The organism is Streptomyces sp. AHU1, assembly GCF_045343905.1.
Classification (GTDB): domain Bacteria; phylum Actinomycetota; class Actinomycetes; order Streptomycetales; family Streptomycetaceae; genus Streptomyces; species Streptomyces triticiradicis.
The window spans coordinates 452,252-567,594 of the sequence record NZ_CP174283.1; the positions used below are offsets into that span (position 1 = coordinate 452,252).

General features: G+C 72.3%; 89 protein-coding genes, 1 tRNA gene and 1 pseudogene (2 of these 91 running past the window's edge). 47 read left to right on the plus strand and 44 right to left on the minus strand.

What is annotated here, in order from left to right; genetic code table 11:
* On the plus strand, positions 1 to 577 hold the 3' portion of the coding sequence (locus ACICHK_RS02205; RefSeq protein ID WP_406835348.1) for an alpha/beta fold hydrolase. 164 nt of this gene lie to the left of the window's left edge; the window shows 577 of its 741 coding nt (coding positions 165–741); its start codon lies beyond the left edge, outside the window; the stop codon is at positions 575 to 577.
* Here the strand turns inward: ACICHK_RS02205 and ACICHK_RS02210 are convergent.
* The 3 genes and pseudogenes from ACICHK_RS02210 to ACICHK_RS02220 all read right to left on the minus strand — a co-directional run bounded on the left by ACICHK_RS02210 (position 490) and on the right by ACICHK_RS02220 (position 2,314).
* A pseudogene (locus ACICHK_RS02210) lies at positions 490 to 1,349 on the minus strand (alpha/beta fold hydrolase). The gene ACICHK_RS02205 and the pseudogene ACICHK_RS02210 sit on opposite strands and share 88 nt — an antisense overlap.
* Entirely contained in the window at positions 1,325 to 1,834 is a 510-nt protein-coding gene (locus ACICHK_RS02215; protein WP_406835349.1) for a hypothetical protein, read from the minus strand. Before ACICHK_RS02215 ends, ACICHK_RS02210 begins: the two are co-directional and overlap by 25 nt.
* Before the next feature lie 120 nt (positions 1,835 to 1,954).
* Positions 1,955 to 2,314 (minus strand): hypothetical protein, encoded by a 360-nt coding sequence (locus ACICHK_RS02220; protein ID WP_151467782.1) that lies wholly within the window; start codon positions 2,312 to 2,314, stop codon positions 1,955 to 1,957.
* 175 nt (positions 2,315 to 2,489) lie between these two features.
* Here ACICHK_RS02220 and ACICHK_RS02225 point away from each other — a divergent pair, with 175 nt between their 5' ends.
* On the plus strand, positions 2,490 to 3,029 hold the full coding sequence (locus ACICHK_RS02225) for a transcriptional regulator (protein WP_151467783.1): 540 nt from the start codon (positions 2,490 to 2,492) through the stop codon (positions 3,027 to 3,029).
* Complete coding sequence (locus ACICHK_RS02230; protein WP_406835351.1) at positions 3,026 to 4,345, plus strand: MFS transporter; 1,320 nt, start codon at positions 3,026 to 3,028, stop codon at positions 4,343 to 4,345. Before ACICHK_RS02225 ends, ACICHK_RS02230 begins: the two co-directional genes overlap by 4 nt.
* Before the next feature lie 268 nt (positions 4,346 to 4,613).
* Here the strand turns inward: ACICHK_RS02230 and ACICHK_RS02235 are convergent, their stop codons facing one another.
* Positions 4,614 to 6,653: a calcium-binding protein gene (locus ACICHK_RS02235; protein WP_406835353.1), complete on the minus strand. Its 2,040-nt coding sequence runs from the start codon at positions 6,651 to 6,653 to the stop codon at positions 4,614 to 4,616.
* Positions 6,654 to 6,861: 208 nt separating this feature from the next.
* Between ACICHK_RS02235 and ACICHK_RS02240 the strand changes: the two genes are divergently transcribed.
* Positions 6,862 to 7,419, plus strand: coding sequence for an HIT family protein (locus ACICHK_RS02240; RefSeq protein WP_406835355.1), 558 nt, complete (start codon positions 6,862 to 6,864; stop codon positions 7,417 to 7,419).
* Positions 7,420 to 7,487: 68 nt separating this feature from the next.
* Here the strand turns inward: ACICHK_RS02240 and ACICHK_RS02245 are convergent, their stop codons facing one another.
* The 5 genes from ACICHK_RS02245 to ACICHK_RS02265 form a co-directional block, all read right to left on the minus strand.
* Positions 7,488 to 8,267 carry an alpha/beta fold hydrolase gene (locus ACICHK_RS02245; RefSeq protein WP_151467787.1) on the minus strand — a complete coding sequence of 260 codons (780 nt, stop codon included), beginning with the start codon at positions 8,265 to 8,267 and terminating at the stop codon, positions 7,488 to 7,490.
* Between the two features lie 62 nt (positions 8,268 to 8,329).
* Positions 8,330 to 9,466: an alpha/beta hydrolase gene (locus tag ACICHK_RS02250; RefSeq protein ID WP_406835356.1), complete on the minus strand. Its 1,137-nt coding sequence runs from the start codon at positions 9,464 to 9,466 to the stop codon at positions 8,330 to 8,332.
* The gene (locus tag ACICHK_RS02255; protein WP_406835357.1) at positions 9,463 to 12,324 is read right to left on the minus strand and encodes a thioester reductase domain-containing protein; all 2,862 of its coding nucleotides are present in this window, start codon (positions 12,322 to 12,324) and stop codon (positions 9,463 to 9,465) included. The genes ACICHK_RS02250 and ACICHK_RS02255 overlap by 4 nt, the downstream gene beginning before the upstream one ends.
* Positions 12,325 to 12,390: 66 nt before the next feature.
* Positions 12,391 to 26,481, minus strand: a complete 14,091-nt coding sequence (locus ACICHK_RS02260) for an SDR family NAD(P)-dependent oxidoreductase (protein WP_406835359.1) — start codon at positions 26,479 to 26,481, stop codon at positions 12,391 to 12,393.
* Positions 26,482 to 26,812: 331 nt separating this feature from the next.
* A complete protein-coding gene (locus tag ACICHK_RS02265; RefSeq protein ID WP_406835360.1) occupies positions 26,813 to 28,588 on the minus strand; it encodes a fatty acyl-AMP ligase in 1,776 nt (591 codons plus the stop codon).
* Positions 28,589 to 29,129: 541 nt separating this feature from the next.
* Between ACICHK_RS02265 and ACICHK_RS02270 the strand changes: the two genes are divergently transcribed.
* Entirely contained in the window at positions 29,130 to 29,861 is a 732-nt protein-coding gene (locus ACICHK_RS02270; RefSeq protein WP_406835362.1) for an alpha/beta fold hydrolase, read from the plus strand.
* A gap of 85 nt (positions 29,862 to 29,946) precedes the next feature.
* Here the strand turns inward: ACICHK_RS02270 and ACICHK_RS02275 are convergent, their stop codons facing one another.
* A complete protein-coding gene (locus tag ACICHK_RS02275) occupies positions 29,947 to 31,431 on the minus strand; it encodes an MFS transporter (RefSeq protein WP_406835364.1) in 1,485 nt (494 codons plus the stop codon).
* Between the two features lie 244 nt (positions 31,432 to 31,675).
* Between ACICHK_RS02275 and ACICHK_RS02280 the strand changes: the two genes are divergently transcribed.
* From ACICHK_RS02280 to ACICHK_RS02290, 3 genes are all read left to right on the plus strand, one after another.
* Positions 31,676 to 32,617 carry a helix-turn-helix domain-containing protein gene (locus tag ACICHK_RS02280; protein WP_406835365.1) on the plus strand — a complete coding sequence of 314 codons (942 nt, stop codon included), beginning with the start codon at positions 31,676 to 31,678 and terminating at the stop codon, positions 32,615 to 32,617.
* Between the two features lie 135 nt (positions 32,618 to 32,752).
* The gene (locus tag ACICHK_RS02285) at positions 32,753 to 34,633 is read left to right on the plus strand and encodes a hypothetical protein (RefSeq protein WP_406835367.1); all 1,881 of its coding nucleotides are present in this window, start codon (positions 32,753 to 32,755) and stop codon (positions 34,631 to 34,633) included.
* A gap of 348 nt (positions 34,634 to 34,981) precedes the next feature.
* The gene (locus ACICHK_RS02290) at positions 34,982 to 36,193 is read left to right on the plus strand and encodes a S8 family peptidase (RefSeq protein ID WP_406835369.1); all 1,212 of its coding nucleotides are present in this window, start codon (positions 34,982 to 34,984) and stop codon (positions 36,191 to 36,193) included.
* Positions 36,194 to 36,280: 87 nt separating this feature from the next.
* On the opposite strand, the gene ACICHK_RS02295 is transcribed toward ACICHK_RS02290, so the two are convergent.
* Positions 36,281 to 36,925 (minus strand): DUF305 domain-containing protein, encoded by a 645-nt coding sequence (locus ACICHK_RS02295; RefSeq protein WP_406835370.1) that lies wholly within the window; start codon positions 36,923 to 36,925, stop codon positions 36,281 to 36,283.
* 177 nt (positions 36,926 to 37,102) lie between these two features.
* Here ACICHK_RS02295 and ACICHK_RS02300 point away from each other — a divergent pair, with 177 nt between their 5' ends.
* From ACICHK_RS02300 to ACICHK_RS02315, 4 genes are all read left to right on the plus strand, one after another.
* Positions 37,103 to 38,605 (plus strand): LVIVD repeat-containing protein, encoded by a 1,503-nt coding sequence (locus ACICHK_RS02300; RefSeq protein ID WP_406835371.1) that lies wholly within the window; start codon positions 37,103 to 37,105, stop codon positions 38,603 to 38,605.
* Between the two features lie 199 nt (positions 38,606 to 38,804).
* Positions 38,805 to 39,122: a hypothetical protein gene (locus ACICHK_RS02305; protein ID WP_151467796.1), complete on the plus strand. Its 318-nt coding sequence runs from the start codon at positions 38,805 to 38,807 to the stop codon at positions 39,120 to 39,122.
* 1 nt (position 39,123) lies between these two features.
* The gene (locus ACICHK_RS02310; RefSeq protein ID WP_406835372.1) at positions 39,124 to 40,152 is read left to right on the plus strand and encodes a hypothetical protein; all 1,029 of its coding nucleotides are present in this window, start codon (positions 39,124 to 39,126) and stop codon (positions 40,150 to 40,152) included.
* Positions 40,149 to 41,858, plus strand: coding sequence for a hypothetical protein (locus ACICHK_RS02315; protein ID WP_406835373.1), 1,710 nt, complete (start codon positions 40,149 to 40,151; stop codon positions 41,856 to 41,858). The genes ACICHK_RS02310 and ACICHK_RS02315 overlap by 4 nt, the downstream gene beginning before the upstream one ends.
* On the opposite strand, the gene ACICHK_RS02320 is transcribed toward ACICHK_RS02315, so the two are convergent.
* A complete protein-coding gene (locus tag ACICHK_RS02320; protein WP_406835374.1) occupies positions 41,839 to 43,557 on the minus strand; it encodes an APC family permease in 1,719 nt (572 codons plus the stop codon). The genes ACICHK_RS02315 and ACICHK_RS02320 overlap by 20 nt on opposite strands.
* A 104-nt stretch (positions 43,558 to 43,661) precedes the next feature.
* Positions 43,662 to 46,151 (minus strand): alpha/beta fold hydrolase, encoded by a 2,490-nt coding sequence (locus tag ACICHK_RS02325; protein ID WP_406835375.1) that lies wholly within the window; start codon positions 46,149 to 46,151, stop codon positions 43,662 to 43,664.
* A 271-nt stretch (positions 46,152 to 46,422) separates the two neighbouring features.
* Between ACICHK_RS02325 and ACICHK_RS02330 the strand changes: the two genes are divergently transcribed.
* From ACICHK_RS02330 to hemC, 3 genes are all read left to right on the plus strand, one after another.
* Positions 46,423 to 47,979 (plus strand): hypothetical protein, encoded by a 1,557-nt coding sequence (locus ACICHK_RS02330; RefSeq protein ID WP_406835376.1) that lies wholly within the window; start codon positions 46,423 to 46,425, stop codon positions 47,977 to 47,979.
* A 458-nt stretch (positions 47,980 to 48,437) separates the two neighbouring features.
* A complete protein-coding gene (locus tag ACICHK_RS02335; RefSeq protein WP_406835377.1) occupies positions 48,438 to 49,973 on the plus strand; it encodes an esterase/lipase family protein in 1,536 nt (511 codons plus the stop codon).
* A 169-nt stretch (positions 49,974 to 50,142) separates the two neighbouring features.
* Positions 50,143 to 51,075 carry a hydroxymethylbilane synthase gene (gene hemC / locus ACICHK_RS02340; RefSeq protein WP_151467803.1) on the plus strand — a complete coding sequence of 311 codons (933 nt, stop codon included), beginning with the start codon at positions 50,143 to 50,145 and terminating at the stop codon, positions 51,073 to 51,075.
* 533 nt (positions 51,076 to 51,608) lie between these two features.
* Here hemC and ACICHK_RS02345 read toward each other — a convergent pair.
* From ACICHK_RS02345 to ACICHK_RS02370, 6 genes are all read right to left on the minus strand, one after another.
* Positions 51,609 to 52,316: a DUF4232 domain-containing protein gene (locus ACICHK_RS02345; RefSeq protein WP_406835379.1), complete on the minus strand. Its 708-nt coding sequence runs from the start codon at positions 52,314 to 52,316 to the stop codon at positions 51,609 to 51,611.
* Positions 52,317 to 52,476: 160 nt separating this feature from the next.
* Positions 52,477 to 55,455, minus strand: coding sequence for a BTAD domain-containing putative transcriptional regulator (locus ACICHK_RS02350; protein WP_406835380.1), 2,979 nt, complete (start codon positions 55,453 to 55,455; stop codon positions 52,477 to 52,479).
* Positions 55,456 to 55,621: 166 nt separating this feature from the next.
* On the minus strand, positions 55,622 to 57,388 hold the full coding sequence (locus tag ACICHK_RS02355; RefSeq protein WP_406841143.1) for an ATP-binding cassette domain-containing protein: 1,767 nt from the start codon (positions 57,386 to 57,388) through the stop codon (positions 55,622 to 55,624).
* Positions 57,389 to 57,570: 182 nt separating this feature from the next.
* On the minus strand, positions 57,571 to 58,452 hold the full coding sequence (locus ACICHK_RS02360; RefSeq protein ID WP_406835381.1) for a phosphotransferase enzyme family protein: 882 nt from the start codon (positions 58,450 to 58,452) through the stop codon (positions 57,571 to 57,573).
* A gap of 902 nt (positions 58,453 to 59,354) precedes the next feature.
* Complete coding sequence (locus ACICHK_RS02365; protein ID WP_406835382.1) at positions 59,355 to 60,206, minus strand: LAETG motif-containing sortase-dependent surface protein; 852 nt, start codon at positions 60,204 to 60,206, stop codon at positions 59,355 to 59,357.
* Between the two features lie 447 nt (positions 60,207 to 60,653).
* Entirely contained in the window at positions 60,654 to 61,868 is a 1,215-nt protein-coding gene (locus ACICHK_RS02370) for an MFS transporter (RefSeq protein WP_406835383.1), read from the minus strand.
* Between the two features lie 90 nt (positions 61,869 to 61,958).
* On the opposite strand from ACICHK_RS02370, the gene ACICHK_RS02375 reads away from it, so the two are divergent.
* Positions 61,959 to 62,720: a DeoR/GlpR family DNA-binding transcription regulator gene (locus tag ACICHK_RS02375; protein ID WP_406835385.1), complete on the plus strand. Its 762-nt coding sequence runs from the start codon at positions 61,959 to 61,961 to the stop codon at positions 62,718 to 62,720.
* Positions 62,721 to 62,848: 128 nt separating this feature from the next.
* On the plus strand, positions 62,849 to 64,807 hold the full coding sequence (locus ACICHK_RS02380; protein ID WP_406835386.1) for a hypothetical protein: 1,959 nt from the start codon (positions 62,849 to 62,851) through the stop codon (positions 64,805 to 64,807).
* A 21-nt stretch (positions 64,808 to 64,828) separates the two neighbouring features.
* Here the strand turns inward: ACICHK_RS02380 and ACICHK_RS02385 are convergent, their stop codons facing one another.
* The 6 genes from ACICHK_RS02385 to ACICHK_RS02410 form a co-directional block, all read right to left on the minus strand.
* The gene (locus tag ACICHK_RS02385; protein ID WP_406841144.1) at positions 64,829 to 65,986 is read right to left on the minus strand and encodes a DUF2201 family putative metallopeptidase; all 1,158 of its coding nucleotides are present in this window, start codon (positions 65,984 to 65,986) and stop codon (positions 64,829 to 64,831) included.
* 41 nt (positions 65,987 to 66,027) lie between these two features.
* Positions 66,028 to 67,239, minus strand: a complete 1,212-nt coding sequence (locus tag ACICHK_RS02390) for an AAA family ATPase (protein ID WP_406841145.1) — start codon at positions 67,237 to 67,239, stop codon at positions 66,028 to 66,030.
* A gap of 32 nt (positions 67,240 to 67,271) precedes the next feature.
* Positions 67,272 to 69,074, minus strand: a complete 1,803-nt coding sequence (locus ACICHK_RS02395) for an ankyrin repeat domain-containing protein (RefSeq protein WP_406835387.1) — start codon at positions 69,072 to 69,074, stop codon at positions 67,272 to 67,274.
* Complete coding sequence (locus ACICHK_RS02400) at positions 69,071 to 70,204, minus strand: gala protein (protein WP_151467813.1); 1,134 nt, start codon at positions 70,202 to 70,204, stop codon at positions 69,071 to 69,073. Before ACICHK_RS02400 ends, ACICHK_RS02395 begins: the two co-directional genes overlap by 4 nt.
* Before the next feature lie 106 nt (positions 70,205 to 70,310).
* Positions 70,311 to 70,386: transfer RNA gene (locus tag ACICHK_RS02405), tRNA-Arg, on the minus strand.
* Between the two features lie 391 nt (positions 70,387 to 70,777).
* Positions 70,778 to 71,221 (minus strand): MarR family winged helix-turn-helix transcriptional regulator, encoded by a 444-nt coding sequence (locus ACICHK_RS02410; protein ID WP_406835389.1) that lies wholly within the window; start codon positions 71,219 to 71,221, stop codon positions 70,778 to 70,780.
* A gap of 109 nt (positions 71,222 to 71,330) precedes the next feature.
* Between ACICHK_RS02410 and ACICHK_RS02415 the strand changes: the two genes are divergently transcribed.
* From ACICHK_RS02415 to ACICHK_RS02425, 3 genes are all read left to right on the plus strand, one after another.
* Positions 71,331 to 72,254, plus strand: coding sequence for a zinc-binding alcohol dehydrogenase family protein (locus ACICHK_RS02415; protein ID WP_406835391.1), 924 nt, complete (start codon positions 71,331 to 71,333; stop codon positions 72,252 to 72,254).
* A gap of 80 nt (positions 72,255 to 72,334) precedes the next feature.
* Positions 72,335 to 72,772: a glutaredoxin domain-containing protein gene (locus ACICHK_RS02420; protein ID WP_406835393.1), complete on the plus strand. Its 438-nt coding sequence runs from the start codon at positions 72,335 to 72,337 to the stop codon at positions 72,770 to 72,772.
* Positions 72,773 to 72,880: 108 nt separating this feature from the next.
* Positions 72,881 to 73,861, plus strand: a complete 981-nt coding sequence (locus ACICHK_RS02425) for a teichoic acid biosynthesis protein C (RefSeq protein WP_406835394.1) — start codon at positions 72,881 to 72,883, stop codon at positions 73,859 to 73,861.
* Between the two features lie 235 nt (positions 73,862 to 74,096).
* On the opposite strand, the gene ACICHK_RS02430 is transcribed toward ACICHK_RS02425, so the two are convergent.
* Entirely contained in the window at positions 74,097 to 74,915 is an 819-nt protein-coding gene (locus tag ACICHK_RS02430) for an SAM-dependent methyltransferase (RefSeq protein WP_406835395.1), read from the minus strand.
* 203 nt (positions 74,916 to 75,118) lie between these two features.
* Here ACICHK_RS02430 and ACICHK_RS02435 point away from each other — a divergent pair, with 203 nt between their 5' ends.
* Entirely contained in the window at positions 75,119 to 75,661 is a 543-nt protein-coding gene (locus ACICHK_RS02435; protein ID WP_406835396.1) for an AAA family ATPase, read from the plus strand.
* Between the two features lie 79 nt (positions 75,662 to 75,740).
* Here the strand turns inward: ACICHK_RS02435 and ACICHK_RS02440 are convergent, their stop codons facing one another.
* On the minus strand, positions 75,741 to 76,676 hold the full coding sequence (locus tag ACICHK_RS02440) for a GNAT family N-acetyltransferase (protein ID WP_406841146.1): 936 nt from the start codon (positions 76,674 to 76,676) through the stop codon (positions 75,741 to 75,743).
* 852 nt (positions 76,677 to 77,528) lie between these two features.
* Here ACICHK_RS02440 and ACICHK_RS02445 point away from each other — a divergent pair.
* The 3 genes from ACICHK_RS02445 to ACICHK_RS02455 all read left to right on the plus strand — a co-directional run bounded on the left by ACICHK_RS02445 (position 77,529) and on the right by ACICHK_RS02455 (position 78,925).
* Positions 77,529 to 77,666 (plus strand): hypothetical protein, encoded by a 138-nt coding sequence (locus ACICHK_RS02445; protein WP_406835398.1) that lies wholly within the window; start codon positions 77,529 to 77,531, stop codon positions 77,664 to 77,666.
* A gap of 306 nt (positions 77,667 to 77,972) precedes the next feature.
* Positions 77,973 to 78,578, plus strand: a complete 606-nt coding sequence (locus tag ACICHK_RS02450; RefSeq protein ID WP_406835399.1) for a dihydrofolate reductase family protein — start codon at positions 77,973 to 77,975, stop codon at positions 78,576 to 78,578.
* Between the two features lie 128 nt (positions 78,579 to 78,706).
* Positions 78,707 to 78,925, plus strand: a complete 219-nt coding sequence (locus tag ACICHK_RS02455) for a hypothetical protein (protein ID WP_406835401.1) — start codon at positions 78,707 to 78,709, stop codon at positions 78,923 to 78,925.
* A gap of 396 nt (positions 78,926 to 79,321) precedes the next feature.
* On the opposite strand, the gene ACICHK_RS02460 is transcribed toward ACICHK_RS02455, so the two are convergent.
* Positions 79,322 to 80,812 (minus strand): LuxR C-terminal-related transcriptional regulator, encoded by a 1,491-nt coding sequence (locus ACICHK_RS02460; RefSeq protein ID WP_406835403.1) that lies wholly within the window; start codon positions 80,810 to 80,812, stop codon positions 79,322 to 79,324.
* Between the two features lie 351 nt (positions 80,813 to 81,163).
* On the opposite strand from ACICHK_RS02460, the gene ACICHK_RS02465 reads away from it, so the two are divergent.
* Together ACICHK_RS02465 and ACICHK_RS02470 are read left to right on the plus strand one after the other, a co-directional pair.
* A complete protein-coding gene (locus tag ACICHK_RS02465) occupies positions 81,164 to 81,793 on the plus strand; it encodes a cutinase family protein (RefSeq protein ID WP_406835404.1) in 630 nt (209 codons plus the stop codon).
* A 41-nt stretch (positions 81,794 to 81,834) separates the two neighbouring features.
* Positions 81,835 to 82,233: a DUF4440 domain-containing protein gene (locus ACICHK_RS02470; RefSeq protein ID WP_406835405.1), complete on the plus strand. Its 399-nt coding sequence runs from the start codon at positions 81,835 to 81,837 to the stop codon at positions 82,231 to 82,233.
* Positions 82,234 to 82,347: 114 nt separating this feature from the next.
* Here ACICHK_RS02470 and ACICHK_RS02475 read toward each other — a convergent pair whose 3' ends face one another.
* On the minus strand, positions 82,348 to 83,592 hold the full coding sequence (locus ACICHK_RS02475; protein WP_406835406.1) for an SUKH-4 family immunity protein: 1,245 nt from the start codon (positions 83,590 to 83,592) through the stop codon (positions 82,348 to 82,350).
* Between the two features lie 174 nt (positions 83,593 to 83,766).
* Between ACICHK_RS02475 and ACICHK_RS02480 the strand changes: the two genes are divergently transcribed.
* Both ACICHK_RS02480 and ACICHK_RS02485 read left to right on the plus strand, forming a co-directional pair.
* Complete coding sequence (locus ACICHK_RS02480; protein ID WP_406835407.1) at positions 83,767 to 84,852, plus strand: S8 family peptidase; 1,086 nt, start codon at positions 83,767 to 83,769, stop codon at positions 84,850 to 84,852.
* A gap of 1,044 nt (positions 84,853 to 85,896) precedes the next feature.
* Complete coding sequence (locus tag ACICHK_RS02485) at positions 85,897 to 87,078, plus strand: serine hydrolase domain-containing protein (protein WP_406835408.1); 1,182 nt, start codon at positions 85,897 to 85,899, stop codon at positions 87,076 to 87,078.
* Positions 87,079 to 87,416: 338 nt separating this feature from the next.
* Here ACICHK_RS02485 and ACICHK_RS02490 read toward each other — a convergent pair whose 3' ends face one another.
* Positions 87,417 to 88,229: a hypothetical protein gene (locus ACICHK_RS02490; RefSeq protein ID WP_406835410.1), complete on the minus strand. Its 813-nt coding sequence runs from the start codon at positions 88,227 to 88,229 to the stop codon at positions 87,417 to 87,419.
* A 361-nt stretch (positions 88,230 to 88,590) separates the two neighbouring features.
* Between ACICHK_RS02490 and ACICHK_RS02495 the strand changes: the two genes are divergently transcribed.
* Positions 88,591 to 88,716, plus strand: coding sequence for a hypothetical protein (locus ACICHK_RS02495; protein WP_406835411.1), 126 nt, complete (start codon positions 88,591 to 88,593; stop codon positions 88,714 to 88,716).
* Between the two features lie 114 nt (positions 88,717 to 88,830).
* Here ACICHK_RS02495 and ACICHK_RS02500 read toward each other — a convergent pair whose 3' ends face one another.
* Together ACICHK_RS02500 and ACICHK_RS02505 are read right to left on the minus strand one after the other, a co-directional pair.
* Positions 88,831 to 89,016, minus strand: coding sequence for a hypothetical protein (locus ACICHK_RS02500; protein ID WP_103553444.1), 186 nt, complete (start codon positions 89,014 to 89,016; stop codon positions 88,831 to 88,833).
* 413 nt (positions 89,017 to 89,429) lie between these two features.
* Positions 89,430 to 89,762, minus strand: coding sequence for an ANTAR domain-containing protein (locus ACICHK_RS02505; protein ID WP_151467831.1), 333 nt, complete (start codon positions 89,760 to 89,762; stop codon positions 89,430 to 89,432).
* A gap of 260 nt (positions 89,763 to 90,022) precedes the next feature.
* Here ACICHK_RS02505 and ACICHK_RS02510 point away from each other — a divergent pair, with 260 nt between their 5' ends.
* Positions 90,023 to 90,739: a hypothetical protein gene (locus tag ACICHK_RS02510; RefSeq protein ID WP_406835414.1), complete on the plus strand. Its 717-nt coding sequence runs from the start codon at positions 90,023 to 90,025 to the stop codon at positions 90,737 to 90,739.
* 523 nt (positions 90,740 to 91,262) lie between these two features.
* Positions 91,263 to 91,877, plus strand: a complete 615-nt coding sequence (locus ACICHK_RS02515) for a hypothetical protein (protein WP_225860365.1) — start codon at positions 91,263 to 91,265, stop codon at positions 91,875 to 91,877.
* A gap of 365 nt (positions 91,878 to 92,242) precedes the next feature.
* On the opposite strand, the gene ACICHK_RS02520 is transcribed toward ACICHK_RS02515, so the two are convergent.
* Complete coding sequence (locus tag ACICHK_RS02520) at positions 92,243 to 92,431, minus strand: hypothetical protein (protein ID WP_406835416.1); 189 nt, start codon at positions 92,429 to 92,431, stop codon at positions 92,243 to 92,245.
* 16 nt (positions 92,432 to 92,447) lie between these two features.
* On the minus strand, positions 92,448 to 93,353 hold the full coding sequence (locus ACICHK_RS02525; protein ID WP_406835418.1) for a LysR family transcriptional regulator: 906 nt from the start codon (positions 93,351 to 93,353) through the stop codon (positions 92,448 to 92,450).
* Positions 93,354 to 93,632: 279 nt separating this feature from the next.
* Between ACICHK_RS02525 and ACICHK_RS02530 the strand changes: the two genes are divergently transcribed.
* Positions 93,633 to 94,337 carry a type 1 glutamine amidotransferase domain-containing protein gene (locus ACICHK_RS02530; protein ID WP_406835420.1) on the plus strand — a complete coding sequence of 235 codons (705 nt, stop codon included), beginning with the start codon at positions 93,633 to 93,635 and terminating at the stop codon, positions 94,335 to 94,337.
* Positions 94,338 to 94,529: 192 nt separating this feature from the next.
* Positions 94,530 to 95,513, plus strand: a complete 984-nt coding sequence (locus ACICHK_RS02535) for an epimerase (protein WP_406835422.1) — start codon at positions 94,530 to 94,532, stop codon at positions 95,511 to 95,513.
* 45 nt (positions 95,514 to 95,558) lie between these two features.
* Here ACICHK_RS02535 and ACICHK_RS02540 read toward each other — a convergent pair whose 3' ends face one another.
* Positions 95,559 to 96,131, minus strand: coding sequence for a TetR/AcrR family transcriptional regulator (locus ACICHK_RS02540; RefSeq protein WP_406835424.1), 573 nt, complete (start codon positions 96,129 to 96,131; stop codon positions 95,559 to 95,561).
* Between the two features lie 134 nt (positions 96,132 to 96,265).
* On the opposite strand from ACICHK_RS02540, the gene ACICHK_RS02545 reads away from it, so the two are divergent.
* Both ACICHK_RS02545 and ACICHK_RS02550 read left to right on the plus strand, forming a co-directional pair.
* A complete protein-coding gene (locus tag ACICHK_RS02545) occupies positions 96,266 to 97,753 on the plus strand; it encodes an MFS transporter (protein WP_406835426.1) in 1,488 nt (495 codons plus the stop codon).
* A 121-nt stretch (positions 97,754 to 97,874) separates the two neighbouring features.
* Entirely contained in the window at positions 97,875 to 98,771 is an 897-nt protein-coding gene (locus ACICHK_RS02550) for an SDR family oxidoreductase (protein ID WP_406835428.1), read from the plus strand.
* Between the two features lie 28 nt (positions 98,772 to 98,799).
* Here ACICHK_RS02550 and ACICHK_RS02555 read toward each other — a convergent pair whose 3' ends face one another.
* The gene (locus tag ACICHK_RS02555; protein ID WP_406835431.1) at positions 98,800 to 99,189 is read right to left on the minus strand and encodes a VOC family protein; all 390 of its coding nucleotides are present in this window, start codon (positions 99,187 to 99,189) and stop codon (positions 98,800 to 98,802) included.
* Positions 99,190 to 99,359: 170 nt separating this feature from the next.
* Here ACICHK_RS02555 and ACICHK_RS02560 point away from each other — a divergent pair, with 170 nt between their 5' ends.
* Positions 99,360 to 99,905, plus strand: a complete 546-nt coding sequence (locus ACICHK_RS02560; protein WP_406835432.1) for a hypothetical protein — start codon at positions 99,360 to 99,362, stop codon at positions 99,903 to 99,905.
* A gap of 60 nt (positions 99,906 to 99,965) precedes the next feature.
* On the plus strand, positions 99,966 to 100,388 hold the full coding sequence (locus ACICHK_RS02565; protein ID WP_406835433.1) for a hypothetical protein: 423 nt from the start codon (positions 99,966 to 99,968) through the stop codon (positions 100,386 to 100,388).
* A gap of 62 nt (positions 100,389 to 100,450) precedes the next feature.
* On the opposite strand, the gene ACICHK_RS02570 is transcribed toward ACICHK_RS02565, so the two are convergent.
* The 4 genes from ACICHK_RS02570 to ACICHK_RS02585 form a co-directional block, all read right to left on the minus strand.
* Positions 100,451 to 100,804 (minus strand): hypothetical protein, encoded by a 354-nt coding sequence (locus ACICHK_RS02570; RefSeq protein WP_406835435.1) that lies wholly within the window; start codon positions 100,802 to 100,804, stop codon positions 100,451 to 100,453.
* Between the two features lie 135 nt (positions 100,805 to 100,939).
* Positions 100,940 to 101,716: an ABC transporter permease gene (locus tag ACICHK_RS02575; RefSeq protein ID WP_406835437.1), complete on the minus strand. Its 777-nt coding sequence runs from the start codon at positions 101,714 to 101,716 to the stop codon at positions 100,940 to 100,942.
* Entirely contained in the window at positions 101,713 to 102,699 is a 987-nt protein-coding gene (locus tag ACICHK_RS02580; protein ID WP_406835438.1) for an ATP-binding cassette domain-containing protein, read from the minus strand. The genes ACICHK_RS02575 and ACICHK_RS02580 overlap by 4 nt, the downstream gene beginning before the upstream one ends.
* Before the next feature lie 26 nt (positions 102,700 to 102,725).
* Positions 102,726 to 103,394: a DUF4097 family beta strand repeat-containing protein gene (locus tag ACICHK_RS02585; RefSeq protein WP_406835439.1), complete on the minus strand. Its 669-nt coding sequence runs from the start codon at positions 103,392 to 103,394 to the stop codon at positions 102,726 to 102,728.
* A gap of 446 nt (positions 103,395 to 103,840) precedes the next feature.
* Between ACICHK_RS02585 and ACICHK_RS02590 the strand changes: the two genes are divergently transcribed.
* Positions 103,841 to 104,623 (plus strand): VOC family protein, encoded by a 783-nt coding sequence (locus ACICHK_RS02590; protein ID WP_406835440.1) that lies wholly within the window; start codon positions 103,841 to 103,843, stop codon positions 104,621 to 104,623.
* Positions 104,624 to 104,654: 31 nt separating this feature from the next.
* On the opposite strand, the gene ACICHK_RS02595 is transcribed toward ACICHK_RS02590, so the two are convergent.
* Complete coding sequence (locus tag ACICHK_RS02595) at positions 104,655 to 105,242, minus strand: hypothetical protein (RefSeq protein ID WP_406835441.1); 588 nt, start codon at positions 105,240 to 105,242, stop codon at positions 104,655 to 104,657.
* Positions 105,243 to 105,539: 297 nt separating this feature from the next.
* Here ACICHK_RS02595 and ACICHK_RS02600 point away from each other — a divergent pair, with 297 nt between their 5' ends.
* The 4 genes from ACICHK_RS02600 to ACICHK_RS02615 all read left to right on the plus strand — a co-directional run bounded on the left by ACICHK_RS02600 (position 105,540) and on the right by ACICHK_RS02615 (position 108,510).
* Positions 105,540 to 106,295, plus strand: coding sequence for a helix-turn-helix domain-containing protein (locus tag ACICHK_RS02600; RefSeq protein ID WP_406835442.1), 756 nt, complete (start codon positions 105,540 to 105,542; stop codon positions 106,293 to 106,295).
* Between the two features lie 142 nt (positions 106,296 to 106,437).
* On the plus strand, positions 106,438 to 107,463 hold the full coding sequence (locus tag ACICHK_RS02605; protein WP_406835443.1) for an SDR family NAD(P)-dependent oxidoreductase: 1,026 nt from the start codon (positions 106,438 to 106,440) through the stop codon (positions 107,461 to 107,463).
* Positions 107,464 to 107,591: 128 nt separating this feature from the next.
* Positions 107,592 to 107,786 carry a hypothetical protein gene (locus ACICHK_RS02610; protein ID WP_151467850.1) on the plus strand — a complete coding sequence of 65 codons (195 nt, stop codon included), beginning with the start codon at positions 107,592 to 107,594 and terminating at the stop codon, positions 107,784 to 107,786.
* A gap of 151 nt (positions 107,787 to 107,937) precedes the next feature.
* On the plus strand, positions 107,938 to 108,510 hold the full coding sequence (locus ACICHK_RS02615; RefSeq protein WP_406835444.1) for a GNAT family N-acetyltransferase: 573 nt from the start codon (positions 107,938 to 107,940) through the stop codon (positions 108,508 to 108,510).
* On the opposite strand, the gene ACICHK_RS02620 is transcribed toward ACICHK_RS02615, so the two are convergent.
* A complete protein-coding gene (locus tag ACICHK_RS02620) occupies positions 108,477 to 109,061 on the minus strand; it encodes a helix-turn-helix domain-containing protein (protein ID WP_406835446.1) in 585 nt (194 codons plus the stop codon). The genes ACICHK_RS02615 and ACICHK_RS02620 overlap by 34 nt on opposite strands.
* Before the next feature lie 118 nt (positions 109,062 to 109,179).
* On the opposite strand from ACICHK_RS02620, the gene ACICHK_RS02625 reads away from it, so the two are divergent.
* From ACICHK_RS02625 to ACICHK_RS02645, 5 genes are all read left to right on the plus strand, one after another.
* Positions 109,180 to 110,016, plus strand: coding sequence for an EamA family transporter (locus ACICHK_RS02625; RefSeq protein WP_406835448.1), 837 nt, complete (start codon positions 109,180 to 109,182; stop codon positions 110,014 to 110,016).
* Between the two features lie 109 nt (positions 110,017 to 110,125).
* Positions 110,126 to 110,773 (plus strand): FMN-binding negative transcriptional regulator, encoded by a 648-nt coding sequence (locus tag ACICHK_RS02630; RefSeq protein ID WP_406835449.1) that lies wholly within the window; start codon positions 110,126 to 110,128, stop codon positions 110,771 to 110,773.
* Between the two features lie 42 nt (positions 110,774 to 110,815).
* A complete protein-coding gene (locus ACICHK_RS02635) occupies positions 110,816 to 111,514 on the plus strand; it encodes a B3/4 domain-containing protein (RefSeq protein ID WP_406835451.1) in 699 nt (232 codons plus the stop codon).
* 118 nt (positions 111,515 to 111,632) lie between these two features.
* Positions 111,633 to 112,220, plus strand: coding sequence for a GNAT family N-acetyltransferase (locus ACICHK_RS02640; protein WP_406835452.1), 588 nt, complete (start codon positions 111,633 to 111,635; stop codon positions 112,218 to 112,220).
* Positions 112,221 to 112,422: 202 nt separating this feature from the next.
* A complete protein-coding gene (locus ACICHK_RS02645) occupies positions 112,423 to 113,901 on the plus strand; it encodes a glutamate--cysteine ligase (protein ID WP_151467857.1) in 1,479 nt (492 codons plus the stop codon).
* A 24-nt stretch (positions 113,902 to 113,925) separates the two neighbouring features.
* On the opposite strand, the gene ltaE is transcribed toward ACICHK_RS02645, so the two are convergent.
* Together ltaE and ACICHK_RS02655 are read right to left on the minus strand one after the other, a co-directional pair.
* Positions 113,926 to 115,053 (minus strand): low-specificity L-threonine aldolase, encoded by a 1,128-nt coding sequence (gene ltaE / locus ACICHK_RS02650; RefSeq protein WP_406835454.1) that lies wholly within the window; start codon positions 115,051 to 115,053, stop codon positions 113,926 to 113,928.
* Between the two features lie 274 nt (positions 115,054 to 115,327).
* A protein-coding gene (locus ACICHK_RS02655; protein WP_406835455.1) for an LLM class flavin-dependent oxidoreductase crosses the window boundary here: on the minus strand, positions 115,328 to 115,343 show its 3' portion. The gene runs 1,313 nt beyond the window's last position; only the last 16 of its 1,329 coding nucleotides appear in the window; its start codon lies beyond the right edge, outside the window; the stop codon is at positions 115,328 to 115,330.

Below are 115,343 nucleotides of genomic sequence, written 5' to 3' on the forward strand. Positions count from 1 at the left end.
CATCGACGCCGTGGCGGAGCTGCTCGACACGGAGGGGCCGGGGATCGTGCTGGTGGCGCACAGCTACGGCATCTTCCCCGCTCTCGCGGCGGCCGACCGGCACCCCGGGCAGGTCGCCCGGGTGGTGTTCGTGGACACCGGTTTCCCGGAGTCGGGTGAGTCGGTGGTGGCGCAGATGCCACAGCTCGGCCTGCTGGACCACGCCATCGACGGCTTCGTCCCGGTGCCCGAGGAGATCCCTGCGGTGCACGCCGTCCCGCCGTCGGAGCTGGAGCGCTACCACCGCCTGGCCACCCCGCAACCCGTCCGGACCGTCACCGAGCCGATCGAGCTGACCGGCGCCTGGCTCAAGCTCCCGACCACCGGGGTGTTCTGCCTCGCCAACGGCCTCAGCCTGGAGTTCGCCCGCACGCTGCACGGCACCGGCCTGCCGCGGTTCGCCAAGCTCGCCGAACCCGCGGTCACCTTCTTCGAACTGGCCACCGGCCACTACCCGATGCTCTCCACCCCGGTGGAGCTGGCCGACGTCCTGGTGCGCGCGGCGGCCGGCGGGGGCGTCGGCCTGTACGAGGACTGACCCCCGAGGGCAGTGGTCGACCGGACCGGCACGGGAATCCACGCCCGGGCGACCAGCCGGTCCCTCAGTTCCCGCAGGAGTCCGACGACAAGGTCGGGCCGCCCGACGAACGGGGAGTGGCCCGTCCCCCACTCGCGCACGTCGGTGCAGCGCGAGGCCATCTTCCGCTGCAGACCCGCGTCGACGGCCCGGTCCCGTCCGCAGACGACGTAGGTGGAGGGAGTGTGCTTCCAGCCTTGGCGTTCCGGGACTCCGCGCCCACAGCCGGGGGCCTGCGCACGCAGCAGGCTGACCGCCCGGGCGGCGAGAGGTTCGGGACAGTCGCCGTAGAGGATGTCGGCGGCCGGTCGGGACACAGGCTGGTCGAGCCGTCGGGTTCGGGGTTGATCGCGTCCTGGAGCTGCGGGGACGCCCCGCCCAGACCGGCCGCGCTCTCGCCGGCGTCCGGCACGAAAGCCGCCAGATAGACCAGGTGTCCCGCTCCGCGCACTCCGGTGATCACCGACCCGCCGTAGGAGTGACCGAGCACGATCGGAGGTTCCGGCAGCGCGTCGACGGCGGCTTGGACCACGGCCGTGTCAGCGGGCAACGAGCCCCGGTGAAGCTCGGGAACGACGACCTCGGTTCCCGCGGTCCGCAAGCGTTCCGCCACCACGGCGAAGTGCTCGGGACGGTGGTACAGGCCGTGAACGAGCACCACGGCGACCGATTCACCCGCCTCCTCAGGTCGACACCAGGCCGGTGATCTCAGTTCCGGGCCAGGGCCGGCCATCGCTCACCGCCTTGATCCACCTCCGAAACGTACCCCAGGTCGGTGGAGGCACTCAGGGAGCGGGCGGCGGTCCTCAGATCCCGCTCCCACACAGGGAGTTCGTCGGGACCGGTCCATTCGCCGTACTCCGCCGCGACGGAGAGGAACCGTGTTTCCTCCCGGGTGTCGGCCGCGATCGTCATCGACAAACGGCCGGCCACGCCCTCGGGGGTCAGCTCACCCCTTTCGAGACCGAACGCGAGACTCACGAGGAGGCATCGGCCCGCCGTCCCCTCGTCGGGAAGCGGTATGCCGAGTTCCTCCAGGGCCTGGACGTACAGGGCACGGATCTCGGCCCCCTCACCCCTGCGCGGCAGCCCGGCCAGCTCGCGCAGAGCAGGGGAATCACGCCCGTCGACGAGCGCGTGGGCAGCCAGCATCGGGAGTTCCTCGGGCGGGAGCACCTCCGCCACGTATCGCCAAGCGCTGTGCCGCAGTCGGTCCATGCGCCCATGGTGGAGGCGATGCGGTGCTCCGACCACCGAATTCCGTGCCCGTGCCCGCGCCCGTGCCCGTGCCCGCGCCTGCGGCGCCGGTTGTGCCGGGGCACCGGTGCCACTGGGGAACTACGGCTCGCCGAGAAGGCCTTCGAGCATCTTGTCCTTGTCGAAGTCGCCGTCGTCGTCGAGCCAGCCGAGGTCGCCCATGGCCGCGCCGAGGACGAGCGCGTCGTAGTCGTCGCCCTTCACGCCGTCGCAGGCGGACGGCTTGCCCCTCCCATCGGCCTTGTACTGGGCGACGAGGGCTCTCTGACATCCCCTGACGATGTCGTTGTACGACGGCCGACCGGCCCAGTGGACGATCCCGCCGACGGCGAGGGCACCCGCGACGGCGACGGCCACGATCAGGTTGCGGCGCCTCGTCGTGGACGGCTTCGGTGCGACGGCGGGTGGGACGTCGGGCATCGGCGGCAGATCGTTCGTCATGAATTCCCCAAGGTTGTGCGGTCTCGGGATGCTAGCGACGGTGGCGCGATCCGGGACGCCGATCGGCCGGGTTGCACCGGAACGGGGCACTTCCGACCGGCGCCGGACAGCGAATTCCGGACAACCGCGCGGAACCCTCTTGCTCAATGGTCAAGAAACGTTGACCATTGAGCGCATGCCTACCGATGATCTTCCCGAGACGCTTCACGTCACCACCGCCGAACAGTTGCGCGCCGTCTCCAGCCTCACGCGGCACCGGATCATGGCCGTGCTCCGCTTCGAGCCGGCGACGATCACGCAGATCGCCGAGCGGGTGGGCCTCGCGAAGGGGAGTTCCAGCTACCACGTGCGGCTGCTCGAGCGGGCCGGCCTGGTGAAGGTGGTGCGGACGCGGAAGGTACGGGGGGTCACCGAGCGGTACTACGCGATGGCCGCGCGGGCGATCGTGCTGCCGGATCCGGGCGAGGGCGGGCCGGATGTGCTGATGCGGCACGCGGTGGCGGACCTGGAGGCGGCGCCGGCGGATGCCGAGCGGCATGTGCGGATGGCCCATCTGCGGCTCACCGATGAGCAGTTCGCGGAGCTGGGGGCGCGGCTGGAGGCACTGGCGGACGAGTACCGGGAACTGTCCGATCCGTCACTGCCGGACACGTCACTCGTCTTCGCGCTGTTCCATCCGGCGCGGCACCAGCAGACCGAAGGGGACGCCAAGTGACCTCCAGGACAGACAAGTTGCCGACCGGGTTCGGGCGGCTGTGGACCGCGCAGACGGTGTCCTCGCTCGGTGACGGGGTGACGCACGCCGCGCTGCCGCTGCTCGCGTTGACGTTGACGCGGGATCCGATGGCGCTCGCCGTCGTCACGGCCGCCGGGACGCTGCCGTGGTTGCTCTTCGGGGTGCTCGGCGGCGCCCTGGTGGACCGCTGGGACCGCCGGCGCACGATGTGGGTCGCGGACGCGGCGCGTGCGGTGCTGCTCGCGATACCGGCGGCGGCCGCCGCGCTCGACGTGCTGAGCATTCCGCTGCTCGCGGCCGTCGCCTTCCTGCTCGGCCTCGGCGGACTCTTCTTCGACACGGCGGCCACGGCCTACCTGCCGGACCTTCTCGGCCGCGACCCCGCCCTCCTGGAGCGCGCCAACTCCCGTCTGCGCGGCGCCCAGACCGCGGCGTCCGGCTTCGCGGGACCGCCCGCGGGCAGTGCGCTGCTCGCGCTCGGGCGGGCGGTTCCGCTGCTCACCGACGCGGTGTCGTTCATGCTCTCCGCACTGCTCGTACGGTCGCTGCCCGCCGTGCCCCGGCCCGTGCCGGAGGCCCGTGAGTCGCTGCTCCGGCAGGCGCGGGCCGGGGCCGCGTACGTCTTCCGGGACCGGTTGCTGCTCGGGCTCGCGCTCCGTCCGGCGGTCGGGAACGTCGCCTTCGTCGCCGTGGAGACCGTACTCGCCCTCTTCGCGCACGACCGTCTCGGCATCGACACCTACGGCTTCGGCCTGCTCCTCACGGCGGAGGCCACCGGCGGCCTGCTCGGCGCGGGCATCGCCTCCTTCCTCGGCCGACGACTCGGCACCGGAACCGCGCTGACCTGCACGGCCGCTGTCGAAGGGCTTGCCGTCCTGGGCCTGGCCGCTGCCCCGAACCCGTACGTGGCCGGACTGGCGCTCGCCGTCTGCGGGGCCGGGATGGGCGCCACGATGGTGCTCGGCCCCTCCCTCCGGCAGGCGATCGTCCCGGCCCACCTGATGGGCCGGGTCGCCTCCACCTCCCGCATGCTCGCCATGTGCGCCGCCCCGTTCGGCGCCTTCCTCGGCGGCTGGCTGGCCACCACGTACGACGTGCGCACCCCGCTCTACGCCGCCGCCGGGCTGCTCCTCGCCATGACCGCCGTCACGGCGACCATGACCGGCAACCGCCGGGTCGAGGCGGCGCTGCGCCGCGCTGCCTCGACCGGCGGTGCGGGCCACCCGGCGTCCGGGGAGCCCGTCCGGGAGGGCGTCCCCGGACGGCAACAGCCCGCCGAGGTCTCGGAGCGCTGAACCACCGCGCACGGACCGGCGCCGGATGCGGCGCGCCCCGCCTGCTATAGTCGATCTTGAGCTGAGGTCGGCGGAAGCCGCGCCGAACGGCTATGCGTCGGTGGTCCAAGGAAAGACGTCCCGCTTCCTGCGGGGAGATGCAGGTGCAAGGCCTGCCCGGCGCTCCGCGAAGACCCCGTCCCGGGTTCCGGGACGGGGTCCTCTTCGTCTGCGGCGGGTGCCGGGAAGGCGTCGGCGCGCGGGCCGTGGCCCGTGCCGGCCTCGTGGCTCAGGGGCAGCTGAGGCGGATGTCGCCCGCGTCCGTCGTGCAGGTGTCCGTGTTCAGGCCGCCGTTGGCGGTGTCGTTGCCGGACACGTTGTCGACGGTGTCGAGTTTGTCGGTGCCGGAGTTGCCGATCAGGTTGTCGTTGCCGGGGCCCGCGGTCAGGGTGTCGTTGCCGGAGCCGCCGTCGATGCGGTCGTTGCCGTACCCGCCGTGGACGGTGTCGTCGCCGTTGCCCGCGTTGACGGTGTCGTCGCCGCCGAGGGCGCAGATCACGTCGTTGCCGCCGGTGCCGGTGATGGTGTCGTTGCCGCTGGTTCCGACGCGGGTGCAGCCGCGCGCGTTGTCGACCGCGGTGGTCGCCGTGGCGGTGTTGTTGCCGGAGTTCGGGTCCGTCTGGGCGGCACCGGCCGTGGCCCGGTCGGTCAGGGTGCCGACGGCCCGCGGTTCGGCGGCGACCGTCACCGTGGCGGTGGCTCCGGGGGCGAGGGTGCCGAGGGAACAGCTCGCGGTGGTGGCGGTGGTGGAGCAGGTGCCCGAGCCGGTTGTCACCGAGACGACCGAGGCGGCGACGCCGCTGATCGTGTCGGACAGGGAGACGTTGGTTGCGGAGGTCGTGGCACTGTTGTTGGTCACCCGCACGCTGTAGGTGGCCCGGTCACCGATGCTGACCGTGGTGGGACCCGTTTTCGTCACCGACAGGTCCACGCCGGCCGGTGGCGGCGGGGAACCGCCGCCCTCGAAGCGGGCCAGGGCGAAGTCGCCGTTCGGTCCGCCCCCGCCCGCGGCGACGGTCTTTCCGTCCGGCTGGAGGGCGACGCCATGGGCGGCGTCGGTGCCGCCGAAGTCGGCGGTCGTGAGGCCGCCGGTGCCGAAGCCGGTGTCCTGGCCGCCGTCGGGGTTGTAGCGCCGGACGGCGAAATCTCCGCCGGGTCCGTTGCTTCCGGCGATGACGATCCGGCCGTCCGCCGGCTGCAGTGCCACGTCCGCCGCCACGCCGCCGGGGGTGATCACCTTGCCGTTGCCGCCGAAGCCCGTGTCCAGGGCCCCATTGGGGAGGTAACGGGCCAGGGCGAACCTGGTACCGCTTCCGCCGACGGCCACGATCTTCCCGTCGGGCTGGAGCGCGAGCCCTTCCACGGACTCGTAGTCGCCGAAGTCGGTGCGGACGACACCGTCGCCGTCGAAGCTCGTGTCCACGCCGCCGTCGGCGTTGAAGCGCATCAGCGCGAAGTCGAAGGCGGTCGAGCCGACCTGGCCCCCGACGACGATCTTGCCGTCGGGCTGCAGAACCAGGGCGCGGCCGTCCCCGCCCTCCTGCAGGACCGGCCCCGCCGGGTTGGCGGTCACCGTGCCGTCGCCCCCGAACGTGGGGTCCGGGGTGCCGTTGTCCGTGAGGCGGAGCACCGCCATCCGGCCCCCGGCGTAGCCGGCCGCGACGATCCTGCCGCTCGGGTCGACGGCCACGTCGCGGGCCTCGGTCGGACCGTCGAAGTCGGCGAAGACCCGGCCGTCGCCGCTGAAGGTGTCGTCCAGGGTCCCGTCGGGGTTGTAGCGGGCCACCACGAACCAGCAGCAGTTCTCGTACTCCCGCCAGCTGCTGCCCACCACCACGATCTTGCCGTCGGCCTGGAGCGCCACGGCGTGCGCCTCGCTCCACTGGAGGTTCGAACCCATGTTGTTGACGGCGGTCGTCACCGTGCCGCCGGTGCCGAAGCCGGTGTCCGGGGTGCCGTCGGGGTTGTGGCGGGTCAGCGCGAAGTCGCTCTCCGTCGCCGTGTCGTCGACGGAAGAGCCGACAGAGACGATCTTCCCGTCGGGCTGTACCGCCACGTCGTCGGCATGGTCGTCGGCGGCGATGCCGGTGAGTACTTTGCCGTCCCCGCTGAACGCGGGGTCCAGGCCGCCCGGGACCGCGGCGGCGCTGCCCGGGAGGGTCAGGACCAGTGCCAGGACTGCCGCCGCGACGGTCCCGGCCCGGGCCGGGAAGGACCGGCGGCGGTCACCCTGTCGCTGCCGCGCCGGTCGTACATGTGCTGTGAACATGGCGACAGCCTTACGCCGCCCGCACGCGCCGACGGCCACGACGAGCGGCGTTGCACTCACCGGGCGCACGAATCCATCCGCGCGAGTGAGCCCCCTCGCCACGGCCCCGCCCGCCCCTCCCCCGAGTCCACGACCTCGCTCGAACAGGCGGGTACCCCGTCGTCTCCTTCAGGTGCTCCGGCGCGGGACAGGCCTACGATCTCGGTTCATGACGGCCCCCGACTGCTACGCGTGCGACAAGGAATCGGAGTTCGAGCGCCTTCCGCCACGTGAGCGTGTGGTGGCGGACCGGCACTGGCGGGTCGCCCACGCGTTCGGCACCGCGGTTCCCGGCTGGCTGGTCCTGCTTCCTCGGCGTCACGTCACCGCGGTTCACGATCTCACCGATGCGGAGGCGGCCGGCCTGGGGATGTGGCAGGTCGAGCTTTCCCGGGCGCTTCGGGACACGACCGGTTGCGCCAAGACCTACATCGTCCAGTTCGCCGAAGCCGAAGGCTTCGCACACGTGCACTTCCACATCGTTCCGCGCGGGGAAGACCTGCGGTCGGAGCATCGCGGGCCAGGTGTTTTCGAGCTGCTTCGACGGCCCGAGCGGGAACGGGTGCCGGCCGACCGGGCCGACCGCATGGCCCGCGCTCTCCGTGCCCGGCTCGACGAGCGCGCGAACGCCGGGCAGGCGGGTCACGGAATCCGGACCGGCACCGGGAGATCGCGTCACCGCGGTGGGACGCCGCCGAAGGGGGTGGAGGCGGATCCGGGCTCCTGATCACGGAGCACGCCGACCGCACCGGCCGGCCCGTTCGCTTCCGCCTCCGCCTCCGCCGAGTGCTTCGGTTACGGCTGGGCGGTCACGAACCGGTCGAGGAGGGTGGTGAGTTCCTCCGGCTTCTCCACGGGCAGTTCGTGGCCGGCGTCCACGATCCGCACCACGGCGTCCGGGTAGGCCTTCGCCATCCGCAGCATCTGCGAGACGGGCAGTTGGATGTCGTGGTAGCCGTGGACCAGGAGGGTGGGGGTGTCGATCTCCCCGAGCCGGTCGAAGACGTCGAAGGACCGCATGGCGCCGTAGCACGTCATGACCACCTCCTGGGGCGTGTCCGCCGAGGCCCGGACGTACTCGCGGATCTTCTCGCGCGGGTAGCCGGGGGCGAAGGCCCGCTGGATGTTGGCGGCCACGAACAGCTTGAACGGCACCAGGGTCGAGACCGCCATCAGCAGGCCCCTCCCCCGGCTGTAGCTCATCCTGCTGATCGAGTTCACCAGGACCAACCGCTCGACCCGCTCGGGGTGGGCGAGCGTCAGGGTCTGCGCGATCATCCCTCCCATCGAGTGGCCGACGAGCACGAACCGGTCGAGCTCCAGGTGGTCGAGGACGGCGAGGACGTCGGCGGCCAGCTCCGCCACGGTCCGCCGCCCCGACCCCTCGCTCTCCCCGTGCCCGCGCAGGTCCAGCCGTACGACCCGCCGCTTCCGGGCGAAGTGCTCCATCTGGTGGTCCCAGCGGTGCCGGTTGGCCGTCCAGCCGTGGATGAACACCAGGGGCACACCGTCACCGTCGCGCGGGCCCTCGTCGTCGTACGTCAGCGCGGCGCCATCGACTTCGAGCTGCGGCATGGGGTCTCCTGGAGTGCGATCTGGTTACTGGTCGGTACGGTAACGGGTCACGGAGGCCCTCGTCACCGTCGGTCGCCGAGGAATTCGAGAATGTGGCCGAAGACATCCAGGGCGGCGCCCCGGCCCAGGAACGTGTCCAGGTGGCCGTAGGCGGGGATCTCGGTGTACGACACGTCCAGCTGTGGCTGCCGGTGTGCCAGCACCTCGTGGCAGAGCTTCTGCGAGTCCAGCCACAGTCCGTTCTCGCTCCCCGCGAGCAGCAGGACCGGAGTGTCGATGCGGGCGGCCGCGTCCAGCGCGTTGGGCGGCAGCGCCCGGTAGCGGTGGTCCGTGTCGTGCCAGCGGACGACGCTGCGGGCCAGTTCGATGCGGCGCAGGTGCGGCAGGATCCACAGGGGCGCCGGCCCGAGGAGTTCGGCGAGCCGGTCGTGGGTGGCGTCGGACAGGTTCTCGTGCAGGAAGAGCGAAGCGCCCGATCCCCAGGCCGAGTTGTGGAGGATCTGGCAGGTCGGGTCCGGGCAGTCCGCCCCGCGGGAGGCCAGCGCGAACAGGGGGGTGTAGCGCGACCGGAGGCCCACCTTGCGGAAGTCGACCGGGATGTGGTCGATCCGGTTCTTCAGCAGCTCACCCGCCACCGTCATCCGCAGCGAGGTGCGTCCCGCGAGCTTCGGCGTCAGGAACACGCCCTGGGAGACCACGCCCGCGAGCCCGGGCACGAGCCCCGCCGTCATGCTCAGCGACAGGGTGAGGGAGCCGATGCAGTGGGCGACCACGAACAGCGGCCGGTCGCCGATGCGTTCGCGGATGTACGAGACGGCTCGCGGGATGTCGTGGAGGGCGACGTCGTCGTAGGTGTACCTCTGGCCGGTCTCGTTGTACGGGAGCCTGCGGCTGCCCCGCCAGTCGAGCAGCCAGGGCTCGTACCCGTCGTCGAGCAGGACGTCGACCAGGTTGCGGGTCTCGGGGAGCAGGAACATGTCGGCGGACGCGGTGTGTCCGTGCAGGAGCAGCACGGCGGGCCGGTCCCGGTCCCCGCCGCCGACGCGGGTGAGACCGAGGCGTACGCCGTCCCCGGCGTGGAAGGGGATCTCCTCGACCCGTGCCGGGTCGAGGCGGTGGCGCAGCGGCCGCAGGGCCGTGCCCGTCCTGACCTTGCGGATCGTCGGCCTGGTACGGGAGTTGGCGGTTCTGAAGATCATCGGTGGCGCTCCGAGGGGGTCCGGGCAGGGCGCAGGTCGAGGAGGTCCGCGGCGGCGCGGGTGAAGGGGCCCAGCAGGCCGCGGCCCATCTCCGCGCCGAACCAGGCGAGCCAGGTCAGCTTGGCGGCGCGCTTCTCCCTGCCGGTCAGGCGCGGGTCCACCTTGATGCCGTCGATCTGGTCGCGCACGTAGCTGTCGGCGGGGACGACGAGCTCGCCGGCGAGGCTCGCCGGTTCGCCCTCGCGGCCGATCTCGACGCTCAGCGCGCGGGTCTGCCGCCACACGTCACGGCGGGCACGGGCGTACTTGTGGCCCTCCAGCCACCACCGGCCTCCGTCGGTGTCGCTCAACGTCAGCCGGTAGCGCAGGAGTTGGCCGCGCATACCGTGGCGCTGCGGGATGCCCTCCTCGGGACGGATCCAGACGTCGCCGCGTTCCACGCGCAGCGGCGCGGGGTGGACCGCGGCGCACACCAGCTCACCGCCGGCGTCCACCCGGCGCTCCTTCACCAGTTGGTGCATGCCCGCGATGGAGAGCGTGAGTTCCATCGAGCAGGGGATGCCGGCGTCGGTGCCGACCGGGCCCACGGTGCCCTCGGTGGTCTCGGAGAACCACAGGTACGGCTGATCGTCCTTGTGCGGGAGACGGGCCAGGCCGTCCTCGGCGAGCCGCTCGAACGTCCTCAGCTGGGCCCGGGCGTCGTAGCGGGCCGCGGGACGCAGTCCGAGCGCCTCGACGAGCGCGGCGGTGCGGTCGTCGGTGGCGGCGGGCCCCTTCAGGGTCGCCTCGCACAGCTTGAGGGCGGTGGGACTTTGCAACACCCTTGTGAGGAAAGCGAGTTCGGGAACGGGTTCGGCTTCCAGGCGGGCCAGGGCGTCGGTGCGCCACTCGTCCCAGTCCTGTACGCGCACGTGCATCCCGGCGAACGCCATGTCCCGTACGACGTCGTCGAGGGTGTTGGGGACGCCGGTCAGGTTGTAGTCGAACCCCCAGGCGTCGGGTTCGCAGACGACGGCGGCCGCGACCCGGCTCACCCAGTCCACCGGGGCCGCGTTCAGACGGTGGAAGGCGGGCACGGTACGGAAGCGGCCGAAGGCCGAGATGAGACCGCTGCTGAGGTCCTGCGGGTTGTGGGCGCCCGTGCGGGTGTGGCCTCCGATGCCTCCCGGGCGCATCGCGGTGACGATCAGCCCGTGGTCGCGGGCCCGCCGCAGGGCGACCTCGGCGGCCCATTTCGTCTGGTCGTAACCCGCGACGAGGCGGTCGACGTGGGCGAGCGGGTCGTCCTCTCCCATGGAGGAGATGCCGACCTCGTTGAAGACCGCGATCGAGGAGATGTGGTGCAGCGGCTTGGGCGGTCCGGTGGCCGCCAGTTCGGCCAGGGTCAGCGCGCCGATGACGTTGCTCCCGCGCAGCGACTGGTAGCCGCGCAGGAAGTCCACGGCCGCCGCCACGCCCACGATGCTGTCGAGTTCGTGGGCGAGATCGTTCCAGACGCCGTCGGACAGGCCCAGGTGCGGACGCCTGATGTCGCCGGGGAGCACCGTCACCCGACGGCGGACCTCCGAGGACCAGGGCAGCCGATGGCTCTTCAGCGCTTCGCCGAGACGGGCCGTGGCGGCTTCCTCGTCGGCCGCGCGAACGAGGCAGTAAACGTGCGCGTCACTGTGTCTGAGCAGATCGAGGAGCAGATGGCTGCCGAGGAAGCCGGTGGCGCCGGTGAGCAGGATCCGGCGGGGCGGCAGGGGCTCGGGCGAGCCGGTCCAGGGCAGGCGGTCGGCCAGGGAGAGGTCGGCCAGGATCTGCTCCAGGTCTTCGGGGCGGGCCGTGGCGTACGGGGTGTCCGTGGCGGGGGCAGGGGCAGGTGCCGGCCTCGTACCCCGTGTGAGGGCCGGGAGAGGAACGGGGTTCACGCCCGAGGCGGAGGCCGGGGCGGAAAGCTCGGAGCCGTCCGGGGCCCGTGTGGCGCCGTTCGTGTCGGTCGCCGGGGCCGTGGTCCACGCGGCCGCCGGAATCGACGGCGCGCCGAGGACCGGGGCGGTCGCCGTGGCACCCGCGGCCGCCGACCGGCGCCGGGCGATGCTGCGTGGGCGGGCGTCGGCGAACACCTCGTCGAGGTCGATCTCCATGCCCAGCTCGTCCTCCAGCGCCGCGACGAGTTCCACGGCTCCCACGGAGGTGCCCCCGGCGTCGAAGAAGTCGGTGTCGGGCGACAGATGTCCCCCGGGTACGAAGGGGCCGGCCGCCGCGGCGATGACGGCCGCCAGCGCGTCCGTGTCCGCGTCGGGGGCGGCGGAGGCGGCCGGACCGACCGGGTCGAGTGCCGTGGTCGCGCCGGGAACGGCGGGCGCGGGGAGCCCGGACGCGGCACCGGCATCGCGGGGCGTTCCGGTACGGATGTCGCCACCTGGATCCGTGCCGTACGGCACGGCGTCGACGCGGGTGCGGAACTCCCCGGCACCCACGTCCCCGCCGGGCGGCACGGTGGACCCACCGGCGTGCGGTCCGGCACCAGCACCAGCACCAGCACCAGCACCAGCACCAGCACCGAACGGCCCGGCAGCCGCACCGGCGCGGGGCAGGACTGCGGGCGCACCCGCGTCCGCGCCCTCACCGGACGCCGCGGCGCTCCCCGCGCTCCCGCCGGTCTCCGCGTCCGCGCCGTGCCCCGTGAGGGGCGCCGGGGTGTCCGCGCCCGGCTCCGTGCCGGTTCCGGTCGCCAGGGATGCGGCGGCCTGCCCGATCCTGGCCAGCAGTGCCTCCACGCCCGGCCCGCCGTCGCCCCGCTCGATCGCCTCACCGACCGCCCGCTGTCCGGCGTGGGCCGCCGCGTCCTCGTTCACTTCCACTTCACTCATGTGAGCCTTTCACCTCCTGCACTGTCCTTTTCCGCATCGCTTCGGTGGGCCGGGCCGCCGGCCCGCTCACTGCTTCCGCCAGGAGCGGAAGGCCCGCAGGTGTTCCGGTGCGACCACGCTCTCCAGGTGTTCGTCGTCCTGGTCCCCGCCACCGAGCGCGGCCAGCAGACGCCGGGCCGGTACGTTGCGGTCGGTGCGCCGCGCCGTCAGCCGGACCTTCACGCAGCCGAGCCGGTCCGCGCGGTCCGCCAGCCACTGCAACAGCCGTTCCTCGACGCCCCGGCCGAGGGCGCGGCAGCTCAACCTCCAGTCGAGGACGTCGAGTCGGTCGCCGTCCACGCTCAGGGCGAGCAGGCCGATCTGGCCGTAGTCGCCGAAGCGGTCCCGTGCCGCGGCCGTCCACACCTCGCCGCGCTCCCGCCACCGCGCCAGATCGCCGCCGTCGGCGGACCGGGGGTGGAGGGCGAACTGATTGGTGCGGCGGACGAGTTGCTCGGCCCGTTCGACGTCGGCGGCGGACAGGGCCCGGATGTCGACCTCCAGCCGCAACTGGGCGAGGAACTCCTCGAAACCGGCCTGCTCGCGCGCCGCGTCCCGCTCCCGCTCCTGTGCGTAGAACCCCGCCCGCAGTCCGTCCTCGGCCGTCGCCGCCGCCGGAACGAGCGGCCACAACCGGTCGAGGAAGACGTCCAGTTCGGCTGCCGGAGGGCAGGTCACGGACAGGACTTCCGGCAGCGCCGACCGCATCTTCCCGATCTCGACCGTGTTGTCGTCGAGGAACAGGAAGCTGTCCAGTCCCAGGCCGAGGGTGCGTGCCGCTTCCGTGAGGCGGTCCGGCTTCGGGCCCCAGTCCGCGGACAGCACGCTGAAGTGTTCCGCCTTCAGCAGACTGTCCGGACGGTCCAGGACGGTCCGTACGGTGTCCTCGTCGTTGTTGCTGACCAGGGCGAGCAGCGCGCCCGCGGCCCGCCACCGCAGCAGCGTCCGTGCCAGCCGGGCGCGCGGTCCGGTCAGGTCCACCGACTCGGGGCCGACCTCCCCGGCGATCCCGCCCCAGAGGGTCTCGTCGCCGTCCACCGCGATCACCTTCGGCGCGGGGCGCAGTACCGCTCGTACGACCTGGGCCAGCCGCAGGGCCACCGCCGCCTGGAAGCGCGGGGTGAAGGGGAGGTGGGCCAGCCGCTCGGTCCGTTCGTCGAAGCGTTCCGCGACGGCGTGGTGCCGTGTCCACTCGTCCGGGCCCAGCACCGCGATGCCGGGCGCCTCGGTCAGCTCGGCGACGAGGCCGCTCTCCCATCGCGCGAAGCGGTCGTCCGGTCGCGCCGAGGGGAGGATGCCGACGATCAGTGGTCTCCGGGTCCGTTCGGCCAGGGCCCGCAGCGCGGCCGGGTACGCGGCGCGCAGTTCGGCCAGCACCGTGTCGGTCACCGGGCCGAAGCGTTCCAGGTCCGCCGCCCGCAGCAGCACCACGCCCACCGCCGTGGTGGGATCGGTGAGGACGCCCGAAGGATCGCGCAGAGCGGCGAGCACCTGGTGGTACGGCGCTTCCGCCACCGTCAGGCCCTCGTCCCCGGCCCCTTCCTCCCGCGCTCCTTCACGGGTGCCGTCCTCGACGGCCGCCTCGCACAGCAGCAGGAGATTGCCGAGCGCGAAGGTGGCGGCGAGGGCCAGCGAGCGGCGCGGGTGGGCGGTGGGCTCCCCCGCGGCCGGGGCCGCCGTCACGGCAGGGCCCACCGTCAGGGTCGGGTCGTCCGCCGTCACGGCGAGCAGCCGCAGGAATTCCTCCGCCAGTCCGGTGGAGGTCGCCGCGTCCAGGATGTCGAGATTGTGGTCGAGCCGTACGAGGCCCGCGTCCGGGGTCATGGTGATCATGAGGTCGAGGTCCGAGTACCCCGTTCCGGCCGGGAGCACCTCCAGTCGGCCGAGGCGGGCCGCCGAGGAGCGTACGTAGTTGAAGTACACCTCCACCAACGGGGCGTTCGCCCGGTGCAGCCCCTGTCCGGCCAGGGTCGCCAGCACGTCCGAGAACATGGCCCCCTTCGCGAGGACCCGGTCCAGGCGCGCGTCCGTCCGGCGCAGCACCTCCTCGATCCGCTCCCCCGCCGCCGCCTGTGCCGGGAACGGCACCGGTACGCCGAAGAAGCCCACCGCGTCGTACGCGTCGGCGTGGATGCGCGTGTCGACGGGCACGGCGAGCACGAAGCGCTCCCGTTCGCGCGCCTGGGCCAGCAGTACCGTCAGCGTGCCGAGGCAGAAGGCCGCGGGTGTGACGGCAAGGTGTGCGGCGGCCGCCGACACCCGCTCCATCAGACCGTCGGGTATCGCCACGGTCACGCTCCCCGCCCGGTAGGAACGCGTCGCCGGACGCGGCCGGGCGAGCGTCAGGTCGAGACGTTCGCTGCCGTGGAAGGCCTCGCGCCACCCGGTGCCGGCGGCGCCGGAGGCATCGGCTGGAACATCGCCGGGCCGCTGTGCCTCGATCAGCAGGTCGACGTCCCGGTTGGTGACGGCGTCGCCGAGCGAGGTGCCGGACAGTTCGGCGTCGATCTCCCCCGCGACGAGCAGCAGCGACTGCAGATCGCTCACGGCGTGGTGCGCGCCGAACACCAGGATCTGGCCGCGCGTACCGGCGTCGAGCAGCTCGAACCGCCACAACGGCCCCCGCGCCAGGTCGAACGGCGGCTCCAGCAGCCGGGACAGCCGGTCGTCGGCGTCGGGTACGGCGTCGGCGGACACGTCCGTCCAGCGCAGCAACGACCCGGCCGGCTCCCGCTCCACACGCAGTCGCCGGCCCCGTCCGCCGTCCGCGACCACGGTCGTGCGCAGGGCCGCGTGCCGGCCGGCGAGCCGGGTGACGATGCCGGTGAGCGTCTCGCGGGTGGTCGGCTCGGTGAGCCGGACGGCCAGGCCGACGGCGTGCGCCGCGTCCGGCATGCCCGGCTGGGCGCTGCGCAACAGCCGTACGACGTCACGGGTCGCGGGCCGCAGCTCGGTCTCGGGCACCTCGGAGGTGACGTCGGGCCGCGGCTCCTGTCCTCGTGCCGTGGTGTCGCGTTCGGGCAGCACCTCGCCCAGGGCCCGTGCGAGGCCCCGGATGTCGGACGCCGAGAGGACGGCGGCGGCCGGGAGTTCGGCGCCCAGCTCGCGGACGAAGGCGTTGCGCAGCCGGACCAGCATGAGCGAGTCCAGGCCCAGTTCCTTGAGGGCCGTGGTGGCGGACACCTCCACGACACCGCCGGAGACCTGACCGACCTTGGCCCGTACGTACGCTTCGAGGCGCCCGGCCCGGTCCTGCTCCGTCGCCGCCGTGAAGATCCGCGCGACGAGGTCGTCCGTGCCCGCCGGGTCGGCGGCGACGGTGACCAGGTCGCCCAGGATCGGACGGGCGCGCGCCGCGTCCTGGTCGAGTTCCAGCGCCTCCGGGTCCAGGGCGAGGGGCGCGAGCTGGCGGCGGGAGGTGGCGAGCACCCGCTCGAACATCTCGCCGCCTTCCGCCGGGGTGAAGGCGACCAGGCCCGAACGGCCGGTCTCGGCGGCCCGGTCGGCGGAACCGGCGACCATGCCGACCTCCGTCCAGGCGCCCCAGTCCAGGCTCAGTGCCCGGCGGTCGGTGCGGAAAAGGTGATGCGCCCAGGCGTCGAGGAAGGCGTTCGCCGCCGCGTACGGACTCTGCCCGGCCGAGCCGAGGACGCCGGCGGCCGAGGCGAAGAGGACGAACCTCTCCGCCTCCGGGACCAGTTCGGTGAGCAGAGTGGTGCCGAGGACCTTGGGGGCGAGCACGCGCAGGACGCGTTCGCCGGTCAGGTTCGCCACCGTGGCGTCGTCGAGGACACCGGCCGTGTGGACGACGGAGGCGATCGGTCCGGCCTCGCTTCGTACGGCGTCCAGGGCGGCCGACAGCGCGGTACGGTCGGCGACGTCCGCGCGGGCGAGGTGCACGGTGACACCGCGCGCTTCGATCCCCTCGATCCAGCTCTCCGCGGCCGCGTCGGGCCCGCTCCGGCTCAGCAGGGCCAGCCGGCGGGCGCCCCGGCGGACCAGCCGCTCGGCGACCACCCGGCCCAGGCCGCCCAGACCGCCCGTGATCAGGTGCACGCCGTCCGCGGTGATCCCGTCGTGCCCGCCGTCGTCGGGACGGGTGCGGGCCAGCCGTGGCACCAGTCGGCCCGACTCCCGCAGGGCGACGAGCCGTTCGTCGTCCGCGTGCCGCAGCTGCGTCCACAGGCCGTCGTCGTCGTTCGTGGCCGGCAGGTCGATCAGCGTGGTCGACAGTTCCGGGTACTCCTGGGCCACCGAGAGTCCGAAACCCCAGGCGAGGGCCTGCTGAGGGTGTGTCACCCGCGTGCTGTCACCGGCGGCCTGGCTGCCGCGTACGACCACGAACAGGCGCGGGGCGCGGCCCCGGGGCCGGTCGGCGAGCGTCCGTACCAGGTGCAGGGTGCTCAGGCAGCAGTGCAGCGCGGCCCGTTCGGCCGTGGCGGTGTCCTCGACGGCAGGCGCGTCGAGTGCGGACAGCTGCACCACCCGCTCGGGCGGTCCGTCGGCGAAGGCCTCGTCGAGCAGACGGGCCAACTGCCGTGGATCGGCGGGATCGAGGACGTAGCGGCCGGGGCCCTCGGCGCCGAACTCCGCGCCCCTGCGCACGATCACGTGGGGCACGGCGGCGGAGGCCAGCCGCTGTGCGAGGGCGTCGGCCACCCCGGTCCCGTCGGCCAGGACGAGCCAGCCGCCGTCGACGGGCCGCTCCTGCGGGGCCGGGCGGGGCTGCCAGCGGGTCTCGAAGAGCGCGCCGTCCAGCGGCGAGAGCGCGGCGAGTCCGAACTCCGTCGCCTCCAGCAGCAGTTGCTCCTTCTCGTCCCAGAGCCGCAGGTCCAGGAGCGCGGTGTCGCCCTCCATCGAACGCAGCCGGCAGGTCACCCACGCGGGCGCGGCGCGCAGGCCGGTGAAGCGCAGCCGTCCGACACCGGCGGGCACGAAGGCCCGGCCCGCGGGCGCGTCGGCCGGCAGGGCCGCCGTGTGGAACGCGGCGTCGAGGACCGCGGGGTGCAGCAGATGACCGGCCGCGGGCCGCCGGGCGAGCCGGCCGACGGCCGCGGTGTCCGTGCGGTGCCCCTGTTCGAGGAGCCGGAAGGCCGGTCCGTAGTCGATGCCCAGGGCCGTGAGCCCCGCGTAGACGGCGGGCAGGTCGGCCTCCTCGACGCACCGCTCGCGCAGCACGGCGAGTTCCCCGCCCGCGTCGGGCGCGGGTTCGGCGGCGCCGTCGACGATCCGTCCGGTGACGTGCCGCTCCCACGGGGCGTGGCGTGCACCGGTGGCCGTCGAGGCGATGGTGAAGTCCCGTGAGCCGTCCTCTCCGGCGGGCTGCAGGACGAGCTGCAGCCGTACGGGCTCCTGCGGGTCGAGGACCAGGGGCCGCGCGAACCTCACGTCGGCCAGTCGTACCTCGCCGCCGTCCCGCAGCGTGGCCGCGGCCTCCAGCGCGAGGTCGAGGAAGGCGGCGCCGGGCAGCCAGACCTCGCCGGTGATCCGGTGGTCGGCGAGGTAGGCGAAGCGGCTGTCGCGCAGGTCGATGTCGCTCTGGAAGACGTGCCGACCGGGTGTGTCACTGGCCTCGACATGGGTGCCGAGGAGCGGTGAACCCCCGGCCGTGCCGGTGGCCGGGGCGGGCGTGCGCCAGTGGCGTTCGCGGGCGAAGGCGTACGTGGGCAGGTCGGTCCGGCGGCCCCGCGGGAGCAGCACCGGCCAGTCGGGGGTGTGCCCGGCCTCGTACAACTCACCGAGTCTGCGCAGCAGTTCGTCCCGTCCATCTTGTCCGCGGCGCAGCGAGCCGACCACGACCGCGTCGACGCCCGCCTCGGCCGCGACCGCCTCGACCGACGCGGTGAGCGAGGGGTGCGGGCTCAGTTCGACGAAGTAGCGGTAGCCGTCGTCCAGCATCCGCCGGATCGTGTCCGCGAAACGGACGGGGTGCCCGAGGTTCGCGTACCAGTGCTCGGCGTCCAGCCGGTCGCCGGGCACCGGTTCGGCCGCCACCGTCGAGTACAGCGGGGTCGGTGTGCGCGTGCCGCGGATGCCGGAGAGCAGGTCCACCAGGTCCGCCCGGACCGGTTCCATCAAGGGGGTGTGGGAGGCGAACGGCGTCGACAGCCGCCGTACCGGGACACCCCGCGCTTCGAGGTGCCCGCGCAGGTCGGCCAGGGCTTCGGCGTCGCCGGAGACGGCCGTGGAGTGCGCGCTGTTGACCGCCGCGACGAACAGCCGGTCCGGATAGGGCGCGAGCAGCTTCTCGGCCTCCGCGCGCGGCAGTTCCAGGGCCAGCATGCCGCCCTGTCCGACCAGGGGGGCGACCGCCCGGGCGCGCCCGGTCACCACGGCCACGGCGTCGTCCAGGGTGAGGGCGCCCGCGCCGTACGCGGCGGCGATCTCGCCCAGACTGTGCCCGGTCACGGCGTCCGGGCCGATGCCGAGCGCGCGCCAGGCGGCGGCCAGGGCCGCGTTGACCGCGAACAGCACCGGCTGCAGGAACTCGGTGCGGTCGAACGGGGCGAATTCCTCAGGAGCCCGCAGCACGTCGAGCACCGACCAGCCGACATGGCGGCGCACCGCCTCGTCGATACGGGTCAGTTCCTCGCGGAAGGCCTCCGACTCGGCCGCCAACTCCATTCCCATGCCCGGCCACTGGCCGCCGTGCCCGGCGAAGACGAAGGCCACCTTGCCCGTCCGCTCGGCGCGGGGCGGGGCCAGCGGCGTCCGCCCGGTCGCCAACGCGTCGAGCCGTGCGCGCAGTTCGTCCCGGTCGGCGGCCACGATCCCCACGCGCCGTTCGAAGTGGCTGCGGTGGCGCGCCAGGGTGTGGGCGACGTCGGACAGGGCGACGTCCTCGTCCAGACGCCGGGCCAGCCGGGCGGCCTGTCCTCGCACGGCGGCCTCACCACGCCCGGACAGCGCGAACAGCGTCGCGCCCGGCGCGGTTTCCTCCTCGGCCGGTACCTCGGCCGGCCCGGCCTCCTCGACGATCAGGTGCGCGTTGGTGCCGCTGATCCCGAAGGCGCTCACACCGGCCCGCCGTACGCGTCCGCCCGTCGACGGCCAGGCGGCCGTCTCCCGCAGCAGGTGCAGTCCGCTGTCGTCCCAGTCGACATGGCGACTGGGCGTTTCGGCGTGCAGGGTGCGCGGCAGGGACCGGTGCCGCAGGGACTGTACGACCTTGATCAGTCCGGCCACGCCCGAAGCCGCCTGCGTGTGACCGATGTTGGACTTAAGCGAGCCGAGACGCAGGGGGCGGCCCTCGGGACGTGAGGTGCCGAAGACCTCCGCGAGGGCGTTCGCCTCGATCGGGTCGCCGAGCGTGGTGCCGGTCCCGTGCGCCTCGACGTAGTCGATGTCGGCGGGTTCGAGACCGGACAGCTCCAGTGCCCGCCGGATCACCTGTTCCTGGGCCGGTCCGTTCGGCGCGGAAAGGCCCTGGCTGCGACCGTCCTGGTTGACGGCCGTGCCGCGCAGCACGGCCAGTACCTCGTCGCCGTCGCGCCGCGCGTCGCCGAGCCGCTTCAGCACGACCATGCCCGCGCCCTCGGCCCAGACGGCGCCGTCGGCGTCGTCGGAGAAGGAACGACAGCGGCCCGTCGGGGACAGTCCCCGCAGCCGGCTGAACTCGACGAAGGTGCCCGGCGTCACCATCAGCGTCACCCCGCCGGCGAGCGCCAGGTCGCACTCGCCCGACCGCAGCGCCTGTGCCGCCAGGTGCAGCGCGACCAGGGACGAGGAGCACGCGGTGTCCACCGTCAGCGCCGGTCCGTTCAGGCCCAGCGTGTACGCGAGCCGGCCCGAGGCCACGCTCGGCGCCGATCCCGTGCCGACGTACCCGTCCAGCTGGTCGAGCCGGGAGCCCGCGAGGTAGTCGCTGCCGAACATGCCGACGTACACACCGGTGCTGCTGCCCGCCAGCTCGCCCGGCACGATCCCCGCGCGCTCCAGTGCCTCCCAGGCCGTCTCCAGCAGCATCCGCTGCTGCGGGTCCATGGCCTCCGCCTCCTTCGGGGTGATGCCGAAGAAGCCCGCGTCGAAGGACTCCAGGTCGTCGAGGAAACCGCCCTCCCGGGCGTACGACTTGCCCGGGGCCTCCGGGTCGGGGTCGTGCAGGGACTCCACGTCCCAGCGGTCCGCCGGGAACGGGCCCACCGCGTCGCGGCCCTCGGCGACGAGCCGCCACAGGTCCTCGGGGTCGTTCACACCGCCGGGCAGACGGCAGGACATGCCCACCAGGGCCAGCGGCTCGTCCGGCACCGACGCCGAAGCGCGGAGGGCTCGTGGGCCGGGTGCGCCGTGCCGGGAGGTGCGGGCGTCCACGGAGAGCACGGTGGCCAGCAGGTGGGCGGAGAGCCGGGCCGCGGTGGGATGGTCGAACAGCAGGGTCGCGGGGAGCCTGGCGCCGATCCGGGTGCCGATGCGGTTGCGGAGCTCCACCGCCGTCACCGAGTCCATGCCCAGCTCACGCAGCGGCCGGTCGGGGCCGACGGACTCCGCCGAGCGCAGGCCGAGCGCCCGGGAGGTCTCCTCACGGACCAGGTCCAGGACACGTGCGGCGCGGTCGGCCTCCGGGAGCCGGGCCAGCCGGTCCGCCAGACCGGTGCCGCCGTCCTGACCGGTGCGGGGCGCCGGCAGCAGCGAGCGCCACAGGGCCGCCGTGCCACCGTCCGCGGCGGCCGTGCTCTCGCGCAGGCGGGGCAGGTCCAGGGAGCAGGCGATCAGGTGCGGTGCGCCCCGGCGCAGGGCGAGTTCGACGAGTTCGCGGCCCTGGTCGGGGGTGAGGGCGCGGTGGCCGAGGCGGGCCATGCGCTCCAGGTCGGCGTGTTCGGCGGCGAGGCCTTCGCCCGCCCAGGCGCCGAAGGAGACCGAGACCGCGGGCAGGCCCAGGGCCCGCCGGTGGTGGGCCAGTTGGTCGAGGAAGACGTTGGCCGCCGCGTAGTTGCCCTGGCCCGGGCTGCCGAGCACTCCGGCCGCCGAGGAGATCAGCAGGAACAGGTCGAGCGGTGTGCCGGCGGTGAGCCGGTGGAGGTGGGCGGCACCGTCCACCTTGGGGCGCAGCACCCGTGCGAGGCGTTCGGGCGTCAGCTCGGCGACCACCCCGTCGTCCAGGATTCCGGCGCAGTGCACGACACCGCGCAGCGGCGACGCGTCGCCGACGCGGGCGAGCACACGGGCCAGGGCCGCCTCGTCCGCGACGTCGCACTCCGCGATCTCGGTCTCGGCTCCGAGCGAGGCCAGTTCGGCGGTGACCTCGACGGCGCGTGGATCGGCCGCGCCCTGACGTGAGGTCAGGAGGATCCGGGGGACGCCGTGTCCGGCGAGGAGCCGGGCGATGTGCCGACCGACGGCACCGAGCCCGCCGGTGATCAGGACCGTGCCGTCGGTGGGCACCTGGATCCTCACCCGGCCCGGTGTCAGGGCCGGGGGCACCGTCGCGCGCAGGGTCGGGTCGGTCGCGGGGCCCGCCGGTTCGTGGGCGTCACCGGCCGGGATCCGCAGCGCGTCGGCCGGACGGGCACGCACCAGTCGCGGTGCGAGCAAGGAGCCTTCACGGAAGGCGAGTTCGGGCTCGTCGGCACGGGAGACGGCCATCGGCAGGACATCGGCGGGCGCGGCGCCTTCGAGGTCGAGCAGGGTCAGCCCGAGGTGCGGGTGCTCGGCCCGGGCGCTGCGGGCGAGGCCCCACAGCACGGACTGGGCGAGGCCGGGCACGGTGTCCCCGGCACCGGTCGCGACCGCGCCGCGGGTCACCCATACGGTCCGGGCGGGCAGCGGGTCGGACGCGGACCCGGATGCGGACCCGGTCCCGGTCCCGGATGCGGATGCGGATGCGGATGCGATCAAGGTGCGCAGTTCGGCCAGCGCCGACGCGGCCAACTCCTGCGCGAAGGGCGCCGGTTCGGTTCCGGCCTCCGGGCGCGGCCAGAATCGTACGACGATGTCGGCGTCCGTCTCGCGCACCTGGACGCCCGCCGCCGCCAGGCCCCGCAGGGCGGCCTCGACCTGCGGGTCGGAGCGGTCGCCGTGGACGGCCCACGCGGCGGGAGGCGTCGCCTCGGGCCGACCGGTCACGGCCGTCCACGCCACTTCGTACAGGTGACGGCCGTTCTCCGAGGCACCGTCCAGGTCCGCCGGGTCGGCGGCCCGCAGCCGCACGTCCTCCAGCCGCCCCGCCGGGAAGCCGTCGGTGTCCCACAGGGTCACGTCGAGGACGAGGTCCGTACCCGAGCCGTCCGACCGCCGGACCAGCGCCGTGAGGTCGCTCGCGCCGCCGGGCGGCAGGACGCAGCGGCCCACCGAGACCGGCAGCAGCACCCGGCCCTCGGACGCGTCCAGCCCGGCGGCCACGTGCAGTGCGGCGTCCAGCAGTGCCGGGTGGACGGGGTAGGGGTCGGACGCGTCGCGGGCCGTGGCCGGCAGCGACAGCCGGGCCAGCAGCTCGACGTCGGCGGTGGTCGTGACCGCCGAGCGGACGCACTGGAAGGAGGGCCCGTAACCGAGACCGAGGGCGGCCAGCCGTTCGTACGTGCCCGCGCTCCAGGCCGACTCGGCGGACTCCGGCCACACCGGCGGCCGCTCCGCCGTCACCGGGGCGGGCTCGGCCGCCGACGCGGTGGCGTGCAGGGTCCAGCCCCGGTCCTCCTGACCGCGCGGGCGGCTGTGCACGGTGATCTCCGGTTCGGATCCGGTGGTGATCACTTCGACCGACACCTCGACGGTGCCGGTCCCGGGGAGCACGAGGGGCGCGAGCAGGAGCAGATCGGTGACGTCATCGGAACGGTCCGGGCGGGCCACCGCGAGCGCGGCACGGCACAGCTCCATGACGGTCGTGCCCGACACCACGGTCCGTCCGAACACGGCGTGATCGGGCAGCCAGTCGGCGGTGGCCGGGGACCATTCGCCGCGGAAGGTCCAGCGGGTCTCGTCCGCCGACTGCAGGTGGACGCCCAGCAACGGGTGCGCGGCGCGGTCGAAGAGGCCGGAGGTCACGGCCCCGGATCCCCCGGCTTCGGGGTCGATCCAGTAGGACTGCGGATCCCAGGCGTACGTGGGCAGGTCGGCCGTCCCCGCGTCCGGAACGACGCGGCGCCAGTCGATCCGCCGTCCGTGGACGTGGAGTTCGGCGGCGGCCCGGTCCAGGCAGGTGGGCCCGTCCTCGTCCCGGCGCAGCGATCCGACGGCGACGACGTCTTCGTGACCGTGGTCCTCGGCGACCGTGCGCACGGCGGTGACGAGGGAGGGGTGGGGGCTGAGTTCGACGAAGTGGCGGTAGCCGTCGGCCGCCATGCGTTCCACCGTGGCCGCGAAGCGCACGGGTTCACGCAGGTTCGTGTACCAGTAGTCGGCTTCCAGCTCCTCCGTGACCGGCTCGCCGGTGACCGTGGAGTACCAGGCGACGGGGGTCGGGAAGGTGGTGACGCCGTCGAGTTCGTCGAGGATCGTCGCGCGCAGCGGCTCGACGCCGGCGCTGTGGGAGGCGTAGTCGACGTCGAGGCGGCGGACGAACACCTGCTCGTGGGCGAGGCCGGCGAGCAGGGCGTCGAGCGGCTCCGCGTCACCGGCGATCACCGTCGAGCGGCCGCTGTTCACGGCGGCGACGGACACCCGGTCGCCGAGCCCGGCGAGGCCGGCGAGGCGGGCCTCGACCTCGGTGTGCGGCAGGGCGACGACGGCCATGGTCCCGGTGCCGGACACCTCGGTCAGGGCCTGGCTGCGCAGGGCGACCACCGCCGCGGCGTCGCTCAGGCTCAGCGCCCCGGCGACGCAGGCCGCGGCGACCTCTCCCTGACTGTGTCCGATCACCGCGTCCGGCCGTACGCCACGGGCCCGCCACACCGCGGCCAGGGAGACCATCACGGCGAACAGAGCGGGCTGGACGACGTCCACGCGTTCCAGGGAGGGTGCGCCCTCGTCGCCGCGCAGGACGGCCGCCACCGACCAGTCGGTGAACGGGCGCAGCGCGGCGTCGCAGCGGTCGAGTTCGTCTGCGAACACCGTTGAACGGTCGAGGAGTTCACGGGCCATGCCGGACCACTGGGCACCCTGGCCGGGGAAGACGAACGCCAACTTGCCCGGAGTAAGGGTCTGTTGGGGGCCCACGATCAGATCGGGGTCCGGCTTCCCCTCAGCCAGGCCGTGGAGCGCGGTGAGCAGTTCGTCGTGGTCGGCCGCCCGGACGACGGCGCGGTGCTCGAAGTGGGTGCGGTGGTGGGCCAGCGTTCCGGCCACGTCCGCCAGTGCCAACTGCGGTTGTGCGACGAGCGCGTCGAGGAGGCGGGCCGCCTGGCCTCGGAGGGCCGGAAGAGTGCGAGCGGACAGCGGGAAGAGGACGGGTTGGCCGGTACGGGCGCGCCGGCCGGGCGTCGGAGCGGCGGCTGGCGCCGGTGCCGTGCCCTGGACCGAAGGGGCTGCCGGCGTCGGTGTCACGGCCTGCGGCGAAGTGTCCGCCGACGCCGGTGCCGCGGTCTGCGCCGGACCGGTGGCCGACGCCGGTCGTGCCAGGTCCTGCGGCGGCTCCTCCAGCACCACGTGCGCGTTGGTGCCGCTGATCCCGAACGCGCTCACCCCGGCCCGCCGCACCCGGTCACCGCTCCGCGGCCAGGCCTCGACGCCGCTGAGCACGCGCAGGCCGCTCTCCGTCCAGTCGACGTGCTCGGTCGGGGTCTCGGCGTGCAGGGACGCCGGGAGCCTTTCGTGACCGAGGGACAGGACCGTCTTGATGACGCCGCCGATGCCCGCCGCGGCCTGTGCGTGACCGATGTTGGACTTCAGGGAACCGACGCCCAGGGGCCGCTCCGCCGTGCGTCCGGGTCCGAAGACCGACGCGAGTGCCCGGCCCTCGATGGGGTCGCCGAGGCGCGTGCCCGTGCCGTGCGCCTCGACGTAGTCCAGGTCGTCCGGCCGGAGCCCGGCGTCGTCGAGGGCGGCGCGCAGCACCCGTTCCTGCGCCGGGCCGTTCGGCGCGCTCAGGCCCTGGCTGCGGCCGTCCTGGTTGATCGCCGATCCCTTGACGACCGCGAGGACCCGGTCGCCGTCCCGGCGCGCGTCCGCGAGCCGCTTGAGGAGCACCAGACCGCAGCCCTCGGCCCACACCACCCCGTCCGCCTCGGCGGAGAACGGACTGCACCGGCCGGACGGCGAGAGTCCGCGCAGCCTGCTGAACTCGACGTGCCCGCGCGGTGTCACCAGGAGCGTCGCACCACCGGCCAGCGCGAGGTCGCACTCGCCGCCGGCCAGGGCCCGCGCCGCCAGGTGCAGGGCGACGAGGGAGGAGGAGCAGGCGGTGTCGACCGTGACGGCCGGCCCCTGGAGCCCGAGGGTGTAGGCGATGCGCCCGGACGCCACGCTGGACGCCGAGCCCGTGCCGACGTGCCCGTCGAGCCGGTCCAGTGGGGCCGAGGCGAGGTAGCCGCTGTCGTACAGGCCGACGTAGACGCCCGTCAGGCTACCGTTCAGCGTCTCCGGGACGATCCCGGCGCGCTCGATCGCCTCCCAGCCGGTCTGCAGCAGCAGCCGCTGCTGCGGGTCCATGGCCGCCGCCTCGCGCGGCGAGATCCCGAAGAAGGCCGCGTCGAAACGGTCGATGCCGGTCAGGAAGCCGCCGCGCAGGGTGTACGCCTTGCCGGTGGCCTCGGGGTCGGGGTCGTAGAGCCCTCGGGTGTCCCAGCGGCCCGCGGGCACCCCGCCGACAGCGTCCTCGCCCGCGTCCAGCAGCCGCCAGAGGGCTTCCGGGTCGTCGGCGCCGCCGGGGAACCGGCAGGCCATGGAGATGATCGCGATGTCGTCGTCCCTCCGCACGGAGGGGCCGGCCGGCACGGGGGCCGGAGCCGGACCGGCCACGCCCAGGGGCTGTTCGCCGAGGACGGCCTCGGCGACCCCCGCGATCGTGGGGTGGTTGAAGACGACGGACGGTTCGAGGGGCCGCCCGGTCCACTCCGACAGGCCCGCGGCCAGTGTCACCAACTGCACCGACCCCAGACCGAATTCGGCGATCGGGCGCTCCGGCGAGACGGCCGACGGGGCGAGCCCGGCCATTTCGGCGACGGCGGACGTCAACCAGGCCCGCACCCCGTCGGCGGTCGTCGGGGACATCTCGGGGGACTGCTTCGGGAACTCGTTCGCAGGCATCTGGGCTGGTGTCCTCGTGAACTCGGGCTCAGGTGGATTCCGTACGGCCGACGCGAGGGGTGCGCTCGGCGTACGACTGACGCCGCCGACGCCCGGCAGACGGCAGACGGCAGACGGCAGACGGTGAATCGGGGGCGGTGAATTCGGGTGGCGGGCGGCGGACCCCGTGCGGCGGACCTCGTGCGGCGGATTCCGGTGGGTGTACGAACGCGGTACGACCTGGACCGGCACACGATCACCCCACCGACGGCCTACGCCCGAGCAACAGGCCTGCCCGAGGCCGCCGTCGAGCCGCCGACGGCGCGTGGACACACCGTCGGCGGCGAGGTGGTCATGTCGTCACGGGTCCGCCGACCAGGGAGAGCGTGCCGTCGAGATACGCCGTCCGGGAGGCACGGCGCTGGATCTTCCCGCTGGACGTCTTGGGGATGGTGCCGGGGTGGACGAGCACGACGTCACGCACCCGCAGGCCGTGTGCCCCACTGATCGCCCCGCGGATCAGATCGATGATCTTCTCGGCCTCGCCCGCCGCCTCCGGTGCCGTCTCGGCGACGACCACGGGCTGCTCGCCCTCCTCTCCGCAGTCCACGGAGAAGGCGGCGGTGCAGCCGGGCCGCAGCGCCCAGTGGGACATCTCGGCGGACAGTTCCAGGTCCTGCGGATAGTGGTTGCGCCCCTCGATGACGATCAGGTCCTTGAGTCGGCCCGTGACGAAGAGCTCGCCGTCTCGCAGGTATCCGAGGTCGCCGGTACGCAGGAAGCGGCCCTCGCGACCCATGAGGGTGGCCCGGAAGGTCTGCCGGGTGGCGAGCGCGTTGCGCCAGTAGCCCTTGGCGACGCTCGCGCCGGAGACCCAGATCTCGCCGACCTCGCCCTCGGGCAGTTCTTCCTGCCGGTCGGGGTCGGCGATCACCAGGGTGACACCGGGGCCGGGCCGTCCCGAACCGACCGCCGCCGCGTCCACCGACCTGACGTCCGCCGCGCCGGTGTGCGGCCGGGCGCCACCGGTGGCGGTGGTGACCGTGGCGGTGGCGTCCGTGGTGGCGGTGGCCAGTATGGGCGGGGCATGCACCGAACCGCCGGTGACGATCAGCGTGGCTTCGGCCAGGCCGTAGCACGGATACAGGGCCTCGTGGCGGAAGCCGGCCGCGCCGAAGGTCTCGGTGAACCGGCGCAGGGTCGCGGCCCGCACCGGTTCGGCGCCGTTGAAGGCGACCTTCCACCGGCTCAGGTCGAGGCTGTCGAGCAGCTCCGGCGTGACGTGCTTCAGGCACAGCTCGTAGGCGAAGTTGGGGCCGCCACTCGTGTGCGGACGGTACCGGCTGACGGCGGTCAGCCAGCGTTCGGGCCGCTGCAGGAAGTGCAGCGGGGAGAAGAGGGTGGCGGTCACGCCGAGGTAGGCCGCGTTCAGGACCGGACCGATGAGGCCCATGTCGTGGTAGACGGGCAGCCAGCTCACGAAGAGTTCATGGTCGTACTCCTCGATCACGTCGGGAGTGTGGCCCATCCGCTCCGTGATGACCCGCTCGTTGTCCAGCAGGTTCCCGTGGGTCACCATCACCCCGCGCGGGGCGGAGGTGGATCCGGAGGTGTACTGGAGGAAGGCGACCGAGTCGGCGTCGAGGTCGGGTTCGCGCCAGGAAGCGGCCGCCTCGTCGGGGATGTCCTCGGTGGCGACGCAGGTGATGCCGGCCAGCTCGGGCAGGTCTTCCGACATGGCGGCGAGGGACGCGATCACCTCGCGGCCGCCCAGGATCGCCTTGGCGTCCGCGTCGGCGATCAGGCGCTTCATCCGGAGCAGGGCGCGGTGGTTCTGCGACCTCCCGTGCGGGGGCAGGCCCGGCACGGCGACGACACCGGCCGAGAGGCAGCCGAGGTAACCGCAGATGAACTCGATGCCGGGCGGGTACAGCAGCATGACGCGGGAGCCGGCCAGACCGCGCTCCTGCAGCCAGGCGGCGACGGCCCGGGACCGCTCGGCGAGCCGGCCGTACGAGATGTCCTGGATCTCTCCGTCACAGTCACCCGTGACGAGGTACCGGTAGGCGGTCCGGTCGGGCTGCATGGAGGCATGCGTGGTCAATAGATCGACCAGGGAACGGGCCATGAGAGGAGTCTCACCTGTTCGGATAAGCGAGCGAGAAGACTGGAGTTCGAAGGCCGCGTCATGGGTACGCGCGGATGCCGTGTCCGCCTGGCCCCCTTGCCAGAACGTCCGTCTCGACCAATCCGCCCGGGAAACGGCGATGGTGCCCGCGCCGACTCCCCGTGGCCCCCTACGGACTGCTACCAACGAGTAACACAATAGCAAGCTCGATCGACTCCACCGATGTAACCCCGGGTACTAAATACGGAATTGGGCGATCTGACGGCCAGTCACCACAGGTGAACCGAGTGAAGTCGCTGGTACGCGTGATGCGCCGGAGCAGCATGCGAACCACGTCACGCACTCCGAACCGCGTTCGGCCCATCGGCCACGTCCAGGGAAGTGGTGTACTCGGGCCGCAGCAGGTCCTCGTCCACGCCCCGCGTCTCAAGGCGCATCCACCGGGCCATAATCGTCATCGCCGCCCGGGTGCCTTCCGGCACCTTCCTCGACCGTGGGCGGGACGCCGGCAGGGTCGGTTGGACGGTAGCGGGGGGACCCAATGACGGCAGCGGACGCGGTACCCATGGTCTTCGTTCACGGGACGCGCTTCAGCGCGGGACAGTGGAGCGCACAACTCGCGGCGCTCCGGGACGAGTTCCCGACAACAGCCGTCGACCTGCCCGGGCACGGAAAGCGCTCGGCCCAGCCATGGAGCCTGAGCGGCGCGACAGAGGTCATCGCCTCCGCGGTGGACTCGCTCGGCCACGGGCCGGCTCTGGTCGTCGGGCACTCGCTCGGCGGATACGCCTCGCTGGAGTTCGCGCGGCGCCGTCCGGAACGACTGCGCGGACTGGTCCTCGCGGGAGCCAGTGCCTCCACCCGCGGCCTCCGGACGGCGCCGTACCGGTGGGGCGCCAGGCTGGTCCCGCGCATACCGGCGGATCGCCTCACCCGGTGGAACGACCGGTTGCTGCGACGGCTCTACCCACCGGAAGTGGTGGAGGCGACCATCCGTTCCGGCTACGCCTTCCACACGCTGCCGACGGCCTGGGGCGAAGTGCTGGGACGCTTCGACGCGGACGCGATGCGCCACGTGAGCGCTCCGGTCCTCATCCTGAACGGCGAGAAGGACGCCTTCTTCCGGGCGCAGGAGGCGGACTTCGCCCGCGCGCACCCTCAGGCACGCGTCGAACTGATCCCACGGGCACGGCACCTCGCGAACTTCGACGCCCCGGCCGCTTTCACCGACGCCGTCCGCCGCTTCGCCCGGCAGCTCTCCGCCACCGGCTGAACACGTCATCGCCGCGTCGATCCGGAGTCGCCACGGACGGCCCGGTGGGGCCGAACGGACGGCCCGGCGGGGCCGATCGGAGGAGTCAGCTCCGGGGCAGCAGGAGGCGGGACAGGGCGGCGGTGGCGGTGAGGAGGGCGGCGACGGCGAGGAGGCCGATGCGCATGCCCGGGAGGGAGAAGCTCCCGCCGGAGCCGGAGAGGAGGCCGCCGAAGAGGGCGACGGCCAGCACACCGCCGGTCTGGCGGAACGAGTTGAGCAGCCCCGACGCCGTCCCCGCGCGTTCCCCCGGAACGGCGTCCATCAGCAGCGCGGTCAGCGCGGGTACCGCGAGCGCCCCGCCGACGCTCAGCGGCAGCAGCAGGACCAGCACCAGCCACACCGGGGTGTGCGCGGCCAGCGGCAGCATGGCCAGCATCGCTCCGGTGAAGATCAGCTGGCCGGCGACGATCACCGGCCGCCGCCCGATCCGCTCCGCCAGCCGCGGCGAGAGGAGGTTGGTCGCCGTCACCACCGCCGACATCGGGACGAACATCAGCCCGGCCGTGACCCCCGACATTCCGCGCAACTGCTGGTAGTACAGCCCGAGGAGGAAGATCCCGCCGTAGAAGGCGGCGTTGACGGCGAAACCGACCGCCAGCGCGACGGCCACCCGGCGGTCCTTCAGCATGCCCAGCGGGACCATGGGCCGGGGGTGCCGGGCCTCCACCACGCGAAAGGCGTACCCGGAGGCGACGGCGAGCACGGCGGCGCCCAGCACGGGACCGCTGGTCCAGCCCAGGTGACCGCCCTCGATCACCGCGAAGGCCAGCCCGCCCAGGGTGAGTACGGCGGTGAGCTGGCCGCCTCCGTCCACCGCGGCGGGCCGGCGAGCGGAGCGCGACACCCGGGCCAGCAGGCCCAGGATCACCGCGCCCACCGGGAGGTTGAGCAGGAAGACCGCTCGCCAGCCGGCCGATTCGGTGAGCAGCCCGCCCAGCACCGGACCCGCGGCCATCGCCACCGAACCACCGACCGTCCACAGCGCGATGGCCCGGGCGCGCGCCTGGGCGTCGTCGTAGGACTGCCGGATCAGTGCCAGCGAGGCCGGCATCACGACCGCGGCGGCGGCGCCCTGCGCCACGCGCGCTCCGACCAGTACGCCGATGCCGGGCGCCAGTGCGCAGCCGAGGGAGGCGAGGGTGAACAGGGACACGCCCCAGGCGTAGGCGCGGCGGGCGCCCGTGCGGTCGGCGAGGGCACCGGCGGAGATCATCAGGGCCGCGAACATCAGGGTGTACGCGTCCACCACCCACTGCAGTCCGGTCATCCCGCCGCTGAGGGACTTCCCTATCGCGGGCAGGGCGATGTTGACGGCCGAGACGTCGATGGTGATCACCGTGAAGCCGAGCAGCGAGGCGACCAGCGCGACGCCGCCGCGCCCCGGCACGGTGGGAACACCGGCGGGTGGCACGGCTGGTCGGGACCGGTGCGACTGTCGCCGTTGGAGAGTGGGCGCCGACGACCGACGACCGTGTCCGTGGGCGAGCGCGGTGGACGCCGACGCGGGGAGGGCGGGTGTGGGCTGCATGCCGAACTCCTTTATGGAAAAGCAGAATTGACTGTGGACCGGAAGGCGGCGGGCGGCTCCGGTCCACCGGGGCCGCGGTCCTGTGCCTCGCACCCCCTGGGCCCCGGCGGCCGGGCCGCCCGCTGCGAGAACAACTCTCCGTCCCCGCGCGGGAGTCCGGCAGACCGGGCTGTTCCCGGGGTGCGGCGTTCCAGGCCCTGACAGGGCCCCCCACGTTCCCGGTCCGCCTGCCACAATGGGCCGAATGGCAGCAGCAGACGTACGGGGCACCGAGCTCGGCAGATATCTGAAGGCCCGCAGGGCACAGGTCCTCCCGGAGGACGTCGGCCTCCCGGCCGGCGCGGGACTGCGCCGCACTCCCGGATTGCGCAGGGAGGAACTGGCCGCGCTGGCCGGAGTGAGCGTCGACTACTACATCCGGCTGGAACGCGGCAGGGAGGCCAACCCCTCCCCCGCCGTCGTGGACGCCCTGGGCCGCGCCCTGCGGCTGCGCGGTGACGCCTACGAACGTCTGCACGAGCTGGCGGAGTTGGCCTCCGGCCGGGTCGGTGAACTGCCCGCCTCCCCCGATCACACCGTCCGCGACTCCATGCTGCGGATGCTGGAGTCGGTGCGCCCGCTCCCCGCCTACATAGTCAGCCGCTACAACCGCGTACTGGCCGCCAATCCGCCCGGCCGACGGCTGCTGCCCGGACTCTGGGACTGGCCGCAGGACCAGCGCAACCTGACCCGCTACCTCTTCCTCCATCCGGTCGGCCGGGCGCTCTACGAGCCGTGGGAGGAGACGGTGGCACTCTCGGTGGCGCATCTGCGGGCGGTCGCCGGAGCCGACCCGGACGACCCCGAACTGACCGCGCTCGTAGGTGAACTGGTTTTGAAATCACCGGAGTTCGCGCGTCTCTGGGAGCGGTACGACGTCTGCGAACGCGGCGGGGGACAGAAGTCCTTCCGGCACCCGAAGGTCGGACCGATGACCCTGACCTACGAGGTCATGCGACTGGCCCGGTCGGGCGGCCAGCGGATGGTGGTCTACCAGGCGGCCCCCGGCACCCCGGACGAGACGGCCATGCTCCGTCTGGACCCCGCGGACTCCCGGCCGGGAGCGGCGCGCTCGGGCCATCCGGAGCACACCGCCGAGGCGTTCCCCGCCGACGCGCCCTCCCCGGCCCGCGCCTCCGCCGGCTGAACCCGGAACACCCCCGCCCGGCAACACGAGGCGACGCCGACGGCGTACGCCACGGCCGCGTCCCGAGACCGCACGGCGGGCGGGCCGGGATGCCCGCACGGTCCGTTGTCGGTGCCGTCCGCCATGATCGGACGCATGAACGACATCGGCACGGCTCCGTCCCCGCCTCCCCACGTACGGTTCACATACGCCATGGGCGGCGCCCTGCAGGGGCTCGTCCAGGTCCCGGACTGCTGGCGTTCGGGCATCTTCGACGACATCAGGCACATCGGGCGCTACGTCGAAGGCAGTCGGTCCCTCGGTCCGGACGAGCAGGAGGTCCATCTGTCGCCGGGCCGTACCACGGCAGAGATCATGGAGAGCTGGAAACCCGATCCGGACGGACGGAAGGTCCGCCTGCCCGGAGCGGGCACCTGGACGGAGGTCATAGGACGCCCCGGCGCGCTCGCGTTGCGCGCGGCGTCCCCCGCGACCAGGCCGGAGCGCCGCGAGATGGTGCTCGACTTCCTGGAGATGTGGGCGGGGACGCCGTTCGCCGATCCGGCCTACCGCTTCCGCGTGGGCCGGCTCGACGGGACGACCTCGTTCAACGCCCGCGACCACCAGGGCGCCTCCTTCGGCCTGTACTTGCCGGCAGCACGCAGAAACCTCTACTTCGAGGCCGTGCTGCCCGGCGGCGAGGCCGCCCCGCGTCCCGAGGAACCGCTCGACGTCGTGGACCGCCACCACCATTGGGGCACTCCCGGACAGCTGCTGCGCCTGGTCGAACTCGTCCGGGAGCGCGGCCCCGTCGCCTGGGACGCGGACGCGGTCCTGGCCCTGAGCGAGGCGACCGGGATGAGCCGCCCCGCCGCGGCCCTCGTCCTGGCCGGCAACCCCGGCACGGGCAGCTACCACGGCAACTCCTTCCTCGACCAGCACGAACGTGCCGTGCTCGGCTTCAAGAGCGGTGAACTCGATTCGGCGCAAGCCGAGTCGTCGTGGATCCTGAGGAACGAAGGGCGACTCGACCTGCTCGCCGACGTGATGCCCGAGGACCCCGCGGACCTGTGGGAGCCGGGCGGCGTGGCCCGCCTCGCGGAGCGCACCGCCGCGGTCTGGGCACAGCAGTACGGCGTCCGTCCGGCCCCGCCGTGGAGCACCTGGCAGGCCGCGGTCGCCCTGGAGGCCGAGATGCCGGCGGCCCGCCTGTGCCATCTGTTCCTCGACCCGACGGACTCCGCCCTGCCGCCGGACTCCCACCCGCAGGTCCGGTCCGGCCGGCCCGAGCCCCGGCGCCCGTACACCCCGTGGGAGTTCATGGGAAAGTACGGAGCCCATACCGTCGCGAACGCCGTCTTCGCCGGCCTGGCGTGGGCGTACACGGATCTGCCCGCCGGGGATCCCGTGCGCGAGGGAATGCCCGAGGCCGCCCGCCACCTGCGCGAGGTGCTGGCCCGGGACGACGCGCGGGCCGGACTCCTCCACCCGAACCTGATCCACAGCCGCAACGGGAGCGAGCGCTGGGACTGGCTCACGGACGGCACCTGCGACCGCATCACCGCCCGCGTCGCCACCGGCGATCTGCCCCCGGGCCGCTACGAGTCCGACCCGCGCGCCTGTGTCCCGGAGCTGGTCACCGACGTCGCCGCCGCCCTCGGCCTGTCCGAGGACGCCGCCACTCTCTATCTCCAGCTGCTGGTGCTCCCCGTGCCGTCGGACCGCAACGTCCGGCGCTGGAACGCCTGGAGCCCGGCCCGTCACAAGACGGCCGCGGCGGAGCTGGTGGAGCGCGGTCTGGTGGTGGAGGACCGCAGGGCCCGCGCCGGGCGCAAGCACTTCCTGCCCGGCCCGTGGGCGCATGCCAAGAAGCCTCTGCCGCCGATGGAGACCTGGAAGGCGCCGCTGATCGGTGCGAAGGCGCACACCCACGGAAAGCATGAGGTGTACGCCTTCGAACTGCTGCCGGGCACGCTCCCCGAGCTGTTCACCGAGGCCTGGCGGCTGGTCCGCGAAGCCAAGGGGCCGACGGCCTGAGGACCGGTGACGCGCGGCGGTGCGCGACGCCGTCCGCCTCCGCCCGCTTCGGCCGACTTCGGCCAACTCCGGCCAGGAGAGTCCGTCGAGGGACCCGAACGAAGTCTTAACTCGTCTGCGGACAAGCTTACTTGACGCTCCGTCGGCCAAGCGGACATGGCCTCCCGTGGCCGCAGTGCTGCGCACGATGACCGCGCATGACGGATTCACGACGTGTGCATGTAATCCCTTTCCGATCGCCGGGCCCGGAACCCATGGTCGCTCTGTGGCACCGACCCGAGTGCCCCCCATGGTCCGGCGGGGATCCGCACCAGGATTCCCGGACCCGATCGCAAAGGATCTCCTCACATGGCAGCAGCGCGCACCATGAAGCGGCGCATCGCCACGGCGGCCGCCACAACGGCCGCCGTGGCGACCGCAGTCGGCACCCTTTCCGCCCTTCCCGCCCAGGCCGCACCGGCCGAGGGAACCGTTCTGGGAGCGAGTTCCCCGGCCGCCGTCCCCGGCAGTTACATCGTCACGCTCAAGACAGACGCCGGCTTCAAGGCCACCGCCGCGCGCGGCAAGGACCTGGTGTCCCGGTACGGAGGCACCGTCAGGCGGACGTTCACCTCCGCGCTCGACGGCTACGCCGTCAGCCTCACCGGCGCCCAGGCCAGAAGGCTGGCGGCCGATCCCGGGGTCGCGTCGGTCGAGCAGGACCAGGTGGTCCACACGCTCGGCACCCAGACCGGCGCGCCCTGGGGGCTGGACCGGATCGACCAGACGAACCTTCCGCTGAGCGGCGCCTACACCTACCCCGACGCCGGGGGCGGCGATTCGACCGTGTATGTCCTGGACACCGGCGTGCGCATCACCCACCAGGACATCGCGGGCCGGGCCTCCTACGGGTGGGACTTCGTCGACAACGACGCCATCGCGCAGGACGGTTACGGCCACGGGACCTTCGTCGCGACCGTCGCCGCCGGCACCACCTACGGCGTGGCCAAGAAGGCGAAGATCGTCGCCGTCCGGGTGCTCGGCAACGACGGCTCCGGCACCACCGCCGGGGTCATCGCGGGCGTGGACTGGATCACCGCCCATCATGTGGCCGACTCCGTCGCCAACGTCTCCCTCGGGGGCGGCGCCAGCACCTCGCTGGACACCGCGGTGAAGAACTCGATCGCCTCCGGGGTGACGTACTCCATCGCGGCCGGCAACTCGGGCGCTCCGGCGTCGAACTACTCCCCCGCCCGGGTCACGGAAGCGCTGACCGTCGGCGCCACGACGAGCGGCGACGCCCGGGCGAGCTACTCCAACTACGGTTCCGGGGTGGACCTCTTCGCCCCCGGCTCCGGCATCACGGCGGCCTGGAACACCTCCGACTCGGCCACGTACACGGGCAACGGCACCTCGTTCGCCGCCCCGCACGTCTCCGGAGCCGCCGCCCTCTACCTGACCGCCCACCCCGGCGCCTCCCCGGCGACCGTCGGCGGCGCGCTGGTCAACGGCGCGACCGGTGGAGTCCTCAGCGGTATCGGGTCGGGTTCCCCGAACAAGCTGCTGAAGCTCGTTCCCTAGACGGGACCGAGGGGTTCGCAGGAGGGGCTCGACCGGATCTCCCGGTCGAGCCCCTCGTACGAGATCGGCCGCGTCACGGGACGCCGTTCAGCGCATCCCGCGCATACGGGTGATCTCGCTGGTCTGCTGGGCCACCACGTCGTCGGCCATCTCCTCGATCAGCAGGTTGTTGCCCTGCGCCTTGACGTCGGTGGCCATGGTGATGGCTCCCTCGTGGTGAGCGATCATCAGGGTGAGGAAGAGGGCGTCGAAGTCCGCGCCGCGGGCCGCGCGCAGCTCCTTCAACTGGGCCTCGGTCGCCATTCCGGGCATCTCGGTGTGCCGGTGGTCCCCGGCGTCCCCGGCCTCCTTCTCGCCGTGCGTCTTCAGCCAGCCGCGCATGACCTCGATCTCGGGCCCCTGGGCCGCGGAGATGCGCAGGGCGAGGCGCTTGAGGTCCCCCGACCGGGCGCGGCCCGGGACGAGTCCGGTCATCTCCAGGGCCTGGGTGTGGTGCTGGATCATCATCCGGGCGTACGACACGTCGGCCGCGTTGGGAGTGTCGTCATCGGCGCGCCGCGCGGCCGCCTCACTGGCGGAGAGCGTGCGGTTCCCCTCGCCCGGCGCGCCGGGGACGATCACCGAAGGTCCGCCGCCGGTGGCGGACCCGTCGTCGGTGTCCGCGTCACAGCCGGCGAGGGCGAGCACGAGCAGCGCGGCCGCGACAGCGAGGGACGCTCGGTTTTCTAACACAACGACCTCCTGATGCAGGGGAGTTGATGGAACTGACCGACACTCATGGCTCTTCGCGCTGATCACTGGCGAGATTCATGACGATTACGTTGCCCACTCTTGATCTGTGCATGATGAAGACGATACTTCGGAGGACCGTGAACCGTTCCACCGTGAACGGCGACAAGGGAGGATGCAGTGACCCTGTTGAACCATCCCCGAACGCGGCCCAGACGGCTGGGTGTCGCAGCGGCCTGTGCCGGACTCCTCGCGGCGCTCCTGACGGCCGTCCCCGCGGCCGCCACCCCCGACCCCGGGGACGGCCCGGCCGCGGAACACCAGGTGTCGCAGGAGGCGCGGGCCCGAGCGGCCGAGGCGATCGCCGACGGCGAGTTACCCGGACAGGACGAGATCGTCCACTCCGACAACATCGAACATCTCGCCAACATCCCCAAGGACGTGCTGCCGGGCACCAACTCGGACCTGGCCTTCCAGGGCCGGTACGCCTTCGCCGGCAACTACGACGGCTTCCGCATCTTCGACATCTCCGACCCCAGGGCGCCGAAGACCGTCGCGCAGGTGCTCTGCCCGGGCTCGCAGAACGACATCTCCGTCTCGGGCAACCTGCTCTTCCTCTCCACCGACTCCTCGCGCAGCGACAGCAGTTGCAACAGCACCACGCAGCCCGCGACCGAGAAGTCCTCCTGGGAGGGCATGAAGATCTTCGACATCAGCGACAAGAGGAACCCGAAGTACGTCGCCGCCGTCGAGACCGCCTGCGGCTCGCACACCCACACCCTGGTGCCCGAGCGCAGGAACGTCTACGTGTACGTCTCCTCGTACTCGCCGAACGCCGCCTACCCGGACTGCCAGCCCCCGCACGACGGCATCTCCGTCATCAAGGTGCCGCGCAAGGCCCCCGAGCGGGCGGCGGTCGTGAACTTCCCCGTGCTCTTCCCGGGCGAGGGCCCGAACGGCGGCGGCAACCCGGGCTCGCCCACCAACCCGGGCGTGTCCAAGACCACCGGCTGCCACGACATCACCGTGCTGCCGGAGAAGGACCTGGCCGCCGGCGCCTGCATGGGTGACGGCATCCTGTTCTCCATCGAGGACCCGGAGAACCCGAGGGTCATCGATCGGGTCCAGGACAACGTCAACTTCGCGTTCTGGCACTCGGCGACCTTCAACCAGAAGGCGAACAAGGTCGTCTTCACCGACGAGCTGGGCGGCGGCGGCGCGGCCACCTGCAACGCCGAGATCGGCCCGAACCGCGGCGCGGACGGCATCTACGACATCGTCGGCAAGGGCGACAAGCGCAAGCTGGTCTTCCGCAGCTACTACAAGATCCCCCGCTACCAGGCGGCCACCGAGAACTGCGTCGCCCACAACGGCTCGCTGATCCCGGTCAAGGGCAAGGACCTGATGGTCCAGGCCTGGTACCAGGGCGGCGTCTCGGTCTGGGACTTCACCGACTCCTCGAACCCGAAGGAGATCGCCTACTTCGAGCGCGGTCCGCTGTCCACCACCGGACTGGTCACGGGCGGTGTCTGGTCGGCGTACTACTACAACGGCCACATCTACGCGAACGACATCGTCAAGGGCTTCGACGTGCTGAAGATCAGCGACCGGCGCACGGACCCCGCCAAGCGGGTGCGGCTGGACGAACTGAACGTCCAGACCCAGCCGGACTACTTCGACTGATCCCCGTCCGTCCCGTCGGGCGCCTCGGCGTCCGGCGGGACGGACCCCTCGGACAACGTCCTGCCACCTCCCCCACCTCGACCACGGGAGCCTGGTGGAATCGTCCCTGTGGTCCGACGGCCGACCGGTGGGGCTTGCCCGAAGGAGTAGTCTGAAGCGGGCGTTGATTGACATTCTCGGCTGACGCGGGGGCGTTCGCATGGCTACGAAGATCTCGGTGTCCGTCAAGGGGCTGATCGGGCTGGACGATCCGGCCCGTATGCGCGCCGAACTGGAGGCGGAGACCGGTCTGACCTGGCGTCCGCAGGAGGTCGCGGACGAGGGGACGGTCCTCGGCGGCGGCATCGTCGAGATCATCCTGGTGGCCGTGGTCTCCAAGACCGCCGAGATGACCGTGACGGCGGCGGTGGACGCCGCGAAGCGGGCCGTCGAACGGTGGCGCGGCGAGCGGCTGGACGGGCTGGAGACGTCCGTCGACACGGAGCCCGGCCCCGACCCGGCGGACCAGGACGACTGACATGGCGTCCAGGGCGGTGGTGATCGGACCGGCGGCGTACGCCGTCGGCTCGGGGATCGACAGTCACCCTTCGATCGGCGAGAGCGCGCGCATGTACGGCGAGGTCCTGGCCGGCGACGCGATGTGGGGTGCCGACAGCTGCCGGGTCCTCGGACATGACGAGGTCCAGCGGGCGGACGGCGTCATGCGGGCCTTGCAGGAGGCCGCGGACGCGACGGAGCCCGAGGACATCTTCCTGGTGGTCTACGTCGGCCACGGCCAGTACTGGAGCGACCTTCCCGGCGCCCAGGTGCACTTCTCCGTGGGGTCCTCGCACAAGAACGAGCCCTGGACCTGGCTGTCCAGCTGGTACGTCTACCGCGTCATGCGCAGGGCCCGGGCGAAGCTGAAGGTCCTCATCGCCGACTGCTGCTACTCCAACCTGCTGCCGCAGCTGGGAGAGGAGGCGGTCCTGCCCGGAGTGCTGGGCGAACTGGACGAGGGCACCTGCGTCTTCACCGCCGTCAAGAACGCGAACTTCGCCTCCGCCGAAGGCTGTTCGGCCCTGCCCGGGGATCTCGCCGGATGCACGCCGTTCAGCGGGCACCTGCTGCGCGTACTGCGGGACGGCACCAAGGACCACGAGGCACGGCTGACCATCGGGCTGCTGCGCGAGGCCGTCAAGCAGGAGATGGAGAGCTGCGCCGCCGCCCGGCACCAGGTGCCGAGGATGTCGCTGAACGACGCCCGCGACGGTACGCCGCTGTTCACCAACCGGATGGAGTCCACCCGCCGCGACCGCGCCCCCTCCCTCCCGGTCGACCCGGAGGACTGGGTCAGGACCCTGATGCTGGACCGTGACTCCCGCCTCGACGACCTGCTCAGGGACGAGCGCAAGACCGGTGACGTCGTCGCCATCCTCAGTTCCCGGACGGACGACGCCAGCAGACTCCTCGCCCGGCACATAGACGCCCGGGCCAACAACCGGTTCAGCGAACCCCGCGCCTTCGCCCGCTACTGGAACCAGGTGGAGAAAGCACTGCGCGCATGAGGAACGGCCGGGCGGCCGCCGGTTCCGAAAGGGCCGGCACTCTCGAGAACGAGGACGGCGAGGCATTGGGCTTCGGCTACGAATGGGTGACCACCTGCACCGTCGAGGCGTTCGTGAAGCGCATGCAGGCCATGCGGGAGGGGGACCCCGAGGGCGGTGAGAAGCCGCGCCCGGCCACCGCGGTCCGCGCCCTGCACGCCTTCGCCCTCAAGCGCCCCATCGACCAGCTCATCGACTCCGCGCGGTACTTCGACTACCGGGACGCCGTCAACGTCCTGGCCACGGCGGCACTGTGCCGGAACATCAGGCAGGCGGCGGACCTCGCGATCAGGCAAGGGGACGCCGAGCGGGAGTACGGGGACGACGGCCGTCCCCGGCTGACCGACGGCGTCATCCACGACATCGCGTGCCAGCGGACGGTCACGGACGTCGCCGTTTTCGTCCGGGTGTGCCGTGACGCCGACAAGCGCGAACTGGTGGAGCGGACGATGAACGCGTTCACCGAACCGGGCTCGGGCCGCACGAACTTCGACAAGGCACTGCTCTACATAGCGCTGCGGGACGAGGAATGCGCCGAGTACGCGGCCGAGTTCCTCCGCCGGGCCCTCGTCGCGATCGCCGGCGAAGGCCTGCCGCGGACGCCGGAGACCGTGCCGAAGGAGTTCCACGACCTCGCCGGGGCGCTGCACCACCTCAGCCCCTCCGAGCGGATCCTGGAGGAATGGGTCGACGCGCAGTTGCAGCTCGACGACCGCGTGCACGAGACCAGGCGGATCATCGCCCAGCTGATCGCCACCCGCACGGACATCCACGACACCCTCGTGGAACACGTCGGCAGGTCGCGGACCCGGCACGACATCGCGGAGATCTGCGGCCAGTTGGCCAGACCACCGTACTCGGAGAAGTGCGCGAAGATCCGCAAGCACGCCGCCACGCGCACCCGGATGGAGGACCTCGCCGAGATCGTCCGGATCTGGCACGAGTCCGACGCCCTGAACAGGACGACCAGGGACCTGCTCGCCGACATCGTGACCCGGGGGACGGCGGCGGACGAGGGACCGCGCTCCCTCCACGAGCTCGACAGCCTGGACACGGCGCTGAGCAACGTCAACGCCCCGCCGGAGTGCCGGCGTCTGCTGCGCCTCGCTGCCGCGGCGCACACCGACGGTCGCTCCGGGACCGAACTGGTGGCCCTGCTGGGCAAGATCGAGCGGCCGCGGGACCGCACCCGCGCCGCCCAGACCATCGCCCAGCGCCTCGCGGCACACGTCCTCGAACACGGCGACGAGGCAGGCCTGTTCGTCGAGTACGTGCGGGGGCTGCGGACGGCCGGCCGCACCGACGCCGTCTACCTGGCCTGCAAGGAACTGGCGGACCCGGCCCACCCGGTGCGGCCTCCCACGGGCTCGGGCGCGGTCATCGCCGAGATCTCGGCCGGACTGTACACCGCGGGGTTCCCCCGCGACGGCTGGGACCTGCTCGAACGCTGTCTGGAGAACGAGCAGCGGGTCACCCCCGAGGAAGTGGCCCTGATCGTCGAGCGGTTGCGCGGCACCCCCACGATGCAGGAGGAGGACCGGCACTTCCTGCTGCGGGCCACGGTGGGCCGCTGGTCCGACGTGCGCCGTCGGGAGGAGGCGGTCACGGTGCTGACCTGGAGGGGTTACGAGGAGGAGGCCCGGGAGGTCATTCGGTCGCTGCGCTGACGACCTCGGCGGAAGGGGTGGAAGAGGCGGAAAGGGTGGCGGGCGCCGGAACCGGCAGCATCGGCGGCACTCCGGCCATATGGCGTCTGGACGCCCTGACCAGTCCCTCGAAGGAGACGAGCGCCGTGGTGACGGCCAGGAAGCCCCCCAGGAACTTCCGGTGGAAGCCGATCGGGGAATCACCGAACAGCAGCGCCAGCGACAGCAGCACCACGAGATGACCGAGCAGCCAGAGCGCCGCCTGGGCCGCGGGGCTCTCGCGCACGTCCCGGAACAGCGTCACATGCACCTTGGCGTCGTATATCCGCCCGAAGGCGGGCAGCCACCGGGCCAGGCTCGGCAGGAACAGCAACAGCAGGCATCCCACCGCGAGGGCCGCCATGCCCTGCCACAGGGACGTCCAGCCGGCCCCGTAGAGGATCAGCGCGATCAGGGCGAAACTCGTGCGCGCCAGGACCTCGTGGGCATCGCGCCGCAGGCCGGAGTAGCCCAGGTGCGCGCGCAACGAGACGAGGGTGACGCCCGGGACCGCGTAGACGACCAGGGTGAGGACCCCGGTGACCGCGACGAGGGTCTTCCAACTGCCGCCCATCGCCCACAGGGCGATCGCCGCGACGAAGAAGTCGACCACCAGCACCAGCCAGTAGACGTCGTACCGCCGGTTCAAGGACGCCTTGCGGGCGGTCTGCAGCCCCCGGTGGGTGAGATGGGCCCGGCTGAGGGCCGCGACCTCGCGGGTGAGCGCGTGGGCGAACACGAGTCCCGCGCCCATGGGCGAGACCACGGCGTTCACATTGAGCAGCACTCCCAGCCACAACAGCCCGATGGCGTTGGCGAAGTGGGCGTAGGGCGACGAGGCCATGTGGGCCGTGCTCCACCCGGAGTCGTGGAACCTGGTGAAGACGACCTGGAGCGCTATGTACAGGACCATCGAGCCGACGATCGTCCCGAAGACCGCCCGGCGCAGCCGCGCCGCCTCGCCGGGTGACCGTTGCTTGACGTTCCCGGCGAAGTCCAACGGCCCCTGGAAACCGACGTAGGCGTAGATCACGCCGCTGGTCACGACCGCGGTCATCGCCGCGGAGGCGCCCTTGCCCGCCATGTGCCCACCCGCTCCGGGGCCGTGCCGGTCGAACCCGGCCACGATCAGCAGCACCACGGTCAGGACGGGGACGACGACCTTCAGCACCGTCAGCCAGGAGTTGATCCGGAAGAAGATCCGCGGGGCGACCAGGTTGACCGCGGAGATCGCCGCCATGAACACCAGCGCGTAGCACCAGCCCTTGGTGGTCAGCGCGTCGGAGTCGGAGGAGGCCAGCAGCCCCTCGACCTTCCAGGACAGGCCCCTCGTCATCGCGACGGCCTCGCTGGCCAGGTTGATCGCGTAGACCAGCCACAGCCCCGCCGCGGCCACCGTCGCCACCAGCGCACCACTGCTCTGCAGCGGCAGGAAGATCAACCCGCCGGTCTTCGGCGCGGCCGTCCCCAGTTCGACCATGACCCCCGCGATCAGCAGCATGAGCAGACCGCCGAACAGCCAGGCGAGCCAGGCGTCCGAACCGGCCTTTCCGAACGCCTCGTTCGCCCCCAGCATCCAGCCCGAACCGACCACACCACCCGCGGCGAGACCGACGAGGTGGAACACCGACAGCCGCCGCTGCTCGTCCTCGGCCTCGAACCGCGATCTCTGAAGACTCATCCGCCGTATCCCCCGCGTAGCGTCTGCAGTTCCTCACGCACAGTGGCGACAGGGTACAGCGGGTGTCTTCTGTTGTGCTCGGGCCGAAGGCAGGTGCCCCTGCCTCACACGAGGAGATGCTCGTCGACCTCGACATGTCCGAAGCCCTGGAGCATGTGCACGAGAGCGCGTCGCAACAGCTTCCGGCGCTCGGTGTCCCCCAGCATCGGGGAAACGGTGATCGTCACCGCCATCTCGGACGGCGAGCCGCGGTCGGTCGGCCCGAGCCCGCTCAGATCGATCAAGGTGTCGAGGCCCGCCCGGGGTTGGTCGTGCGGCCCTTCGGCGGTAAGACGCAGCTCGACGGTGGGCGGGCCGGCCCATCGCGCCGTCGTCGTGTCGCACACGGCCGCCGGCAGAAGGTTGGCGGCCGTTTCCCAGGACGCCAGCAGAACGTGCTGCACTTCCTCGAGCGTGAGTCGGGTCGAGGTGCCCGGGGGGAGGGCTGCGGCCCAGGCAGCGGTGTCCTGGATCGCGATCTCGGCGCAGGTCACCGTCGACGGCTGCAGGGCGCCGGGCAGGGAGGCCATGACCGCGCCGGTCAGGGCCGGCCGCCCGTCCGGGGGAGCGACGGTCGCGGAATAGCTGATGGAATCGATCGCGTTGCGGTACGGCCCCGGGTTCCAGCTCACGGCACGGAGGTCCGCTCCCCTCCTGAGCGACAGCGTGGTCACCGCGCCGGCGAGGCGGCTGAAGGGAAGTCTGTCCTTGAGGTCGCGGCGCCGTTCCGGGGTGACTTCCCTTCCTTCGGCCGCGGTCCAGGGCAGCGTGACGAGCACGCGCAGCCGCAGCTGGGGGGCGGGCCGGCCGGCGGTCCAGTTGGCGGCCGAGGGTGTCCGGTCGAAGCCCAGGTCGACTTGGGGTTCCCACCGCCAGCCGTCGTCGCCGCGGACCAGCAGGCCCCTGCCCCAGCTTCCGCCCTCAAGGGCGACGCGCTGTTCGTCCGGGCCGATCACGGTGGGCCCGGTCCCCGGGGCGGTGGGGTGTCCGACCCTGTCGAGGGGGTCGCCCTGGGCTGCTGAACCCCCTGCCTCCGTGAGGGCGTTCCAGACGGGTTCGCTCACGGCCACGGCCCGGCCGTCCCTCAGACCGAGCACCCAGCCGGGACCGGTTCCCTCGCCGGCCGCGAAGTGCTGCACGGCGGTGGCCCCGGAGAGGTACGCGTCGGAGGCCGGCTCCCCGATCCCCGCCGACCGGAGTCGGTCGTACGCCCTCCGCAGCTCGTGTTCGTGCCTCGGCAGACCCCGGCCCACGCGCGACCGGCCGTCAGCGGCGTCGGGTGCCGCGGGACGAGCGGCGACGGCCTCCGGCTCGCTCGTGCCCCCGGCGGGTGACGCCGTTCCCTCCGGTGCGTACAGACGCTCGTTGAGGAGGCGCACCAGGACGTCGTAGCTCTCGAAGAAGACGTCGCGGAGCGTGTTCAGTCGCAGCTCGCTCTCACCGCGCCGGTGCTCGCCGAGGAGGAGTGTCCGGGCGTCTTCCTCCTCCCGTGCCGACAGGTCTTCGTACGCCTCGGCGTCGACGCGGTCGGCGGAGAGGAGCTCGGTCATCGCTTCGCTGAGGTCGGTGGTGGCCCTGCCGCACGCGGTCGCCGCATCGTGCAGGGCGGGGTCGATGAACTGGAGCGGGTCGTCGCCGAGGGCGTCGGCCGCTTCCCGGAAGAGCCTGCCGACCCGGCCGCTGACCGCGAAGAAGTCCTGGGTGCGCAGCGTTTTGAGCCAGTCTGCGTACGGGGGCAGTGCTTCCAGGATCCGCGCGGCCTTCGCGCTGTCACCCCACGGCGTGTCCTGGGCCGCGGACGGGGAGGGGTTCGAGGCGACGGCGCCCGGCGCCGGATCCGCCCGCCGCCGAACCTCCAGCAGGTGGGTGCGAAGAGCGACGTAGGCGGGGTCCGTGTGCGATGTGGGTCTGATGATGCTGAAGTGGTCGCCCGGCAGCATGAAGAAGCGGGGAAAGGCGCCCTGGGCGGAGGCCCGGACGACGACCTTGTCCTCGGACCCCCCGAAGACCCAGAAAGGGACGGGGCACGAGGACGCTCCGACGTCCTTGGCGTAGACGATCCGTTCGAGGACCGTGCGCTGGGCGTCCTTCACATCGGGGTCGAGCGGTGTCAGCGCGCGTACTTGAGGGTTTCCCTGCCACCATGCGCTGCGCAGCGGCAGCATGAAGTCGGAACCGTCGTTCGGACAGGCGAGCAGCATGACCCCGCGGATCTTGGTGAGTTGCCGCCCTTGCCCGCTGTTGATCATCCGCGCGAGGTAGCGCTGGACGATCAGTCCGCCCTGGCTGTGTGCCACCAGGAGCAGGCGGTCGTACTCCGCCGCCTGGTAATGCAGGAACGTCTTCAGCCGATCCGCGAGGTCGTTGTAGTCGGCGGTGCGGCGGTCGGGGCGGAAGCGGCGGAGTCTGGGTGACGCGTAGCCGAACCGCCTCACCGTGACGGCGGCCAACTCCTCGTCGGATTCGAGGAGTCGGGCGAGCGGGTCCCAGGTCCGCTCGGACGAGAAGAGCCCGTGGATGAACACCACTCCGAGATTGGTGGTGCCTGCGTCCACTGCGCCTCCATGGCTTCCTCGCGGTTCCTCGTGCCTGACCGATTGTTCCGTACCGGTGGTGCCACGGGGGGCGGTAATGCGCCGAGACGTCGCCTTCCTGGTCCCGCCACCCGGCGTTCGCCGGCGTCAGGACCGCGCGGGAGTTGACCCTTGCGGGGCCCGCTGGGCGGGTTACCCGGTCGACGGGACCGTTTGTCACGTACGGTGATCACTGCTGACATACCGTGCCAGGACGGGGCGGGCGGAGGCCGGTGGCGGGAGGAAGAGCAGGATGACGGAGACCACGGCAGACGAACTGGACGACCGTGTCCGGGGACGCAATTGGACCGTACGACTGGACCCTGTCGGCCGGGGGAGCACAGCCGTACGCGTCTCGTGCAGCCGCCCGAACTGTGCCCAGCAGCGTCTGGCGTCCGCGGCCGCCGGCCGCCAGGCCGCCGTCGCCCATCTGAAGGCCCATCTGAAGGCCGCCGCGGCGCCTCGCCCCCAGGCCTTCTGCGCGTGCAAGGCGGAGAGCTGCCGCGGCCACCTCGGTCCTGACCACCGGCAGACGCGCGCCGAGCCCTGGCGGTGCGGCGGGGCGGTCGTACTGGCCGTGGTGGCCGACCGGGAAGGCCGCTGGTGGCAGGTCGTCGAATGCTGCTCGCGCTGCGCGGCCGCGACGCCCGGCGCGAAGGTCGTCTCCACCGCGCCCGCGGTGCCCCGCCCGCCCGTCGGCCCCCAGAGCCGTACCGACCGCGCCGCGGCCACGACCGCGGGCCTGCCGCAGTTCTCCGCCCCTCCCCCGGCCGCGCCCGGGGCGGCGGCAGGACCGGGCAGGACGCCACGGCCACGTCAGGCTCCCGTACGGCACGGCCGCGCGACCGGGAAGATCGCGCAGCGGGTCGTCCCCCAAGGACTGCAGCCCGTCGTCCTGCGTGACGAGCTGATCGAGCTCGGGGATCTGTTCCGGGCCTACCAGCAGCGCACCGAACCCGACCTGTCGCTGCTCGCCGACCTGCAGGACCGAAAGGCCCGCGCCTTCAGCACCTGGGCCGAGGTCACCGGTGACGAGAACCTGCGGCTGGAGGCGCGGCGCGCCGAACAGGCGGCGGCCACCGCCCGCTCCCAGGACCTGAACCGCACCGGCCGCGGCGGCGACGCCGACGGACCGGCCGTGGCCCGGCTGCTCACCACGCCGACGCAGTGGGGTCACGCGCGCTCGGTCCTCGCGCACGTGGCCGACCACAGCCCGCTGCCGGGCCCGGAAGCCCGGCTGCTGGTGCTGATGCTGACCCTGCGCACCGCGCATTCGGGCACCGGCAACCTCGTCGGCCAGGACATCACCTCCCTGGGCCTGAGCGATCCGCACCACCTCCTCGAAGAACTGACCGGTTGCGGCTGGCTGCGGCTCCCGGGCACCGCCGATGAACTGCTGGCCTCGCGGCCGGAGAACGCCGTGCTGACCACCGTCCCGTCCCTGCTCCCCCGGGACGGCGGCTCCGGGCCCTTCACGTTCGGCAAGAAGGCACGGGCCAAGCTCAGCGGCTGGGCCCAGAAGGTCACTTCCGACAAGAAGCTCCGGAAGGCCAAGGCCACCCCCGCCACCCGGTTGCTCGCCCTGACGCTGGCCACCCGCACCACCGCCTCGGGACGGCTCGGACCCGACGGCCAGGGCATCACCCTGCATTCGCTCGCCACCTGCGTTCCCGTGGATCCCGGCGAGCTGCGGCACCTGGTGGGGCAGTTGACCACGGCGGACTGGCTCACCGAAGCCACTCTCACCGACACCCACCTCGTCGGACGGCAGAGCGAACGCGTACTCCCCCTGACCTGCCCCCTCACCTAGGCCCTGTCGTCAAATTCCCGCCTGCCCCGCGACGGGTACGGCAGCGGCCGGGACCCGCGTCGGCGGAACCGTTGTCCCATCCGGTGACCGCCCGGCCGGCCCAGGACTTGCACCGATCGGTCCGACCGGCTGGAATTGATGGTGGAAGGCTCGTTCGGAGCCTGTGACACTCTCGACCTGTACCGTCTGCCGGCGATGCTCCGTCGGCCCCCGGGCGCGGCCTTCGTGGAACGCGCTCGGCGGGCCCGGGTGGGCGAGGCGATCAAGGTGGTGTCCCCTCCTCGATTGCGGTTGCGGTCGCCCGGTCGGTTCCGGCTGGAACGCGATGCCGAACCCGTCGGGCCGTGCCGTACCGGCCGACGCCCGCCGGCGCTCGTCGGACACATGTCCGACATCTTCATCGACCACCCGAACCCCTGGTTTCCGGACGTCGGTGAACGCTGATCCTGGAGGAGCCCATGGGACCGTCCCCGAAGCTTCCGGTCGTCTACGTACGGGGGTACGCCGGCAATACCGCCGGTATCGACAAGGCCGTGACGGACCCCTTCTACGGTTTCAACGAGGGTTCCACCCACATCCGGGTCGGGCCGGACGACGTACCGCGCTTCTACCAGTTCGAGAGCCCTCTGCTGCGCCTGCACCTGGACGAGGGGTACCAGATCCTCGTCGACGGCGGTCAGGACCTCTATCTCGCCTCGCACGCCACGATCGCGCCCGACAGCATCTGGATCCACCGCTTCTACGACGCGTCCGCGGACACCTGGGGAACCTCTGCCCGTGAGTTCCGGCTGGAGACGGCCGCGCAGGATCTGCTGAAGCTGATCGAGACGCTCAAGGAGAAGTCCGGGGCGCCCGGGGTCCATCTGGTGGCCCATTCCATGGGCGGCCTGGTGTGCCGCTGCCTGATCCAGAAGGTCCTCCCCGACCTCGGCCTCGATCCGGCCGACTACGTCGGCAAGTTCTTCACCTACGGCACCCCGCACGGCGGCATCTCCTTCGACGTCGGCCTCGGCCTGCTGGAGCGGCTGCGGGACATCACCGGCATCAACGGCGCCGACATCTTCGGACCGGAGCGGATGTACGAGTACCTGACGCCGAAGGCGCTCTTCGACCCCGACGGACCGCCCCGGGCGTGGGACGCCCGCGTCATGCCCCAGGACGGGCCGTTCTCCTTCCCCCTCGAGAGGGTCTTCTGCCTGGTCGGCACCGACCCGACCGACTACGAGGTGGCGTACGGGCTGTCGGCCGCCGCGGTGGGGCCCCGCAGCGACGGTCTGGTGCAGATCGACAACGCGTACGTCCCCGGGGCGTACCAGGCGTACGTGCACCGCAGCCACAGCGGAAGCTACGGACTCGTCAACTCCGAGGAGGGGTACCAGAACCTGCGGCGCTTCCTGTTCGGGGACCGCAAGACCGAGGCCGCGCTCGTCGGCGCCCGCCTGCCGCAGCGCGGTGACACGACCTGGCAGGCCGAGGTCCGCCTGTCCGTGCGCGCCCTCCAGATCGCCACGCACGAACGGACGAGTGCCCAGTGGTGCCCCATCCAGCTCCAGGACACCGCGGCGGTCTCCGGAACCCCGCCGGACGGCACCGCCGACGGCGAGGCGTGCGTCCCGCTGGTGACGACCTTCCTGAACAGCGGCCTGCGGGCCGGCGGTTCCGGCACCCTGCGGTACGCGCTGCACCTGCGGATCCTGTCACTGCACCGGCACGACGGCCTGCTGAGCTTCAACGACCACCTCGAGCAGGTCGCCGACTTCGACGACATCCTCATCATCGACATCGGCACCGACCCCGCCATGCCCGCGATCTCGGCCGGCTGGAACTCCGAGATCACCGGCCGGATCAGCGACTACGTGCCCGACAGACGGACCCTCGTCGACGAGAACCCCGCTCCCGGCGTCTGGGTCAACCACGTCGAACTGCCCGCCACCGCCGACCCGCTCCTCGGAAAGGACGCGCGGATCCGGCTCACGGTCACTCCCTGGAACTGACCGGGTGAAAGGAGGCGAGCCGTCACGCCCGTTCCGTCCCGCATCCACCCCGAACGCGCCAGCGACTTCCTCGCACGTCTGAACGAGCCTCAACTTCCTTTCCGTACAGCCGAGATGGTCCTCGGAGTTGACGCTCGGAGCCCGGCTCCGACGCACTATCGTGTACGACATGTCCGTACCCGAGCTGATCCGCATCGTCTCCCGCGATTCACCCATGGCCCTGGCCCAGGTGGAGCGCGTCCGCGCCGAGCTCGGCGTGCTCCACCCCGGTCTTCGGACCGCGGTGGTCCCGGTCAGGACGACCGGCGACAAATGGATGGGGGACCTCTCCAAGGTCGAGGGCAAGGGGGCGTTCACCAAGGAGGTCGACGCCGCGCTCGTCGCCGGGGAGGCGGACCTCGCGGTGCACTGCGTCAAGGACGTGCCCGCGGACAGACCACTGCCGGCCGGCACGACCTTCGCGGCGTTCCTCAAGCGCGACGACATCCGTGACGCCCTCGTCCACCCCGGCGGCCTGCTCCTCGACGAGCTTCCGGCGGGAACCCGGATCGGCACCTCCTCGGTGCGCAGGGTCGCTCAACTCGCGGACTCCCACCCGCACCTGGAATGCGTACCGTTCCGCGGCAACGCCAACCGCCGCCTGGACAAGCTCGCCGCGGGCGAGGTCGACGCACTGCTGCTGGCCGTCTCCGGACTGGAGCGCATCGGCCGCTCCGACGTGATCACCGAGGTCCTGTCGACCGAGACCATGTGCCCGCCCATCGGAGCCGGCGTTCTGGCCCTCCAGTGCCGTGAGGCCGACACCTCCACGATCGACATCGTCAGCGCCCTGAACGACCCGGGCACTCATCGAGAGGCCACGGCGGAGCGGATGTTCCTGCACGTCCTCCAGGGCCACTGCAACAGCCCGATCGCCGGATACGCGAAAGCCTCCCGGGGCGACCTGTCGCTGCGCGCCTGCGTGTTCAGCCCGGACGGAAAGACCGTCCTGAACGCTCACGAATGGGCCGGGCGGCTCAGCCCGTCGGACCTCGGCGCTTCCGTCGCCCTGGCCCTGCTGCGACAGGGCGCGCGCGAACTGATCGACGGCATCGCCCACTGACGGTTCCCCGGCAGCGGTTCAGACGCGTGATCCGACGGTCCGGGACGGACACGCTCCCTGGCGGAAACTGTCCGCGTGTTCTTCCGCCCAGGACCGGAACGTTCGCGCCGGCGCTCCCGTGATCTCCTCCACCGTGGATGTGATCAGGTCCGATTCGGGCCGGGCGGCAGCGCCGCTCAACGTGCCCACGGGCCCCACCACTTGGGTGGCAGTGGGTCGGCCGGACCCGAGGTCGGCTGATCGGGATGGAGTCCGAGCCGTCGCAGGACGTCCGCGCGAACGCTGATGACGATCGTGCCGTGCCAGTGCCCGTCGGAACGCACCCCGCACATGAGATCGATCCGGACATCGTGCTCGGCGAAGGGGTACCAGTCGATCCCCCGGTCACGCAGTCAAACCGACATCAGCCGGCCGGACCGCGGACGGCCCGCGACGTTCTCGAAGGAGAAGAGGGTCACCCAGTCAGAGGCGTATCCGTCCATGGTCGCCATCATGCCGTGGGCCGTGGCCCGGACCCAAGCGAAATAACGGTGCTAGAAGTCGTCGGCGCCGTTGCGGAGTTCGGGAGTCCAGTAACCGGTGGCCCACTTCGCGGAGTCGACGGCGACGCCTTCGGCGCCCGGGGCCCTCACGGTGGCCGGAGCGCTGCTGCCCTGGACCGTCACGGAGAAGGCGATCACGGGTTCGGTGTCCTCGTCCTTGCCGCCGTCCGAGAGCTTCACGAGAGCGTAGGCGGGTGCTCCGGCGGACAGGACGACGGGAGCGGCCGGCTTGCTCTTGGCCACGGCGGGCACGTTCTCGCGGTGCCCCTCCAGGAACTGGATCTCGGGGAAGCCGTTCATCCGGCAGCTGTGCCCCGAGGTGTTCCTGGCCGTCAGGACGATGTGCGTATAGGGCGGGCCGTCCTTGCGGGCCGCGCTGATGGAGACGTCCTTCGTCGCGCAGACGGGCGTGGAGCCGGACGCCGATCCGGTGCCCGGTCCCGACCCCGATGCCGCGTCCGGACTCGATCCGGAACCGGTCGGGGTCGCGCCGGCCGGACCACCGGCGGCACCGGTGTCCTCGGCACGGCCCGCGTCGTGCGTGGATGGCGCCGAGGAGGCGGCCCCGGGGGAACTCGCGGCCTCCTGGCCCGAGGTCCTCACGCCGGAGCCCTCGGACCCGCAGGCGGTGAAGGCCAGGCCGAGTACGGCCGTGGCCGTGACGGCGAGAAACACGGTGCGATGACGGATGGTGCTCACGAAGGTTCCCCCGAGAGAGTGCTGCGGCGAACGCCGGGACATCCGGCGCGCCGTCCCCGAACTGCTGACACGCATCAGTCTTGGGTTCGGCGCTCACGTGACGCTGACGTCGCGCTGGCGCACCGCTGACGTCCACGGCGTGACCGTGCGCACACGGATGTCAGCCGTCGTCGGAGATCCGGCGCACCGCTTCCTCGTACCGTCTGCGGTAGCCCTCCCCCGGGCGCACCCGCAGCAGGGTCGCCAGGGCCCGTACGGCGCCCTCGTCGTAACCGGCGCGTTCGGCCTCCTCGGCGGCCCGGTCCAGCAGCAGGACCGCCTCGCTGTCCGCGCCGAGTTCCAGCCGGGCCTCGCCGCTGACGGTCAGCAGCAGCGCGCGGCGCGCCGCCTCCTCGTGCTCGGGACCGAGATCGAGGGCCGTACGGGCCGATCGCAGCGCCTCCCGGGGCCGGCCCGCGGTGAGCTGGATCCGGGCGAGGTGCTGGAGGGCGAGCATCTCGGTGTGCGCGTCGGATTCCTCCCGGGCCAGCACGATGGCACGGGCGCAGTTCTCCAGTGCGGCCTCGAGGTCGCCTTCGGCGGCTTCGACGACGGCGAGGTTGATCAGCGCGGTCGCCTCGCCGAGCCGGTCGCCCGCCTGCCGGGCGAGTGGCGGCGAGAGTTCCAGCAGGGCGAGGGCCTCGGCCGGCCGGCCTTCCTCGCTCAGCACCCAGCCGAGCAGGGTGAGCACACGTGATTGGGCGTACGGGTCGCACTGGGCGCGCGCGCATTCCAGCGCGATGTTCAGCAAGGGCACCCAGTTGTCCCTCACCCGCCACACCACTTGGGGCCACTGGAGCAGGATGATGCGCCAGGCGCGGTCGTCGAGACCGGCGGCACGAGCCGCGACGACGGCCAGGGCCAGGTCCTCGCGTTCGGTGGCCAGCCAGTGCATGGCGGACGCCCGGTCGGTGAAGTCCCGCACGGCGGCGGGGCGGCAGAAGCCGTCCGGCAGCGTGAAGCAGGGTTCGCCCCCCGGCTGCGCGACGTCGGCGGCGGCGAGCGCGGTCGCGATGTAGTGGTCGAGGACGCCGGTGAGGGCTTCGCGCCCGGATCCGGGATCGAGGGTGCGGGCGTAGAGGCGTACCAGATCGTGGAGTTCCCACCGCCCGGCCGCCGTCTCGGTCACCAGGTGGGCGGCGGCGAGGCGTTCCAGCGCCGCCGCGGCGGCGCGTGGGGTCGTGCCGGCGAGCGCCGCCGCGGTGAAGGGGTCGAAGTGCGAACCGGGGTGGTGGCCGAGGCGGGTGAACTGGTGCAGTGCGTCGGGCGGCAGTTGCTGCACGGTCAGGCGCAGCGCGGCGGAGACGCTGGTGTCGTCCACGTCGAGGTAGGTCAGCCTGCTCTGCTCGTCGGCGAGTTCGTCGGCGAGTTCGGTGAGCTTCCGTTGCGGGCGTCCGGCCAGCCGGGCGGCGGTGACGCGCAGGGCGAGGGGCAGGCCGCCGCACAGTTCGGTGAGTCTGCGCGCCGCCGCCGGTTCGGCCAGGACCCTGTCCTTGCCGAGGACACCGGCCAACAGCTCGGTGCCGTCCTGGGGTTCGAGGCTGTCCAGGGGGACGGCGCTGGCCGCCTCGGAGGCGACGAGGCCGTCCAGCCGGTGTCTGCTGGTGACCAGGGTGACGCAGTCGGCGCCGCCCGGCAGGAGCGCCCGGACGGTGGCGGAGTAACGGACGTTGTCGAGTACGACGAGCAGGCGTCGCCGGTGGGTCAGGGAACGGAAGAGCGCGGCCGCGGCCGACGCCGATTCGGGTACGCGGCGCGGGGGCACACCGAGCGCCGGCAGGAACTCGCGGAGTACCTCCGTGAGCGCGGGTTCGCCGGTGTCGCTGAACCCGCGCAGATCCGCGAAGAGTAGCCCGTCCGGGAACATGTGGGCGTTGCGGTGGGCCCATTGCACGGCGAGCGCGGTCTTGCCCACCCCGGGCAGTCCGGTGACCAGGCAGATGGGCGCCTCGGCCGCGGCGGCCCGGGTCAGCGCGGCCAGTTCGGCCTCCCGTCCGTGGAAACCCCGGGGTGCCCGCGGCAGCAGATCCTTGGGGTACGACAGGTCGACCAGCGGGGGAAGGGCGACGGGTCCGGAGCGCGCGGACGTCGGCACGGCGCCACCGGTGCGGGATTCCGGCACCGGGAGCGAGGAGCCGGCGGACGCCCGGCCGTCGGACGAACCGGCCGGACGCGGACCGTACGGCTCCGGCCGGTCTCCGGCCCTTTGAGGCCCCGGCTCCTGAAGTCCCGGCGCTCGATGTCCCGGCGCTCGATGTCCCGAATCCGTGCGTTCCCGGCCTCGGTGCCCCGGCTCCGGGTGTCCCGGCGGCGGTGCGGCCACCGGGTCCGCCGGAGTGTCCGGTCCGTCCTGCGGGAGGGGGTCGCCCCGCAGGATCAGCGCGTGCACCTGGGCGAGTTCGCTCCCGGGGTCGACGCCGAGTTCGTCGACGAGCAGCCGCCTGGTGCGGTGGAACCAGTCCAGCGCCTCCGACTGGCGTCCGGCCCGGTACAGCGCGGCCATCAGGGACGCCGCCAGCGGCTCCCGCATGGGGTGGACGACCGCTACCGTGCGCAGGACGGCCGCGGCCTGGTCGTGCTCCCCCAACGATGTGTGCGCACGCGCCAGTTGCTCGACGGCCGCCACTCGTGACTCCTCCAGCGAGTGCGCGGCGGCCTGGAGCGCGGGGCCGGGGAACGTGCCCGCGAGGGCGGGGCCCTGCCACAGGGAGAGGGCGTCCTTGAGCATCGACACGGCGTCGCGCGCGTTCCGCTGCTCCCTGGCCAGCGCGAGGAGTTCCTCGAACCTGTGTGAGTCCAGAAGGGTTTCGGGTGACCGCAGGGCATACGCGTCGCCCAAAGTGGCCAGTTCGACCCCGTAGGCGGCGGCGTCCCCGCAGGCCAGCAGGGCACGTATCCGCGACACATGTCCCTGAATGACACTGCGGGCGTGCAGCGGTGGCGCGTCGTCCCACAGACAGTCCGTCAGACGGGCTACGGGGACGGGCGTGTTGACCGAGAGGAGCAGCGCCGCGAGGAGGCTGCGGCGTTTGGCCGGACCCAGGGACAGCGGCCCCTCGAGGGTGTCGACGGACACCATGCCGAGCAGCCGGAACTCCACAGGAGCGGTTCCTTCCAGGTGGGGGGAGATCGAAGGTGAGGACGAAGTCCCAGGATATCGGGGTACGGGAAGACACCGATGAGGTGCGTCGGTCTCCGGCCACGGGCGACGACCGGTAAGGGCGGGGCCGCGCCGGAACGCGGCCCCGCCGACGGCGGGTGAGGGGTCAGCGGTCCTGTGCGAGCGCGTACAGCTCGCCCAGGAGGCTTCCCTCGGTGGCGACGAGGGCGTCGAAGGTGCCCTCCTCGCGGATGCGCCCCCGGTCGAGGACGATGACCCGGTCGGCCATCCTCACGTTGTCCAGCCGGTGCGTGACGACCACGGTGATCCGGTCCGGGGCCATCTCGCGGAGCTCGCGGAAGATCAGGTGCTCGCCGCGGGCGTCCATCTGGCTGGTCGGCTCGTCCAGCACGAGCACGGCCGGCTCCCGGTACATCGCCCGCGCGCACGCCAGTCGCTGCCACTGCCCGCCGGAGAGTTCGTGCCCGCCCCACACCGAGCGGGCCAGCAGGGTGTCGAGCCGGTCGGGGAGCCCGTGGAGGCGCTCGGTCATCCCGACGCGTTCCGCCGCGTCCCAGACGCGTTCGTCACCGTGCTCGCGGGGCTGGCCGAGAGTGATGTTCTCCCGTGCGCGCAGCGGCCAGTGCCCGTTCTTCTGGGGAACGAGACCGACGTGCCGCCAGACCGATTCGGCGTCGGTGGTGGCGAGGTCGGTGTCGTCCCACAGGACGGCCCCGCCGGTCGGCACGGTCAGCCCGGTGAGCATGCGGATCAGGGTCGACTTGCCTGCGCCGTTCTCGCCGACCAGGGCGACGACCTCACCGCGGTTGAGGGTGAGGGTGACCGGGTGCAGGGCCGGGGCGTCCTTGCCGGGGTAGGTGAACTCGGCCTCGCACAGGCGGATCCGCCGTGGCGCCTCGGCCTGGGTGGCGCCGCGCGAGGTGGTCATGGAACGGACCTCGTCGACGAACGTGTAGTAGTCGCTGAGGTAGAGGCCGTGGTGGAACATCACCGCGCCGTACCGCACGATCGAGTTGAGGGCGCGTCCGGCCGTCTGCGAGGCGACGATGGCGGTGCCGGCGATCGCCGTGGACATGGCTCCCGAGAGGGCGAGCGCGGCCAGCGCCGCCCACATGCCGAGCGTGAACAGGCCCGCCAGGGACGCCGCGAGGAGCGTCACCAGCAGGTACGGGCGGGCTCCTTCGAGTTCACGCCCCTCGACCCGGTCGCACATCGCCCGGTACCAGGAGTGCAGGTAGGGGCGCATGGTGTTGGCGCGCAGTTCGTCGGCGAGCTCGGAGGTGGTGAGCCACCAGCGCATCATGCCGCGCACGTTGCGGGCGGAGAGGGTGCGGTCGTGGACGCGGTAGTCGATGCGCGCGGCGATCACCCCGCCCAGGCCCCGGGGAACGACCGACAGCAGCAGCACGCCCAGGAGCAGGGGGTGGAGCGAGGTGAGGACCGTCGCGGCGGACACCAGCTGGACGAAGCCGTTGGTGAGCGTCTTGGCGTCGTCCGCGAGGTCGACCGCGCGCAGGGCGCCGATCTCCGCGGCCTGGCTCCGGTCGGTGAACCCTTCGGTGTCGTAGGCGGACAGCTCGGCTCTCATGTGGAGGTCGACCAGGGTCAGATCGGCGGCCGACGCGATCTTCGGGTTCAGGCGGCGGGTGGCCCAGTCCGCGAGGATCCACATCCCGGCGCCCGTCGCCATCGCGGCGACCGCGACGGTCAGCGCCGGCCATGCCTGCCGGAGCCCGGTGCGGGCGTCGGAGCCGGCGAGGTGGGGCAGCGCCCTGGAGACCGCGGTGAGCATGACGGCGGTACCGAGGCCGGACAGCAACTGGCACAGGAGGATCGTGACCGTCATGCGCCGGTCGACGGACCAGGCCAGCCGGGCCGACTGGGCGAGCGCCATCGGGATCCGGCGGGCCATGTCCCACAAGGTGGCGTCGTCCATGGCCCGGCGGTGCTTGCGCCCGTTGTAGTCGAGCTCGGGGGGAGCCGAGGGCCGGGGGCCCGCCGAGCGTGCGGCGGGAACGGCGGCCGTGTCCCCGGCCGCGGGCGGGGCCCCCGGCGCGGTGGCCGCCGGCTGTCGGGTGGTGATGCGGAACCGCTTCACGCGAACACCCCCGTCGTCAGCCGGTGGAGGGTGCGCCGTCCGCGTGCGGCGACGTGCGGGTCGTCGTGGGTCTCGCCCCAGGTGAGGGCGCTCACCGCGTCCAGGCCGGCCAGGCACTTCAGCACATGGCGCTCCTCCGGTGTCAGCTCACGTCCGTATCCGCCGAGGCAGGCGGCGCGCAGCCGTGGTTCGTCGGCCCACACCCCGCAGGCCAGGGCGACGAACTCCTGGACGACGGGCGCGAACCGGGACCGCTCGAAGTCGATCCAGGCCGCGCGTCCCGACCAGAGCAGGTTCCTCGGCCAGGCGTCACCGTGGATGAACCCGAGCGGCAGCGGCCCCACCCGGCGCAGTTGGCCGGCCAGGTCGCGTACGAGTGCGTGCTCCGCCGCGGTCAGCCGGTCCCCGGCCTCCTCCAGGCATCCGTCCACGCCGTGTGCCGCGGCGCACAGCGCCCCTTCGGCCTCGACACGCCGTCGGCCGGTCAGCTCACCGGCCGCGTGGAGCCGGGCCGGCAGCAGACCGCCCTGCCGGTGCGCCTCGTACTCCTCGGCCGCCGTGAGCGGGAGTTCCTTCGCCGGGCGGCCGGGCACGGCGGTCGTCAGCAGCGCCAGGTGCTCGGCGCTGGACGCCCGCAACTGGGGCGCTCGGCCGGCGCCCAGCGCGGGCGCCGCGTGCCGCAGGGCGAACGTCTCCCTCTCGTACGTCCGGGCCGTGGGGGAAACCTTCAGGTAGAACCGGCAGCCGTCGGTCCGCACGAGCTCCCACACCCGGGAGTCCTGCCGCGGGTGCGAGGCGTCCCGGGTCTCGGTGACGCCTCCGATCTCACGCTCGGCCCAGTCGCGCAGAGCCGCGGGAAGAGTCTTCGCGTCGTTCATGCCCCCCACCTCGGTGACGGTCGTGACGCGGATGCGAACGGGGCGCGGCGCGCGTCCGCCGGGCGCCGGGGCGCCGTGGGCCTGACGGGCAGAGCGGGAGGATTTTCGAACGAGGGGTGGGCGGCGGGAAGGGAACGTACGGGATTCACGGATTTCTCCTCGGCGGGGATCGGATGGAACACCCGGACAACGCTGCTGATCACAGGGCCGATACGGGGCGGGGCGGGCGACGGGTCGAGCGCAGGTTCGAAATGCGACGCGGTGGGCAAGTGCCGTCGGCGCTTCCGGCCGTTCGATTCACTCGGCCAGGGGACAGCGGCGAAGGCATGACCCGAGCGGGGGATTGCGTGAGGGCGTCGAGAGCACCGGTCTCCTCGGTGGGGCGTGATGGGGCCGTGGAAGGGAACCTTCGGCCACGCCACCGACAACCGGGCGGGTGCGGCGCCGCGATCCGGACAATCCGAGCGGCCCGCCCGGCATCGGGAAAGCCCCTCGGGCCGACCGGACGACCTGGGACGGAGCCCGGAGAAAGGATTCTCGGACCGGTCCCCGGATTCCCGGATCCGAGCGGTCGGCGAGATGGCCTGAACTGCCCGGCCCGCGGTGCGGGCCGGACCGGATTCCGGAGTGGCGGGCCGCGGTCGGGCGGACCTGCGGCTGATGTCAGCACCTTCGACGCCGGCCGCCGGACGCCCGCGAGGGCGGAGGCGACGGGTGCGGCGAACGCCTCGCGGACGTCCGTCACGGCCGCTCGCCGCTCGTCGGCACACGCGGGCAGGACCCGTCGGACGTCTTCGCACGCCAAAAGGCTCCGCCCGTAGGCCGACGCGGTGGGCGTCGATGTCCTACGGGCGGAGCCGGTGGAGCGCGCTAGGGCGCAGGGGTGATCCCCTGTGTCCGCGTCAGGAGCGACGCGTACGGCGGGACATGACGACCGCACCGGCTCCGGCGACGATCACCAGGGCCGCACCCCCCGCGATCGGGCCGAGCGAGCCGCTCGCGCCGGTCTCGGCCAACGGCGGCTTGCTGTCGCTGGGCGACGGCGTCGGGGTGGCGGACGGCGTCGACGTCAGCGGGGGCACGTCCGGTGTCGTGGTGGGGGTGCCGGACGACTTGGGCGTGGGGGCGGGCGACGTCGACGCGTCGGCGGGCGGCTGGTCGGCCGCCGGGGTCGAGGGCGTGGCGGGGGCGGACTGCGACGGCGTGGGCGCGTCCGAAGTCGCGGGCGAGTCCGGCGTCGCGGGGGCGCACGGCTTCTCGCCACCGTTCCAGGCGGCTATCAGGTGGTAGGGGGTGGCGATGTTGTCGGGCTCGTAGGGAAGGGGGCCGTGACCCTCCCCGGTCTTCCCGTCGTACGAGACGTCGTCGCCGTACAGGTCGATCTGGCCGTAGCAGTCGGGCGTCCGCACCGCCAGCTTCTGCCAGGTCAGCTTCGCGTCGTCCGATTCCGGGACGTCCGCGGCGGTGAGGTAGACGGTGGCCTTGTCGACCAGGCTCTGGTGACCGGAGACGAACCAGTTCGGCCCCTCGGTGGTGTACTCGGCGAGGGAGACCGGGTACTTGCAGCCCTCGCCGACGCTCTGGCCCGGAGCGAGCCGGACCTCCACCGTTCCGGGAACGGCGTTCCACTGGCGGAACCCGCCCTGGGAGGACCAGTCCCCGTCCACGGGCTTTCCGTCGGCGTCGACGATGCGGTACTGGACCGTGGCGGACTGGCAGTCGCCGGACGTCGCGGCGCTTGCGGACCCCGCCACGACGAGGGGGGTCACTGCACCGGCGAAGGCCGTCGCCGCGAGGGCGGCGAGAATTCTTGTTTGTTGCGAACGCGACAAAATGAGCCTCTGTGAAGGTCAAGGTGTGGGAGGTGGCAAAGCGCGAGCGGCCGACACGGACGGGTGCCATGAGGACATGGCCGACGAAGACATGGTCGCCCGTGTCACTCGCGCCACTTCGCCCTCTTCAGACACGGCGAAGTGAGCGACATTGTCGTCGCCTTTCACAACTCCCGTCAATTCTGCACGGGTTGAGCACGACCGCCGCCTCGACGGGCGGCTTCTCCTCGTGGACCGACAGGGCGGTGCCCCTGCCCTCGTCGATGACGCCGGCCTGCCCGCCGACGGTGGTCTCCCCTCCCCCAGCACTGTCGGCCGGAGGAGGGAGGCCGGTGCGGCACGGTGTCGCGGTCCGTGCCGCACGGACGGTCAGCGGCCGGCGGGCGCCATCTCGCCACGGGGTGCGCGGTCGGATCCGGTGCGCAGGATCCCGGCGGCCGCGGCGGTGACCGCGCACAGCAGGGTCAGCAGGACGAAGGCTCGGTCGAGGGCGACGAGGTGCGTCAGCCAGCCGATGACGGCGGGGCCGGCGAGCATGCCGACATAGCCGAGCCCGGCGACGCGGGAGACGTTGGCGCCCGCGGCCGCGGGGTCGGCGTGACCGGCCGCGCTGAACAGTTGCGGGACGGTGCCGGACAGACCCAGGCCGAACAGCGCCCAGCCGGTGAACGCGGCCCACATCCACGGGCCGAGGGCCACGAACGTGATGCCGACGGCGGCCGTCACCGCCCCGTGGCGCAGGATCGCCATGGAGCCGAACCGGGCGGCGAGGCGGTCGGCGAGCAGCCGGCCGGTGGTCATGGCCGCGGCGAAGGTGCCGTAGGCGAAGGCGGCGGTGCCGGCGGGTGCGCCGAGGACGTCCTTCATGTGCAGGGCACTCCAGTCGTTGGCGGCGCCCTCGCACAGCATGACCATCAGCGCCAGGACGGCGAGCAGCCAGATGCGTCTCCCGGCACCACCGGACGTGACGGCCGGTGCCGTCCCGGTCTCCCCCGGGGAATCGGAGCCGGTGCTCTCGGCGGTGGGGGCGGTCGGCAACAGGGCACCGACCGCCGCCAGGGCGACGACGACGCCCGCGGCACCCATGGCCGCCATGCTCGCGACCGGGGTCAGCCCGGCGCTCGCGGCCCCGGCCGCGACGAGCGCGGCGAGGACACCGCCGACGGAGAACGTGGCGTGGAAGCCCGACATGACGGGCCGTCCGTAAGCCTTCTCCACGTGCACGGCGTGGGCGTTCATGCCCACGTCCAGGCAGCCGTTGCAGAACCCGAAGACCAGCAGCGCCCCCGCCAGCGTCCACGGGTCCCGGGCGAGAGCGGGCAGGATCAGGGCCGCACCGCACAGCACGCCGCCGGCGGGAACCACGACGCGGGCGCCGAAGCGGTCGGTCAGGGGGCCGGCCACCTGCATCCCCGCGAAGGCCCCGAGCCCGAGCAGGACCAGCAGGCCGCCCAGCGTCGCGTGGCTGACGCCCACGCGCTCCTCCACGGCGGGGATGTGCACCACCCAGGCGCCCATCAGGGTGCCGCACAGCACGAAGTAGACATAGGTCGCCACGCGGGCGGCTCGAAGCGATCGTTCCATGCCACTCACCGTAACGAACAAAATTAATGTTTAAAAGACTGAATATCGAACGCGTTGCATGTTCATTGTGTGGTGGTGTTCAATCCCGGTATGAGCAACGCAGACCGGCACGGGCTGATCGCGAAGGCCGTCAGGGACTCCGGCGCCGCCACGGTCCAGGAGCTCGCGGAGCTGACCGGCGCCTCGGAGATGACCATCCGGCGCGACCTCGACACCCTCGCCTCCCAGGGCGTCCTCGAACGCGTCCGGGGCGGGGCCCGCACCCTGCTGCTCAGGGGCGAGGAGCCTCCGTTCGCGCTGCGCACCAACGAGTCGGTCGACGCCAAGCGCCGGATCGCCGCCGAGGTCTGCGCGATGATCGCCGACGGCGAGAGCGTCCTGCTGGACAGCGGCACCACCTGCCTGGAGGTCGCCCGCCTGCTGCGTGAGCGCCCCGTCACCGTGATGCCACTGTCCCTGCAGGCCATCCACCTGCTCGGCGAGACACCCGGTCCGGCCACCCTGGTGGTGCCCGGCGGACAGCCCCGCGCCGCGGAGGGGGCCCTCGGCGGCCCCCTCACCCTCGCCTCCCTGGCGGCCCTGCGCTTCGACACCGCCGTCATCGGCTGCTGCGGGCTGAGCGCGGCCGACGGCCTGACCGCCTACGACCTCGACGACGCCGCGGTGAAGAGGGCGGGGATCACCTCGTCACGCCGCGTCCTCCTGGCCACGGACGGCAGCAAACTCGGCCACACCGCCTTCGCCCACGTCGGCCCCTCCACGCTCCTGCACACCCTCGTCACCGACACCACCGCGCCCCCCGACGAGGTGACCGCGCTCGAGAACGCCGGCACCGTCGTCAAGACCGTCTGACCATCCCGCCGCGCGGGCCCCCGCCCGTACGCAGCGGATTCTCGAGCGACAGGGCGGCCGGATTCCTGGAACATGGCGGCCGGTGATGAACGGGACGACGCCATACGGGTGGGACGACGATGACGGGAATGTCGCTGGAAGCGCTGGACGCCGTGGTGTGGGACGGACTCGAGACGGGGGATCCGGGCGAACCGGTCAAGAGCGTGCCGCGGGCCCTGCGCCGGCTCGCCCGCGCGGGTGCGCGGGCGACGGAGAAGGAGTGCTGGCCCCTGTACTGCCTCGTGACGGGAGAGGGGGGTGAGACGCCGTCCGCGGCGGCGGTCGCCCTGCCGTTCGTCATCGCGCTCGCCGCCGATCCGGCCATGGGCGCGCGGGTCCCCCTCGTCGAGTTGCTGGCGGACATGCGGGCACCGGCCCTGGAGGACGAGGACTGGACGGGAGCGCGGGCTCTGCTCGCGGACCCCGAGCCGGCCGTGCGGCAGGCGGCGATTCCCCTGGCGGACGGGATCGCGGGGCTGCTGGAGCGATGGCGGGCGGAGACGGACCCGGCGGTGCGGATCCCGCTCCTGCACGCACTCGGCGAGGCCGCGGCGCGGGAGACCGGGGCAGGCCCGACCGAGGGCGCCGCCGACGTACGGGCGGTGCTGGCGGAGCTGCTCGCCGGGGACGATCCGCTGCTGTGGATCGCGGCCGTTCACGCCTCGGCGGAACTCGACCGGGACCTCCCGGTCCGGGAGACGGCCCGGCTGATCGACGTGCTCTCCGACCCCGCGCTGCGACCACGGTTCGAGGAGGTCTGGTACACCCCGGCGGTCGACAGTCCCTGGACCCGCGAGGAGGTGGTCCGGTCGACGGCGTGGACGCTCGAGCACGATCCCGATGCCGAACTCCGCTTCACCCTGCGGCTGTTCGAGACGGCGGACCGCACCGGGGACACCGCGCTGTGCCGGGAGGCACTGGACCTGGCATGGCAGCTCCTCACCCGACGGCGTTCGGTGGAAGCGGCCTTGCCGGCGCCGGCCGGCGCTCTGCTGACCAGTCCGGACAGCGCCGTACGACTGCGGGCCGTACACATGCTCGCGGTACTGGGCCCGGCGGCGGCCCCCTACGCGGACCGGCTCGCCGAACTGGTCGACGACGAGGAGGGCGACGAGTGCCTCGACGGAAGGATCTGCGAGATCGCCCGTTGGGCGCTGGCCCGGATCGGTGACCCGCGCGCCCTGCCGGGCCTGGTCGAGCAGCTCCGCGCGCAGAAGGAGGAACAGGGCCGCTCGTACATCGTCGGCGATCCGAGACGGCCGGACGTCAAGGACGTGCTGATCCCGCTGTCGGCGCACGCGGACGTGCTGCTGCCCGAGATGCGCGAGGTGCTCCGGCAGGGCGGGACCCGAGGTGGTGCGACCCGCGCGTTCCTCGAGGTGCTGGAGGCATGGGGCGAGGTCGCGTTGCCGGCCCTGCCCGATCTCCTGCCGCTGCTCGCCGACACCCGGACCTCGTTCGACGCGATGCGCGTACTGCGAGCCCTGGGGCCGGCCGCGGCGTCGGCCGAACCGGCCCTGCGCGCCTGCCGGGTGCTGCACGATCCCGGCAACCACTCGTTCGTGGACTGGACCGCCGCGTGCATCGGCGAGGACCGTGCCGCGGCACTGCGGCTCGTCGGCGACGCGGTCATGACGATGCAGGGGCCCGGACACGGACCGATCGACGTCCTGGCCCGCTTCGGCCTCGACGCCGCCCCCTACGCGGACCGGGTCCGGTCCGTCATGGAGAACGGTGCGCACTGGACACGTCTCACCGCCGCGATCACGCTCTGGTCGATCACGGGCCGGGCCGAACCGAGCCTGCGGGTCCTGGAGGAGTTCATCGTGCCGATCGCCGACGGCGGCGACGACTTCGGCTTCTTCCGTGACGCGCTCCGCGCCCTCGTCCGGCTGGGCGGGGTCAGTCCGGCGATCCGGGCCGCGCTGCTGACCGTCCGGCGGTCGGACCGCCGTCTGAGCGCGGAAGGGGGCTACCCGATGATCCTCCAGGACCAGGAACTGCGCGCGCTGATCGAGCAGGCCCTCGCGGACCTGGAACGCGCCTGACCGAGCGCACCGGGCCGCGCGTCAGGTGGGAATGCGTACCGTCTCCACCCAGCCCGGGGGCTGCGGTGCGGTGGAGCCGATCAGGGCCGCGATGACGCGGCAGGACAGGTTCTCGGCGGGCCAGGGGGTGAGCCCGTCGGTGAGGACCACGACGATGTTCGGGCGCTCCGGCGCCGCGAGCGCCGCCTCGATGCCGACGCGCATGTCCGTGCCGCCACCGCCTCCCAGGGTGATCTGCTCGGTGGCCGTCACCCGGGACACGGCGTGGACGTCGGCGTCGCAGGCGAGCACGGTCACGCGGTTGCCCCGGATGCCCACCTCGCGCAGGACGCCCGTCACCTCCCCGAGGGCCGCGGCCAGTTCGGCGTCGCCCATGGAGCCGGAGGTGTCGATGACGACGGCCACCCGCGGCAGCGGCCGGCGCAGGCTGGGCAGGACGACGCCGCGCAGCGCGGGGGTGCGGCGCGAGGGGCGGCGGTAGGTGTAGTCGACGGCTCCGCCCGCCCATGCGGCGGCCTCCCGGACCGCGCCGGACAGCGCCTGCCGCCAGTCCACCGTGGGTTCCAGGACCTCCTCGGCCCAGCGCTGCCAGCCCCCGGGCAGGGTGCCACGGCCGCGCAGGTGGGCGCGCATCGCCTCGGCGGTCTGCCGCCGCAGGGCCTGCGCCTCGACGTCGCCGAGCCGTGCGGGGCCGCCGGAGTCGGAGAGTTCCCAGGGCGCGGGGTGGCCGTGGGCGCCCGATCCGCAGTCCGGTGTCCGCACGTGGGGCGGCAGCAGGTCGAGGTACGCCTCGAAGAACCCGCCTTCGGGGAGGCCGAAGAGACGGGGTTCCATGCGGCCTTCGGGCAGGCGCAGGCCGTCGGCGAGCAGATCGTCGTTGATCTCGCAGTCCTGGGCGACGTTGACGCGGTGCCAGTCGCGCTGGGCCGCGGCGGGCAGCCGGTCCGCGCGGCCGTGGTGGTCGCGCAGCAGGTGTGCCGCCTCGTGCACCCACACGCCCGCGAGCTCGGGCACCGGCGTCGCGTCGACGAAGGCGGGAGACACGTAGCAGCGCCAGTACCGGTCCACGCCCATCGTCGGCACGTCGGTGCTCGGGACGACGGTCAGGGAGTAGAGCGCGGCCGCCAGGTACGGCCGGTCGCTCGCCGCGCGGTAGCGGGCGGCGAGCAGTTTGGTCATGTCCAGGGCGGGGCGGGAACCGTCCGTCTTCCCCGCGGGCCTCACCGGCCCAGCGCCCCGGACATCTGGAGCAGGTCCAGGAACCCGTCGATGCCCGGCGGTACGGGCCAGTCGAGCTGCCGCATCGACGCGAGGTCGGTGGCGGCCCGGGCGGCCACGTCGGGTACGCCCGCGTCCACGGCCTTCGCCAGGACCGCCCAGCCCGCCTCCCAGCGGGGCCGGGTGAGGTCGCTCTGGATGGCGGCGACCACCGCGATGAGGAACGCCAGTTGCCGGTCCCCACGGTCGGGCAGCGCGAAGGCGTCCGGGTCGGCGAGGACACGGTCGGGGTCGGGGAGGTCGAGGTGTTCGAGGTAGGACAGCAGCTCCAGGCCCGCGCCGTCACCGAGGGCACCGGTGAGCGCGGCGGCCAGCGCCTCGCGGCCGACACCGGCCGCGTAGCCGGTGGCGAGCAGCCTGAGCGCCATCTCCCAGGTCCGGGGGGACGGCCAGGACCGGCCCCTGCTCTCGGCGTCGCCGGGAATGTGGTGGACCAGGCCGGGCCGGGCGGTGAGGAAGCCGGAGATCGCGCCGCGGGCACGGGCGACCGCGCCGGGCACCTTGGCGGCGCCGACGACGGGCACGGCCACCTCCGGCCACGTGCCGGCCATGCCGCGGGCGACGGTCCGGGAGTCGTGGGTCCATTCGAGGTGGACGAACCGGTTGGCGAGCGGCGGGCTGAGGTGCCAGCCGTCGGCCGCGCTGGAGGGCGGATTGGCGGCGGCGACGATCCGTACCGCCTCCGGCAGGACCAGACTGCCCACCCGTCGTTCGAGCACCACGCGCAGCAGGGCCGCCTGCACGGCGGGCGGCGCGGAGGAGAGTTCGTCGAAGAAGAGCAGCCCCTGTCCGGCCCGCGCGAGGCGGACCGCCCAGTCGGGCGGGGCCATCGGGACGCCGGTCGTGGCCGGGTCGTCACCGACGATGGGCAGTCCGGCGAAGTCGGAGGGTTCGTGCACGCTGGCGATGACCGTCTCCAGCGGCAGGCCGAGCCCGGCGGCGAGCTGCTCCAGGGCGGCCGACTTGCCGATGCCCGGTTCCCCCCACAGCAGGACGGGCTGATTGGCCGTCACGGCGAGCGCCAGCGCCTCCAGTTGCGGGTTCGCGGCGGGTTCGGTGCGGTGCGTGCGCAGCCTGCGGTTGAGGTCGTCCGCGGCCGCCAGCGGGCCGGCGGGCGCGGCGTTCGCGGTGGACGCCGCGGGCGCGGTGGACACGGTGCCGTCGGTGCTCAAGAGGGCTGCTCTTCCTAGTCGTCGAGCTCGTCGGGCTCGTCCTCGGCGTCGGACTCCTCGGCGTAGTACTCCGCTTGCTCGTCCATCCATTCGTCCCACCACTCGGCTCCGACGCCGGGGTGCTCCGCCTGGACGCGCTTCTGGAGGAAGGCCAGGTCGGGCCGCTTGTAGCGGCGGACGATCTGGGCGAGCGACAGTTCGGACTGGTCGACCACGTCGAGCCGTGCCCCGGCGGCGACGAGTGCCTCCACCAGCGCCTTCGAACCCAGGTCGTTGGCCGCGACGAACAGCGGTGTGCGATCCCGCTGGTCGCGGGCCTCGAGGTCCAGCCCCTCCGCCAGCAGTCGCGGCAGGATCGTCTCGTGGTCGAGGAGGTTCAGTACGTGCAGCAGGGTACGGCCATTGGCGTCCCGTACACGGGGGTCGACACCGGCGTCGAGGAGTTCCAGCACTCCGGGGGTGTCGCCGTGCTGGGCGCGCAGGAACAGTTCGTTGCGCTGCGCCCGCAGCGCCTTCGGCAGACGGCCGTTTCCGGACGTCAAGGTCTGCTGTACGGCGAAGCATCCGGCGACGGCACCGCCGAAGGCGCGCAGGGCGCGTTCGCGCTGCTGTTCCTCGTCGCTGTGCGGCATGCGCAGCAGGTCGCCGGGGCGGAAGGCCACCTCGTGCCATTCCCCGCGGCACCTGACCCGCACCGGTCCGGGAGGCGTCGGTCCCGGGGGGCCGGCCGGGCCCGCCGGGGCGGGGAGGGCGGGGAACAGCGCCTCGCGGACGAGGGGGTGCAGGTGTTCCGCCGCGACTCCCCCGACACGCATCAGGTCGAGGTCGGGAAGTCTGCGCCACAGGGCCTCGGCGAGTACGGGCTCGCCCTTGACCTCGTCCCGGTCGACGGCCCGTACCAGCAGTCCGCCCCTGTCCGCGGGCTCCAGCAGGATGTAGGTCCGCCAGTGCGCGGCGATGACGAAGCGGTCGCCGACGCCCTCGGCGACCTGCCGGCGGATCTCCGGCTCCAGACGGGTGTGGGCGAGCGCGCTCCCGCTCAGGAGCTCCTCCAGGCTCACCCTGTGCCAGCCCCGGTTCTGCGAGCGCGTCAGGTCCGCCTCGATACCGGCGGCGGCGAGGGCGGCCGGTGTCTCGCCCCTCTGGTGCAGCAGCGTGGCCCACTCGGCCCGCGCCACCGGGTCGCCCGTGCCGGGATCGGCCGTGGGCAGTTCGTCCGCACCGCGCGGGGTGCCGTCGGCGTGGAAGAACGGCGGCCGGTCCGTACCGCCGCCGCAGCGTTCGAGCAGCTCGGCGGTGTGCCGCGCGTCCCACAGGTACCGCGCGGACCGCCAGTCCTCCGTGTCCGGCCCGAAGACCCCCGCGGCCCGCTCGTCCTTGACCGTGCCGAACCGCAGGGCGACCCGCTGCGGTCCGGCGATCATCGCGGGCGTGGTGACGTGCAGGTAGCACGTGGTCAGACGGTCCTCGTCGGCCGTCTTCGGGCGGTAGCGCGCGAGGACGACCGTCCGGTCCGTGGCGAGCGTGGTCTGCCCGCCGAGCGAGCGCGGCAGGTGCCAGCGCAGCAGGTCGGGGACGAAGTGACGGAGGTCGTCCTCCAGGGCCGTGGCGACGTCGTCGCCGCAGCGGGCGGTGACCTCGGACAGGTCGAAGTCGACGTCGACGTTCGCCGCCGCGCAGGCCCCCCGCCAGTCACCGGCCAGCCGGGACGCGGTCGCGCGTTCGATCATCCAGCGGGGCACCGCGTACCGGCGGATCCGACGCCGGCTCGACACCTCGTCCGGGGGGAAGCAGCGGAGTTCGCCACGAGAGCTCAACGGTAGACACTCCCTATCGCGCGCAGGTCGGGGTGCGCCCTGCCGACGGGCCGCAGGCGCTGGGTGAAGGACCGCTTCACCTTGCGGGGCAGACCGGGCCCCAGACCGACGTATTCCAGGGGCGAGCCCTCGGGCACCGCGGCCAGCAGTGTCTTCGCGCCGCGGCCGGTCAGGCCGGTGTGGCACAGCTCCAGCCGGCGCAGCGGGCTGCCGGGCAGGGCGGCGGCCAGCGCGTGGACGCCTTCGTCGCCGGTGGTGTTGGCGGGTGCGCCGAGGCTGCGCGCCGACAGCGGCCGGCCCAGGTCGAGTGCCTCGATGCCGTCGAGGGAGTCGGCGAGGGCCCGGGCGCCGGCGGGGCCGATGCCGTTTCCGCCCAGGCCGAGGCGCACGGGGCGTCCGGGGTCGACGGCTCCGGCGAGGATCGCGGCGCCCTCGTCCCCGAGGTGGTTGGCGGGGAGGTACAGCTCGCGCACGCCCGCGTCACGGATCAACTCGGCCAGGAGCGGGGCCGCTTCGGCGGTCAGGCCGTTGCCGCCGAGGAAGAGGCGTTCCACCGGGGCGGGCCGGTCGACGAGGGTGTCGCGCAGGGCTCGCAGACCGTCGGTGGTCAGACCGGTGTTGACCAGGTCGAGGGTGCGCAGCGTGGTGTTGCGGCGGAGCGTCGCGGCGAGCGCGCGGGCGCCGTGGTCGCCCACCGGGTTGCGCTTGAGCCACAGGGCGTGGACCGTCGCATCCGTCGTCAGCGCGTCGGCGAGCGCGGTGACGCCCTCGCGGCCGATGCGGTTGCAGCCGAGGTAGAGCGTGCGCAGGCCGTGGTCCCCGGCGAGCGCGTCGGCGACCGTGCGGGCTCCTTCGTCACCGATGGCGTTGGTGCCGAGCAGGACGTGAGCGGCGTGCGGGGAGGCCGCGGCCACGGGCATCAGCCGGGCGGCGCCGCCCGCTCCGAGTCCCTGCTTGCACAGGTCGACGCGTCCGTCCGCGCGTACGGTGCCGAGCGGGAAGGTCTCGTCGGCCTCGACCGGCCGGGCGGACCGCAGCCGGGCCAGCAACGGCTCCAGAGCGGCGGGTTCGCTGATCGGGATGTCGGGGTGCTCGATCGCGGGGCAGCGTACGGGCGTCGGCTGCGTCATCACCACTCCACCGGTCCATCGCCGGTGCCCGGCGCGGCGAGGGCGGCATCGCCCTCCGCCCGCCCGGGGTGAACCGACGCCAATCGACATTCCTCCACGACAAAGGTGGCAAGACCGGTCGGATTCGAACCGACGTCCTCCAGCTCGATGCTTGGGCGCGACGACCTCTGCGCTACAGCCTTGCCGCGGTGGATCATAGCGGCTTCCGCCCCCGTGTTCGAACCCGGTTGGGCACATCCGGGATCGAACGGCCCGGCGGGGAGACCCGCGGGGCACTCCGGGCGGGTCCGCCGTTTTCCGTCCCGTCGGCGGGCGCCCGCCTCCGGGCCGGTCCGCACGGGAAGCCGGCCGCTCACCGGCCGTTCCGTTCCCCTCCGAGACCACCGGGCGCGAGGCGGTGCCCGTGGTGCCGGAGTCCCCGGGGACCGGGATCCGTGACGGCACGGGCCGCCGGCCTTCGGCGACGCCGAACCGACGGCGGGCGCACCGCCGTTCTCCCCGCCCGGTGGTACGGAACGCGGTCACGGCCCCGGTCCCGCCGCGCCGGTCTCCTCGACGCTCCGGCAGACGGCGCTACGCCTCGTACACCCGGGTCAGCAACGCCACCAGCTGTTCGCTCTCCGCCGCGCTGAGCGGTGCCAGGAGCACGGCGTTGGCCCGCTCCGCCGACTCCGCGCACCGCTCCAGGGTCCGCACGCCCTTCGGCGTCACCGTCACCGCGTTCTTGCGCCGGTCCCGTGGATCGGGTTCCCGGACCGCCAGTCCCGCCTCCTCCAGGTCGTTGAGCAGAAGGACCACGTCCTTGGCGTCGAATCCCAGCCGTCGCACCACATCCGCCTGGGCGAGCGGGCCGTACTCGGAAACCGTCGCGAGCACGGCGTGATGCGGCAGCTTCAGCCCTTCCCCGGCGATCGCGTCGGCGACCAGGCTCCGGCCTCGCGCCGCCACCCGGCCGGCCAGCCAACTCGGCAAGGACTGGATGTGCGTCAGGGCGGACGGGCGCCCGGCGGATGTCATGGGAGCAGGCTATCCCGAATTCATTGGACTTCCCAACGATCCCCTCCTAGGCTAGGAATCCGTTGGGAATCCCAACGTTTACGAGCCCTGCCGCACACCGGAGGTGTCCATGCGTCGTGTGCGCCACGAAGTCGGCGGAAGTCCCGAGGTCCTCATCACCGAGGAGGTGCCCGCCCCGGAGCCCGGCCCACGCGAACTGCTCATCCGCGCCGAGGCGATCGGCGTCACGCTGCCGACCGTACGAAAGGTGCGCGAGGGCACCGAGCCCGTCTCCCTCGGCGGCGAGGTGGCGGGCACCGTCACCGCCGTCGGCGACGAGGTCACCCGTTTCACGGTGGGCGACCGCGTCACAGGGCTCTGTTTCTCCCACGCCTACGCCGAACTGGCCCTCGTCCACGAGGCGATGGCCTCCACCGTTCCCGAACGGGCGACCGGTACCGAGACCGTCGCACTGGTCCGGAGCGGCCTGGTGGCACGCGGCGCCTACGAGGCCGGCCGGCCCGGCCCCGGCGACGCGGTCCTGGTCACCGCCGCGGCCAGCGCCGTCGGCACGCTGGCCCTGCAGTACGCGAAGGCGGGCGGGGCCTCCCGCGTGGTCGCGGCCGTCAGCAGCGCGGACAAGGCGGACTTCGTCCGTGCCCTCGGCGCCGACGAGGTGGTGCTGTACGGGGACGAGTCCTGGGGCGATCCGGTCGACATCGTCCTCGACGGTGTCGGCGGAGAACTGCTGGGCCCCGCCGTGCGCGCCCTGGCCCCCGGCGGCCGGCTGGTCGCCTTCAGCTCGGGCGGCGGCACGGTCGACGCCTACGAACTGCTCGTCCGGAGCGCCTCGGCCATCGGTTTCCAGATGGCGGCCGTCGCCCGGACCGAACCCGAGGTGTACGCGCGCTGGCTCGACGAGTTGTGGGAACTCCACCGCAACGGCACGCTGCGCCCCCGGACATCCGCCCGGATCCCGCTCGCGGAAGCACCACGCGCGCACGAGATCATCGAGTCCCGCCGCAATCTCGGCAAGGTCGTCCTGGTCCCCTGAGAGCGGAACGAGCGACTCGGGAGCAGCGGCGGCGGGAGGTCCGGCCCGACTCCGGAGCGGCATCGGTAGCCTGCGTCACCATGACGCGCACCTGGACCCTGCCGACACTGTTCGTACTCTGCGGCTCGGTCGTCGCGGCCGGGCCGGCCATCGGCGGGAGTCCCGGCGAAGCCGCGGCGATCCTGCTGGTGTTCTCCCTGCTCGCGGCCGTGAACTCCCCTCTGGTCTTCCCCAGGTCGATCGGCGCGCCGGAAGCACGCCGCCGCAGCGCGGCCGACGGCCGGCCGGTCGTCTACTGGCGGCCGGGCTGCGCGTACTGCCTGCGGCTGCGCTTCCGACTGGGCCGCAGCGCCCGCCAGTTGCACTGGGTGAACATCTGGCGCGACCCGGCCGGAGCGGTGGCGGTGAGGGAGGCCAACGGTGGCGACGAGACCGTACCGACCGTCGTCGTGGCGGGCCGTCCGCACACCAACCCCGACCCTGAATGGGTGCGCGGTCAACTCCCACCTTCCACATGACCGGACGCCCGACTGCCCACCGGAGTCGGGCACGTCACCCGGTCCCTGACTTCGCGACAGGTACCATCACGTGTCTTTGCCCCCCACATGTACCTCTGGAGTCCCCCCATGAACCACACCCCTGACCTCTCCCTCTCCCGCCGCGGCCTCATACGCACGGGCGCCGGTGCCACGCTCGCGGCACTGGGGCTCGGCGCCGGCGCGCAGTCCGCCTCCGCCGCGGTGACCGCCACCAAGCGGTTCGACCTCACGGAACCCTCCTACGACCTGTTCCGGTCCAAGGACACGCACGGTGCGCGGGTCCAGCAGAGCTTCTCCTTCGACTGGGAGAACAAGTTCCTGTTCGTGGCGACCAAGCGGACGGGCAGCACCGAGACCGACGGTGACCTGTGCATCAACAAGATGGACTTCGACGGGAACTACATCTCGTACATGCACCTCGACGGCTTCGGACACGGCGTCGCCTTCGCCGCGGTGCCGAGCGGCTCCGGCACCGACCTGTGGATCGAGTGCGCCAGGAACCCCGACACCGGGTACGGCACCGCGCTCACCCCCGTCCGTTACACCGCCGGCACCACCCTGAGCTCACCGGCCGCCTCGGCCGCGTACCGGCCGATCTCCGGGGCCCTCGAGTACACCTGCTCCGTCGACCCGGTCTACCAGCGCATGATCGTGCGCTACCACACCAGTGCCGGCAAGCGCATCGCCGTGTACCCCCTCTCCGACTTCCAGACGGGCAACATCGGGTCGCCGCTGGTCGACTTCAAGCAGCCGACGATCGACGGCACCGCGCAGGGCTACGCCCTCTACGGCTCGTACATGTACTTCCTGACGGGTGACCACTACCCGGGCGACGGCACGCCCGTCGGCGACGGCAACACCTACGTCACCAGCATCGACATCAACACGGGCACCGTGAAGCAGGGCCCCACCCTCACCAAGGCCGGCTCCACGCTCACGTGGCGCGAGCCCGAGGGCCTGGCGATCTACCGCACCGACGCCGGCGAGGCCCGCCTCTTCATCGGCTTCGCCACCGGCGAGGAGGGCGACCGTCGCTCCAGCATCTTCTACAAGAACGCGCTGATCTGAGCCGTGTCCGCCCGGCTGCCGGTCGTCGGCGGCCGGGCACCGGGGCGCGCGCAAGGGCTGAAAGGCTCTTCGGGCACTTCGCGCCTCCGGGCCCGGAATCACCTTCCCGCCCGGCCTGAAGGACGGGATTCCCGGCGAAGGTCGAGGGATGGAATCCCTTCTCGATCGCCATGCCTGAACCGTCGTCGCCGGAGTGAGCGCCCGCGCCACGAAGCCGGCCGACGCCCCTCCGCGGTCAGACCTTGCGGGCCAGCCCCGCGGCGATGAGGTGTTCCCAGACGGTGAGTTCCCTTTCGCCGCCGCCGTTCCACAGCTCGCCGACCGCTTCGGCCCGCCACAGGGAGGCGGGGACCACTCCGGGTTCGAGGATCTCCAGACCGTCCAGCAGGGACGCTATCTGCTCGTCGGTGCGCCAGCGGCCGCGGCCGAAGGTCTGCTGGAGGACTCTCTCCGCCTCGGCCGTCTCCGGGTTGTTGCCGGAGCGGAAGTGGCTGACGAAGAAGTAGCTTCCGGAGGGCACGCGGTCGCGCCAGTAGCGCACGATCCCGGCGGGGTCCTCCTCGTCATTGACGTGATGGAGGATGGCGCTGAACATCACGGCCACCGGGCGCTCGAAGTCGATCATCTCCCGGGTTTCGGGGTGACTGTAGACGGCCTCGGGATCACGGACATCGGCCTCGATGACCCGGGTCCGGTCGTTCTCCTCCAGCAGGGCTCGTCCGTGGACGAGCACCTGGGGGTCTATGTCGACGTACACCACGCGGGACTCCGGGACGTGCCGTTGCGCGACCTGGTGCACGTTGTCGGCGGTCGGCAGACCGCTTCCCAGGTCGATGAACTGGGACACGCCGGTGGTCGTCACGATCTCCGCGACCGCCCGGGTCAGAGCCGAGCGGTTGGCGAAAGCGATCGCCACCGAGCCGGGGAGATCGCGTTTGAACACATCGCCGATCTCCCGGTCCACGGCGTAGTTGTCCTTGCCGCCCAGCAGATAGTCGTAAACGCGCGCGATGCTGGGCCTTGTGGCGTCGATCGAGGTGCCTTCGCTCGTCATGGCGACCATCCTCCCCCGCGGAGGAACCCGCTGCCCAGCACTTTGGACCATCCAACGGGCAGGACACGCTTCGGTGTTCGGCCCGGCCCTCACTCTGTTGTCGAAGAACGTACCGGACACCACTCGTCGGACCGGTGGTCACGTGTCGGGGGTGCCGGGCACGTGACTCTCCCGGTTCTCGGCGCATGTGCCACACTTCGCCCATGCCACTGGTGTGGGTCACCGGCAACTCGGGTGTCGGCAAGTCGACGGTCTGCGATCTGCTGAGGGACCGAGGGGAGTCGGCCGTCGATGCCGACTGGGAGGGCTACAACCACTGGGTGGACCGGACGAGCGGACGGGTTGTCGTCGACCCTCCGGATCCCGTGCCGGCCGGCTGGCTCGACCGCTTCGCGTGGAGGATCAACCGCACGCGTGTCGAGGCTCTCGCGGCGGGATCGCACGAGAAGGCCACGTTCCTCTTCGGCACTGTCGAGAACGAGGTGGACGTGTGGGACCTGTTCGACAGCGTGGTCTGCATCGTGGTCGACGACCGGACGCTCCGGGACCGTCTGCTGACCCGCACCACGAACTCCTTCGGCAAGCACCCGGAGGAACTGGCGGCGGCACTCGGGTGCAATGAGGGCATGGAGTCCACCTACCGACGCTTCGGCGCGACGATCCTCGACGGCACCCGCCCCGCGGCGGAGGTCGCCGACGCCGTCCTCGCGGCCGCCGACCGCAGGACCGTCCGCCCGGGTGAATGAGCGCACCGGCCTGTCGTCTCATCGTCACCGCGGTCGGGAAGCGGGGACACCGTCCGCGGAGCCCCCGCCCCGTACTCGATCAGCTCCAGGTCATGTTGATCTCACGCTCGAAATTGATGTATCCAGCGCGCCGGAAGGCGTTCGCCATCGGGAGGTTGCCGAGGTCCGTGGACGCGCGGATACGGGGGACGTGCTGCTCGGCGAGGATTCGGGTGCCCTCGGCGAGGATGTCGTCGATGTAGCCGTTGCCGCGGTGCGAGGGCAGGACCGCGATGTAGGCGATGATCGCGTTGTAGTCGTTGCGGGCCGGGACGACGAATCCCACCGGCTCTCCGTCGGACAGTGTCGCGATGCGCCACCAGTCCCGCGGGCTGGTGTAACGCGCCAGCTCGTCCTCGTAGTGCCGGACGGCCGCTTCGTGTACCGACATCCGGGTCAGGTCGTCACGACCGTGCGCGTCCAAGGTTCCGTCCAGAACCGAGGACATCAGAGCCACGAGTTCCTCGCCATCGTGGACCGGCCGGAAGACTAGGCGCCCGTCGGGCTCGGGAACCGGCGATTCCGGGCGCCGTTCCAGACGCCGTTCCAGACGCAGTCGTTCGACGAGGAACCGGGCACCGGTCCGTTCGAGTACCGTCATGCGGTCTTCGACGGCTTGTCTCGTCACCGCGTCCTCACGCCAGTCCGGCGGGACGAAACGGCTGTACTCGGGGGGACGCGACCCGTTCGGGAGGGTGGCGGCCATCGCGGCGCGCAGAAGCCGCACCCCGATGTCCACGTGGTCGGAGCCCGAGGCGCCGTCGTCGAGGTCGAGGATGTCCAGGACGAGTGGTGCGTCGCCAGCTGACCGGCTCCACCAGGCCGCCCTGGCGAGCAGGCGGTCACCACGGAGGGCGACCCACATCCATTCCGGACGTCGGCGGCCGGCGGCGAGGTCGTCCGCCAGTTCCTCGTTGAGGACGTAAGGCAGTCGGGAGAAGAGGCCGAGCTCTTCGTGTCCGGTGATCGGACGCATGGTCAGGTCGTTCGTTCTCACGGTCGAGGCACACTCCGGTGAAGGCGCCCGTTCCCTCCGAGGTCAGACGTGGTCCGCGCCCCGGGAGGGCACAAGCGCGGTGATCATGGGGATCATGGGCTTGTCCCTCCTCTCGCTGTCGTGGCCCCTCAGCCCTCGTGGTGGGGGTCCGACGGTTACGTCTATCCAACCGCAGCCCTCGTCCGCGAACCCTTTTCGATCACTCTTTCCGCCTGGTGGGGTCTCGCCGCGCGGGAGGCGGTCCATGGCGGCCCGGGCACGGTTCTCGCACTCGGTCCGCTGAGCCGCGGAGATTCCTACGGACCAGGGCGCGCCCGCGCCGGACGTGTGCCGGACAGGACGGGGAACAGCGGGGAACCACGGGGAACAGCGGAGACCAGGCCGTCGGCCGGTCGAGCCGCGTGGCCGATCAGCCGCAGGTCGGACCGGCAACAGCCACCGAGAAACCCCGGCTTCCCAAGCCAAGAGCTCCGATCGCCTGAAACGCGGTGGCCGTCCGACGCATGGTTCTGTACCTTCCCCCCATGACCAACAGCCGAAGGGGCAATGCCGCGTAGGCGCCCGTCAGCCCTGCGGGGCGACCTTCCTGTCCGCCCCTGGAGGCGGCGACGGTACCCGTTCATCGATCGTCTTTCAGGATCGTGCACAGCTGACCTGCGTCGGCTGGAGCGAACCCGCTTCTGGCCCGAAGCCACAGAAGAAGCGTTCTGGCACTGGCAGGCTTATGCCCATGGCCCCCTCAGACACCTTGTAGACCCCCTCGCAGGTCCCGACTGCCGCATCCCTGAATGCGGGTGTTACGGCGCCGGCTTCCGTGATCACCTCGAAGCCGTGCTCCACTCGTTGCCGAGGAAGAGCGCGCGCGAGCTGCGGGCCCTGGTGCGGGCCCTCGACGGGAAGATCCTGGCAAGGGCCAAGGTCATCCCGGCTGACAGCCTGGACGTGCCATGGTGGCGAGGTCGGCTCTAGGACCGTGGCCGGCCGTCTCGGTCTCCTTCTCGTTCGTCCCCGTTCACGGCCATTCAGCCGAGACTCCAGCCATCTCCACGTCGACAGCCATCCGCCCACGAACGCGGATGAACGCCCCCGCACGCACCTCACGACCCCACCACCGCAGCTGGAAAGCGCGCACCCGCCATCGGCACGGGACAGAGGCGGTGCGCGGCCGGCACCGGCCGCAGCGTCATGGGTTTTCTCGTCGCTCCACAGCGTGGCCGATGAGTTTGCGGCTCCCGGCCGGTCCAAGCTCGTGACACCCCAGGAAAGGACACCGCCATGTCGGAGCTTCTCGTCGACTTCATCACCTCCCTCGACGGCTACGCATCGGGAGAGGGATGGCCCGGGTTCTGGGGCCTCGAGGGCCCGGAGTACCTCGCGTGGCTCGGCGAGCAGCCCGAGGCCACCTACCTGATGGGAGCGAACACCTACCGCCTGATGTCGGGCTTCGCCGCAGGCGAGGTCCCGAGCGGCCAGGACGAGTTCAGGCCCGAGGAAGAGGCGTCCGTCGACGAGCTCACACAAGCGTCCAAGGTGGTGTTCTCCTCCTCGCTCGAGGAGCCACTGACGTGGGCCAACTCCACGCTCGTCCGCGACGACGCCGTCGAGGCGGTCCGCGCCATGAAGTCGAGCGGCTCGGGGCTCCTCAGCACGATCGGCAGCCTCAGCCTGTGCCGGTCCCTGCTGCGAGCCGGACTCGTCGACCGCTTCCGGGTCGTGATGTTCCCGGTGATCACCGGGGCCACGGGCGAAGAACGCATCTACGACGGCTATCCGGACGTTGCCCTCGAGATGACCGAGCACCGCACCTTCGACGGCCGCATCCAGCTGGTCGAGTACAAGCCCAGCGTGCTCGAGCACCCGCCGCTCGGCGTCCCCGCATGACGTCGCCCCGCCGGCGCCGGTCCGGACGGCCGCCGGGCCGGCGGGCGCGGAGCGAGACCTGACAGAGGGCGAACGGCCGACGTCAGGACGCCCGGTCCAGGTCGTGGCCGCGTGAGGGTGGCGGCACGATGGCCGACACGCCGCCCATCGACGCCGAGGACACCCTCGACGACGAGATGTGCGCCCCGGTCGTCAACGAGGCGACCGGCGAGGTGCGGGTGCTGGTCGACGGCCTTCTTGTACGGCTCCATCCGCGGCGAGGTCCGTACCGGCCGCCGCGGCACTGGGGACGCCAGAGCTTCGCGTACCGGCCGGCGCGGACGTCCGCGGACCGTCAGCACAGGTGAGGGACACACCACCCCGAGGCACCGCCTTTACCCGACTTGCTTCAGGACGAAGAAGTCGCGTCGCTAAGGTGCGTCGTATGGGCCTGGGCCATATCGCAGTTGCGACAGGCCGTCCGTTGTCCGAGGTCGGAGGGCGGCAAAGCGTGGCGGGTGGGTGTCGGGCGACTGCGCCAGGTGCTTGATCCTGTGCCTCAGGTACAGGATGAGGCGCTGTTCGAGATATGAGCCATGGCTGTCGCCGACATGGGGGAGGTGACGACGGACTGAAGGGTCGGCTCCGTCGCCCTGTGGTCGGTGTCCGTCCCGGTCCAGCGGTCTTCGCCGAAATGGACGGAGCAGCCAGAATCTGACGGGTGCTGCACGTACGAACGAACGGGTTTCCCCGGGGGCCGGTCGTCAGGGGAGCTGTTCGCCGGTGCGGGGAGGGGGATGGTCGTGCTCGAGGCGGCGGGCGAGGGCCGTCCGGGAGCGCACTCCGAGCTGGGTGAAGATGTTGCGCAGGTGGTATTCGACGGTACGGGTGCTGATCGACAGCCGACGTGCCACTTCACGGTTGGTGGCGCCCTGGGCCACCGAGTGCGCGATGCGCAGCTGCTGCGGAGTGAGAAGCGCCGACGGTCCCGTCCCGGACCCCGACGAGGGCACGGCGGTGGACGCCTCTCCGGCCGCCCTGAGTTCGGCGTCGGCCTGCTCGGTCCATACGTCGGCACCGCATTGGTCGAACCCCATGACAGCGCTGCGCAGTTGGGTACGCGCCTCCACGGGACGGCGTCGGCGCCGCAGCCACATCCCGTACGCGAGATGGGTCCGGGCGTGCTCGTAGGGGCTGTCGACCTTCTCGTGCCGAGCGAGGGCCGCGGTGAAGAGGTCCTCGCTGTGCTCGTTGCCCGCCACCAGGGCCCGGCAGCGCAGTACGACCGCCGGGGCCTGCGGATCCGCGCCCCGCGAAGCCCACTGGGCATATTGGTCGATCAGATGTTCCACGTCCGCGTCCACGTCGTGACCGGCGAGGACCGCGGCCTCGATGTAGCAGGGGACGGCCATCATCCACAGACCGAAATGGCCTTGCCGCGGTCCCGCGTGAACGAGCGGCGCCAGTCGCGCGGCGGCGTGTTCGGCGTTGCCGTGGCCCAGGTCCGCGCGGGCCCGGGCCCACTCGGCGAGCGTTCCCGCCTGGCTGAGTCCGTGGGCGTGGGCGGTGCCCAGGGCCGACTGCGCGTGCGCGGCGACCACGGCCGGGGCGCCCGCGATGGAGGCGGCCAGGGCGAGGACCGCCGACAGGCCGGCCGTCACATTGCGTTGCGGTTGCCCGGCGGCGGCCTCCAGACCGGCCTCCGCGTGCACACGGGCCTGGTGGTACCTGCCCTCCCGCAGTTCGGCGTAGGCGAGGTGTTCCAGGATGCGGGGAAGGAGCGCCGGCGCCGCTTCGGAGCGGGCGGTGGCCAGTGCGAGACCGAGGACCTGCCGTGCCGCCGTGAGGTCGCCCAGCATGAGCGCGATCGTGCCCGCGGACAGCAGCCGCGAGGCCTCCTGTTGCGCCCTCAGCACGTTCAGTACGGGGCCGAGCAGGGTGTTGGCGCGTTCGAAGTCGCCGTGCAGGACGCTGTGCATGCCGTCGCGGTAGGCGCGCCAGAAGGCCTCGGCCGGATCGTGGCCGTCTTCCGCGGGAGGTGCCCCGCCGAGGGGAACGGCTGGGGAGCACAGCGCGTCGAGCGCCGCGAGGTAGCCGTCGCGGTCGCCTCCCGACCAGGCCGCCAAGGAGGCGTGGACGCCCGCCTCGCGCGAGCGGGCCGGGTCGGTCGTCCGCAGGGCGCCGGCGGCGAGGAGCAGAAGGTTATGGGCGTCGGAGACGGGACCGTCGCGCAACAGACGAAGGCCGAGCGTCATCTCCTCGTGCGCAGGCGGCAGTTGCTCGACTCGTGCGGGAGAAGCGTCCCGTTGGCCAGGATCCGTGCCAGTTGCCCCGTGCCCCACGCGCACCACCGTTCTCCGTGCTCTTGCTGTGCCGATCGTAACGAGCGGCCGACAGGGGCGGGCCCGGTTCCACGGCATCGCCGTCCGTCCGGCAGGGGCGCACCGGTGGCCGACCGGTGATTCCACCGATACGCAAGAGGCGCGGCGCTTCCTACGGTGCTGTTGCGCTCGGCGGACGGATCCCGCCCCGAGCGCTCATACCGCCGCTCGAGAAAGAGGAACCCCCCCATGTCCCGTCACGCGTCACGACGTCGTCTCACTCTCGTGTCCCTCGCAGGTGTCGGCGTTCTCGGCGCGGCAGGCCTTTCCCTGCTGCCCTCCATGGCGTCCGCGGCCCCGTGCTCCGACGTCGAGGTCGTCTTCGCCCGCGGCACCGGGGAGGCCCCGGGGCTCGGCATCACGGGGACCCCGCTCGTGAAGAACATCAAGAGTGCGCTGCCGGGCAGGACCGTGTCGTCGTACGCCGTCGACTACGCGGCGAACTTCTCGCAGACGAGCGCCGGGCCCGGCGCCACCGACATGACGAACCGCGTCAGGTCGACCGCGGCCAGTTGTCCCGACACGTCCTTCGTGCTGGGTGGTTACTCCCAGGGCGGCAGTGTCACCGACATCGCTCTCGGGATCCGTACGCGGCTCGGCACCGGCCGCGCCATCCCCGCGGAGCTCGCCGGCCGCGTCAAGGCGGTCGTCGTCTTCGGCAACCCCCTGCGGCTGTCGGGCCGCACGATCGCGTCGGCCGGCGACGTCTTCGGGCCCAGGGCCAAGGAGTTCTGCAACACCGGCGACCCGGTCTGCGGCAACGGCCGCAACGGCGCCGCGCACCTGACCTACCACCTCAACGGCAGTGTCGAGCAGGGTGCCCGGTTCGCCGCCGAGCGGATCGGCCAGGGCTGAGCCGCAGGTGGGCCCCGGCCGCTCGCTGTTACCGTCGCGCCATGTCCAAGACCGAGATAGACGTCGTGACCGCCGAGTTCTTCGCCGCCTTCGACAACCGGGGAGGAAGGGCCGCCGACGTGGCCCGGATCCGCCGGCTGGTCCTTCCGGGCGGCGTGATCGTCAAGACGGGACCGGAGTTCACGGTCTGTACCGTGGACGAGTTCATCGAGCCCCGCCGACGGCTGCTGGCCGAGGGCCGACTGGTCGAGTTCTCCGAGTGGGAGACCTCTGAACGCACGGAGATCGCGGACGACATCGCCTCCCGCTTCTGCGAGTACCGCAAGTCCGGGATCCTGGACGGCGAGCCGTTCGAGGGAGGCGGGACCAAGACCATCCAGTTCGTCCGCACCCCCCAGGGCTGGCGGATCACGGCGTTCGCCTGGCACGACCGGTCCTGACCCTCGTCCCGTCCGGCGTTACGGCCGTACGGCTTCGTCCTCTCGCCGGAGGCGGCCGGTGAGGGACGGGTCCTCGTCCCGGCACCGGATCGTCCGGTGCCGGGACGTCCGTCGTCAGAAGCCCCACGGGCTGAGTTCGACGATGGCCGCGAACAGGTGCCCCCAGACGTCCTGCGCGGGCGTTCCCTCGTTCACCGAGAGCGGTTCGAGGGCGGCGGCCTCGCTCAGGAAGTCCCGCTTGCCGTACTCGCCCGGGTACGAGTTCCAACAGGCGCCCATGAACCGGTACACGGCCTCCAGCAGCCGCACGAAGGTCTCCGTGTCCCGGGCGAAGGGGAACGGGCCCTGACCGTTGCGGACCATCGACACCGCGCCCGTCACGGGGTGGACGAGCACCCGGCCGGTGTCGCCGTACGCCAGCTCGAAGGTGCCCAGGTGCAGCAGGCCGTTCTCGTCGGGTTCCAGTCCGTGCGCCTTCCCGTCTCTCCAGGCGAGGGTGAACGAGGCGACTCCTGCGGCGAACCACGTCGGCAGTCCCGCCGTGACGGCCAGCTCCCGGGTGGGCTCGTGCGTCAGCGCGGCGGGCAGTCGGTCCCGCGTCAGCAGCACCGTCCCGTCCGTGTCGAACGCCTCCTCCAACCGGGCGGCGTCCAGAGGGGCTTCGGCCGCCGCCGGCCCCGCGAACCACGGGACGCCCTCGCCCCAGGAGACGGTGTCGGAGTCCGTCGGCCCGTCGGCGGCGGCGTCGTTGCGCTCCAGGACCACGACGCCCCGCGGTTCGAAGAACACGACGCGACCGCCGCCGAGGGGTTCGGGCTCCTCCCAGGTGTCGGGCTGGTGGAGGCCGTGGTCGTCGTCCGGGTCGAAGGGGACGGGCCCCTCGACGACGGCGTCGTACGGCCGCTCGGTGAACTCGCCGTCCGCGGGGGCGGGGACCCGTTCGCCGGTGGCCGGGTCGAGCCAGTGCTCCCGGGTCCACTGCGACCACACCTTCAGCAGCAGACGGCCGTCCGGTGCCTCGTGGACCTCGACGTTCGCGTCCCCGCTCAGGTTCGGCCGGGCCCGGTACGCGCCGACCGGCCGCCACCAGGCCCAGACGGTCCGCCACGGCATGCCCGGCTCGGCTTCCGCGACCAGGTCGGCGTAGGCGTCGTGTCCCAGGGCCTTCGCGCCGAAGTGCAGCCACGAGGCGAACTCCGCCCGCGACACCTCGGCTCCGTCGAGGATCGTGACGGCCTGGGCCCAGGCCTCGCGGCCCGCTCCCCCACCTGTGGCGGGCAGGTCCCGAAGGGCCTCCGGGCCGGCGGCGAGCAGGTCCGCGGGAGAGGCGAACAGCGTGTCGAGATCGTCGCGAGTCATACCGACATGCTGTCAGCCACCACTGACAGCGCCGCCCACAGGGCCGGGCCGGACTCCCGTCGAGCGCGTGGACCGAACCGCCCCGTACCCTGCCGGAACCGCCCGTCCGCCGTGGTCGTCTTGTGCGCTGACTGTGTACGCGGCAGGGAAAGCGGGGGCGTTGTGAAGCGGAACGTGACGAAGGCCGGTCTCCTCATGGTGGCCATGGCGACGGTGCTCGGGGCCTCGGCCTGCGGTGGGAAAGCCGGTACGGCGGCCGGGGGAACTCCCCCCGCGCACAAGGGGGAAGCCGTGGCGCCCTTCGAGGGCGGGGCGTCGGCGTCCTCCGGCGCCGTGGGGTCGTTGTCCGGGGTCGCGCGGCCCGCGGCGGCGCCCGTCACGCGGCACGTGCCGTGGAACCTGGACATCCTGGACCAGCGGTCGCGGCCGCTGAACGGGAAGTTCACCACCACCGCCACGGGCAAGGGCGTTCACGTCTACGTGATCGACACCGGGATGGACATCGCCCATGGCGAGTTCGGCGGACGCGCCCACCTCGGCGCCGATTTCGTGGGCGCGAGGGACTCCGGTGACTGCTTCAGCGAGTCGGGGATCGGCCACGGCACGTTCGTCGCGGGCGTCATCGGCGGGAAGAAGTACGGGGTGGCGCCCAAGGCGGACCTCGTACGGGTCCAGGGCGTCCTGTGCGAGAGCGGGGGCGGCGGTTCCCGGGCGGCGGCCGAGGCGGCCGTGGTGAAGTCGGTCAAGTGGGTCACCGCGCACGCGCAGAAGCCCGCGGTGGTGAACATGTCGCTCAACTTCGGCTACCGGTCGGCGGCCGTGGAGTCCGCGGTGAAGAAGATGGTCGACGCGGGGATCCCGACGGTGGTGTCGGCCGGCAACTTCCATGACGACGCCTGCAAGCACTCCCCGGCCGGCGTCCCCGGCACGATCGTCGTGGCGGCCTCCACCCCGAACGACCGCCCGTGGAGCGACGGCGGCTCCTACGGATCGGGCTACGGACGATGCGTGGACCTGTACGCCCCCGGCCAGAAGGTGACCGCCGCCCTCTCCGGCGGCGGTACGGCCACGGTGGACGAAGGCGCGACGTCCTGGGCCGCGCCGCACGCGACCGGCGTGATCGCGCTGTACCTGTCGGCGCACCCCCACGCCACGGCCCGCGAGGTCCACGTCTGGCTCGACCGCACGGCCACCCGTGGTGTCCTGCACGGCGTCCGCTCCGACACTCCCAACCGGCTGCTCAACACCGGCGGCATCTGACCCGCCCCGGGCGGGCCGACGGACGGCCGGGGGCGGACGACCGGGAGGCATGAGCGTCGAACGTCATGTCCGGACCGGGTCACGTGCGCTCACCGGCCGGTCCTCACGCCCGGGCGGTGGGTGAAGGCGCTCCGGTAGGCGGCCGGGGACATGCCGATCTGGCGACTCAGGTGCTGGCCGGAGCGACCACGGTCTTCAACGCCGCCATGACGGCGTATCACACGTGGCCGGAGAGCATGCCGCCGTTGTTCGCCTCCATCCTCGCCGCGACCGAGCGGGCCGGTGCCGACTACGTGATGCTCGGCAACCACTACGGCTACCGGCGGACCACCGGGCCGGTCACCGAGCGCACCCCGATGACCCCGCACACCCGGAAGGGCCGGGTGAGGGCCGAGCTGTGGCGGCAAGCCGAACACGCCCACGACGAAGGACGGTTGCGCGTCACCGAGGTACGGGCCGGCCAGTACCTGGGTCCGGGTGCGGTATCGGCGTTCACGCTGCTGGTCGCGCCCCGGGTCCGCGACGGCGAACTGGCCCTGATCCACGGCAACCCCGATGCGGCACACTCGTTCTCGTACACCGAGGACGTCGCGGCGGCGCTGGTGGCGGTCATCGGCGACGAGCGGTCCTGGGGACGGGCCTGGCACGCCCCGGTCATCACCACGACCGTGCGCCGGGCCGCGACCGGTCTCGCCGAACTCCACGGAGCGCCCGAACCGCGGCTGGAGCCGCTCACCGAACGGGGCATGGCGCTGCTGTCCTTCGCCGATCCGCTGTGGCGGGAGTTCGCCGAGATGGGCCACACGTCCGAGCGTCCGTCGGGCGGTGTGTTCAGCGGGTGTCCCCAGGGAGACCGGCAAGGTGCGCAGGATGCGGGTCAGTTCGTCGCGGTCGGCCTCTCCTCCGGACCCGAGAGGACCGCGGACAGGCGGGCAGGCGGGCAGGCGCCGGAATGGTGGCGGTCCGCGCCCGGGGGATATCCCCACTCCGGACCTGGGGTGCGCCGGATCGTGTCCGCCCGGAGATCGAAACTAGCGTTCAGCCATGATGTCGCCCCTGCGAAAGCGCCTCGCCATGACACTCGTTGCCGCCGCACTGCTCACCGCGGAGACGGCCCCCGCCGTCGCCGGACCCGCCGGATCCGCTCATGCGGGACGGTTACGCCAGGACACCGAGGCGATCCACGCCCTCGGTGTCAGTGGCGTACAGGCCCGTGCGATCGCGTCCGACGGCCGGCAAGCGGTCGCCACCAGCGGTACCGCCGACCTGAGGACCGGCCGCCCGGTCTCTCCCGACGGCTACTTCCGCATGGCCAGCACGTCCAAGACGCTGGTCGCCGTCGTGGTCCTCCAGCTGGAGGCCGAGGGCAGGCTGTCCCTGGACGACACCGTCGACCACTGGCTGCCGGGAGTGGTCCGGGGCAACGGCAACGACGGCAGCCGGATCACCGTCCGCCAACTGCTCCAGCACACCAGCGGCATCCACGACGACCTGCCCGGATACACCACGCCGGAGGAGTACTACCAGCAGCGTCACGACGTCTACGGCGCCGACCAGCTGATCGCCCGCGCCATGGCCCACGCGCCGGACTTTCCGCCCGGCGGGGGCTGGGAGTACTCCAACACCGGCTACGTCCTGCTCGACATGATCATCCAACAGGCCACCGGGCTCCCCTCCCACCAGCAGGTCCAGGACCGCGTCCTGCGCCCTCTCGGCCTCGACCGGACCCGGTGGACGGGCACCTCACCCACCCTGCCGCCGCCGCACGCCCGGGCCTACCAGTTCTACGGTCCCGGCTCCCGGGTGGACGTCAGCGACCAGGTACCGGTGGACCACGAGAACCTTTCGTACGTCACGACCACACGGGACGAGAACGTCCTCCTCCGCGCACTGCTCGCGGGGCGCCTGCTGCCGGCCCGGCAGCTGGCCGAGATGAAGCGGACCGTCCCCGTGAGCGCGGAGGTCCAGCAGCTCTGGCCCGGTGGACGGTACGGGCTCGGTCTGGCCGAACGCCCCCTGAGCTGCGGCGGAACCTACTGGAGCCACGAGGGCGGGGACGGCGGCTACATCACTCTCAACGGCGTCACCGACGACGGCCGGCGAAGCGTCGTGGTCTCCATGTCCGAGGCACGCGGCGACACCCTGGAGCACGTGAAGGAGCAGGAGGACGCGGCCAGCGCCCTGGTCGACCACGCGCTGTGCGCCGGGGACCGCGGCACCCCGTGAACGGAGGCGTCGTCACCGTGACCGGTGAACCCGGCGCGCTGCCCGCCGAGGCCGTGGATCGGCGTCGCACGCATCGTCCCTGGTGACGTCGGCATCGGCATTGACATCGACAGGGCAATCAATTCCGGCCGTGATCTGTACCGATGGCTGATTCATGATGCATGGTGTGCGTGCGGGTTCTCTCCGCTCCCCCGGACGGAGAACCCCTTGCTGAGCTCCGCCGTCTGCTCGCGGAGACAGCGCCGCGCCTCCCGGCTCCCCACGGGAGGCCACGCGGCTGCCCGCTGTCCGCCCGTGCCGTACGGCAGGCCCCTCGCCGGGCCGGTGGCCCGACCGTGTCAACCGAGGTACTGCATGACCCGGGACCACGCGGTCGGTGTGCCGGACGCGGTGGGTGCGGGGCGCCGGTCCCGCAGCCGGCGCCAGACCGGCCGGGGGCAGCGGCCCTTGGGGCGGCCGTCGGTGAAGTCCTGGTAGGGCACCCTGAGCGGCTCGAGGCCGATCTCGACCCAGTGGTCCTTGCCCGAGGTGAAGTCCCAGCCGTCGTTGGGGATACGGATGTGGTCGTCGCGGTTGTCCTTGTTCTGGCTGGTGATCTTGAGGACTTCCGCGTGCTGGAGGCGGTTCCTCATGACCACGCAGTAGCGCTCCTTGCTGCCCTCGGCATCCCGGAACGGAACCACGGCGTGCCAGATCTCGCCCGGAGCCGGGCGTCGGTTTCCCGGCGTGAGGCCGCCGTTGTCCCACCAGCTCATCGCCAGCAGGCAGAGGTACGCGGCGAGACCGGCGGCACCGCACTGCGCCATGGCGCGGGAACTCCACTCGGGCGAGTCGAACCTGGCCGCGGCCCAGTGGGCGGCGCTCTGGCCGAGTACGAGCACCGCCACCGTGCGGACGAGGAAGACCCATCGGGCGCGGGGCCGGCGGCGGCCGGCGAACAGGGCCACACCCGCGGCGGCGACGACGGGGACGCCGTAGACGACCGCGTACTGGTCCGGTCCCTGCAGGTGCAGCGGTGGTTCCTGTGCCGCCATCAGGTCGGGCACGGTGACCGGTAACGCCAGGACGTAGCCGACGACGACCCACAGGTTCAACAGCAGATAGCCCTTGACGGCCATGCCCAGGCAGGACGTGTCGGTACGACGGGTCACCGGATCCCCTCTCCGTGTCGGACGTCGAATTATGCAGCCAGTCACGGCCGTGAGGGGTGGCGAAGTCCAAGTTCACCGGGCGTATCGAACTCGCCGACCGGCAAGCGACTTCGGGGAGACACGGCGATACCGATCATCGGAGCCACCGGGAAGGTCGGCCGTGAGCTCACCCGCGAACTCGACGCGAGAGAGGCGACGTCACGTCCCCTCGTCCGGGACCCCGCCCGCGCCGCAGGGCTGCCCGAGCGAGCCGGGCGAGCCGCGGGCGAACCAACGACGCTCGCTCCCGCCTTCGCCGAGGCCGTGCCCCGGCGGAGCACCCCGGACACTCGCCGACGCCGTCACGGAGGGCTTCGCCCTCATGCGCGTCGGCACCACCGGTCTCCGGACGGACCCCGGGGAACAGCTGCTCGACCGCAGGCCGCGGACTTTCGCCGACCGGTGCGCGCGCAACACCGAGGCGTTCGTACAGCCCGGGACCGCCTGAACCGACGGACGGCCACGCCCTCGGCGATGAGCCGCCGGCGGGAGGCGGCCGACGACCCGGCGACCGGGAGATCACCGAGCGCTCCCGAGCGGCCCACGCGGGTCCGTGAACGGGTCAGAGTGCCGGTTCGGGAAGCTCTCCGGGCTCGACCACGACGACCTCGACACGGGTGCAGCCGACCGCTTCCAGCGCCCGCCGACGCCGGGTGGCGGAGCGCTTGTCGTAGCGGCCGGCGGAAGCCTGGGGCGCACCGTCCGGGTCGGTCCACGTCAAGCTGTAGCGGCGTTCCCTGGTCGACATACAGCCATCCTCTCCGGCACCGCCGGTTCGTGCGGGCGCACCCCGGCCGGTCCATGGTCCACGGTCCGTTCGATGCAGCAGCTTCACACACCCGGGGCCGCACCGGAAGGATTGGCAGAAATCATTGCCTCACGGTGGGAACGGGAAGCCGCCCGGGCACCTGTCGGAAGGCGGCAACTGGGCGGTCGGCGCGGGCGAATCCCCAGCGAGCGGCGGCGGGCGCGACGATCGCCGTGTTCGAGATCACTTCCATGCAGTTCTTGATCCACATCGGCCCATCCCGGCCGTAATCGGCTGGAAACGGCCGGAACCGGCCGACCTCGCTCAACCGATCACCGCCCGTCGACGGGGCGCGAGGGTGTGGGGGTGCGGGGGTGTGGGACATGGCCGGACGACGCCACACCGCCGGTAATTCATTCCGGGGGCGCTTCGGGGATCTGGGTGGGGCCGTGACGGTCGAGGGCGTCTTCCAGTTCGGCGCGGATGTCCGGAGGGATCTCGCCGTCGCGTCCCCACACCAGGATCAGCTCGGCGACGTTGCGGAGCTTGATGTTGGTGTGCTGGGAGACGTCCTTCAGTACCGCCCAGCCCTGGTCCGGGGACACCCGGCCGAGAGCGACCACCATCCCGATGGCCTGGTCCACGACGGCGTGCGAGGTGACGGCCTCCTTCAGCTGCTGCACTTCCTCCTCGAGCTCGAGGACGCGGTCGCTCTCACCGTTCGATTCACTGGGTTCCGGTGCCATGAGGCCATCCTCCTGATTCGACCGGCTCGATGCCACCAAGCGCACCACGTCCGTGGCGGTCGGCCGCGAGCGCCCGAGGGCCCTTCCGGAGATGACGGACGGGCCGCCGACCGGCCCGGGCGCGCATGCTCGTCGATCTCCGATCGTTACGCCGAGCGACTCTAATGCGCTGGCAAAATCCGCTGGCTGTGGGCTTGAATGCGACTCGACGCGATCATTGCCGTGGACGCGTCCATGAAGAGATGAGGGTGGGAGCGAACGTGAAGTCGGTTCCGGGGCGCGTCCTGATGGGCATCGGCGTGACGGCGGTGCTCGCCGCGACGGCCGCGTGCGGCGGACAGGACACCGGAGGCAGCGGCAGTGACCCGAAGAAGCCCGCCGCCGAGGCGACGCCCACCGTCCAGGAGGAGCTGAAGCCCCTCACCGAGGCACAGCTGACGAAGGCCGTGATCACCAAGGCGGACGTCAAGGGCTACCGCGTCGGCGACACTCCCGACGACGAGATCCCGGAGGCGAGCGTGCCCGCGAAGCCCGCCGCCTGCCAGGCTCTGGCCGACATGTTCCTGCTGAGCACCGAGCCCGACGCCACGGCCCGCGTGTCCCGCTCGCTGACGAGCCTGAAGCCGACCGACGGCACGGTGCTGCGGGTCGGTCTGCTCGCGCACAAGGAATCGGACGCCAAGAAGGTGGTCGCGGATCTGCGCACCCAGAGCGGGACGTGCGATTCCTACGAGCACACCGACTACCAGTACACCGGGGTCAAACCCGCGAAGGCACCCGCTCTCGGTGATGAGGCGGTGTCGTACACGATGACCAGCGACATCGAGGGCACCGAGATCCCCGTGACCTACACGATCGTGCGCAGTGGTTCGACCCTGGCGGTCTTCTCCGCGATGAGCGCCCTGGGCGGAAAGGCCCCCGCGGTGCCCGCCGTCGTCGTCGAGGCGCAGGTCGCCAAGATCGAGAAGACCGTCTGAGGAACCGCCGGCTCCCGGCCCGGCATCCGCGCGGGACCCCGGGCGAGCGAGCGCCCGGCGGAAGGACCCGCGCCCCGCCGGGCGGGCCGGCCCCTTCGCGCGTGCGTGGCACGCCGTTCCGGCCGGCCCCTTGGGCAACATCCGGTACAACAAGGCCATTTCCGTTGAACTGGCCTCTAGAATCTGCCTGTTGACTCCCTCGTCCGTCCGCACATCCGCACGTCCGACGATCAAGGAGCACAGGATGCAGGATCGGCCCGAGGACGTCCCGGCGCAGCCCCAGGCGCAGACGCCACCTCCACCCGGCTCCACCTCTCCGCCCGCACCCGCGCACCAACCGCAGGCGCACCCCCAGCCTTTACCGTCCCCAAGACCCGAACCAGCGCCGGGTCCGGCACCCGCACCGGCACCGGCGAACAGTTACGGGCCTCCTCCCGTTCAGCCTCCGGCCCCGCAGTACGCGTACGGGCAGCCGCCGGGCTTTCCCTCCCCGCCCGGCGGCAAGGGCAGTGCCGGCCGGGCGGTGCTGTGGGCGGCGGTCGGCGCGGTGGCCGCCTCCGTGCTGTGGGCCGGAGGGATCCTCCTTCTCGGCCCGTTGAACGACGACCCGGATCTCGCGGGGTACCGCGCCAAGGCCAACCTCTGTTCCGTGGTCGACTACACCGCGCTGAGGACCGAGTACGCCGAGGAGGACAGCTCTCCCACGCACAACTCACTGAAGCACAAGGCGATCGACCAGAGTTACTGCAGCATCTCCCTGAAGACGTCCTCCAGTTCCTCCTACTCCGACGCGTACCTCTCGGTGGAGATGGACCTGCACAAGACGACCGACCCGTCCCCCGAGTTCACGGCCGTGTGGTCCGAGTACGGCCAGCGTTACGAGGACTACGAGGTGGAGGAGGTGTCCGGTTTCGGCGACGAGGCCTATCTCGTGACCGAGGACACCACGTCCGGCGCGGGAACCAGCGGCAGCCGGGCGGTGACCCTCGCGGTGCGCGACGGCTGGATGACCTACCAGATGAGCTGGAGCGCTTACACGTCCTCCTACGAGACGACCACTCCGCCCGAGATCAGTGAGGTCTCCCGCTGGGTGAAGAGCGACACCCGCTCGACACTGGAGAACCTCCGGTCCGACTGACCCGACGACGGCCCGGAGCCCGTCCGGCCGCACCGGTTCCGGACATGGAAGAAGCCCCTGGCCCGCACGACACGGGACAGGGGCTTCGCAGAGCGCCGGGCAGGCCTTGCACCTGCATTTCCCCGCAGGAAGCGGGGCGTCTTTCCTTGGACCACCAACGCAGCACCGACCGGCGTTCCCCGCCGACCAGCTCAAGATCAATCATAGCGCACGGTCCGACGGCCGCGGCACACCGCCGGGAAACGCCCGGCCGGGCGCGATGAACCCGGTCACGGCCGGATCCCGGTGCCACGATCGGCTTCATGTTGGCAGGGCTGGCGTTGGCGGTCGCCGCTTGCGTCTACCTCGTACTCGGTATCGCGTGGTCACTGCGTGCCCGCGGCGATCGCAGGAGCGCCGCGCACCCGGCCCTGACCGTCCTCGGCGACCACCGGCGTGACCGGCCGCGCCAGAGCGTCCTCCACAAGGAGCAGTGGGAGAAGGAGCGCGAACGCCGGGTGGACGTGGACGCCCCGGGAACTTTCCAGGCCGTCGACGGCAGGAAGGACCGCCACCCCGGCCCACGGAGGGTCAGAGGCTCCTCCACCCCCGTGCCTCCCGGGCCAGGTGTTCCCATACGGCCGCCAGCGCCGGGCTCGCCGACGTGTCGCGGCGGGACGCGAGGTACAGGGTGTTCAACGGCTCGACCTCGGGCCGGTGCATCTGCACCACATGGCCTGCGGCCAGTGCCGGAGCGACGAGGTAGCGGGGCAGTACGGAGATGCCCATGCCGGACACCACCGCGGCCAGCACGGCGCGCAGGTCCGGGACGACGACCGCGACCTGATTGGGTGGCCGCCGCCCGAACTCGCTGCGCCAGTAACGCCGGATGATCGGGAGGTCGGCCGCGTAGGCCACCAGCGGCATGTGGGACAGCGCGGCGACCGGGTCCTCGGCCAGCCGCTCCTGGTCGACGGTGTGCGCCAGCGCGGGTGGCCCCACCAGCAGGAACTCCTCGTCCACCAGCGGTGTCACCGACAGTTCCTTCCGCTGGGGGCGGACCGCGGAGATCACCAGGTCGAGCCTTGCCGCCGCCAGCGCCGTCAGCAGCTCCTCGGCCAGGCCCAGCGTCACCCGGATCCGGAGGCCCCGGGCCGAGAGCGGCGCCAGGGCGGGAATCACCTGGAGGGACATCAGCTCGGCCGCTCCGCCGAGGCGGACCGTGCCCTGCAGCATGCGCTCCTCCCCCGAGGGGACCAGCGCGGTGCGCAGCCCGTCGACGTGCAGGCCGACCCGGGCGGCCAGCGCCGCCGCCCGGGGTGTCGGCTGGGCGCCCTTGCTGGACCGGACGAACAGCGGCTCGCCCAGTTGCTCCTCGAGGCGGGCCAGCTGACCCGTGACGGCCGGCTGGCTCACCCCCAGCCGCGCGGCCGCCGCGGACAGCGAGCCGGTGCGGTAGATCTCGAGGAACGTCGCCAGTAGGTCCAGGCCTGGCAAGGGCATCTCCGTCCATCACTGAGCTTATGGTCCGCTCCGGTCGATCAAATCCTAGTGATGGAGTCGGCGGTCCGGGCACGACCGTCGATCCTGCCGGGCCGTGCCGTGCGTCCGCAGGGGACGGAGCGCCCAGATCCATAACTCTTCTTATGGGATGAAAAAGCGGCAGGGCATTTCCGTGATGAATCCTGGAGTTGTCCCGAGCACCGCGGCACCACGGTCCGCGGGTGACGGGCACCACCTTTCGAAGTCGTCCCACAGATAAGAGCAGGCATTCCGATGTCGAAGATCCTGATGATCGTCTCAGCCGCAGACAGCTTGGTCCTGGCCGACGGGTCCACCCACCCGACCGGTTTCTGGGCGGAAGAGGTCGCCGCCTCCCACAAGGTGCTGCGCGCCGCCGGAGCACAGGTGGACATCGCCACTCCCGGGGCCGTCCGCCCGACGGTCGACGCCCTCAGCCTCGACGCCCGCGGCGGTGTGTCCGAGAGCGACGCCGAGGAGTTCCGCGCCTACCTCGACAGCCTCGACGACCAGCTCTCCAGCCCGCTGCCGCTGGCGGAGGTGCGCCTGGGCGACTACGACGCGCTCTACATCCCCGGCGGTCACGCGCCGATGGCCGACCTCGCTCACGACACCGGTCTCGGACGGCTCCTCAACGAGGCCGACGCCCAGGGCACGGTCGTCGCCGCGCTGTGCCACGGCGTCGCCGCCCTGCTCAGCGCCACGACTGGGGACGGCGGCTTCACCTTCGCGGGCCGCGCCCTCACCGCCTTCGCCGACGAGGAGGAGCGCCAGGGAGGCCTGGGCGAGAACACCCCCTTCTTCCTGGAGAGCCTGCTGCGCGAGCGCGGTGCCACGGTCGAGACCGGGGCGCCGTGGAGCAACACGGTCGTCGTGGACGGCAACCTGATCACCGGACAGAACCCCCAGTCCAGCACCGCCACGGCAGAGGCCACTCTGAAGGCACTGGCCGACCGCTGAGTCGTACCGGGCGGGAAGACCGCCGCGGAGAGCACGTCACGCCTCCGCGGCGGTCCTCCCGCCCGTCGGCGGCCCCTGACGCTCGGGGCCGCCTCTTCTCGTGATCAGGCCACGAGGCACGCCGCACCCCAGAGTTGAACATGTTCAAAAATCAGGGTTACGCTGCTGCCGAGCGAAGCCGAGGGGGGTTCGATGAAGGTAGTGCTGCCCGGGGGAACCGGACAGGTGGGCGCGATCCTCGACCGCGCGCTGACGGCGGCCGGACACGACGTCATGGTGCTGACCCGGCGTCCCGTGCGGGCGCACCACATCGGATGGGACGGTGCCACGCTCGGCCCCTGGGCCGAGGCGATCGACGGCTGCGACGTCGTGGTCAACCTGGCCGGACGCAGCGTCTCGTGCCGGTACACCGCCGAGAACCTGCGGGCCATGATGGACTCCCGGGTGGATTCGGCCCTGGTCGTCGGCGAGGCGATCGCCGCCGCCGCGCGCCCGCCGCGCGTCTGGCTGCAGATGAGTACGGCGACGGTCTACGCCCACCGCTTCGACGCGGCGCACGACGAGACGACCGGGGTGATCGGCGGCTCGGAGGCCGGCGTGCCGGACTACTGGGCGTACAGCGTCGAGATCGCGAAGAACTGGGAGCGGGCCCAGGCCGAGGCGCCGACTCCCGCGACCCGCAAGGTGGCGCTGCGCTCGGCGATGGTCATGAGCCCGGACCGGGGCGGCGTGTTCGACGTGCTGTCGTGGCTCGCGCGGCTCGGGCTGGGCGGTCCGGTGGCCGGCGGGGCGCAGTACGTCTCCTGGATCCACGACGAGGACTTCGTGCGGGCGGTGGAGTTCCTGATCGCCCGGGACGACATCGAGGGGGCGGTGAACCTCGCCGCGCCCGGCCCTCTTCCCCAGCGCGCCTTCATGCGGGCGTTGCGGGCGGCCTGGCGTGTCCCGGTGGGCCTGCCGGCGACACGCCGGATGGCCGAACTGGGGGCGTTCGTGCTGCGCTCGGACACGGAGCTGCTGCTCAAGAGCCGCCGCGTGGTACCGGGTCGGCTGCGCGCGGCCGGGTTCACCTTCACGCACCCCGAGTGGGAAGGGGCCGCCACGTCCCTCGTGCGGCGGGCCAGGGCGGCTCGTACGGTAGCCGGGCGGACCCGGGAACCGCGGCGGACCGCGTAGCCGACCGACCGCGGCACGGCGCGGGCGCGCGGGCCGCCGACGGCCTCAGGGCGCCTCGAGGACCCGCATGAACTGTTCCGCGAGCGCGGTGGTGTCGATGCCGTCCACGTCGCGTCCGGACAGGACGTGGAAGAAGGCGGGACCGATCAGGAGGGCGGTCGCCTGTTCGGACGACAGGGCGGTGCCGCAGGCGGCACGAGCCGCGTCCACCACGTCGGCGGCGCTCTCCCCGAGGATGTCGCGGGAGGCGAGCAGGGCGGCGACATCCGGGTCGTGCTGGGCCTCTCCCATGAGGGCTCGGTAAGCCGCCCCGGCGTGGGAACGCGCCAAGAAGGCGACCAGGGCGCCGAGATAGGCCTCGACGTCCTTGCGGGGGTCGTCGCTGCGGGGCACCGACAGTTCCTTCCGGGCGTCCAGGACGCTCGCTTCGTACAGGACCTCCGCCTTGCTGGACCACCAGCGGTACACGGTCTGCCGGCCCACACCGGCCCGTTCCGCGATGCCCTTCATCGTCAGCTCCGCGTAGCCGACCTCGACCAGCAGGTCGTCGACCGCGTGCAGCACGGCGGCCCGCGCGCTCTCGCTGCGGGGCCGTCCGCGACCGTGTCCGTCCACCATGTCGCCACTATAAACGAGGCACCGTGTACCGCATGTGCTACTTTTACGGTGCACGGTGTCTCGGAAATGCTGTGACAGCCTCCGCGCGCCTCCTCCGTGCTTCGTGTACCGCCCCCTGTGAAGGAACGAGAGCGATGACTGTCACGCTGGAAAGGCCCGCGCGTCCTGCGCAGAGGTCAGGCCTGGTACTCGCCTGCACGAGCGTGTGCACCGCCCTGGTCGTCGGGTTCGTCGCGGCGATCAACCTGGCCGTGCCGAAACTGGCGGCGAGCTCCCTGCATCCGACCTCGTCGGAGCTGCTGTGGATCGTCGACGCCTACGTGGTGATGTTCGCCTGCCTGGTCATCCCCGCCGGCGCGGTCGGTGACAAGCTCGGCCGCAAGGGGACCCTCCTGACGGGGCTCGGCATATTCGCGGCCGGAGCGGTCGTGTCGGCCGTCGCGCCGAACGTGGCGGTCATGCTGGCCGGCCGTGCCGTCACCGGCCTCGGCGCCGCGTGCGTCCTGCCCAACTGTGTCGGCGTTCTGCTGCACGCCACCGCCCCCGAGCGCCGGACGCACGCCCTGGCGGTCTGGGCGGCGGCCACCGGCATCGGCGGTGTCGTCGGCAACGTCGGGGGCGGCGCCGTCCTGACCGGGGGGTCGTGGCGGTCCCTGTTCGTGGCGGTCGCGGTCGTCGCGGTCGGCTGTCTGGTGTGGGCGGCGCGATCGGCGCCGCGCAGCGCCCGCCACGAACGCACCCTGGACGTCCCCGGCACCCTGCTGTTCGTGGCCGCCGTGGTGGCCCTGCTGACCGGCATCATCGAGGGGCCCGGACAGGGCTGGGGCAGCACCGTGGTGCTCACGGCCTTCGCCTGCGGCATCCTGCTGGGCGTGTGCTGGGTGCTCGTCGAACTGCGCGTCGCGCACCCGATGCTCGATCCCCGGGTGTTCCGCAGCCCGGCGCTCGGCAGCGCCGGGCTCGGCATGGCCATCACGTTCTTCGGCAGCTTCGGCCTCTTCTACGTCAACGCCTCGTTGCTGCAGTACGGCCGCGGGTTCTCCGTCCTGCAGACGGGGCTCGGCATCGTCCCGCTGACCGTCCCGCTCCTGGTCGGCACCCCCTGGGTTCCCGGACTCGTCCGTCGCGCCGGGGTCCCCGCGACGCTCGCCGCGGCCTTCGGTCTCACCGGCGCCGGCCTGCTGTGGCTCTCGTACGCCTCGAACGCGGCCTACCCCGTCTACGCGGCCGGGCTGGTCGTCGTCGGACTCGGCATCATGCTGGCCGCACCGTGCCTGACCGCGCAGATCGCCTCGGCCCTCCCGGTGGAGCGGGCGGGAATCGCCGGAGGCCTGCAGTCGGCGACCCGCGAACTGGGCAGCGCCCTGGGCGTGGCTGTCGTGGGCACCGTTCTCACGGCCGGCTTCACCCGGCACCTTCCCGCCGCACTCGGTGAGCACTCGCCCGCGCCGCGCACCGTGAGGGAAGCGCTCACGCTCGCGCCCTCGGACCGCGCCGCCGTCACCGAAGCGTTCACCCATGGAGCCGACACCGCGCTGCGCGCGGCCGCTCTCGTCGTCCTCGTCGGCGGGGCCCTCGTCGTCGCGGGTTCCCGGTACGCCGCCGGGGCGGCCCGGCGCTAGGCGGCAGGGCTCCTCCCCGCAGACTCCCCCGTACGCGGCGCGAAGTGCCGTGGCCAGGGGACTTCCGACCGGCTTCGTCAAAACCACACTCCCCCTCCCGGGGGCGAAGGAGGCAACGTTCATGCGTGCGTTCATCACCGGAGCAACCGGCTGGATCGGATCCGCCGTCGTCGACGAACTCCTGTCGACCGGCCACCAGGTCATCGGCCTCGCACGGTCCGAAGACGCCGAGCGGGTCCTGACGGCCAAGGGCGCCGCGGCGCTCCGCGGTGACCTGGACGACCTCGATGCCCTGCGGCGAGGCGCCGCCCGGGCCGACGCGGTCGTCCACCTGGCCAACAAGCACGACTGGGGCGACCAGGCCGGGTCGAACCACACCGAACACGCCGCGGTCGAGGCCCTCGGCGATGCCCTGGCGGGCACCGGCCGTCCGTTCATGGTCGCCGCCGCGCTGTCGGGTCTGGTCGAGGGCCGGCCGGCCACGGAGGCCGACGCCTCGCCCGCCTTCGGCCCGGATTCCAACCGTGGCGGCGGCGAGAACCTCGCCCTGGACTACGTCGCGAAGGGCGTACGGACGGTGATCATGCGATTCGCGCCGAGCGTTCACGGCCGCCGCGACTGGGGCTTCGTCAACTTCCTCACGGCCGCCGCCCGTGAGCGGGGTGTCTCCGGATACGTCGGTGACGGTTCCGCGGCCTGGTCCGCCGTGCACCGCACCGACACGGCCCGCCTCGTCCGTCTCGGCATGGAGCGGGCACCCGCCGGCACGCGTCTGCACGCCGTCGCCGAGGAGGCCGTCACGACCAGGGAGATCGCCGAAGCGATCGGACGCAGTCTCGCACTGCCGGTCGTCTCCGTCGCGGCCGAGAACGCCGGGGCCCACTTCGGCTTCGTCGGCGGCTTCTTCGCCTCGACCATGACCGCCACCAGCGACGCCACCAGGCGGCTCCTGTCCTGGGAGCCCAGCGGGCCCACCCTGATCGAGGACATCGACACGGGCGCCTACGCGATGGTCTGACGCACCGGCGAGGCCGCCCCACGGGCGGTCAGCCGAGGTAGTCCGCGCGTCCCTCGTCGTCGAGCTCGAAAGCGCCCTCGGGGATGACGCAGAACTCATTGCCCTCGGGGTCCGCCATCACCAGGAACCCCCCTTCGTCGTACTGCTCCAGCCTGCGCCCGCCGAGCTTCTCCACCCGTTGCTGCTCGGCCGCGGGGTCGGGTGAGGTGACGTCGAAGTGCATGCGGTTCTTGCCCGACTTGGGTTCATCGGTCCGCTGGAAACCCAGGCCGAGACCGTTCTCCCGCCGGAGCCATACGTACGGCCCCATGCGGCCCACGACCGGTCTGCCGAGCAGCTCGGACCAGAACACGGCGAGCCGCTCGGGGTCGACGGCATCGACGATGAGTGCGTTGACCCGCAGGGGAGGGTTCGACATGCGCCCGATCCTCTCAGAGACGCTTCTTCGGGGACCGGCCCCGTCGCGAACGGCGTCCGGTGGACCTGCCCGGCCGTGCCGAACGGCGCTCCCGCGGTCGCCGGTCGGGCCGGCGTTCGATTTCGGCCGGTGATCCGTTACGCTGCGGGCCGTCGATCACGAAGGAAGACATGTTCAGACGACTTGTGGCGGCCGCCGTGACGGCGGTCCTGATAGCCGGGCTCGGCGCGTGCGGCAGCGGAGACGAGGGCTCGGACTACTCGGTCGACGTCGGTCAGGACAGCGGGAGTGCTGCCGGAAAGTCCCGGCCGGACACGGCCGCCACCATGGACGCGGGCGTCTTCGGCCTCCGGGACGAGGTACGCCATCGCACCGCCAGGACCGCCCGGGCCACACGGCCGCACATGACGAAGAAGTGCACCACGGCCACACGGCGGGTCAAGCACACGACGAGCAGCGGCTCGGGGACCAAGCGGCGTACCCGCACCTGGTACTCCACCGAGCACTCCAGGAGCTGCAAGCAGGTCCGCAAGGGGACCGAGACCTACACGCGCGTCGTCCGGCCGGAACGGTGGTGCGTCAGCCTGGACGACGTCGGCGGCGACACGAAGCGGGACGACGTCTGGTACCAGGTCGACGAAACGACCTACTCCGCGGCCGTCGGCACGGACGAGCACACCCGCATGGACTTCACCCCCACGGGCAGCGGCTGCTGACCCCGGCGAAGGGCAGTCTCGGAACGGTCGGGAAAGTCGGGCAGGGAAAGGTGGGGGCGCGTGGACCGGAGTGAGGACGAGATCCTGGTCGAAGAGCTTGCCGCTCTGGGTGCCGTGAGCGGGGGCAGTGGTCACCTGACCCGGCTGGTGGCCAGGCGGATGAGGAAGAACGTCCATGAGATCGACCTCGTCGTCCCCCTGCCGTTCGAGGGTGCTGTCGAGCGTGTCGTCGATGTGCTCGCCGGAGCCGGACGAGCGACGGGACCCCTGCGCTTCGGGCCGGGCACGGACCAGGAGACGATCCGTGCCGTCGTCGGCGGCGGGGCCGGGGGGTTGAATCCCGTGGTGGTCACCGTGCTGGTGACCAGGGGCGGCGTGGACGGTTCGGAGGTCAGGCTTCGTGCCGCCGCCAAGGAAGGTCTGATCAAGCAGCGGGCGGGCGAGAGGACCGCCGTCCGCCTCGCCGCTCTGCTGAGCGGGTGAGGCGGCGACGGCCCGCGCGGACCCGGCTCGGCCGGTGACGGCGCGTTCGCCTCGGACCGACGTCACCAGCGGGTGACGGTGACCCCGCCGAGCAGGCCCCAGGCGTCGACGCGAACCGTCGGGCCGCCCGGTTCGGCCGGGCCGTCGTCCTTGACCCCGCCGAGGCGGATGCCGTGCACCTCCACGACGACATCGGGGCGGACCTTGAGGCTGACACCGCCGATCAGACTCAGTTTGGTGATGCGCAGTTCCGCGCCGTCGGGGATCTCGACGCCGGTGAGGTCGATGTCGGCCCCTCCGACGAGCGACACGGTGAGCGTGCGCTCGTGCAGCGTCTCGCCCTCCAGACGGTGACCGCCCATCAGGCTCACCTTGACGTCGGTCTTCTGCTGCTCGGTCCCGTCCGTTTTCTTCATGGGAAGAAGGTAGGACCGGGGCGTCCCGCTCCCCCAGTGCCTGGTGTACGCCCTTTCACATGACAGGTGTCATGGAGCGCCGCACCGTACTCCTGATGGAGTCCGGTGCGGGACGCGGGGTCATGTGACGCGGGGTCATGTGGGGTCGCGGTCGAACTGCGCCTTCGACCAGCGGTGTCCGAGGACGCTCAGGCCCAGGCACCAGGCCAGGGCGATCCACCAGTTGTCGCCGATCTCCGTGCCCAGGAGGAGTCCGCGCAGGGTTTCGATGGCGGGGGTGAAGGGCTGGTACCGGGCGATCGGCTGGAACCAGCCGGGCATGGAGTGCAGGGGGACGAAGGCGCTGGAGATGAGGGGCAGCAGGATCAGCGGCATGGCGTTGTTGCTGGCCGCCTCGGCGTTGGGGCTGCCCATCCCCATGCCGACCGCGATCCAGGTGACGGCCAGGGCGAACAGGACGAGCAGCCCGAAGGCCGCCAGCCATTCCACGACGGTGGCGTCGGTGGAGCGGAATCCCATGGCGACGCCGACGGCGCCGACCAGGACGACGCTGATGACCGCCTGCAGCACACTGCCGACGACGTGCCCGAACAGGACGGAGCCGCGGTGGATGGCCATCGTGCGGAAGCGGGCGATGATGCCCTCGTTCATGTCGGTGGCGACGGAGACGGCGGTGCCGACGACGGTGGAGCCGATGGTCATCAGCAGGATGCCGGGGACGATGTAGGCGATGTACGCGGAGCGGCCCGCGCCGCCGCTCATGGTGTCGCCGAAGATGTAGACGAACAGCAGCAGGAGCATCACGGGGGTGAGCAGCAGGTTCAACGTGAGCGAGGGATAGCGGCGGGCGTGCAGGAGGTTGCGGCGCAGCATCGTGGACGAGTCGCGCACGGCGAGGGAGAAGGAGCTCATCGGACAGCCTCCTCGGGCTGGTTCGGCTGGTTCGACTTGCCCGACTGCTTCGGTACGGTGCCGCCGGTCAGGGCGAAGAAGACGTCGTCGAGGTCGGGGGTGTGCACGGTCAGTTCGTCGGCCTCGACGCCGGCCGCGTCCAGGCGGTCGAGGACGGCGCGCAGTTCGCGCTGGCTGCCGTCGCTGGGCAGGTGCAGAGTGAGGGCTTCGTCGTCGCGGGAGGCCTCGCCCAGCGAGGCGGCGGCGGAGCGGTAGGCGGCCGGGTCGGTGAAGCGCAGGCGGACGTGTCCGCCGGGGACGATCCGTTTGAGTTCCTCCGCGGTGCCCTCGGCGGCGATCCTGCCGTCGGTGAGGACGGCGATGCGGTCGGCGAGTTCGTCGGCCTCCTCCAGGTACTGGGTGGTGAGGAAGACCGTGGTACCGCCGGTGACCAGTTCGCGGATGATCTGCCACATGTTGTGGCGGGAGCGCGGGTCCAGACCGGTGGTCGGCTCGTCGAGGAAGATGATCCGCGGGCTGCCGACCAGGGTCATGGCGATGTCCAGACGGCGTTTCATGCCGCCGGAGTAGGTGGAGGCGGGCTTGCGGGCGGCCTCGGTGAGGTCGAAGCGCTCCAGGAGTTCGGCGGTGACGCGTCGGCCCTCGGACCGGGAGAGATGGTGCAGGTCCGCCATGAGGAGCATGTTCTCCTGGCCGGTGATCAGGCCGTCGACGGCGGAGAACTGGCCGGTGACGCCGATCGCGGCGCGTGCGGCCTGCGCCCCGGTGGCCAGGTCGTGGCCGCCGACGCGGATCGGGCCGGAACCGGGGTCCGGGGAGACGAGCGTGGAGAGGATCTTGACGACGGTGGTCTTGCCGGCGCCGTTCGGGCCGAGCAGGGAGAAGACCGTCGCCTCGGGGACGGTCAGGTCGATGCCGTCGAGGACGGTCTTGTCGCCGTAGGACTTGCGCAGGCCGTGTGCGGCGATGGCCGGGGCGGTCATGGGGTGCTCCTTCTGGAAGCTGCGGGTCACAGGCTGCGGGCGGTGACGTCTCCGTGGGCGGTGGTCGCGCGGATGGTCAGGCCGGGGACGGCGTCGGCGTTCTTGAGCGTGTTGCTGATCCGGCCGTGGGTGGTGCCGGCGTCCAGGGCGGCGGAGACCCCCGGGGCGGCACCGACGGTGATGTCGCCCATCCGGGTGCTCAGCGCGAGCGTGCCGTGCGCGGCCTCGGTGATGTTCAGGTCGCCCTTCTGCGTGCTGATCTCGGCGGGGCCGTTCAGGCGGCCGACCGTGATGTCGGCGTCGAGGCCGGTGAGGCGGACGCTGTCGGCCTCGTCGAGCTTGACCGAGCGGTGGCCGCCCTCGAAGGCGACGTCACCGAGCCGTCCCACGCCCCGGAACTCGGCGGCGGCCGCCTTCGCCTCGACGCGGGAGCCGGCCGGCAGCCGCACGGTCACCTCGACGGACCCGGACGGGCCGAGGATCCGGTTCCTCACCGCCGGGGCCTCGACGCGCAGGACGCCGTCGGCGTAGGCGACTTGGACCTGTCCGGCCGCCTTCACGTCGCGGTTCCTGGAGCGGTCGGCGGGCAGGACCTCGACGGTGGTGTCGGTGCGGTCGGCGGCGATGAACCGGATGCGTCCCGCGGGGATGTCGAGGACGGCCGAGACGGGGGCGGGGGTGTCGAACTTCTGCATCGTGCTCTCCTTCTCCGAGATCGCGCGCCCTGTCGGCCCGCTTCTTTCCAACAACAGAAACGCTACGTTGCATTCACAGATCCGGCAACGCATCTGCGGTACCAAGTCCCCATCTCTGCAGGTAGATACTCAAATTTTGTTGCAACGGTCCTGCGATTAACGCAACGGATCCCCCTGAGGGTCGTTGCAATGGGCGAAGATGAACGCTATGACCGGAGGCGAGGCGGGAGCGCCACCCCCGGGTCGGAGGGCGCCGCGCCACGGGCGCCGACGGGAGCGGGTCGGACGCGCTTCCGGCGCCCGGCACGGCATACGGGCTGCTCCGTACGACGGGTTGCTCCGTACGGATGAAGCCGGTGGCCTTGCCGGTGGTCGCGCGCGACCACCGCGGGCCGGGTCGGCATCGTTGCCCCCGCCCGATCGACCGACGTCCTGGAGGACTCCTCATGCCCGGTACAGACTTCAGCACCGGATCGCCCAACTGGCTCGACCTCGGCAGCCCCGACACCGAAGCTGCCGCCGCGTTCTACGGCGCCGTCTTCGGCTGGCAGTTCGCCTCCGCCGGACCGGAAGCGGGCGGGTACGGGTTCTTCCAGGTCGACGGGAAGACCGTCGCCGCGCTCGGGCCGCTCACCCAGGAAGGGGCGAAGTCCGCCTGGATGATCCACTTCAAGGCCGACGACATCCGGGCCACCGTCTCGGCCGTCACGGTCGGCGGCGGCACCGTGCGGGTGGAGCCCATGGACGTCATGGGCGAGGGCCATCTGGCCCAGGTCACCGACCCTCAGGGCGCCGAGTTCGCGCTCTGGCAGCCCGGGAGGACCACCGGACTGGAACTCACCTCCGCCCCGAACACGCTGCTCTGGGCGGAGCTGCACGTACCCGACCCCCTCGCCGCCATCGCCTTCTACCAGGGCCTCTTCGGCTGGCGCAGCCAGGACGTGCAGGCGCCCGGCATGACGTACCGGGTCTTGAGCACCAAGGACGGCGACCAGCGGGAGGCCGCCTTCGGCGGAGTCGCGCCGACGGGCGACGGCGCGACCGAACAGCCCCGCTGGGTGCCCTACTTCAACGTGGAGGACGCCGATGCCACGGCCGCGTCCGCCACGGCGAACGGCGGATCCGTTCTGATGCCGGCGGCAGACGTGCCGGAGGTCGGCCGGATCGCCTGGCTCACGGACCCTTTCGGCGCGGCGTTCGCACTGCTGAAGCCCGACCCGCGGATGTGACGCTCCGGCCGGGGCCCGCGCGGCCGAGCGGTCAGGCGGCGCGGCAGAGCGCCGCCCGACCGGCCGGTGGCGTGGCGCGGACCGCGGGCACGGGGCAGGCGGTGCGGGCGGCGGCCGCGTCCTGCGCGCGGTCACCGTGGACAGTGACCACGTCCTGCGCGTGGTCGCGGTCGACGGTGGCCACGCCCGGCTTGTGGTTGCGCGCGAAGACGACGAGACGCAGGGCCACGAACCGCGCGACACCGGCGAGCGCGGAGGCGGACAGATAGACGGTCTGCTCGAGCACCGCACCGGGCGCCGCCACCAGTTGGTGCAGGACGAGCATCGCCCCGCAGGTCGCCGCATAGGTGGCAACGGCGGATCCGGCCGACTGCGCGTGCTGGCGCCAGGTCGCGTGCCCGCCGACGCCGAAGGTGAAGCGGGCGTGCAGTTCGGTGGCGAGGAGGGTGGAGGCCGCGGTGATCAGGGCGTTGGCCAGCCCCCAGGGGATCCAGGAGGCGAGGGCCGCCACGGCGAGACTGGAGGCGAGCCCCACTCCCCCGCCGCAGAGCACGAAGCGGGCGAAGGCGCCGAGGGCACCGGGCGCGGCGTTCCGCCGCCGGTTCCGTGCCGTTCTCATGATCCCCACCCCTTTGGTCGCCCGTTCGGTCCGCTCGCTTCCCGGAACGCGCGCCTCTCGTACCGCAAGACCCCGCCCCATCGTTTCTCGCACCGGAAACGCTACGTTGCGTTCCATTCGGCGGCAACTTATTTATTGCACCAAACTTGAACTCTTGCAGGTGAGTTGACGGAAAACGTTGCAACAACCCTGACGGCAACGCAACGCAAAACGTCTCAGTCATTGCAATGAGCGAGAAGTGAACGCTATAGTGCGGGAGATCAAGGACCGCCGCGAAGGACCACCGAGGAGGCCGCGATGCCGGGAGGCAGGCTCACCCAGCAGGAACGCCAGCAGATCGCGCTGGGACTGACCGACAGCCTCCCCTACGCCGAGATCGCCCGAAGCCTCGGCCGTCCCACCTCGACGGTCACACGTGAGGTGATGCGCAACGGCGGCCCCACCGCCTACCGCGCCAACCTGGCCCACCGCGCCACCGAGCGCCGCGCCCACCGGCGCAGGACCGCCCCCTCCCGCGGACCGGAGTCGGCCCCCCAGCCGCACGGACGCGACGCCGAAGCCGTGGCCGAGTACGAGGAGACGTTCACCACCGTCCTCATGGCCTCGGGCATGTCCAGGATCCCGGCCCGGGTGCTGACCTGCCTGTTCACCTCCGACACGGGCAGCCTCACCGCCTCCCAGCTCGCCCAGCGGCTCCAGGTCAGTCCGGCGTCCATCTCCAAGGCCATCACGTTCCTGGAGAGCCAGAGCCTCGTCCGCCGGGAACGCGGCGAGGGCCGCCGCGACCGCTACATCGTCGACAACGACCTCTTCTACCAGGCGACGATCGCCAGCGCCCGGGCCAACGACGAGGTCGTTAGGACCGCCCGCCAGGGCGTCGCCGTCCTCGGCCGCGGCACCCCCGCCGCAAGCCGCCTGGAGAACGTCGCCCGTTTCCTCGACTTCATCAGCGAGAGCATCGTCCGCGCCGCCGAGCAGGCCCGCGAAGTCCTCCACGCCGGCCCCGGAACAGCCCCGGAGGGCACCTCCCGGGTCGGCCCTGACGACGATTGACGACCAGGGCGCCACCGCACGCCCCCGTCTCACCGGTCCTCACGAGCCGCGGCCCGCGCCGCGGCTCGTCCTCGTCGTCCACACGCATCCGATACACGCATCCGATCCGGGTACCCGGGGGGCCTCTTCGACGAGCGAGGTGATGAAAGTGGCACCGACTCCACACCGGTCGGATCTGGACGGGCTCTCCGCACTGGTCACGGGTGGGTCCAGAGGACTGGGGCTGCTGCTGTCCGCACGGCTGGCCCGGCGCGGATGCCGGGTCACGATGGCGGCTCGCGACGAGGACGAGCTGCGGCGCGGTGCCGAATGGGTCGAGGAGAGGACCGGCGCGGCCGTCTCCACCGCCGTGTGTGACGTCCGTGACCGGCACGCGGTGGAATCGACGGTCCGCCGGGCGGACGACCGGCACGGCGGGCTGGACATCGTCGTCGCCAACGCGGGTGTCATCCAGGTGGCCCCCGTGGCGTCGCTCGACAGCGGAGCCTTCGAGGACGCGATGGCCACCATTTTCGGCGGCACCGTGAACACCGCCATGGCGGCGCTCCCCCGTCTGCGCGCCAGCGGGGCCGGGGGCCGGCTGTGCCTCATCGGTTCCATCGGCGGGCTGCTCGCCGTTCCGCACCTGCTGCCCTACTCGTGCGCCAAGGCCGCCGTCGCGGCGCTGGGCGAGGGGATACGGGCCGAGACGGCCGGCGGCAACCTCAGCGTGACAACGGTCCATCCCGGGCTGATGCGCACCGGCTCGCACCTTCAGGCCGAGTTCGGCGGACAGTCCTCCAAGGAGTTCGCCTGGTTCTCCGCGCTCTCGGGGACGCCCGTCATCTCGATGGACGCCGATCGCGCGGCGGAGCGCGTCGTGCGGGCCCTGGAGAAGCGCAGGACCCGGCTGGTCCTCACTCCCGCGGCACGTGCCGCCTCGCTGGCACACGGTGTGGCGCCGGCCACGGTCACCCGGCTCAGCGGGCTCGTCGCCCGGCTCCTGCCCCCGCCGCCGACGGGGGACGGTGCCGTCGGCCGAGCGGGGGACGGCATCGAGCAGGGCCACGGCGTCGACCGCGACGCCTCCACGTGGACGGAGAAGGTCCGCAGGCTGGGCAGCAGCCTCAACGACCGGGCGGCACACCGCTACAACCAGCGGATTCCGGGCCCGCCGACCAGCGCCTGACCCACCGTTGACGGCCGGTCGCGGCTGTTCGCCGCCGGAGACCCGCCGCCGGGCACCCCGGGCCGGGGTGTCGTATCACCGGCGCGGGGAACCCAGGCCGGTGTCACCGACCGGAAGGATCTGCCGCCGTGATCGTCGTCGCCGCATCATTGCTGCCCGGGCTGGGTCTTCTGCTCTACGGGATGGACCGCGTCGAGGACTGGCTCCGGAACGGCCCCTCGACAGCGCGCCACGCCCGCGGGCGTCATCTGCGGCTGGTCCACGGCACGGGCCGGCCCCAGGGCCCGGCCGGCCGGGCGCCGCAGCACTTCGACGCCGCCTGATCACCACCCGCCCCCGGCGCCCGGACATCCGGACCGGGGTCGGCACGACGGGGCGCCGGGACGGTCGACGATGAGACATCCCAGGGGGCCGCGAAGCCAAGAGGGTCCGCGGGTCTTGATCACTGCCGGGCCTGCTGATCGGCTGGTCGGCATGACCGATCTCGGACCCGTCACCTGGCCGCCCGCACCGATCAGGACCGAGAGGCTGGTGCTCCGTGAGCCCGAAGCGCGGGACCGTGCGGCGGTCATCGAACTGTTCGCCTCACCGGAGGTGGGCAGCTTCGTCGGTGGTCCTCGACCCCGTGCCGAGATCGAACGTGCGATGCCCGGCGCACCCGGTCGGCGCCCGGGGCGCTTCGCGGTCGATCTCGATGGAGCGATGATCGGCGAGGTCACGCTCACCAGGGATACGGAGCGGCTTCGCCCGGCCGCTGCGGGAAAGGTCGATCTCGGCTACCTGTTCCTTCCGCGGGCATGGGGACACGGATACGCCGCCGAGGCGTGCGCGGCGGTACTCGGCTGGTTCGCCGACGTCCTTCCCGGCGAGCCGGTGGTGCTCCACACCCAGACCGCCAACGTCCGCTCGATGCGCCTCGCGGCGAAACTGGGGTTCACCGAGGTGGAGCGGTTCCATGCCTGGGACGCCGAGCAATGGCTCGGCATCCGGCCCCCGGGAACGCGGAACGCAGGTCAGGCCGTGGAGCCGGGACCGGGCGGGATGTGAACGGTCATGATCAGGTGGCAGGTCCGGTCGCCCGAGCCGCGGTAGGCGTGGGGGGTGTCGCCGTCGAAGGTGGCGGTCTGCCCGGCCTCCACGGCGTGCTCGGTACCGTCGACGACGAGCACCATCCGCCCCTCGGTGACACTGACGGTCTCCACGACGCCCGCCTGGTGCGGGTGGCTGGGGTACTCCTCGCCCGGTTCCAGTTTCCAGCGCCAGACCTCGACCGGGGCCGGTCCCGCCGTGGTCAGCATGAGCCGCGCCTCACCGCCCCTCTCCCCCGCCCACAAGGGCATGACGGCATCGGCGGAGACGACCCGCACACGGCCTTCGGCGGGTCCTTCCATCAGCGCGGACACCGAGACGCCCAGGGTGTCGGCGAGGCGGACCAGGGTGGCGAAGTTCGGGTTGCCCTGGGCCTTCTCCAGCCCGACCAGGGCTCCCTTGCTGACCTTGGCGCGGCGGCCGAGTTCGTCCAGGGACAGCCCGGCGCGGGTACGGGCGCTCCTGACGTTGTGCGCCAGTGCCCGCAGTGCCGCCTCGGTCTCGGCCATCGCTTCGCCCCTCCAGACAGATGGATCACTGCACTGCACCATACGGTCGTTCGGTTGACTTCTTCCGGTCGGTGCGTTGTACAGTTCAGTCGTTCCATTGATAGTAAGGGATGTACCCGTGATCGCTCTGCTGCTGGCCCTGGGCAGCTCCCTGGCCTACGGATGCGCCGACTTCCTCGGCGGTCTCGGTGCCCGCAAAGCCCATGTCCTGCGCACCGTGGTGATCGCCGCTCCCGCCTCGCTCACCGTCGAGCTGCTGCTGTGGCCCTTCCTCGGCGCCTCCTTCGGCCCGGCGACCCTCGCGTGGGGCGCGGCGTCCGGTGTCGCGTCGGCCGCCGCGTTCGCCCTGCTCTACCGCACGCTCGCGATCGGCCCGATGAACGTCCTGTCCCCCGTCACCGCGCTGGTCTCGGCGATGCTGCCGGTCGGTGTCGGGCTGCTGCAGGGCGAGCACCTGGGCTCCGCCGGGCTGATCGGGCTGCCGCTGGCACTGACGGCGGTGGTGCTGGTCAGCGCCGGAGGCGGCGCCGGGACCGCGCGCCCGTCGCGCACCGCGCTGCTGCTGGCCTTCGGCGCCGGGGCGGCCATCGCGCTGCAGTTGGTCTTCCTGCACCAGGCACCCGCGGACAGCGGCATCGGCCCGCTGATCGTCGGCCGCGCCGTCTCCTCCGCCGTCACCCTCGCCGCGGCCGGGCTGATGTACCGCCGGCTCGGTTCGGAGAAGCCCGCGTACGCGATGTCGGCGACGGCCGGCGTGCTGGACTCGGTGGCCAATCTGCTGTTCCTGCTGGCCGCCCGCGGCGGCGACCTGGCGGTCGTCGCCGTGATCACCGCCCTGTACCCGGCCGGCACCGTTCTGCTCGCCCGCGGCGTGCTCGCCGAGCGGATCCACCGCGGGCAGCTGATCGGTCTGGGCACCGCCGCGGTCGCCGTCAGCCTCCTCGCCCTCACCTGACCTCGACCTCGCCCTCGCCCTCACCTGACCTCGACCTCGCCCTCGCCCTCACCTGCCCTCGCCCTCGCCCTCGCCCTCGCCCTCGCCCTCGCCCGGAAGGATCCCCCCGATGTTCATCCAGCCCTGGGACGCCGCCCTGGACGACGCCGAGTGGCGGGCCTGGATCGCCGACGGCCATGACTTCGGTGTCCTCAGCGTCAACGGTCCGCCCGGGCACGCGCCCGTCGTCGTGCCGACCCACTTCGCCGTCGACGGCACCTGCCTGCTGGTCCACCTCGCCCGCCCCAACCCCGTCTGGAAGGCGATCGAGGCCGGCCCCGGCGTCACGTTCACCGTCACCGGGGACTACGCCTTCGTCCCCGGCCCGTGGCGCGCCAAGCCCGGCGCCCCTCCCGCCGAGGGCGTCCCGACCAGCTACTACGCGGCCGTCCAGTTCACCTGCCGGGCAACGGTCATCGACGATCCCGAGGCCAAGGCCGAGTTGCTGCGCCGCCAGCTGGCCCACTTCCAGCCCGAAGGCGACCACGCCCCCGTCGAGACCGGCCGGCCTCCCTACGGACGGATGCTGACCGGCATCCGCGGCCTACGCCTGGACGTCACCGAGGTCCGCGCGAAGTTCAAGTACGACGACCACAAACCCGTCGAGCAGCGCGCAGACACCGCCCGCAGGCTCACCGAACGAGCCACCGGCCTGGACTCGTCCACCGCGGCCCAGCAGCTGCGCCGTCTGGACCGCATCGGCCCCTGGAAGACCTGACCCCGCCGCGCCAGCCCCCTACCCGAACGGACACCCCTCGCGATGACCGCCTTCCGTCTCGCCCCCGCCGTCGCCGACGCCTTCCCCGGCGCCCTCATCGCCGTCGTCACCGCCACCGGACTGCGCGGCCACGAACCCTGGCCCGCCACCACCGCCGCCCTCCAGGAGCTGGAGCGGCAGCTCGCCGACGGCACCTGGCAGCCCGCCGACGAGAGCGACCCGCGCATCGAGGCGTGGCACACCGCCTACCGCTCCTTCGGCACCAACCCCCGCCGCATCCGGCCCAGCGTCGACGCCCTCGGCCGCCGCCTCGCCAAGAAGGGCGCCCTGCCCCGCATCAACCCGGCCGTCGACTCCTACAACGCCGTCTCCGTCCGTCACGGCCTGCCCGCCGGCGCCTTCGACCTCGATCACGTCACCGGCGACGTCGAGATCCGGCACGCCGACGGCAGCGAGACCTTCACGCCGCTCGGTGAACCCGACACCGTCGAGAACCCCAGGCCCGGCGAGATCATCTACACGGACACCACCGACGTGCTCACCCGGCACTGGAACCACCGCGACTCCCACCGCACCCGCGTCACCCAGGACTCCACCCACGTCGCCTTCGCCCTGGAAACCCTCCACGCCACCCGCGACGGCCGGCTCCTCAGGACCGCGGCCGACGAACTGCGCGAACTCCTCGCCCCGCACGCCGAGCGGACCGCGGTGCACTACCTCGGCCCCGACGCCGGCGCCTGACCCGCTCCGGCGGACGGCCGACGGTCCATTCGCACGACTCGCGGAGCGGCCGCCCCTCCGCTGACCGGACCTCGCTCCCCATGATCCACACGATCCGGGCGATCCATATGATCTTCATATGATCAAGGGTGAACTCGTACGACTGCGTGCGCCGATGGCCGAGGACCTCGACTCCTATCTGCGCTGGCGCAACGACCCGGAGGTGGCCCACTGGGCCACCGGGGGCGACCCGCATTTCGGGCCCATCACGCGGGAGTCCATGGAGCGCTTCCATGACGCCCGGCTCCGTCAGGACCCGCGCGGCGAGGCCACGTTCACCGTGGAGGACCTGGCGGACGGCCGGGTGATCGGCACGGCCGACTACCGGGACCTCGATCCGTTCGCGGGCCGGGCGACGGTCGGTGTCGTCATCGGTGAGCACGACCGCTGGGGCGGCGGTTACGGCTCCGAGGCGCTGCGGCTCCTGCTGGGGCACCTGTTCGGGGCCTGCCGGCTCCGGCGCGTCGAGCTGGAGACCTGGAGCGGCAACGAACGAGCCGTCCGCGCCTTCCGCAAGGCGGGCTTCGTCGAGGAAGGACGCCGGCGCGCGAGCGTGCGGGTGGGCGAGGAGTGGTACGACGGCGTGCTGTTCGGACTGCTGCGTGAGGAGTGGACGGCCCGGCAGGCCGCCGGACCCTCCGCACCGGCCGGAGGCACCGCCCGCTGACACGTTCGGTCCCGTCCTGTCCGGATCCGTCCGGTCGGTCCTTCATCCCTTCGCGGCCGTCCGTCCGCCCGCCGGACGGGCGGCCGCGGCCGCCCCAGGTCACCGGCCCGCCACGGTGCGGAGCCGCGTCCCGCATGGTCAGACCCGCTCCATGGTGCGACGCTGGATGCAAGAGGTATCCGTGGGACCACCGGGAGGACCGATGGGACGCGACGTTCCGGCGATGGTCTTCACCCGCGAGGACCGACGCCGGTACCGGATCAAGATGCAGGACTGCCTCGACGCTTTCGCACTGATGCTGCGGGAGTCACGGTTCGACGTGGAGCGGCCCCGGGTGGGCCTGGAGATCGAGCTGAACCTGACCGACACCGAGGGCGAGCCGACCATGCGGAACGCCGACGTGCTCGACGCCATCGCGGATCCCGCCTGGGACACCGAGCTGGGCCGGTTCAACCTGGAGATCAACATTCCGCCCCGGCGGCTGGTCGCGGGTGGCCCCGACGCCTGGGAGGAGGAGATCCGCGCCGCGCTGAACCACGCGGACGAGCGTGCCAGGTCGATCGGCGTCCATCTGATCATGATCGGCATCCTGCCCACCCTGAGGGAGTCGGACGTGGGGCCGGAGGCCCTGTCGGAGAACGCCCGCTACCGGCTGATCAACGAACAGGTCTTCGCGGCGCGCGGAGAGGACCTGCTCATCGAGGTGGACGGGGTCGACCGGCTGCGGACCTACGCCGAGACCATCACGCCGGAGGCCGCGTGCACGAGTACGCAGTTCCATCTCCAGGTGTCTCCCGAGGACTTCGCCGACTACTGGAACGCGGCGCAGGCGATCGCCGGGGTCCAGGTCGCGCTGGCGGCCAACTCGCCTTTCCTCTTCGGCAAGGAGTTGGCGCACGAGACCCGTATCCCGCTCTTCGAGCAGGCGACGGACACCCGCCCGCTCGAGATCAAGGCGCAGGGCGTACGGCCCCGGGTCTGGTTCGGGGAGCGGTGGATCACCAGCGTCTTCGACCTCTTCGAGGAGAACCTCCGCTACTTCCCGGCGCTGTTGCCCCTGTGCGAGGACCAGGACCCCGCACAGACCCTGGAGCGCGGGGACACGCCGGAGCTGCCCGAACTCACCCTGCACAACGGCACGATCTACCGCTGGAACCGGCCGGTCTACGCCGTCGTCCACGGCAGGCCCCACCTGCGGGTGGAGAATCGTGTGCTGCCCGCGGGCCCGACGGTCGCCGACACCCTCGCCAACGGCGCCTTCTACTACGGTCTGACCCGCGCGCTCGTGGAGGAGGACCGGCCGGTGTGGTCGCGGATGTCCTTCTCGGCCGCCGAGGACAACCTGCACACCGCGGCACGGCACGGCATCGACGCCCGTCTGTACTGGCCCGGAGCGGGTGAGGTGCCGGCGCCCGAACTCGTCCTGCGACGGCTGCTGCCCCTCGCGCACCAGGGCCTGGAGCTCTCCGGCATGGACGAGGCCTGGCGCGAGCCGCTGCTCGGCATCATCGAGCAGCGGTGCGTCACCGCGCGCAACGGCGCGGTCTGGCAGAAGGAGATGCTGCACCGCTTCGAGGCGACGGACCACTGCGGCCGTCACGAAGCCCTGCGCCGCATGACGCGGCAGTACATCGACTACATGCACCTCAACGCGCCGGTCCACACGTGGCCGGTGGACTGACTCACGCACCTCGGTGCGCGGGCATCAGTCCGTGGCCGTCTCCGCCAGGGTCTCGCGCACGATCCGCACCGCGCGTTCCGTGTCGGCGCGCGTCACGTCCAGGTGGAAGACGAAGCGCAGCTGGCCGGGATAGCCCGCGCACAGCAGGCCCCGGCGCGCCAGCCGGTCGCGCACCTCGTCGGTCGCGAGGCCGGGGGCCGACCTCGCGAAGACCATGTTGGTCCCGCTGGGCTCCATGGTCAGGCCCTCCACGTCCTTCAGGCCCTCGGCGAACAGCGCGGCGTGCTCGTGGTCGTCCGCGAGCCGCGTCACGTGGTGGTCGAGGGCGTGGAGCGCCGCGGCGGCCAGCACGCCGGCCTGCCGCATCCCGCCGCCCAGGACCTTGCGCCAGCGTCGTGCCTCGGCCACGAACTCCCGTGACCCCAGCAGCGCCGAGCCGACGGGCGCGCCCAGGCCCTTGCTGAAGCAGACGGAGACGCTGTCGAAGTGGCCGGCGATCAGCCGTGCCTGCTCGTAGGGGTCGCCCCCGGCGGCCACCGCCGCGTTGAACAGCCGTGCCCCGTCCAGGTGCGTGGCGAGTCCGTGGTCACGGGCGATCCGCGTGGCGGTCTTCAGGTAGTCCGTCGACACCGCCCGGCCGCCGATGGTGTTCTCCAGGCAGAGCAGCCGCGTGCGCGCGAAGTGCGGGTCGTCCGGTTTCACGGCCGCCGCGATGTCCAGCGGGTCCAGCGTCCCGTCCGCCCGGTGCGGCAGCGGCTGGGGCTGGATGCCTCCGAGCACGGCGGCTCCACCGCCCTCCCACCGGTACATGTGGGCCATCTGGCCGGCGATGTACTCGTCACCGCGGCCGCAGTGGGTCAGCAGGGCGGACAGGTTGCTCTGGGTCCCCGAGGAGACGAACAGCGCGGACTCGAATCCGAGCAGTCCGGCGATCCGCTCCTGCAGCGCGTTGACGGTGGGATCGTCACCGAAGACGTCGTCGCCCACCTCGGCCTCGGCCATCGCCCGGCGCATCGCCTCGCCGGGCCGGGTGACGGTGTCGCTGCGCAGGTCGATGAGGTGACCCGGCCCGTCGGCGGCGGCACCGGCCGCGTTCACGGCATGGGGGGCGTCGGCGGTGTCGGTGGCACGGGCGGTATCAGTGGTGGGCACACGCACACTCTGTCACGCCGGGGCCGGCCCCGGGTTCCGGGGTGGCCGCCGAGCCCGGAGGCCCGCCCCGGGACCGGCGGCACCGGCTTCGCGGCCTTCCCGTTCTCGGTCCGCCGGGCCGCCCCGCCCGTCCGTCCGGCCCTCCGCGCGCCGTCGCGATCCCGGCGGCCCGCGGTGCGGACGGGCCGCCGGGATCCCGCTCCGCCAGGGGCGGGGCCGCCCGGGGCGAGGCGGCCCTCCTCCCCCGGCGGAAGCGGCGGAGGTCGCGAGCGGGTCAGGCCCGGAACTGG

Coding starts and splice junctions, on each gene's coding strand:
- ACICHK_RS02290 (WP_406835369.1), top strand. CDS start 34,982: ATGGCAGCAGCGCGCACCATGAAGCGGCGCATCGCCACGGCGGCCGCC.
- ACICHK_RS02475 (WP_406835406.1), bottom strand. CDS start 83,592: ATGACTCGCGACGATCTCGACACGCTGTTCGCCTCTCCCGCGGACCTG.
- ACICHK_RS02415 (WP_406835391.1), top strand. CDS start 71,331: ATGCGTCGTGTGCGCCACGAAGTCGGCGGAAGTCCCGAGGTCCTCATC.
- ACICHK_RS02550 (WP_406835428.1), top strand. CDS start 97,875: ATGCGTGCGTTCATCACCGGAGCAACCGGCTGGATCGGATCCGCCGTC.
- ACICHK_RS02270 (WP_406835362.1), top strand. CDS start 29,130: ATGACGGCAGCGGACGCGGTACCCATGGTCTTCGTTCACGGGACGCGC.
- ACICHK_RS02640 (WP_406835452.1), top strand. CDS start 111,633: ATGATCAAGGGTGAACTCGTACGACTGCGTGCGCCGATGGCCGAGGAC.
- ACICHK_RS02535 (WP_406835422.1), top strand. CDS start 94,530: ATGAAGGTAGTGCTGCCCGGGGGAACCGGACAGGTGGGCGCGATCCTC.
- ACICHK_RS02575 (WP_406835437.1), bottom strand. CDS start 101,716: ATGAGCTCCTTCTCCCTCGCCGTGCGCGACTCGTCCACGATGCTGCGC.
- ACICHK_RS02420 (WP_406835393.1), top strand. CDS start 72,335: ATGACGCGCACCTGGACCCTGCCGACACTGTTCGTACTCTGCGGCTCG.
- ACICHK_RS02500 (WP_103553444.1), bottom strand. CDS start 89,016: ATGTCGACCAGGGAACGCCGCTACAGCTTGACGTGGACCGACCCGGAC.
- ACICHK_RS02310 (WP_406835372.1), top strand. CDS start 39,124: ATGGCGTCCAGGGCGGTGGTGATCGGACCGGCGGCGTACGCCGTCGGC.
- ACICHK_RS02265 (WP_406835360.1), bottom strand. CDS start 28,588: ATGGCCCGTTCCCTGGTCGATCTATTGACCACGCATGCCTCCATGCAG.
- ACICHK_RS02540 (WP_406835424.1), bottom strand. CDS start 96,131: ATGGTGGACGGACACGGTCGCGGACGGCCCCGCAGCGAGAGCGCGCGG.
- ACICHK_RS02460 (WP_406835403.1), bottom strand. CDS start 80,812: ATGACGCTCGGCCTTCGTCTGTTGCGCGACGGTCCCGTCTCCGACGCC.
- ACICHK_RS02545 (WP_406835426.1), top strand. CDS start 96,266: ATGACTGTCACGCTGGAAAGGCCCGCGCGTCCTGCGCAGAGGTCAGGC.
- ACICHK_RS02505 (WP_151467831.1), bottom strand. CDS start 89,762: ATGGCACCGGAACCCAGTGAATCGAACGGTGAGAGCGACCGCGTCCTC.
- ACICHK_RS02360 (WP_406835381.1), bottom strand. CDS start 58,452: ATGAACGACGCGAAGACTCTTCCCGCGGCTCTGCGCGACTGGGCCGAG.
- ACICHK_RS02590 (WP_406835440.1), top strand. CDS start 103,841: ATGCCCGGTACAGACTTCAGCACCGGATCGCCCAACTGGCTCGACCTC.
- ACICHK_RS02560 (WP_406835432.1), top strand. CDS start 99,360: ATGTTCAGACGACTTGTGGCGGCCGCCGTGACGGCGGTCCTGATAGCC.
- ACICHK_RS02260 (WP_406835359.1), bottom strand. CDS start 26,481: ATGCCTGCGAACGAGTTCCCGAAGCAGTCCCCCGAGATGTCCCCGACG.
- ACICHK_RS02620 (WP_406835446.1), bottom strand. CDS start 109,061: ATGGCCGAGACCGAGGCGGCACTGCGGGCACTGGCGCACAACGTCAGG.
- ACICHK_RS02330 (WP_406835376.1), top strand. CDS start 46,423: ATGACGGAGACCACGGCAGACGAACTGGACGACCGTGTCCGGGGACGC.
- ACICHK_RS02320 (WP_406835374.1), bottom strand. CDS start 43,557: ATGAGTCTTCAGAGATCGCGGTTCGAGGCCGAGGACGAGCAGCGGCGG.
- ACICHK_RS02450 (WP_406835399.1), top strand. CDS start 77,973: ATGTCGGAGCTTCTCGTCGACTTCATCACCTCCCTCGACGGCTACGCA.
- ACICHK_RS02225 (WP_151467783.1), top strand. CDS start 2,490: ATGCCTACCGATGATCTTCCCGAGACGCTTCACGTCACCACCGCCGAA.
- ACICHK_RS02280 (WP_406835365.1), top strand. CDS start 31,676: ATGGCAGCAGCAGACGTACGGGGCACCGAGCTCGGCAGATATCTGAAG.
- ACICHK_RS02305 (WP_151467796.1), top strand. CDS start 38,805: ATGGCTACGAAGATCTCGGTGTCCGTCAAGGGGCTGATCGGGCTGGAC.
- ACICHK_RS02440 (WP_406841146.1), bottom strand. CDS start 76,676: ATGCGTCCGATCACCGGACACGAAGAGCTCGGCCTCTTCTCCCGACTG.
- ACICHK_RS02335 (WP_406835377.1), top strand. CDS start 48,438: ATGGGACCGTCCCCGAAGCTTCCGGTCGTCTACGTACGGGGGTACGCC.
- ACICHK_RS02585 (WP_406835439.1), bottom strand. CDS start 103,394: ATGCAGAAGTTCGACACCCCCGCCCCCGTCTCGGCCGTCCTCGACATC.
- ACICHK_RS02595 (WP_406835441.1), bottom strand. CDS start 105,242: ATGAGAACGGCACGGAACCGGCGGCGGAACGCCGCGCCCGGTGCCCTC.
- ACICHK_RS02630 (WP_406835449.1), top strand. CDS start 110,126: ATGTTCATCCAGCCCTGGGACGCCGCCCTGGACGACGCCGAGTGGCGG.
- ACICHK_RS02375 (WP_406835385.1), top strand. CDS start 61,959: ATGAGCAACGCAGACCGGCACGGGCTGATCGCGAAGGCCGTCAGGGAC.
- ACICHK_RS02485 (WP_406835408.1), top strand. CDS start 85,897: ATGATGTCGCCCCTGCGAAAGCGCCTCGCCATGACACTCGTTGCCGCC.
- ACICHK_RS02495 (WP_406835411.1), top strand. CDS start 88,591: ATGCGCGTCGGCACCACCGGTCTCCGGACGGACCCCGGGGAACAGCTG.
- ACICHK_RS02235 (WP_406835353.1), bottom strand. CDS start 6,653: ATGTTCACAGCACATGTACGACCGGCGCGGCAGCGACAGGGTGACCGC.
- ACICHK_RS02385 (WP_406841144.1), bottom strand. CDS start 65,986: ATGACCAAACTGCTCGCCGCCCGCTACCGCGCGGCGAGCGACCGGCCG.
- ACICHK_RS02275 (WP_406835364.1), bottom strand. CDS start 31,431: ATGCAGCCCACACCCGCCCTCCCCGCGTCGGCGTCCACCGCGCTCGCC.
- ACICHK_RS02215 (WP_406835349.1), bottom strand. CDS start 1,834: ATGGACCGACTGCGGCACAGCGCTTGGCGATACGTGGCGGAGGTGCTC.
- ACICHK_RS02220 (WP_151467782.1), bottom strand. CDS start 2,314: ATGACGAACGATCTGCCGCCGATGCCCGACGTCCCACCCGCCGTCGCA.
- ACICHK_RS02355 (WP_406841143.1), bottom strand. CDS start 57,388: ATGGCCCGCCGGATCCCGATGGCGCTCGCCCAGTCGGCCCGGCTGGCC.
- ACICHK_RS02635 (WP_406835451.1), top strand. CDS start 110,816: ATGACCGCCTTCCGTCTCGCCCCCGCCGTCGCCGACGCCTTCCCCGGC.
- ACICHK_RS02435 (WP_406835396.1), top strand. CDS start 75,119: ATGCCACTGGTGTGGGTCACCGGCAACTCGGGTGTCGGCAAGTCGACG.
- ACICHK_RS02285 (WP_406835367.1), top strand. CDS start 32,753: ATGAACGACATCGGCACGGCTCCGTCCCCGCCTCCCCACGTACGGTTC.
- ACICHK_RS02240 (WP_406835355.1), top strand. CDS start 6,862: ATGACGGCCCCCGACTGCTACGCGTGCGACAAGGAATCGGAGTTCGAG.
- hemC (WP_151467803.1), top strand. CDS start 50,143: ATGTCCGTACCCGAGCTGATCCGCATCGTCTCCCGCGATTCACCCATG.
- ACICHK_RS02645 (WP_151467857.1), top strand. CDS start 112,423: ATGGGACGCGACGTTCCGGCGATGGTCTTCACCCGCGAGGACCGACGC.
- ACICHK_RS02470 (WP_406835405.1), top strand. CDS start 81,835: ATGTCCAAGACCGAGATAGACGTCGTGACCGCCGAGTTCTTCGCCGCC.
- ACICHK_RS02380 (WP_406835386.1), top strand. CDS start 62,849: ATGTCGCTGGAAGCGCTGGACGCCGTGGTGTGGGACGGACTCGAGACG.
- ACICHK_RS02430 (WP_406835395.1), bottom strand. CDS start 74,915: ATGACGAGCGAAGGCACCTCGATCGACGCCACAAGGCCCAGCATCGCG.
- ACICHK_RS02600 (WP_406835442.1), top strand. CDS start 105,540: ATGCCGGGAGGCAGGCTCACCCAGCAGGAACGCCAGCAGATCGCGCTG.
- ACICHK_RS02250 (WP_406835356.1), bottom strand. CDS start 9,466: ATGATCTTCAGAACCGCCAACTCCCGTACCAGGCCGACGATCCGCAAG.
- ACICHK_RS02605 (WP_406835443.1), top strand. CDS start 106,438: ATGAAAGTGGCACCGACTCCACACCGGTCGGATCTGGACGGGCTCTCC.
- ACICHK_RS02615 (WP_406835444.1), top strand. CDS start 107,938: ATGACCGATCTCGGACCCGTCACCTGGCCGCCCGCACCGATCAGGACC.
- ACICHK_RS02370 (WP_406835383.1), bottom strand. CDS start 61,868: ATGGAACGATCGCTTCGAGCCGCCCGCGTGGCGACCTATGTCTACTTC.
- ACICHK_RS02410 (WP_406835389.1), bottom strand. CDS start 71,221: ATGACATCCGCCGGGCGCCCGTCCGCCCTGACGCACATCCAGTCCTTG.
- ACICHK_RS02315 (WP_406835373.1), top strand. CDS start 40,149: ATGAGGAACGGCCGGGCGGCCGCCGGTTCCGAAAGGGCCGGCACTCTC.
- ACICHK_RS02570 (WP_406835435.1), bottom strand. CDS start 100,804: ATGAAGAAAACGGACGGGACCGAGCAGCAGAAGACCGACGTCAAGGTG.
- ACICHK_RS02455 (WP_406835401.1), top strand. CDS start 78,707: ATGGCCGACACGCCGCCCATCGACGCCGAGGACACCCTCGACGACGAG.
- ACICHK_RS02245 (WP_151467787.1), bottom strand. CDS start 8,267: ATGCCGCAGCTCGAAGTCGATGGCGCCGCGCTGACGTACGACGACGAG.
- ACICHK_RS02580 (WP_406835438.1), bottom strand. CDS start 102,699: ATGACCGCCCCGGCCATCGCCGCACACGGCCTGCGCAAGTCCTACGGC.
- ACICHK_RS02555 (WP_406835431.1), bottom strand. CDS start 99,189: ATGTCGAACCCTCCCCTGCGGGTCAACGCACTCATCGTCGATGCCGTC.
- ACICHK_RS02530 (WP_406835420.1), top strand. CDS start 93,633: ATGTCGAAGATCCTGATGATCGTCTCAGCCGCAGACAGCTTGGTCCTG.
- ACICHK_RS02255 (WP_406835357.1), bottom strand. CDS start 12,324: ATGAGTGAAGTGGAAGTGAACGAGGACGCGGCGGCCCACGCCGGACAG.
- ACICHK_RS02425 (WP_406835394.1), top strand. CDS start 72,881: ATGAACCACACCCCTGACCTCTCCCTCTCCCGCCGCGGCCTCATACGC.
- ACICHK_RS02400 (WP_151467813.1), bottom strand. CDS start 70,204: ATGACGCAGCCGACGCCCGTACGCTGCCCCGCGATCGAGCACCCCGAC.